Source organism: Mesorhizobium sp. WSM4847, assembly GCF_055811335.1.
In genome coordinates, this window is record NZ_JBVVPY010000007.1 from 114,074 (window position 1) to 226,109 (window position 112,036).

At 62.7% G+C, this 112,036-nt stretch carries 110 protein-coding genes and 1 pseudogene (2 of these 111 cut by a window edge); 68 read left to right on the forward strand and 43 right to left on the reverse strand.

What is annotated here, in order from left to right; genetic code table 11:
• Together AC0L28_RS12340 and AC0L28_RS12345 are read right to left on the reverse strand one after the other, a co-directional pair.
• Window positions 1-17 carry the beginning of a Rieske (2Fe-2S) protein gene (locus AC0L28_RS12340; RefSeq protein WP_128166466.1) on the reverse strand. The gene continues 337 nt to the left of window position 1, outside the view, so 17 of the gene's 354 nt are visible here — the first part of the coding sequence; it begins with the start codon at window positions 15-17; the stop codon falls past the left edge of the window.
• An 11-nt stretch (window positions 18-28) separates the two neighbouring features.
• Entirely contained in the window at window positions 29-1,111 is a 1,083-nt protein-coding gene (locus tag AC0L28_RS12345) for an amidohydrolase family protein (RefSeq protein ID WP_031254382.1), read from the reverse strand.
• Between the two features lie 134 nt (window positions 1,112-1,245).
• On the opposite strand from AC0L28_RS12345, the gene AC0L28_RS12350 reads away from it, so the two are divergent.
• Entirely contained in the window at window positions 1,246-2,103 is an 858-nt protein-coding gene (locus AC0L28_RS12350) for a LysR family transcriptional regulator (protein WP_473477638.1), read from the forward strand.
• Between the two features lie 89 nt (window positions 2,104-2,192).
• Window positions 2,193-3,275: an FAD-binding oxidoreductase gene (locus tag AC0L28_RS12355; protein WP_473477640.1), complete on the forward strand. Its 1,083-nt coding sequence runs from the start codon at window positions 2,193-2,195 to the stop codon at window positions 3,273-3,275.
• A 363-nt stretch (window positions 3,276-3,638) separates the two neighbouring features.
• Here the strand turns inward: AC0L28_RS12355 and AC0L28_RS12360 are convergent, their stop codons facing one another.
• From AC0L28_RS12360 to AC0L28_RS12375, 4 genes are read right to left on the reverse strand one after another with little or no spacing between them, the layout of a single operon-like run.
• A complete protein-coding gene (locus tag AC0L28_RS12360) occupies window positions 3,639-4,229 on the reverse strand; it encodes a DUF447 domain-containing protein (RefSeq protein ID WP_287171212.1) in 591 nt (196 codons plus the stop codon).
• A 3-nt stretch (window positions 4,230-4,232) separates the two neighbouring features.
• Window positions 4,233-5,627 carry a DUF6513 domain-containing protein gene (locus AC0L28_RS12365; RefSeq protein ID WP_287342096.1) on the reverse strand — a complete coding sequence of 465 codons (1,395 nt, stop codon included), beginning with the start codon at window positions 5,625-5,627 and terminating at the stop codon, window positions 4,233-4,235.
• Complete coding sequence (locus AC0L28_RS12370) at window positions 5,620-6,171, reverse strand: flavoprotein (protein ID WP_473477642.1); 552 nt, start codon at window positions 6,169-6,171, stop codon at window positions 5,620-5,622. Before AC0L28_RS12370 ends, AC0L28_RS12365 begins: the two co-directional genes overlap by 8 nt.
• 3 nt (window positions 6,172-6,174) lie before the next feature.
• Window positions 6,175-8,016 carry a (5-formylfuran-3-yl)methyl phosphate synthase gene (locus tag AC0L28_RS12375; RefSeq protein WP_473477644.1) on the reverse strand — a complete coding sequence of 614 codons (1,842 nt, stop codon included), beginning with the start codon at window positions 8,014-8,016 and terminating at the stop codon, window positions 6,175-6,177.
• Window positions 8,017-8,241: 225 nt separating this feature from the next.
• On the opposite strand from AC0L28_RS12375, the gene AC0L28_RS12380 reads away from it, so the two are divergent.
• The 6 genes from AC0L28_RS12380 (at window position 8,242) to AC0L28_RS12405 (ending at window position 13,428) form a co-directional block, all read left to right on the forward strand.
• Window positions 8,242-9,492 carry an ABC transporter substrate-binding protein gene (locus AC0L28_RS12380; RefSeq protein WP_473477646.1) on the forward strand — a complete coding sequence of 417 codons (1,251 nt, stop codon included), beginning with the start codon at window positions 8,242-8,244 and terminating at the stop codon, window positions 9,490-9,492.
• A 21-nt stretch (window positions 9,493-9,513) separates the two neighbouring features.
• Complete coding sequence (locus AC0L28_RS12385; RefSeq protein ID WP_473477649.1) at window positions 9,514-10,485, forward strand: YVTN family beta-propeller repeat protein; 972 nt, start codon at window positions 9,514-9,516, stop codon at window positions 10,483-10,485.
• 73 nt (window positions 10,486-10,558) lie between these two features.
• Entirely contained in the window at window positions 10,559-11,053 is a 495-nt protein-coding gene (locus AC0L28_RS12390) for a cupredoxin domain-containing protein (RefSeq protein WP_473477652.1), read from the forward strand.
• An 85-nt stretch (window positions 11,054-11,138) separates the two neighbouring features.
• On the forward strand, window positions 11,139-11,927 hold the full coding sequence (locus AC0L28_RS12395; protein ID WP_473477654.1) for an ATP-binding cassette domain-containing protein: 789 nt from the start codon (window positions 11,139-11,141) through the stop codon (window positions 11,925-11,927).
• On the forward strand, window positions 11,924-12,799 hold the full coding sequence (locus tag AC0L28_RS12400) for an ABC transporter permease (RefSeq protein WP_473477657.1): 876 nt from the start codon (window positions 11,924-11,926) through the stop codon (window positions 12,797-12,799). The genes AC0L28_RS12395 and AC0L28_RS12400 overlap by 4 nt, the downstream gene beginning before the upstream one ends.
• Window positions 12,799-13,428, forward strand: a complete 630-nt coding sequence (locus AC0L28_RS12405; RefSeq protein WP_473477660.1) for a hypothetical protein — start codon at window positions 12,799-12,801, stop codon at window positions 13,426-13,428. The genes AC0L28_RS12400 and AC0L28_RS12405 overlap by 1 nt, the downstream gene beginning before the upstream one ends.
• A gap of 23 nt (window positions 13,429-13,451) precedes the next feature.
• Here AC0L28_RS12405 and AC0L28_RS12410 read toward each other — a convergent pair whose 3' ends face one another.
• The 4 genes from AC0L28_RS12410 to AC0L28_RS12425 form a co-directional block, all read right to left on the reverse strand.
• Window positions 13,452-13,652, reverse strand: a complete 201-nt coding sequence (locus AC0L28_RS12410; RefSeq protein ID WP_023797709.1) for a hypothetical protein — start codon at window positions 13,650-13,652, stop codon at window positions 13,452-13,454.
• Between the two features lie 269 nt (window positions 13,653-13,921).
• A complete protein-coding gene (locus tag AC0L28_RS12415) occupies window positions 13,922-14,737 on the reverse strand; it encodes an oxidoreductase (protein WP_473477662.1) in 816 nt (271 codons plus the stop codon).
• A 71-nt stretch (window positions 14,738-14,808) separates the two neighbouring features.
• Window positions 14,809-16,113, reverse strand: coding sequence for a beta-ketoacyl-ACP synthase II (fabF, locus tag AC0L28_RS12420; RefSeq protein WP_473477665.1), 1,305 nt, complete (start codon window positions 16,111-16,113; stop codon window positions 14,809-14,811).
• 47 nt (window positions 16,114-16,160) lie between these two features.
• On the reverse strand, window positions 16,161-16,739 hold the full coding sequence (locus AC0L28_RS12425; RefSeq protein WP_473477667.1) for a TetR/AcrR family transcriptional regulator: 579 nt from the start codon (window positions 16,737-16,739) through the stop codon (window positions 16,161-16,163).
• Between the two features lie 122 nt (window positions 16,740-16,861).
• On the opposite strand from AC0L28_RS12425, the gene AC0L28_RS12430 reads away from it, so the two are divergent.
• The 5 genes from AC0L28_RS12430 to AC0L28_RS12450 all read left to right on the forward strand — a co-directional run bounded on the left by AC0L28_RS12430 (window position 16,862) and on the right by AC0L28_RS12450 (window position 23,198).
• Window positions 16,862-17,320, forward strand: a complete 459-nt coding sequence (locus AC0L28_RS12430) for a nuclear transport factor 2 family protein (RefSeq protein ID WP_473477669.1) — start codon at window positions 16,862-16,864, stop codon at window positions 17,318-17,320.
• 437 nt (window positions 17,321-17,757) lie between these two features.
• Complete coding sequence (locus AC0L28_RS12435; RefSeq protein WP_287342087.1) at window positions 17,758-18,171, forward strand: hypothetical protein; 414 nt, start codon at window positions 17,758-17,760, stop codon at window positions 18,169-18,171.
• 35 nt (window positions 18,172-18,206) lie between these two features.
• A complete protein-coding gene (locus tag AC0L28_RS12440; protein ID WP_473477671.1) occupies window positions 18,207-19,316 on the forward strand; it encodes an efflux RND transporter periplasmic adaptor subunit in 1,110 nt (369 codons plus the stop codon).
• A 2-nt stretch (window positions 19,317-19,318) separates the two neighbouring features.
• Window positions 19,319-22,438, forward strand: a complete 3,120-nt coding sequence (locus tag AC0L28_RS12445) for an efflux RND transporter permease subunit (protein ID WP_473477929.1) — start codon at window positions 19,319-19,321, stop codon at window positions 22,436-22,438.
• A gap of 145 nt (window positions 22,439-22,583) precedes the next feature.
• Window positions 22,584-23,198: a TetR/AcrR family transcriptional regulator gene (locus AC0L28_RS12450; RefSeq protein WP_473477673.1), complete on the forward strand. Its 615-nt coding sequence runs from the start codon at window positions 22,584-22,586 to the stop codon at window positions 23,196-23,198.
• A gap of 43 nt (window positions 23,199-23,241) precedes the next feature.
• Here AC0L28_RS12450 and AC0L28_RS12455 read toward each other — a convergent pair whose 3' ends face one another.
• The gene (locus tag AC0L28_RS12455; protein WP_473477675.1) at window positions 23,242-24,198 is read right to left on the reverse strand and encodes a LysR family transcriptional regulator; all 957 of its coding nucleotides are present in this window, start codon (window positions 24,196-24,198) and stop codon (window positions 23,242-23,244) included.
• A 118-nt stretch (window positions 24,199-24,316) separates the two neighbouring features.
• On the opposite strand from AC0L28_RS12455, the gene AC0L28_RS12460 reads away from it, so the two are divergent.
• The 10 genes from AC0L28_RS12460 to gph are packed head-to-tail and all read left to right on the forward strand — an operon-like array spanning window position 24,317 to window position 34,316.
• Window positions 24,317-25,363, forward strand: a complete 1,047-nt coding sequence (locus tag AC0L28_RS12460) for a class 1 fructose-bisphosphatase (protein ID WP_023797695.1) — start codon at window positions 24,317-24,319, stop codon at window positions 25,361-25,363.
• A gap of 5 nt (window positions 25,364-25,368) precedes the next feature.
• On the forward strand, window positions 25,369-26,241 hold the full coding sequence (locus tag AC0L28_RS12465) for a phosphoribulokinase (RefSeq protein ID WP_473477677.1): 873 nt from the start codon (window positions 25,369-25,371) through the stop codon (window positions 26,239-26,241).
• A gap of 10 nt (window positions 26,242-26,251) precedes the next feature.
• On the forward strand, window positions 26,252-28,288 hold the full coding sequence (gene tkt / locus AC0L28_RS12470; protein ID WP_473477680.1) for a transketolase: 2,037 nt from the start codon (window positions 26,252-26,254) through the stop codon (window positions 28,286-28,288).
• Between the two features lie 14 nt (window positions 28,289-28,302).
• Window positions 28,303-29,382 carry a class II fructose-bisphosphate aldolase gene (gene fba / locus AC0L28_RS12475; RefSeq protein WP_287225677.1) on the forward strand — a complete coding sequence of 360 codons (1,080 nt, stop codon included), beginning with the start codon at window positions 28,303-28,305 and terminating at the stop codon, window positions 29,380-29,382.
• Window positions 29,383-29,403: 21 nt separating this feature from the next.
• Window positions 29,404-30,897 carry a ribulose-bisphosphate carboxylase large subunit gene (locus AC0L28_RS12480; protein WP_023797691.1) on the forward strand — a complete coding sequence of 498 codons (1,494 nt, stop codon included), beginning with the start codon at window positions 29,404-29,406 and terminating at the stop codon, window positions 30,895-30,897.
• 18 nt (window positions 30,898-30,915) lie between these two features.
• Window positions 30,916-31,350 carry a ribulose bisphosphate carboxylase small subunit gene (locus AC0L28_RS12485; protein ID WP_023797690.1) on the forward strand — a complete coding sequence of 145 codons (435 nt, stop codon included), beginning with the start codon at window positions 30,916-30,918 and terminating at the stop codon, window positions 31,348-31,350.
• Between the two features lie 8 nt (window positions 31,351-31,358).
• Window positions 31,359-32,297, forward strand: coding sequence for a CbbX protein (cbbX, locus tag AC0L28_RS12490; RefSeq protein ID WP_027151306.1), 939 nt, complete (start codon window positions 31,359-31,361; stop codon window positions 32,295-32,297).
• A 55-nt stretch (window positions 32,298-32,352) separates the two neighbouring features.
• Window positions 32,353-33,039 (forward strand): ribulose-phosphate 3-epimerase, encoded by a 687-nt coding sequence (gene rpe, locus AC0L28_RS12495; RefSeq protein ID WP_128173343.1) that lies wholly within the window; start codon window positions 32,353-32,355, stop codon window positions 33,037-33,039.
• A 21-nt stretch (window positions 33,040-33,060) separates the two neighbouring features.
• Window positions 33,061-33,618: a thioredoxin family protein gene (locus AC0L28_RS12500; protein WP_473477685.1), complete on the forward strand. Its 558-nt coding sequence runs from the start codon at window positions 33,061-33,063 to the stop codon at window positions 33,616-33,618.
• Between the two features lie 8 nt (window positions 33,619-33,626).
• A complete protein-coding gene (gene gph, locus AC0L28_RS12505) occupies window positions 33,627-34,316 on the forward strand; it encodes a phosphoglycolate phosphatase (RefSeq protein ID WP_287174774.1) in 690 nt (229 codons plus the stop codon).
• 136 nt (window positions 34,317-34,452) lie between these two features.
• Here the strand turns inward: gph and AC0L28_RS12510 are convergent, their stop codons facing one another.
• Window positions 34,453-34,833 carry a c-type cytochrome gene (locus AC0L28_RS12510; protein ID WP_027151302.1) on the reverse strand — a complete coding sequence of 127 codons (381 nt, stop codon included), beginning with the start codon at window positions 34,831-34,833 and terminating at the stop codon, window positions 34,453-34,455.
• Window positions 34,834-35,528: 695 nt separating this feature from the next.
• On the opposite strand from AC0L28_RS12510, the gene AC0L28_RS12515 reads away from it, so the two are divergent.
• From AC0L28_RS12515 to AC0L28_RS12540, 6 genes are all read left to right on the forward strand, one after another.
• On the forward strand, window positions 35,529-35,738 hold the full coding sequence (locus AC0L28_RS12515; protein WP_473477687.1) for a hypothetical protein: 210 nt from the start codon (window positions 35,529-35,531) through the stop codon (window positions 35,736-35,738).
• Window positions 35,739-35,777: 39 nt separating this feature from the next.
• The gene (locus AC0L28_RS12520) at window positions 35,778-36,764 is read left to right on the forward strand and encodes an ABC transporter substrate-binding protein (protein WP_473477931.1); all 987 of its coding nucleotides are present in this window, start codon (window positions 35,778-35,780) and stop codon (window positions 36,762-36,764) included.
• A 44-nt stretch (window positions 36,765-36,808) separates the two neighbouring features.
• Window positions 36,809-37,588 carry an ABC transporter permease gene (locus tag AC0L28_RS12525; protein WP_473477933.1) on the forward strand — a complete coding sequence of 260 codons (780 nt, stop codon included), beginning with the start codon at window positions 36,809-36,811 and terminating at the stop codon, window positions 37,586-37,588.
• Window positions 37,557-38,297, forward strand: coding sequence for an ABC transporter ATP-binding protein (locus AC0L28_RS12530; protein WP_128173417.1), 741 nt, complete (start codon window positions 37,557-37,559; stop codon window positions 38,295-38,297). The genes AC0L28_RS12525 and AC0L28_RS12530 overlap by 32 nt, the downstream gene beginning before the upstream one ends.
• 31 nt (window positions 38,298-38,328) lie before the next feature.
• Window positions 38,329-39,300 (forward strand): quinoprotein relay system zinc metallohydrolase 2, encoded by a 972-nt coding sequence (locus AC0L28_RS12535; protein WP_473477691.1) that lies wholly within the window; start codon window positions 38,329-38,331, stop codon window positions 39,298-39,300.
• A 106-nt stretch (window positions 39,301-39,406) separates the two neighbouring features.
• Complete coding sequence (locus AC0L28_RS12540) at window positions 39,407-40,270, forward strand: quinoprotein dehydrogenase-associated SoxYZ-like carrier (RefSeq protein ID WP_473477694.1); 864 nt, start codon at window positions 39,407-39,409, stop codon at window positions 40,268-40,270.
• Between the two features lie 46 nt (window positions 40,271-40,316).
• Here the strand turns inward: AC0L28_RS12540 and AC0L28_RS12545 are convergent, their stop codons facing one another.
• Window positions 40,317-40,670 (reverse strand): hypothetical protein, encoded by a 354-nt coding sequence (locus AC0L28_RS12545; protein ID WP_023797678.1) that lies wholly within the window; start codon window positions 40,668-40,670, stop codon window positions 40,317-40,319.
• Window positions 40,671-41,343: 673 nt separating this feature from the next.
• Between AC0L28_RS12545 and AC0L28_RS12550 the strand changes: the two genes are divergently transcribed.
• From AC0L28_RS12550 to AC0L28_RS12565, 4 genes are all read left to right on the forward strand, one after another.
• Window positions 41,344-43,242, forward strand: coding sequence for a methanol/ethanol family PQQ-dependent dehydrogenase (locus AC0L28_RS12550; RefSeq protein WP_473477697.1), 1,899 nt, complete (start codon window positions 41,344-41,346; stop codon window positions 43,240-43,242).
• A gap of 202 nt (window positions 43,243-43,444) precedes the next feature.
• A complete protein-coding gene (locus AC0L28_RS12555) occupies window positions 43,445-43,966 on the forward strand; it encodes a c-type cytochrome, methanol metabolism-related (RefSeq protein WP_023797676.1) in 522 nt (173 codons plus the stop codon).
• A gap of 1 nt (window position 43,967) precedes the next feature.
• On the forward strand, window positions 43,968-44,831 hold the full coding sequence (locus AC0L28_RS12560) for a quinoprotein dehydrogenase-associated putative ABC transporter substrate-binding protein (protein ID WP_473477700.1): 864 nt from the start codon (window positions 43,968-43,970) through the stop codon (window positions 44,829-44,831).
• A gap of 10 nt (window positions 44,832-44,841) precedes the next feature.
• Window positions 44,842-45,399 (forward strand): PQQ-dependent catabolism-associated CXXCW motif protein, encoded by a 558-nt coding sequence (locus tag AC0L28_RS12565; protein ID WP_128173351.1) that lies wholly within the window; start codon window positions 44,842-44,844, stop codon window positions 45,397-45,399.
• Window positions 45,400-45,449: 50 nt separating this feature from the next.
• On the opposite strand, the gene AC0L28_RS12570 is transcribed toward AC0L28_RS12565, so the two are convergent.
• A complete protein-coding gene (locus AC0L28_RS12570) occupies window positions 45,450-45,587 on the reverse strand; it encodes a hypothetical protein (protein ID WP_287171242.1) in 138 nt (45 codons plus the stop codon).
• A gap of 235 nt (window positions 45,588-45,822) precedes the next feature.
• Between AC0L28_RS12570 and pqqB the strand changes: the two genes are divergently transcribed.
• From pqqB to pqqE, 4 genes are read left to right on the forward strand one after another with little or no spacing between them, the layout of a single operon-like run.
• A complete protein-coding gene (pqqB, locus tag AC0L28_RS12575; protein WP_473477702.1) occupies window positions 45,823-46,761 on the forward strand; it encodes a pyrroloquinoline quinone biosynthesis protein PqqB in 939 nt (312 codons plus the stop codon).
• Window positions 46,758-47,516: a pyrroloquinoline-quinone synthase PqqC gene (gene pqqC / locus AC0L28_RS12580; protein ID WP_473477705.1), complete on the forward strand. Its 759-nt coding sequence runs from the start codon at window positions 46,758-46,760 to the stop codon at window positions 47,514-47,516. The genes pqqB and pqqC overlap by 4 nt, the downstream gene beginning before the upstream one ends.
• Window positions 47,513-47,809, forward strand: coding sequence for a pyrroloquinoline quinone biosynthesis peptide chaperone PqqD (pqqD, locus tag AC0L28_RS12585; protein ID WP_128166389.1), 297 nt, complete (start codon window positions 47,513-47,515; stop codon window positions 47,807-47,809). Before pqqC ends, pqqD begins: the two co-directional genes overlap by 4 nt.
• Window positions 47,806-48,927 carry a pyrroloquinoline quinone biosynthesis protein PqqE gene (gene pqqE / locus AC0L28_RS12590; RefSeq protein ID WP_128173354.1) on the forward strand — a complete coding sequence of 374 codons (1,122 nt, stop codon included), beginning with the start codon at window positions 47,806-47,808 and terminating at the stop codon, window positions 48,925-48,927. Before pqqD ends, pqqE begins: the two co-directional genes overlap by 4 nt.
• On the opposite strand, the gene folP is transcribed toward pqqE, so the two are convergent.
• A complete protein-coding gene (gene folP, locus AC0L28_RS12595) occupies window positions 48,911-49,762 on the reverse strand; it encodes a dihydropteroate synthase (protein ID WP_128173355.1) in 852 nt (283 codons plus the stop codon). The genes pqqE and folP overlap by 17 nt on opposite strands.
• 105 nt (window positions 49,763-49,867) lie before the next feature.
• Here folP and AC0L28_RS12600 point away from each other — a divergent pair, with 105 nt between their 5' ends.
• Entirely contained in the window at window positions 49,868-50,344 is a 477-nt protein-coding gene (locus tag AC0L28_RS12600) for an SRPBCC family protein (RefSeq protein ID WP_128173356.1), read from the forward strand.
• A gap of 22 nt (window positions 50,345-50,366) precedes the next feature.
• The gene (locus AC0L28_RS12605) at window positions 50,367-50,783 is read left to right on the forward strand and encodes a GFA family protein (protein ID WP_473477708.1); all 417 of its coding nucleotides are present in this window, start codon (window positions 50,367-50,369) and stop codon (window positions 50,781-50,783) included.
• Between the two features lie 144 nt (window positions 50,784-50,927).
• On the opposite strand, the gene AC0L28_RS12610 is transcribed toward AC0L28_RS12605, so the two are convergent.
• Window positions 50,928-51,647 (reverse strand): DUF899 domain-containing protein, encoded by a 720-nt coding sequence (locus AC0L28_RS12610; RefSeq protein WP_473477710.1) that lies wholly within the window; start codon window positions 51,645-51,647, stop codon window positions 50,928-50,930.
• A gap of 211 nt (window positions 51,648-51,858) precedes the next feature.
• Between AC0L28_RS12610 and AC0L28_RS12615 the strand changes: the two genes are divergently transcribed.
• Window positions 51,859-52,443, forward strand: a complete 585-nt coding sequence (locus AC0L28_RS12615; protein WP_128246272.1) for a GNAT family N-acetyltransferase — start codon at window positions 51,859-51,861, stop codon at window positions 52,441-52,443.
• Window positions 52,444-52,519: 76 nt separating this feature from the next.
• On the opposite strand, the gene AC0L28_RS12620 is transcribed toward AC0L28_RS12615, so the two are convergent.
• Complete coding sequence (locus AC0L28_RS12620; RefSeq protein WP_473477712.1) at window positions 52,520-53,458, reverse strand: carbon-nitrogen hydrolase family protein; 939 nt, start codon at window positions 53,456-53,458, stop codon at window positions 52,520-52,522.
• A gap of 115 nt (window positions 53,459-53,573) precedes the next feature.
• Window positions 53,574-53,840: a hypothetical protein gene (locus AC0L28_RS12625; RefSeq protein WP_473477715.1), complete on the reverse strand. Its 267-nt coding sequence runs from the start codon at window positions 53,838-53,840 to the stop codon at window positions 53,574-53,576.
• 120 nt (window positions 53,841-53,960) lie between these two features.
• Between AC0L28_RS12625 and AC0L28_RS12630 the strand changes: the two genes are divergently transcribed.
• Both AC0L28_RS12630 and AC0L28_RS12635 read left to right on the forward strand, forming a co-directional pair.
• A complete protein-coding gene (locus AC0L28_RS12630; RefSeq protein ID WP_473477718.1) occupies window positions 53,961-57,044 on the forward strand; it encodes an ATP-binding protein in 3,084 nt (1,027 codons plus the stop codon).
• Between the two features lie 25 nt (window positions 57,045-57,069).
• Window positions 57,070-57,324, forward strand: coding sequence for a nickel-binding protein (locus AC0L28_RS12635; RefSeq protein ID WP_128180888.1), 255 nt, complete (start codon window positions 57,070-57,072; stop codon window positions 57,322-57,324).
• A 253-nt stretch (window positions 57,325-57,577) separates the two neighbouring features.
• Here the strand turns inward: AC0L28_RS12635 and AC0L28_RS12640 are convergent, their stop codons facing one another.
• The 6 genes from AC0L28_RS12640 to AC0L28_RS12665 form a co-directional block, all read right to left on the reverse strand.
• On the reverse strand, window positions 57,578-58,414 hold the full coding sequence (locus AC0L28_RS12640) for a 3-oxoadipate:acetyl-CoA acetyltransferase (protein ID WP_023797662.1): 837 nt from the start codon (window positions 58,412-58,414) through the stop codon (window positions 57,578-57,580).
• A gap of 9 nt (window positions 58,415-58,423) precedes the next feature.
• Complete coding sequence (locus AC0L28_RS12645) at window positions 58,424-58,858, reverse strand: type II 3-dehydroquinate dehydratase (protein ID WP_473477720.1); 435 nt, start codon at window positions 58,856-58,858, stop codon at window positions 58,424-58,426.
• Window positions 58,859-58,862: 4 nt separating this feature from the next.
• Window positions 58,863-60,164, reverse strand: a complete 1,302-nt coding sequence (locus AC0L28_RS12650; protein ID WP_128166371.1) for a TRAP transporter large permease — start codon at window positions 60,162-60,164, stop codon at window positions 58,863-58,865.
• The gene (locus AC0L28_RS12655; protein ID WP_091595709.1) at window positions 60,161-60,679 is read right to left on the reverse strand and encodes a TRAP transporter small permease; all 519 of its coding nucleotides are present in this window, start codon (window positions 60,677-60,679) and stop codon (window positions 60,161-60,163) included. The genes AC0L28_RS12650 and AC0L28_RS12655 overlap by 4 nt, the downstream gene beginning before the upstream one ends.
• 73 nt (window positions 60,680-60,752) lie before the next feature.
• Window positions 60,753-61,739 (reverse strand): TRAP transporter substrate-binding protein DctP, encoded by a 987-nt coding sequence (gene dctP / locus AC0L28_RS12660; protein WP_287259083.1) that lies wholly within the window; start codon window positions 61,737-61,739, stop codon window positions 60,753-60,755.
• Between the two features lie 48 nt (window positions 61,740-61,787).
• Window positions 61,788-62,696, reverse strand: coding sequence for a shikimate dehydrogenase (locus tag AC0L28_RS12665; RefSeq protein ID WP_473477723.1), 909 nt, complete (start codon window positions 62,694-62,696; stop codon window positions 61,788-61,790).
• A 176-nt stretch (window positions 62,697-62,872) separates the two neighbouring features.
• On the opposite strand from AC0L28_RS12665, the gene AC0L28_RS12670 reads away from it, so the two are divergent.
• From AC0L28_RS12670 to AC0L28_RS12700, 7 genes are all read left to right on the forward strand, one after another.
• Window positions 62,873-63,559, forward strand: coding sequence for a TetR/AcrR family transcriptional regulator (locus AC0L28_RS12670; protein WP_128166363.1), 687 nt, complete (start codon window positions 62,873-62,875; stop codon window positions 63,557-63,559).
• Window positions 63,560-63,643: 84 nt separating this feature from the next.
• Window positions 63,644-65,536 carry a bifunctional sugar phosphate isomerase/epimerase/4-hydroxyphenylpyruvate dioxygenase family protein gene (locus tag AC0L28_RS12675; protein WP_473477726.1) on the forward strand — a complete coding sequence of 631 codons (1,893 nt, stop codon included), beginning with the start codon at window positions 63,644-63,646 and terminating at the stop codon, window positions 65,534-65,536.
• A gap of 5 nt (window positions 65,537-65,541) precedes the next feature.
• Window positions 65,542-66,342, forward strand: coding sequence for a 3-oxoadipate enol-lactonase (gene pcaD, locus AC0L28_RS12680; RefSeq protein ID WP_473477935.1), 801 nt, complete (start codon window positions 65,542-65,544; stop codon window positions 66,340-66,342).
• Window positions 66,339-66,737: a 4-carboxymuconolactone decarboxylase gene (gene pcaC, locus AC0L28_RS12685; RefSeq protein WP_473477729.1), complete on the forward strand. Its 399-nt coding sequence runs from the start codon at window positions 66,339-66,341 to the stop codon at window positions 66,735-66,737. The genes pcaD and pcaC overlap by 4 nt, the downstream gene beginning before the upstream one ends.
• Before the next feature lie 2 nt (window positions 66,738-66,739).
• Window positions 66,740-67,498: a protocatechuate 3,4-dioxygenase subunit beta gene (pcaH, locus tag AC0L28_RS12690; protein WP_287171263.1), complete on the forward strand. Its 759-nt coding sequence runs from the start codon at window positions 66,740-66,742 to the stop codon at window positions 67,496-67,498.
• Window positions 67,498-68,112 (forward strand): protocatechuate 3,4-dioxygenase subunit alpha, encoded by a 615-nt coding sequence (pcaG, locus tag AC0L28_RS12695; protein ID WP_287171264.1) that lies wholly within the window; start codon window positions 67,498-67,500, stop codon window positions 68,110-68,112. The genes pcaH and pcaG overlap by 1 nt, the downstream gene beginning before the upstream one ends.
• The gene (locus AC0L28_RS12700) at window positions 68,109-69,164 is read left to right on the forward strand and encodes a 3-carboxy-cis,cis-muconate cycloisomerase (RefSeq protein ID WP_473477731.1); all 1,056 of its coding nucleotides are present in this window, start codon (window positions 68,109-68,111) and stop codon (window positions 69,162-69,164) included. Before pcaG ends, AC0L28_RS12700 begins: the two co-directional genes overlap by 4 nt.
• A gap of 18 nt (window positions 69,165-69,182) precedes the next feature.
• On the opposite strand, the gene AC0L28_RS12705 is transcribed toward AC0L28_RS12700, so the two are convergent.
• Window positions 69,183-70,310 carry a Gfo/Idh/MocA family protein gene (locus AC0L28_RS12705; protein ID WP_473477734.1) on the reverse strand — a complete coding sequence of 376 codons (1,128 nt, stop codon included), beginning with the start codon at window positions 70,308-70,310 and terminating at the stop codon, window positions 69,183-69,185.
• Between the two features lie 9 nt (window positions 70,311-70,319).
• Complete coding sequence (locus AC0L28_RS12710; RefSeq protein ID WP_031254346.1) at window positions 70,320-70,997, reverse strand: GntR family transcriptional regulator; 678 nt, start codon at window positions 70,995-70,997, stop codon at window positions 70,320-70,322.
• Window positions 70,998-71,127: 130 nt separating this feature from the next.
• On the opposite strand from AC0L28_RS12710, the gene AC0L28_RS12715 reads away from it, so the two are divergent.
• Together AC0L28_RS12715 and AC0L28_RS12720 are read left to right on the forward strand one after the other, a co-directional pair.
• Window positions 71,128-72,285: an LLM class flavin-dependent oxidoreductase gene (locus AC0L28_RS12715; protein WP_473477736.1), complete on the forward strand. Its 1,158-nt coding sequence runs from the start codon at window positions 71,128-71,130 to the stop codon at window positions 72,283-72,285.
• 67 nt (window positions 72,286-72,352) lie between these two features.
• Window positions 72,353-72,897 (forward strand): annotated as a pseudogene (locus AC0L28_RS12720) (flavin reductase family protein).
• Between the two features lie 38 nt (window positions 72,898-72,935).
• Here the strand turns inward: AC0L28_RS12720 and AC0L28_RS12725 are convergent.
• Window positions 72,936-73,979, reverse strand: a complete 1,044-nt coding sequence (locus tag AC0L28_RS12725) for a LacI family DNA-binding transcriptional regulator (RefSeq protein WP_023797644.1) — start codon at window positions 73,977-73,979, stop codon at window positions 72,936-72,938.
• 119 nt (window positions 73,980-74,098) lie between these two features.
• Between AC0L28_RS12725 and bglB the strand changes: the two genes are divergently transcribed.
• From bglB to AC0L28_RS12760, 7 genes are all read left to right on the forward strand, one after another.
• Window positions 74,099-75,187: a beta-galactosidase BglB gene (gene bglB, locus AC0L28_RS12730; protein WP_031254343.1), complete on the forward strand. Its 1,089-nt coding sequence runs from the start codon at window positions 74,099-74,101 to the stop codon at window positions 75,185-75,187.
• Complete coding sequence (gene kduI / locus AC0L28_RS12735; RefSeq protein WP_473477739.1) at window positions 75,184-76,020, forward strand: 5-dehydro-4-deoxy-D-glucuronate isomerase; 837 nt, start codon at window positions 75,184-75,186, stop codon at window positions 76,018-76,020. Before bglB ends, kduI begins: the two co-directional genes overlap by 4 nt.
• On the forward strand, window positions 76,017-78,542 hold the full coding sequence (locus AC0L28_RS12740; protein WP_473477742.1) for a hypothetical protein: 2,526 nt from the start codon (window positions 76,017-76,019) through the stop codon (window positions 78,540-78,542). The genes kduI and AC0L28_RS12740 overlap by 4 nt, the downstream gene beginning before the upstream one ends.
• Window positions 78,543-78,624: 82 nt before the next feature.
• Window positions 78,625-79,887 carry an ABC transporter substrate-binding protein gene (locus tag AC0L28_RS12745; RefSeq protein WP_473477744.1) on the forward strand — a complete coding sequence of 421 codons (1,263 nt, stop codon included), beginning with the start codon at window positions 78,625-78,627 and terminating at the stop codon, window positions 79,885-79,887.
• A 15-nt stretch (window positions 79,888-79,902) separates the two neighbouring features.
• Window positions 79,903-80,928: a carbohydrate ABC transporter permease gene (locus AC0L28_RS12750; protein ID WP_473477747.1), complete on the forward strand. Its 1,026-nt coding sequence runs from the start codon at window positions 79,903-79,905 to the stop codon at window positions 80,926-80,928.
• Window positions 80,925-81,977, forward strand: a complete 1,053-nt coding sequence (locus AC0L28_RS12755; RefSeq protein ID WP_023797638.1) for a carbohydrate ABC transporter permease — start codon at window positions 80,925-80,927, stop codon at window positions 81,975-81,977. The genes AC0L28_RS12750 and AC0L28_RS12755 overlap by 4 nt, the downstream gene beginning before the upstream one ends.
• An 8-nt stretch (window positions 81,978-81,985) precedes the next feature.
• Window positions 81,986-83,068, forward strand: coding sequence for an ABC transporter ATP-binding protein (locus tag AC0L28_RS12760; protein ID WP_287249860.1), 1,083 nt, complete (start codon window positions 81,986-81,988; stop codon window positions 83,066-83,068).
• A gap of 49 nt (window positions 83,069-83,117) precedes the next feature.
• On the opposite strand, the gene AC0L28_RS12765 is transcribed toward AC0L28_RS12760, so the two are convergent.
• Window positions 83,118-83,273 (reverse strand): YjiS-like domain-containing protein, encoded by a 156-nt coding sequence (locus AC0L28_RS12765; RefSeq protein ID WP_473477749.1) that lies wholly within the window; start codon window positions 83,271-83,273, stop codon window positions 83,118-83,120.
• A 236-nt stretch (window positions 83,274-83,509) separates the two neighbouring features.
• Between AC0L28_RS12765 and AC0L28_RS12770 the strand changes: the two genes are divergently transcribed.
• Window positions 83,510-84,379 (forward strand): LysR family transcriptional regulator, encoded by an 870-nt coding sequence (locus tag AC0L28_RS12770; protein ID WP_473477752.1) that lies wholly within the window; start codon window positions 83,510-83,512, stop codon window positions 84,377-84,379.
• A 21-nt stretch (window positions 84,380-84,400) separates the two neighbouring features.
• On the opposite strand, the gene AC0L28_RS12775 is transcribed toward AC0L28_RS12770, so the two are convergent.
• Entirely contained in the window at window positions 84,401-84,655 is a 255-nt protein-coding gene (locus AC0L28_RS12775) for a hypothetical protein (protein WP_236390699.1), read from the reverse strand.
• A gap of 31 nt (window positions 84,656-84,686) precedes the next feature.
• Between AC0L28_RS12775 and AC0L28_RS12780 the strand changes: the two genes are divergently transcribed.
• Window positions 84,687-84,890: a DUF6074 family protein gene (locus AC0L28_RS12780; protein WP_473477754.1), complete on the forward strand. Its 204-nt coding sequence runs from the start codon at window positions 84,687-84,689 to the stop codon at window positions 84,888-84,890.
• A 247-nt stretch (window positions 84,891-85,137) separates the two neighbouring features.
• On the opposite strand, the gene AC0L28_RS12785 is transcribed toward AC0L28_RS12780, so the two are convergent.
• From AC0L28_RS12785 to AC0L28_RS12810, 6 genes are all read right to left on the reverse strand, one after another.
• Window positions 85,138-86,643, reverse strand: coding sequence for an Ig-like domain-containing protein (locus AC0L28_RS12785; RefSeq protein WP_473477757.1), 1,506 nt, complete (start codon window positions 86,641-86,643; stop codon window positions 85,138-85,140).
• A gap of 459 nt (window positions 86,644-87,102) precedes the next feature.
• Entirely contained in the window at window positions 87,103-87,927 is an 825-nt protein-coding gene (locus AC0L28_RS12790; RefSeq protein ID WP_128246299.1) for a 5'-3' exonuclease, read from the reverse strand.
• A gap of 71 nt (window positions 87,928-87,998) precedes the next feature.
• Complete coding sequence (locus tag AC0L28_RS12795; protein WP_473477759.1) at window positions 87,999-89,198, reverse strand: mandelate racemase/muconate lactonizing enzyme family protein; 1,200 nt, start codon at window positions 89,196-89,198, stop codon at window positions 87,999-88,001.
• A 17-nt stretch (window positions 89,199-89,215) separates the two neighbouring features.
• Window positions 89,216-90,571, reverse strand: coding sequence for a mandelate racemase/muconate lactonizing enzyme family protein (locus AC0L28_RS12800; RefSeq protein WP_473477761.1), 1,356 nt, complete (start codon window positions 90,569-90,571; stop codon window positions 89,216-89,218).
• Between the two features lie 63 nt (window positions 90,572-90,634).
• A complete protein-coding gene (locus AC0L28_RS12805; protein WP_473477763.1) occupies window positions 90,635-91,801 on the reverse strand; it encodes a mandelate racemase/muconate lactonizing enzyme family protein in 1,167 nt (388 codons plus the stop codon).
• A 58-nt stretch (window positions 91,802-91,859) separates the two neighbouring features.
• Window positions 91,860-92,567 (reverse strand): GntR family transcriptional regulator, encoded by a 708-nt coding sequence (locus AC0L28_RS12810; RefSeq protein WP_473477765.1) that lies wholly within the window; start codon window positions 92,565-92,567, stop codon window positions 91,860-91,862.
• Window positions 92,568-92,779: 212 nt separating this feature from the next.
• Between AC0L28_RS12810 and AC0L28_RS12815 the strand changes: the two genes are divergently transcribed.
• The 6 genes from AC0L28_RS12815 (at window position 92,780) to AC0L28_RS12840 (ending at window position 99,297) form a co-directional block, all read left to right on the forward strand.
• Window positions 92,780-94,255 (forward strand): ABC transporter substrate-binding protein, encoded by a 1,476-nt coding sequence (locus tag AC0L28_RS12815; protein WP_473477767.1) that lies wholly within the window; start codon window positions 92,780-92,782, stop codon window positions 94,253-94,255.
• A gap of 66 nt (window positions 94,256-94,321) precedes the next feature.
• Complete coding sequence (locus AC0L28_RS12820; protein WP_473477769.1) at window positions 94,322-95,281, forward strand: carbohydrate ABC transporter permease; 960 nt, start codon at window positions 94,322-94,324, stop codon at window positions 95,279-95,281.
• Window positions 95,278-96,168 (forward strand): carbohydrate ABC transporter permease, encoded by an 891-nt coding sequence (locus tag AC0L28_RS12825; protein WP_473477772.1) that lies wholly within the window; start codon window positions 95,278-95,280, stop codon window positions 96,166-96,168. Before AC0L28_RS12820 ends, AC0L28_RS12825 begins: the two co-directional genes overlap by 4 nt.
• Window positions 96,169-96,178: 10 nt before the next feature.
• Complete coding sequence (locus AC0L28_RS12830) at window positions 96,179-97,276, forward strand: ABC transporter ATP-binding protein (RefSeq protein ID WP_473477775.1); 1,098 nt, start codon at window positions 96,179-96,181, stop codon at window positions 97,274-97,276.
• Between the two features lie 84 nt (window positions 97,277-97,360).
• A complete protein-coding gene (locus AC0L28_RS12835; RefSeq protein ID WP_473477777.1) occupies window positions 97,361-98,524 on the forward strand; it encodes a mandelate racemase/muconate lactonizing enzyme family protein in 1,164 nt (387 codons plus the stop codon).
• Between the two features lie 23 nt (window positions 98,525-98,547).
• A complete protein-coding gene (locus AC0L28_RS12840) occupies window positions 98,548-99,297 on the forward strand; it encodes a ribonuclease activity regulator RraA (RefSeq protein WP_473477779.1) in 750 nt (249 codons plus the stop codon).
• 64 nt (window positions 99,298-99,361) lie between these two features.
• On the opposite strand, the gene fdhF is transcribed toward AC0L28_RS12840, so the two are convergent.
• The 4 genes from fdhF to AC0L28_RS12860 form a co-directional block, all read right to left on the reverse strand.
• Entirely contained in the window at window positions 99,362-102,151 is a 2,790-nt protein-coding gene (gene fdhF / locus AC0L28_RS12845; protein WP_473477781.1) for a formate dehydrogenase subunit alpha, read from the reverse strand.
• A 1-nt stretch (window position 102,152) separates the two neighbouring features.
• The gene (locus AC0L28_RS12850; RefSeq protein ID WP_473477784.1) at window positions 102,153-103,826 is read right to left on the reverse strand and encodes an NADH-ubiquinone oxidoreductase-F iron-sulfur binding region domain-containing protein; all 1,674 of its coding nucleotides are present in this window, start codon (window positions 103,824-103,826) and stop codon (window positions 102,153-102,155) included.
• 207 nt (window positions 103,827-104,033) lie between these two features.
• A complete protein-coding gene (locus tag AC0L28_RS12855; RefSeq protein WP_031254334.1) occupies window positions 104,034-104,273 on the reverse strand; it encodes a sulfurtransferase TusA family protein in 240 nt (79 codons plus the stop codon).
• Between the two features lie 130 nt (window positions 104,274-104,403).
• Window positions 104,404-105,660 carry a molybdopterin molybdotransferase MoeA gene (locus tag AC0L28_RS12860; protein WP_473477787.1) on the reverse strand — a complete coding sequence of 419 codons (1,257 nt, stop codon included), beginning with the start codon at window positions 105,658-105,660 and terminating at the stop codon, window positions 104,404-104,406.
• 181 nt (window positions 105,661-105,841) lie between these two features.
• Between AC0L28_RS12860 and fdhD the strand changes: the two genes are divergently transcribed.
• Window positions 105,842-106,732, forward strand: coding sequence for a formate dehydrogenase accessory sulfurtransferase FdhD (gene fdhD, locus AC0L28_RS12865; protein WP_128173388.1), 891 nt, complete (start codon window positions 105,842-105,844; stop codon window positions 106,730-106,732).
• Entirely contained in the window at window positions 106,722-107,354 is a 633-nt protein-coding gene (mobA, locus tag AC0L28_RS12870) for a molybdenum cofactor guanylyltransferase MobA (protein WP_023797616.1), read from the forward strand. The genes fdhD and mobA overlap by 11 nt, the downstream gene beginning before the upstream one ends.
• Before the next feature lie 10 nt (window positions 107,355-107,364).
• On the opposite strand, the gene AC0L28_RS12875 is transcribed toward mobA, so the two are convergent.
• The 4 genes in view from AC0L28_RS12875 to AC0L28_RS12890 are tightly spaced (at most 50 nt apart) and all read right to left on the reverse strand, a layout consistent with a single transcriptional unit that may run on beyond the window.
• On the reverse strand, window positions 107,365-109,326 hold the full coding sequence (locus AC0L28_RS12875) for a molybdopterin biosynthesis protein (protein ID WP_473477791.1): 1,962 nt from the start codon (window positions 109,324-109,326) through the stop codon (window positions 107,365-107,367).
• A 7-nt stretch (window positions 109,327-109,333) separates the two neighbouring features.
• Entirely contained in the window at window positions 109,334-110,455 is a 1,122-nt protein-coding gene (locus tag AC0L28_RS12880; RefSeq protein WP_473477793.1) for a molybdopterin-binding protein, read from the reverse strand.
• Between the two features lie 50 nt (window positions 110,456-110,505).
• Complete coding sequence (locus AC0L28_RS12885; RefSeq protein WP_473477938.1) at window positions 110,506-111,330, reverse strand: ABC transporter substrate-binding protein; 825 nt, start codon at window positions 111,328-111,330, stop codon at window positions 110,506-110,508.
• A gap of 35 nt (window positions 111,331-111,365) precedes the next feature.
• On the reverse strand, window positions 111,366-112,036 hold the 3' portion of the coding sequence (locus AC0L28_RS12890) for an ATP-binding cassette domain-containing protein (RefSeq protein ID WP_473477941.1). 52 nt of this gene lie beyond the right edge of the window; 671 of the gene's 723 nt are visible here — the last part of the coding sequence; its start codon lies off the right edge, out of view; its stop codon occupies window positions 111,366-111,368.

Sequence of the window (112,036 nt, forward strand, 5' to 3'; positions counted from 1 at the left end):
TATGTTTTCTCAGCCATTGTCTGCTCCGTCACGCGGCATTAGCCGCTTGCGTGCGGGGAATGCGTTTATAGACCTCGAGCGCATTCAACCCCATGATCTTGCTCCTCCAGGCAGGCGGGATGTGCAGCGTGTTGGCATCGTCATAATCCCAATGCGGGTAGTCGGAGGCAAACATCAGCGTGTTCTCGCCGTCCATCGCTTCGAGAGTGGACCAGAGATGCTGTATGTTCGCGGGCTGCTCCAGCGGCTGCGTGGAAAAGCGGATATTGCGCCGGCAATACTCCGAGGGCAGCATCTTCAGCCACGGCGTTTCCTTGCGCAGCGCTTTGTAATCTGCATCCAGACGCCATAATACCGATGGAACCCAGGCCACACCGCACTCGATGATCACGAAATACAGGTCCGGCCATTTTTCGAAAACGCCATGCGCGATCATGCTTGCCACATGCGACAAGGCCGACATGTGAAGAATAGCGTGCGTCTCCCAGAAGAAGGTCGTGGGAGCCGGTGCCACCGCGTTCCAGTTGATGCCGCCATGGCCGCCCAGGTGGATCGCGAATGGCAGCCCGACTTCGGCGCAAGCCTCGAAAATGGGGTGGTAGAACGGATCACCGTAGGGTTTGACCGAGCCTTGGGAGGCCAGAACCTGCACCATACGCGGATGGTTGCCGAGGCGGCGGATCTCGGCTGCTGCGAGCTTCGGATCCTGCGGCGCGATGATGATGGAGCCCATAAAACGACTGTCTTTGGGAAGCCATTCGGCGATTTGGTAGTCGTTATAGGCGCTGACCAGTGCACTTGCGTAATAGGGATTGGCCAGCGTGGAGGCTTCGATCGGCTCGTCGCCGGTGAGGATAGCGGCTCCGACATTGTATTTGTCGAGGTGCTTTTCTTTCATGACGAGATAGTTGTCGGCCTCCGTCTCGGGCCTGACGTCCTTCCGGGAGAAATCCTGCGGGTGAAACCACGGACGGTGACCGTGGGGGAAGGCGCCTCTCGGACCAGTTTTTTCGCCTTCTGTGAACATGTCTTTCCAGACGCCGGAAAGATATGGCTCGAGCACCGTAGCGCTCGACCAGTAATTGTGACAATCGCAATCGACTATGAACACCCTAACCAACTCCCCTGGCGCGGCAGGCCGGCTAACCCAGCCGGCTTCTTCAACCGCAGCTTCCGCCTTGGGAATTATTTGATCAAGCTTGTGATCTGAGGTAATACGATCGGATTTTTCGATCGCGAGGCCACATGCAGCTGGATCACATTGAGACCTTTCTCGACATTATGGAGTCGCGAAATTTCAACCGTACGGCCGATCGTCTTGGGGTTACGCAGTCGACGGTCAGTACCCGCATCAGGAACCTAGAGCAGGCCATCGGTTCGGAGCTCTTCCTGAGGGGACGCGCCGGCGCCGAACCGACCGCGGCGGGGCGACGTTTCGAAGCCTATGCGCGCGCGATGCTGTCGACATGGTCTCAGGCCCGCCATGACGTTCGGGCATTCAACCGGTTCGAGGGCACCTTGCGCGTCGCTGCGCAGGTCGGGATGACGCGATCGATATTGCCGGGTTGGGTGGAAACTCTGTTCCAGGTGCTGCCGAAATCGTCAATTCACGTAGAGTCCGACTACTCGCCGCAGATGATTTCCGACTTGAGCTTGGGAAACCTCGATATTGCTGTGGTTTACGCGCCCCGATACCTCCCTGAAATCTCCTACGATCCTCTCATGGTTGAAGAATATGTGATGGTGTCTACGACGGCCAGGATCCTGTCGGAGGTCAACGCGGATATGTACATCCGGCCAGGCTACACGGTCGCGCTTGAAAAAGCCCACGCCGAGGCGCTGCCGCAATTGGCAATAGGCCGTCTTTCGATGGGCTCGGAAACCCTCGCCGAAGCGATGCTGCGGCGCATGGGTGGCACTTGCTATATGCGCAGTGACGATGCTCGGCGGTATACCGCCGAGCGGCCGTCTTTTGTGGTCGAGGGCGCGCCCGCGCTTCAGCAGCCGGTTCACACCGCTATTTTGGCGCGCCGCAAGCACGAGCCGATCATCCGTAGAGGGATTCGCGCGCTCCATCTGGCCGTTATGTCCATGGAAAGCTAGATCGAAATATCCGATTGTAAAGCCGACATCTGCCGCTTTTTTGAAAGTATCCCGGCTGCCATTCTGGTCGGGTCAAGCAGAGTCCAATCATGAACGCGCACGCTCCCTTTTCGGCCACCGATTTCGCTCCAGCGCTGCGTCAACGGCAATGGGCGGAGAGCTCAAGACAGTTCGTGCGCTGCCGGCGCGTCATCGATGAGATACACGACGTTAAGACATTCGTCTTTTCAGCTGCTTCTGGCCACATGTTCAGCTTTAGTGCAGGCCAGTATTTAGTCCTGAACCTGACAATCGACGGCACCCGGGTAACGAGACCGTACTCGGTGTCGTCGCCGCCGACTCGACCGCTCGACCTGCAGATCACGGTGAAGCGGGTGAAGGGCGGGCTTGTTTCCAACTGGCTTCACGACAATCTCCGGCCGGGCCACAACATTGAAATCGAAGGGCCGGTCGGACGTTTCAACTTCGACGATCTACCATCCGAGAAGCCGCTTTTCCTTTCGGGCGGCAGCGGCATCACTCCCGTTATGTCGATGCTGCGGGCGCTAACCGACCGGGTATCTGGCCATGACATCCGTTTCATTCACTGCGCTCGGACGGCGGACGACATCGCCTTCCGCTCCGAGTTGGAGGCGCTCGCCGCGCGATTCTCCAATGTCGATGTAAGCTTCATCTGCAGCCAGGAAGGTTCGGCGTGGCAGGGCCTTTTCGGTCGCATCGACGGCCCCATGCTCTTGCGGCTGGCTCCGGACCTTCACCAGCGCACGTCTTACGTTTGCGGCCCCGAGCCGTTTATGCAGACGGTTCGGGCCTGTGTCGCGGAGATCGGCATCGCACCCTCCCAGTATCACGAGGAAAGTTTCGGCGGCGCCGTGGGCAATTCGATGGCTCCTCAATCGGCTGCCGCTGGCCCGACTTGTGTCCGTTTCGCCCGGTCTGGCGTGGAGCACCTGTGTGCGCCTGGAGAGACTCTGCTCGATGCGGCGCGCAATAGCGGCCTCTACATCCCTACCGCATGCCAGCAGGGCATTTGCGGAACCTGTCGGACGGTCAAGCTCTCAGGTGACGTCGTGATCGACGACCTTGGAGGACTCAGCCTTGAAGAGAAGGCGGCTGGTTATGTGCTGGCTTGCTGCAGCCGGCCGCTAGGCACCGTTTGCCTCGATCTCTGACCTCATTTGCGAATTGATGGCCAAGCCCGGCGTTGGGGGCATGCCAGTGGCTCACATGATTGGATAAACGGCGCGCGCACTCATGGGTCGGTTCCGGCAACCTGCGCTTGGCCGCTGGATCCTTTGAATGTCGGCTTTCGGGCGGCATCGTGCGGCGGGAATGGTCGGATTGGGGTCAGATCACGTCGGTACCCGCGGGAGGCTGAAGGGCCGCTTCTTATAATCCGAGCCCCATTCCGGTCATCGTCCATACCGGGCTCAATGACCGCAAAGGGTCGAACACCGCCGTTTGAGATCAGCGCCACCGTGTACCACGCTAAACCACGTCAGCCCGGACGCTTACCCTGGTTCAGCATATCCGGTTCACCCCCGCGCATCCTCGCCGCTGGCATCCTCGGCCGACAGGTGATCGCCGACACGCTGCATCAGCCAGCCCCAGGCTTCCTTTTCGCCCTCGCCCGCAGTCTTTTCGATGGCAATTGAAAGGTAGGCGATTTCCGCCTCGATCTTGTCGCGCGGCAGCATGCCGAGCCGGCTGACCAGGATGGCCAGTTCCAGCACCGCCGCCTTGGCGCGGTTAAAGCCGGTGAACGGCGCATGCGTTTCCTCCTGCACCACGCGGCAGAAATGGCGAGGCCGCATGGCATCGTCATCGACACTTTCGACTTCGAGAACCGAATGCGCGAGCGCCGCTGCGAGCCGCGGCACCGGACACCCGTTTACCGCAACGGTCGGCCAATGCTTGCGGCCAGTGAGGCAGCCGGCAAAGATGCGGACGTCGTCGGTGTAATTGGCAATGGCGAACGGCACTTCGGCGAGATTGTCGAGCGTGATCGACGGCCGGAACGGCGCGATCACCCAGCCGTCCTTCTCGGCGATGATACCGATCGGCGCAATGTGGACGCCGCCGGCTTCGTTGACCGTGGTGATGATCGATTCGCGAATGAACGGCATGGTTTAGCGCTCTTTCTTCGCGCGGAGCGTGTGGCCCGCTTCGGCAAGACGGCTGCGGTCGGTTTCGGGAGCCGGCGCGGCAACGCCCCATGCGAGCGGCTCGTCTTGCACATAGCGCTTGCCGAGGCGCCACGCGATCTCGGCCTTCATCAGTTCGGCGCCGAGATAGAACGCGTGTGCGCCATCCGCCTCAACGCCAAGCCCGGCAAAGAGTTCGAACGCATCCGTGGCAACCGCGTGCCCCTTGCCGTTGAAAACATGGATGCCGTCCTCCGCGGTCATGATGCGGAAGTTGGTGTCGCGCACCTCGGCCGCGAGGGCTGCGATATCCTCGGTCGAGGCGGTGAACGGCTTGCGATCGTGAACCTGCAGCAGCCCTGGATGATAACTCCGCGGCAGCGCACCGTCACTCTTGGCGGCAAACAGGATGCGGCGGGCAATGTCGTGCTCCTCGATCGTTCGCAGCGTATGCGGGCTGACGTGCACGGCAAGCACGTTTCGGATCTGAAGTTCCGAGCAGAGCCCGGCCAGAACCGCGGTGACGCCGGAACTGTCGGCGTCGGTCAATTCGGTGAGATTGCCTGTCCCCATCAGCAGCTCGACCTCAGGCCAGCGGCGGCGCGCCTCGATGAAACGCCCAAGCGAGGCGGCAAAGCCGAAATGGATCGGATCAAGCACCGGATCGGCGAGGAAGCCGACGCCGGCCTTCTTTGCCGCTTCGATCGCCCGGCCAAGCGAATCCAGGTCACCGGGCGTGGCCGGGATCAGCACTGGCACGGCCTTGTGGTCGAAGGCCAGCGGCAGCGTGTTCTCATCGAGGCTGAGAAGGTAGTCCGCACCGGCGCCTGCGCCGATCGACAGTTCGTCGGTGCTGGCGGAATCGACGCTGACCAGAAATCCCTGTGCCTTCAGCTCGCGCACCGCCTCGTCCAGCAACGGAAACGGTGTTTCCGGCAGGCAGCCGAGATCGATGACGTCGGCGCCGGCCGCGGCCAGCGTCCGTGCTCTCGCCACCAGCGCCTCGACCGACAGCATCGGCGCATCGACGATTTCGGCGAAGATGCGCATGTCTTGACGCGAAAGGTCAGGCGGCTCGCCCGCCCGGCCGAGAAAGGCCGGCAGATCGGCGATCTCGTCGGGCCCGCGGACGAAGGGCACGCCGAAATGGTTCGACAGATGCTCGATGTCGCCGCGATAACGGCCGGGCAGGATGACGCGCTCGGTGCCGCCTGCCAGGCTGAGTCGCCGCTTGATGATGTCTTCGCTCATCAGCGCCGCGACCTTGACGCCGATGTCGATGATCTCCCAGGCAAATTCGGTTTCGCCCAGTCCGGCCAGCAGCCTTTCCAGCCGGACCTTGGCCAGATGGCCGGTAAGAAAGACCAGCCGCTCAGCCATGGCTTGCGAGTTCGGCGTGGCGCCGCCTGACCGAGGCTTCGAGATCGGCAAGCGACTCGACCACCTGGGTTCGCTCAAAACTCTTCAGCTGGTTGGTATTCTCCAGGTCGATGCTGCGCGGATAGACCTTGACCAGCCCATGCGGCGCCTTGGTTTCGAGTTCCGGCGCGGTGTCGCAGGCAAAGACGATGGCCGGCACCCGGCATTTTCCGGCCTGGGCAAAGACGTTGGTGGCGAGCGTGTCAGAAATGCCGTGCACGCATTTGGCGACCGTGTTGGAGCTGGCCGGCGCCACCACCACCGTATGATAGACGCCGTGATAGAATTCGCCGACCGGGATCGCGCTCGCCGTCTTGTCGTGCAGCACGCGCGTCGTCTCCGGGAAATCGAGCTTGAGCTTGTACATGCGCAGCACTTCGTTGGCGGCTTTCGACACAAAGACATCGCAATGCTCGATCTGGTGGATGAGTGCAAAACTCTCCGTAAAAAAATGACCGGAACCGGTCAAAACCCATGCCCAGCGCGGCGTATGCAGCGTCGCCATCGCCTACCCTGCTTTTCTTGCCGACCGGATCGAAGCCGCGATCGCAATGCCGGGCAGATTGCCCGCCGCGAGCAGCGCCCCGGCCTCGGCGGCATCTTTCGGGCCGGCGAGGTGGACATCGACACCGTCGGGCAGCATGGCGGCGAAGCCGGCGTCGACGATGCCTCTGACCGCCAGGCTGTCGATCGTGTCGCTGCCGGAGAAGGCGCCGGTCTGCTTGATCAAGAGCAGCGCGTTCGCGCCGAGCTTGCCGGCAAGCCAGGCGGCAAGGGAATCGGAGGTAACATCCCAGGACGCCGGAATGTCCGGCGCCGGCAGCGCCAATGACGACGGCAGCCACACCGGGATCTTCCCCGCGTCCAGCGCCCGCCGCATTTCTTCCAGCGACCGTGCCGGCGCCAGCCTTTCGTCACGGTCGAGGATGACCTGGGCGAACTGCTCCATGGCGAGGATCGCCATGGCGTGGGCGGCGGTGTCGGAAAAATCCATGTAAATCTGCGTCTCGCGCACCTGGTCGGCGAACAGGCCGCCGCCGGGCACGATGACGATCGGCAGCTTGGAACCCGCCAGCGCCGCGATCCAGCTTTCCAGTTCCGCCGCATGGACGGTGCTGCCGCCAAGCTTGACGACGGACGGCTTGACGGCGGCTCGCCTGATGGCCTCGGGCCTTTCCTGTCGCGGCCGGGGAACAGCGCCTTGGTCTTTTCGCCCAACAGGGCCGGAGGCGACGCCGCGACCTGCCGATTGGCGCTTGCGTTCGATCTCCACGCCGACGCCGCCTGGGCCGAGTTCGAGTTTTTCCACCCTTACCGTGACCCGCACGACACGCGGGTTCTCCAGAATGTAGGTCGCCACCTGCTCGGCCAGGGCCTCGCTAAGCTGGATGTGGCCCCGCGCAACAATGGTGCGGATGCCGTCCATGATGATGTCGTAGGAGAACACATGGCGCATGTCTTCGGGATGGTCGGTGACTTGCAGCACGTCGGCGGTCACGTCGAAACGCACTTTTTGGGTATGGCCGTGCTCAAAACTGTAGGCGCCAATCTGGACCGGCAGGACAAAGTCCCGCACGAAGATCTTGTCGGTGCCCAGTGTCGGGTCGGTGCCCGGCGAATAGCCCCTCGCCGCCAGCAGGCGGTAGTCGACGCTCGACGCGCCGCCAGCCCGGGATGCTTCCGGGATCAACTCGCGGATCTGCGCAACCGCCTCGGCGCTGATCGAACCCACGCGGCCGGAATCGCCGCACAGCGCCCCGCGAAAGCCGAGAAAATCGGGAGCGAAGGGCAGCAGGCGTGGAATATCAGGGGCTTCCAGCGATCCGCTCAGCCCAACCATGAGGCCGAGCGATTTCGCTCGATCGATGAATCCCGGGATACGCTCGGGCGGCAGATGGTCGAGCAGCCGCCCGTTGGCCTTGTTGGCAGTGTCGACCATGGCGCCATGGAAGCGATGTTTGGCAAGCATCGGCAGAAGCTCGAAATCCGGCGCCAGGTCGGCGAAAAGCACCGCGATCAGTTTCGTTCGCGCGGCGAGCGGCGCGAGCGCTGCCGCACAAGCCGCGACATTTGCCGACGGAAAAAAACCTACCTTGACGTAATCGACGCCGGTTGCGGCGATCTCTTCGGCCCTGGCGCGGATCGTCTCGGGTTCCATCGGCAGGTCGCCGCAGACCGCGCTGACCGGCGCCCGGCCGGCGGTCAGCGACATCGTCCGGCGGATGGTCTGCGTGGACACCGCGCCCAGCGCTCCCGCCTTCGGATCCTTCAGGTCGACGATGTCGGCACCGCCTGAAAGCGCGATCTCCGCCTCGTCGACGCCGGTGACGCTGGCCAGCATTCTGGTCATTGACGGACTTTCTCCGGCATGAGGAAAAGGACGCTTTTGGGCCCGAATACCGAAATCCGCTCGGTCGCCGTTCGGGCGAGCAGGCATGGCACTAAAGCAGACGTGAGAAGTCCACTTTCAGGGTTTGATAAAATTTGCGGGTCAGCTAAGCTCATCACGGGCACCTTGACTTCGCGCCGCTCCGACAACAATCGGACTTTAGCGCAAGAACGGGTAATTTTATCGATGACGAGCGCGGTGCCGGGCACTCTGGCGGCCTTTTTGTGCTTTTTTTCCCTGACCGTCAACGTTGCGGGCGCGCTCGCCCAGGAAGCGACGGGCAAGCAGCCGACCGCAACGGCCAAGCCGGAAAAAAAGCTGACCGAGATCAAGATAGGCTATTTGCGCGCCTATGCGCCGCAGCTGGCCTTGTCAGTGCTCGACGTCCCGCCGCGCGATGAAGGCGTTGCCGGCGGCAATGTAGCGATTGCCGACAACAACACGACCGGCAGCTTCCTCGGCCAGAAATTCAGCCTCGACGTGACCGAGGTGAAGCCGGATGCCGATGTCGTCCCGGCCTTCCAGGAGATGATCGCCAAAGGCAACCGCTATGTGGTCGCAGACCTGTCGGCCAGGCAGTTGCTGTCGATCGCCGATCTTGCCCGCGACAACGGCGTCTTGATCTTCAACGCCGGCGCCACCGACGACAGTCTTCGCGAGGAGAAATGCCGCGCCAGCATTTTCCACACCATTCCGACGCGCAGCATGCTGGCCGACGGGCTGGCGCAATATCTCATCTGGAAGCAATGGCGGCGCTGGGTGCTGATCTACGGCTCGCACGAGCGCGACCAGCTTTTTGCCGAGGCGCTGCGCCGGGCGGCGACGCGCTTCGGCGGCGAGATCGTCGGCGATAAGCTGTTCGAGGATACCGGCACGGCGCGGCGGACCGATTCCGGCGTCGTCCAGATCCAGCGGCAGATGCCTGTCTTCACCCAGGACCTGCCGGAGCACGATGTGCTGCTGGTCGCCGACGAAAGCGAGGTGTTCGGCACCTACGTTCCGTTCCGCACCTGGATTCCGCGGCCGGTCGCCGGCACCGCCGGCCTCACCCCGTCGGCCTGGCATCCGGCCAGCGAGCAATGGGGCGGCACCCAGATCCAGAACCGCTTCGCCAAGGCAAACGGCCGCCGCATGATGTCGAAGGACATGGCGGCGTGGACCGCGGTGCGCATCCTCGGCGAGGCGGCGACCCGCACGCAGGGCGCCGACCCGCGCAAGATGGCCGATTTCATCCGCTCCGACGATTTTTCGATCGCCGCCTTCAAGGGGCAGAAACTGACCTTCCGCAAATGGAACCAGCAGTTGCGGCAGCCGATCTTCCTCGGCGACACCAGGTCGGTCGTCTCGACGTCGCCGCAGGAGGGATTTTTGCACCAGCTGTCCGAGCTCGATACGCTCGGGGTCGACGAGCCGGAAACAAAATGCGTGCTTAAGTAGAAAAGATTGGGAGGAACCTCAGTGCAGAGACGAGCTTGCGCACTCGCCATCGTTGCGACCGGCTTCATGGCCGGTCCGGCGTCGGCCTACATGGCCTATGTCTCCAACGAGAAAGACAATACAATGACCGTCGTCGACACCGCGACGATGCAGGTGGTGAAGACCGTCAATGTCGGGCAGCGTCCACGCGGCATCACCATCTCCCAGGACGGCAAGCACATCTATCTCTGCGCCAGCGACGATGATTCGATCGAGGTTATAGACACGGCGTCACTGGAGATCGTCGACACCTTGCCTTCCGGGCCCGACCCGGAGCTGTTCGTGCTGTCGCCCGACGGCAAGACGCTTTATGTCGCCAATGAGGACGACAATCTCGTCACCGTCATCGACATCGAGGGCAAGAAAGTGCTGGCGGAAATCCCGGTCGGCGTCGAACCGGAGGGCATGGGTGTCAGCCCGGACGGCAAGACCATGGTCAACACGTCGGAAACGACGAACATGGCGCATTTCATCAATACGTCGACGCACGAGATCACCGACAACGTGCTGGTTGACGCGCGTCCGCGCTTCATCGAGTTCACGCCCGACGGGAAGCAGGCCTGGGTGAGCGCCGAGATCGGTGGCACGGTTTCGGTGATCGACAATCAAACGCGCGAAGTCGTCCAGAAGATCACCTTCGAGGTTGCCGGCCTGAGGCCCGAATCCATCCAGCCGGTCGGTGTGCGCATCACCGCCGACGGCAAGAAAGCCTATGTGGCGCTCGGGCCGGCCAACCGCGTCGCGGTGGTCAACACGCAGACATACGAGGTCGAGAAATATGTGCTGGTCGGCCAGCGCGTCTGGCAGCTTGCCTTCACCCCGGACCAGAAGACCATCATCTCGACCAACGGGGTGTCGAACGACATCACCTTCATCGACGTGGCGACCGACGAGCCGGTGCAGTCGGTGACCGTCGGCGCGCTGCCATGGGGCGTCGTCGTCTCTCCCAAATGACTCGCGCCACATGAACCATTGAAAAAACCACGTGAATCAAGCAGGCAGAAAAACAGCACAAGGGCAGGAAATCATGCGGAAATTTCGGGCAGTCGCTTTCGCCGCGCTGGTGGGCATGGCGCTCACCCAGGGCCAGGTCTGGGCGCAGGACGGCGATGACGATGACGCCGCCGCCGGAGCGGCCAGCACGGAGGCCAGTCCGAAAGCCGAGAAGGCGACCCGGGCCAGCAAGGACGTGCCGGAACTTATCCTCGGCAGCAAGGAAGACCAGTTCACCGCCAACCAGAAGGATTTTGAGCTGATCGCCGGCCAGGGCTATCGCTGGAAGATCACCGCGGCGGGCGGGCTGGAGTACAAATTCCACACCGACCTGTTCCGCAATGTGTGGAACAACCAGATCGTCATCAACGACCTCGAGGTGCATATGAACGGCGCACCCGCATGGCTCGAATTCGACGCCGAGGGCACCATCCAGGTACAGTTCACCACCGTGAGGCCCGGCATCTACACATGGTCGGTGCCCGACCTCGCCGACAAGGGCATGAAGGGCACGATCACGATCAAGTAAGGTTTGAAAAGCAGGACCTGCGCGATCGCGCCCCGTGGGTTAGACTTGGGCCAGACTGTTGTCGACGACAAGGGAGCCAGCCGGCGTGCAGCATGTGAGGACAAGCGGACCGGGAGATCAGGTGGCGGCGCTCGACGTCGCCGCCGTCAGTCACTCCTATGGTTCGAAGCGGGCGCTCAGCGACGTCTCGTTCTCGATCGCGCCGGCGACGTTCACCGTGCTTCTCGGTCTCAACGGCGCAGGAAAGACAACCCTGTTCTCGCTGATCAGCCACCTTTACGACACGCGCCGCGGGTCGATCCGCATCTTCGGCCATGACGTCAGCCGCGCCTCCGGCGAGGCGCTGAGGCGGGTCGGCATCGTGTTCCAGGCGCGCACGCTCGACCTCGATCTCAGCGTTCACCAGAACCTCTCCTACCACGCGGCGCTGCATGGCATCGGCGGACGCGAGGCCCGGCAGCGCATTGCCGCGCTGCTCGATATCGTCGACATGCCGGGCCGGCAGCACGACAAGGCACGCAGCCTTTCCGGCGGCCAGATGCGGCGCATCGAGATCGCCAGGGCGCTGCTCCACCGCCCGTCGCTACTGCTCCTCGACGAGGCGACGGTCGGTCTCGACATCCAGTCGCGCGCCGGCATTCTCGCCACCATCCGCAAGCTCGTCGAAACCGAGGGCATCGGCGTGCTGTGGGCAACGCATCTGATCGACGAGGTTGACGACGGCGACCATGTCGTCGTGCTGCGGCAGGGCGAACTGGTCGCAAAGGGCAAGGTGGCCGATGTCGTCAGGACGAGCGGCGCCACTTCGATCCGCGACGCCTTTTCCAGGCTCAGCCGCATCGAGGCGGCCGGCACCGCGGGGATATCGCCATGAGCGCTCCTTCAATACCCGAAAAAGTGGCCGGCATCATCCCGGTGAAGTTCGAAAAATTCGGCCTGCGCCACTATCTCATCTGCCTCAAGGGCGTCGTCCTACGGGAATGCCTGCGCTTCCTGCATCAGCGCGAGCGCTTCATATCCTCGCTGGTTCGGCCGCTCATCTGGCTGTTCATCTTTGCCGCCGGATTCCGGCAGGTGCTCGGCGTGTCGATCATCCCGCCCTACAAGACCTACGTGCTCTACGAGGTCTACATCACGCCGGGGCTGTGCGGCATGATCCTGTTGTTCTCAGGCATGCAGTCTTCGCTGTCGATGGTTTATGACCGCGAGATGGGCAACATGCGCACCTTGCTGGTCAGCCCCTTCCCGCGCTGGTTCCTGCTGGTGTCGAAGATGCTCGCCGGCGTCTCCGTATCGATCGCGCAGGTCTATGCGTTCCTGATCGTTGCCTGGTTCTGGGGCGTCAAGGCGCCGCCGATCGGCTATCTCATGGTGCTGCCGGCGCTGTTCCTGTCGGGAATGATGCTTTGCGCGCTCGGCATGCTTTTGTCGTCGATGATCAAGCAGCTCGAAAATTTCGCCGGCATCATGAACTTCGTCATCTTTCCCGGCTATTTCGCCTCTCCGGCGCTCTATCCGTTGTGGCGCATCCAGGAGGCGAGCCCGCTGCTGCACAAGATCTGCCTCGCCAACCCGTTCACCTATGCCGTCGAACTGATCCGCTTCGCCTTCTACGGCCAGATCGAGTGGCTGTCGCTGGGCGTCGTTGCTGGCTGCACTGTTCTGTTCCTTGCCGCCGCCATCATCGCCTACGACCCTTCGCGCGGCCTGGTGACCCGCAAACAAGACACCGGAGGAAATGGCTGATGGCACGAATGAGCCTTGTTCGCAGCCTGGCTGTGGCTGCCATGCTCGCGCCGAGCGTGAACGCCAGGGCAGCGAATACCGATCCGGACTGGCCCTGCATACAGCGCAAGGTGCCGCAACTCTCGCTCGGCCAGATCTGGAATGGGCCGGAGCTTCCGCCAGCGGCGAAGGATTTTTCGAAGGACCCTGCCGTCTCCGGCCTGGTCGAGGAGGTGGCGGCCCGGCGGATACCGATTGCCGAAGCCCAGAAGAAAATCAAGGATTTCGCCGCCTCGCTGCCGGCCGAGCAGCTTGCGCCGAAGATGGCGATGCTGGTGCAAGGCATGTTCGATCACATGGACGCCGAGCGTTCGCAGGTGATCTCAGGCATTTCCCGGTACGCCCACAAGCAGCTCGAAATGGCCGCCGCCCTGCGCAAGGAAGCGTCCGACGTCGATGCATTGCGGGCAAAGCCGGATGCGGATCCCGACGACATCGAACGGCGAACCGAGCAGCTGAAATTCGCAACGCGAATTTTCAATGAACGCGTCCAATCACTGACTTACGTCTGTGAAGTGCCGACGATCATCGAGCAGCGGCTTTATCAATTGTCCAAGGCCGTCTCGGAAACCCTCGCAGCGAAGAAGTAGAACCTCTATCTCCGCAGCGGATCTCACGTTCCCCGGCCGGGCAGCACGCGCCAGCGCTGCACGAAGTAACCGGGATGCGTCTCGATCCACTGGGCGACCAGCGGCTGCGCCTGCATGAAGGCGGTCCCTGGGTTCATCGCCAGGCCGTCCACCATCTGCTCGCGTTGTTCACAGGTCTGCGGCACATCCGTCAGGCAGACCATCATAACCAGCGTATAAAGCATTGCCCCATTACCCCCATCGAATTCCCGAACCCCATGCCCGGGAGGTTTCCGAGATACCGACAAGACTGCAGGGGTCGCACATACAGATCGCTTACGGGTGTGAAAGGACGTGGCCCCCACTCTTTCGCACTGCAATATAACATATCGCTTATCTAACACCAACAACCGCCGGGGCGTTCTAGGCAATTGCTTCAGGTTGCGCTGCGCCAATGCGGCGCCGACGTTTCCAGGGCCGATGATTCCGATTTCACGGAGTGTCTTCGATGTCGTCAGACCGGCAGCCCGTTCTGCTTGCGCAGGCTCTTGTCGAATGCGGATGCGGGGACGAAACGGCGCAGGAGACTGACCTGGCGGGCCATTTTTCCCGCAGCATAGCGCCTCTTCGGAACGGGATCGGTCGCAGCCGCCAAAACGGTCTTGGCGACCAATTCGGGCGAATCGCCTTTTTCCATTGCTTTCCGCACGACTGCGTTCATGCCAGCGCGCGCAGCGTCATAGATATCAAGCAACTGGTCCGGCCTGGCGAGATTATCTTCAAAGGACGTGCGGGTATAAGCGGGTTCGACCAATGCAACGCGGATCCCGAACGGGCGCAGTTCATGGTCGAGCGATTCGGAATAGCCTTCGATGGCATGTTTGGTCGACGCATAAAGCGCGAAATAGGGAGCTGGGATGAATCCCTGCACCGAACTCAGATTGACGATTCTACCCTTACCTTGACGGCGCATTATCGGCAGGACCGCGTTGGTCACGCGGAGCACGCCGAAGACGTTCACATCGAACAGTGCCTGAGCCTGGACCATTGAGGACTCTTCCGCGCCACCAAACAGACCCATGCCGGCATTGTTGACGAGCAGGTCGATGCGCCCGGTCTCGGCCAGCACGTCATCGACCAGTTTCGCCACCGACGCGTCATCGGTCACGTCACAGACCAGCATGGTCAGGCCGTCGGAGTTTTTGGCGGCTGCGCGACGGCTGGTGCCGAACACGCGAAAACCGGCGCTTTGCAAAGCTATGGCCGTCGCGCGCCCGATGCCGGAGGACGCCCCCGTCACTAGGGCGACGCCAGGATTGGTCTTGTTCATGGAAATCATTTCTTTCTTTGGGTTGGACTGATTTTGGATTGGCGTGGGAGAAGCACGAAAGGTCGGAGGCGTCAGCTATGAGCGCCTCTGGCGTTCGCACCGGCGAGTTCGTCCGTCCAGCGCCGGAACAGCGCGCTGGCGTTGACGCCGCCAAAGCCGAAGCCGTTTGAGATCGCGTAGTCCATTGCCATCGGGCGGGCTTCGTTTGCGACGAAGTCGATGCCGTCGCCGGCTGGATCCGGCGCGCCCAGATTGAGGGTTGGCGGCGCCACCTGATCCCTGAGCGCCAAAATTGCGAAGATGGCTCCAAGCCCGCCGGCGGCTCCGAGCAGGTGCCCGGTCGCGGATTTCGTTGCGCTGACGGCGATGGTGGAATCTGCGCCGAAGAGTGTTTTGATCGCCGCGATTTCCCCGAGATCACCGATCGGCGTGGAGGTCGCGTGCGCATTGAGGTGGCGAACCTCACGCGTCGAAATGCCGGCTTGGGCAATCGCGACCTGCATGGCTCGGCGCGCCCCGTCGCCATCCTCGGGACCGGAGGTGACGTGATGCGCATCCGCCGTCGTGCCGTAGCCGACGAGCTCGGCGAGCGGTTTCGCGCCGCGCGCCAGCGCGTGGCTCAACGCCTCGATGACCAGCACGCCGGCTCCTTCGCCCATGACGAAGCCGTCCCGCGACACGTCGAAAGGCCGTGACGCCTGAGCCGGCGCCCAGTTGAAGCCGGTTGAAAGAGAGCGTGCGGCAGCAAACCCACCGAGACTGACGATGTTCATGCAGGCTTCGGTTCCGCCGCACACGGCGATATCGGCTTCGTTGGCGCGGATGAGGCGAGCCGCATCGCCGATCGCCTGGATGCCGGCCGCGCACGCCGTCACCGGTGCGCCGAGCGGCCCCCTGAAGCCATGGCGGATCGAGATGTGGCCCGCCGCAAGGTTCACCAGGAAGGACGGCACCGTAAACGGCGACAGGCGGCGGACGCCGCGCTGGTCGACCGTGCGCACCGCCTCGGTTATGGCGGGGAACCCGCCGATGCCGGAGGCGATGATCGTGGCCGTGCGCAGGCGATCCGCTTCCGAGACAGGCGTCCATCCTGCTTGCGCGAGGGCCTCTTGCGCAGCGGCGAGCCCGAAGATGATGAACCGGTCTACCTTGCGCTGGTCCTTCGCAGCCAGGACGGTATTCGGATCGAAACCAGCCTCCGGATCGTCTTCCGGCGAGGGAACCACCCCGCCGATCTTGGCCGGCAGGTCTGCCACCATAGCGTCCGGAAGCCTGCGGATGCCCGAGCGACCGGCCAGCAGCCGCGACCACGACACTTCGACATCGGCAGCAAGGGGCGTGACCGCTCCCATGCCTGTAACAACAATCCGTCGCATCTATTTTCCTATCGATTTGGCTGCGCCGCCAGCGCTGCGCACGCCGTTCAAGCGGCGGCTGATTCGCGAACCTGTTCGGTCGCCGCGTCCAGGAAGGCCTGGGCGAGGCCAGGGTCGTTGACGACGCGCGATAGCGTCAGCGCACCGACCATTGTCGAGAGGATGGCCATAGCCTTCCTATCGGGCTTCTCACCATTGGCCTCGGCGATGAAACGGCTGAGGATTTCGAGATGCTCCTTGATCCCGGCTTCGAACGACGCTTTCACGTCGCTGCCCTGTCTGGCGGCATCCGAACCGAGCGCGACAATCGGGCAGCCGTCCATCTTTTCTCCGCGATGGTCCATACTGAGGTAGAATGCGATCACCGCGCCAAGCGGATCCTCGGATTTTGCCGCAGTCGCGGCCGACCACCGCAGCGTGGCGCTCTCCATCGCCCGCCTCGACGCCTGCACCGCCAGATCGTCCTTGGAGGCGAACTGCTTGTAGAACGCGCCCTGGGTCAGCCCGGCAGCCTGCATCAGGTCCTTAAGGCCGATGCCGTCAAAGCCGCGCTCCCGAAAAAGCCGGCTTGCCACATTGATCACTGTTTTGCGGTTTTCCGCCGCCTGAATGCGACTCACACGCATGTCGACCTCCTTATTTAGCTTGCGTTCGACATCTATAACAGGTATAGCGTACGAACGCAATCCAATTCGGCTGCGCACGCTGCCCTCGATCAGGCGTCGAACAAATTTGGAGGAGAACTCAAATGCTATACAGTTATATCGTCGAGAAATCGATCCGGCAGAGCTTCGACCACGTCAACAACCATCGCTGGGATGAGGCGGTGAAAGCACTCGTGCCGCATGTCCATCACCGCGTTTCCGGCGCCCACGCGCTTGGTGGTGAGCGCCACGACAAGGAAGCCGTGCGCCGCTGGTTTGAGCGCCTCGGCCGCGTCCTGCCCAATCTCCATCTCACGGTCAACCACGTCTGGGTGAAGGGCTGGCCGTGGCATACCACCGTATTTGCCCAGTGGGACGGCACCGCGACGCTGCTCAACGGCGACGCATCCTACATCAACAGTGGTCTCCACGTATTCACCCTGCGGTGGGGCATGGTCTATGCACTTGCGGAATTCTACGATTCACAAGCAGCGGCCCGCGGTCTTGCCGCCCAGGCGGCAACTGGCCTCGAAGAGGCTGTTGCCGAACCAATTGTAGGCTAGCATAAGCGCAGTCAGCGGCCCGCAGCGTAACCGCGGGTACGCTAGCCCATGGCCATGCCGACCCCATCAGCGCGCGCTCGGCGGCCGCTTGCGGGAACCGCTTCGACAGGCGCTCGTCGTTGACGGTCGCGAGAGGAGCACCGCGCCGGCCATTGTCGAGAGAATAGCCTTGCTGCTGGGCTCCTTGCCCTGCCCTCGCCAACCCAGCTATCGAGCATCCCAGAGTATTCCCTGATCCCCGGCCTCGAATGATGCCTCACGTCGGCGCCCTGCCCGGCGGCATCCGAACCGAGCGCGTCAATCGGGCAGCCCTCCATTCTGTCTGCCCGATGCGCCATGCGACTCACATGCATCATAAATTTTCATTTTTTAGATTGCATTCGTAATCTAACTCAGTTATAGAGTTCGAACGAAATCTAAAAAGAAGGAGATACGAGATGATACGCAAAACCCTGAGCGCCTCGGTTCTGGCCGCGCTGTTTCTTGCCGCCCCGGCGTTTGCCGAGGAAGCCACCATAGGACGCCCGATCGAAGCCGGCAGCCTGCACGAGGGACACCTCGACATGGTCGTCTATTACGTCCCGGTCGAGGGCGACCGCCTGGAGGTCACCGCCACCTTCGCGCCAAAGATCGGCGGCGATCCGCAGCGCGTCGTCATGGGCCTCGCCGACGGCGACTCCGTGGCCTTTTCGATACCGGGCCACCGCGGCCCGCTCTACGCGTTCTCGCGGTCCGGCGAGGAGGTGACGGTATCGTCAGAGACCGACATGCGCGCCGATGCCAATGCACCGACCCGCCTTGCAGACGGCAGCCTGCGTGCTGCTGGGCTCGCGTCCGTGGGGCCGATGTAAAGGTCAAACCCAATCTTTCTTGAGAGGCGACGAACGTGAAAAAGAGACCCGCTGTTGTGCTGGGGGGCGTGCTGATCGCGATGTCAGGAGCGGCGGCATTTGCCACACTTGCCATTCCTACGCAGGGAGCCTCCGCCGTAGGCGACCCGAGGCAGGAACCGCCGATCGTCAGACTGGTGACGGCAGCGCCGGCGACCGGATCCGAACGCGGCTTTACCGGTATTGTCGGGGCGAGGGTGCAGAGCGATCTCGGCTTTCGTGTCCCCGGCAAAATCGTGGAGCGGCTCGTGGATGTGGGTCAGGAGGTCAAAGCTGGTCAGCCACTGATGCGCATCGACGACACCGACCTTCGCCTCGCGCTCACGGCGAAGCGCAACGCCGTTGCCGCAGCGCGCGCAACAGTCGTTCAGACGGAACCGGATGAACGGCGATACGCCAGTTTGCTTAGGGATGGATGGGTCCCCCGACAGCGCTACGAGCAGGCGAAGGCCGCGGTGGATACGGCCGAGGCGCAACTCGCCGCCGCCGAAGCCGAAGCACGGGTCGCCGAGAACGAAGCGATCTACGCGGTCCTGCTGGCCGACGCCGATGGAACGGTGGTCGAAACGCTTGGCGAGCCGGGGCAGGTCGTCTCCGCCGGCCAGACAGTGGCCCGGATCGCCAAGGCCGGCTCCCGCGAAGCGGTGGTCGCGCTTCCCGAAACGATCCGGCCGGCGATTGGGTCGGCGGCCGAGGCCAGCGTGTATGGCGGCGATGGGCGTCGTTATACGGCACATCTCCGGCAATTATCGAACTCCGCCGATGCCCAGACCCGTACCTATGAGGCCCGTTATGTGCTCGACGGTGAGGCCGCGGCAGCACCGCTTGGCGCGACGGTAACCATTCGGCTTGCAGGCCAGGCACGCCAGCGGGAAGTCCAGGTGCCGCTGGGAGCCGTGCTCGATGACGGCGAGAAGACAGGCGTTTGGGTCCTGGACAGCGCCACCTCGACCGTAAAGTTTCAGCCCGTCAAGCTTGTTCGTGTGACCAGCGAAACCGCGGTGGTCTCCGGACTGAACTCCAGCAATCCGATTGTTTCGCTCGGCGCCCATCTCCTGCAGGAGGGCACTCGCGTCAGGACTGCGTCCGAAAGCAGGGGCAACTGATGATGAACCTAAATCTTTCCGCGATCGCCGTTCGCGAACGCGCCGTTACCCTGTTCTTCATCCTCCTGCTGGTGGCCGCCGGCGCCTACGCTTTCGTCATGCTCGGGCGGGCGGAGGACCCCAACTTCACCATCAAGACCCTGACGGTCACGACGGCATGGCCGGGCGCAACGGCGCGCGAGATGCAGGACCTCGTCGCCGAACCGTTGGAGAAGCGGCTTCAGGAGATGACCTGGTACGACCGGGTCGAGACGACCACTCGGCCGGGTTACGCGTATATGACGGTCACGCTGAAGGACAGCACACCGCCATCTGTCGTGCAGGAGGAGTTCTACCAGGCTCGCAAGAAGCTCGGGGATGAAGCCCGCAACCTGCCGTCCGGCGTCTTCGGGCCCTTCGTCAACGACGAATATTCGGATGTAAGCTTCGCCCTTTACGCGCTGAAGGCCAAGGGCATGCCGATGCGTGAGTTGGCGAGACAGGCCGAGGCGATCCGCCAAGACCTCCTGCACGTGCCCGGCGTCAAGAAGATCAACATCCTTGGTGAACGTCCCGAACAGATATTCGTCGAATTTTCCTACGCCAAGCTGGCCACCCTCGGCGTGTCGGCACAGGACATCGTCGCCGCCTTGCAGCGGCAGAACAGCCTCACGCCGGCAGGCTCCATCGACACCCAGGGGCCGCGGGTCTTCATCCGGGTGGACGGCGCTTATGACAGCGTTCAGGCGATCGCCGACACGCCGATTGCCGCTGCGGGGCGGACGCTGAAGCTCTCAGATATCGCCGAAGTCCGGCGCGGCTATGAAGATCCCCCCACCTACCTCATTCGACGTCAGGGTGAGCCCACCATCATGCTCGCGGCTGTCATGCAGGAGGGCTGGGATGGTCTCGCGCTCGGCAAGGCGCTGGAGGACAGGACAGCAGCCATCGCACAGACACTGCCACTCGGGATGACGCTCGACAAGGTGACCGACCAGGCCGTCAACATCACCTCTGCGGTCGACGAATTCATGATGAAGTTTGCGATGGCGCTCGGTGTGGTGCTCTTGGTGAGCCTGTTGAGCCTCGGCTGGCGCGTCGGCATCGTGGTGGCGGCTGCCGTCCCTCTGACGCTTGCCGTCGTGTTCCTCATCATGCTGGAGACCGGCCGGTTCTTCGACCGCATCACGCTCGGCGCCCTCATCCTGGCGCTCGGTCTTCTCGTGGACGACGCCATCATTGCCATCGAGGTGATGGTGGTGAAGATGGAAGAAGGCATGGACCGCATCAAGGCGGCGGGCTATGCGTGGAGCCACACTGCGGCGCCGATGCTGTCCGGAACGCTCGTGACGATCGCCGGCTTCCTGCCGGTGGGCTTCGCGCGCTCGACGGCCGGCGAATACGCCGGCAACATCTTTTGGGTCGTAGGGTTCGCCCTCATCGTCTCCTGGATCGTCGCGGTGGTCTTCACACCTTACCTCGGCGTCAAGATGCTGCCCGCGATCAAACCGGTCGAAGGCGGTCACCACGCGATCTATGACACACCCAATTATCGGCGCTTGCGGCGGCTCATCACATTCGCCGTGCGCCACAAGTTCATGATCAGCGGTATCGTTGGCATCGCCTTCGTGCTTTCCGTTGTCGGCATGGGCTCTCTCAAACAGCAGTTCTTCCCGACGTCCGACCGCCCCGAAGTGCTGGTGGAGGTTCGCCTGCCTGAAGGCACCAGCATCGAGACGACGACCGCTACGGTCGAGAAGCTCGAAGGCTGGCTGGACGACCAAGCCGAGGCCAAGATCGTCACGAGCTATGTCGGTCAGGGCGCACCCCGCTTCTTTTTCGCAATGGCGCCGGAACTGCCTGATTCTGCCTTCGCCAAGATCGTCGTGCTGACCCAGGACGCCGAGGCGCGTGAGGTGTTGAAGCACCGCCTCCGCGAGGCGGTGGCAGAGGGGCTTGCACCCGAGGCCAATGTCCGCGTCACGCAACTCGTGTTCGGCCCCTACACGCCGTTCCCGGTCGAGTTCCGGATTATCGGACCTGATCCCGCGCAGCTCTACAGCATATCCGAGAAGGCCCTCGACATCATGCGGGGCGTCCCGGACGTGCGTCAGGCCAACCGCGATTGGGGCAATCGCACACCCGTGCTCCGCTTCGTCCCGGATCAGGATCGACTGAACCTCATCGGCCTGTCGCCGGCGGAGGTGGGCCAGCAACTCCAGTTATTGCTCACCGGCATCCCCGTTACGCAGGTTCGCGAGGACATCCGCAACGTCCCCATCGTCGCACGCAGCGCCGGCGGCGAGCGGCTGGATCCGACACGTTTGGCGGATTTCTCACTGATGAGCCGGGACGGTCGCCCGATTCCGCTCGACCAGATCGGCCATTCGGAAATCCGTCTGGAAGAGCCGATTATGAAGCGCCGTGATCGCACGCCTGTCATCACGATCCGCTCGGATATCAACGAAGCGACTCAGCCTCCAGAGGTTTCCAAGGAGATCGCGAAGGCCCTTCAGCCGCTGATCGCATCCCTTCCGGCCGGCTATCGCATCGAACTGGGGGGATCGATCGAGGAGGCTGAAAAGGCCAACACCGCACTGGGCAAAGTCTTTCCGGCAATGATCGCCGCCATGCTGATTGTTATCATGCTGCAGGTGCGATCCTTCTCGACGATGGCCATGGTGATGCTGACGGCGCCGCTTGGTCTCGTTGGCGTCGTGCCGATGCTGCTCACCTTCAACCAGCCCTTCGGATTCAACGCCATTCTGGGCATGATAGGACTGGCCGGCATCCTGATGCGCAACACGCTGATCCTGACCGAACAGATCAAGGAGAACCGAGCTGCCGGCCTTGACGACTATCACGCCGTCATCGAGGCGACGGTGCAACGCACCAGGCCCGTGATCCTGACGGCACTGGCCGCCGTGCTGGCCTTCATCCCGCTCACGCACTCCGTCTTCTGGGGATCGATGGCCTATACGCTGATCGGCGGCACGGCGGTCGGCACGGTGCTGATCCTGCTCTTCCTTCCCGCGCTCTATGCCGCATGGTTCCGGATCAAGCCAACAGCAGACGACGTCCATGAGGAACCATCCGGCTCGACGAATGAATTGGAAAAGCAAACAGCAATTGCTGCTGAATAGGGCCCTGTTGTCGAGCAGGCGGACCAAGTTTTCGCCGCTGGCTTTGCCTGAACATACGCAGGGCCAGTCGCACGACCTTACCGCTTGCAAATGATCGTTCAGGGCGAGCCCGGCAGATCCATCATCATCAGTTCTGGAGACATCGATGAATCACCCGGTCGGAACGCGAACGGATCCCGACGAGGTGCGCGCTCGCATCCTGGAGGTGGCAGAGGCGCATTTTCGCCGCATCGGCTACCAGAAGACGTCGGTAGCCGACATCGCCTCCGAACTCGGCATGAGCCGGGCGAACGTCTACCGTTTCTTTTCCTCCAGGGATGCAATCAACGAATCCATCTGCAGGCAGGTCGTGAACGAGGTCGCGGACATCGCCGTTGCGATCGCACGCACCAACGCGCCGGCCTTGGAGAAACTCGACCGGCTCCTGACCGCCGTTCACCAGCACAACAAGACGAAATTGATCAAGGAAAGAAGCATGCACGACTTGATCGTCGCCGCCCTGCGCGAGAATCGGGCGGTCATCAAGGCGCATGTCGAGCGAATGTTGGAAATCCTTGAGGCGATCATTCGCGAGGGGACCGAGGCGGGCGAACTCAAGGTCGAGGACCCGGCAGAAGCGGCGCGTGCGGTCAACGCCGCGTTCACGCCGTTCTTCCACCCGATTCTGATCGAGCACTGCGTTCAACACGGCGAAGACACCGAAGCGGGCCTGCGCACGCAGATTCGCTTTGTCCTGAAAGCTCTCGGCAAATCGAACTAGCCGCCCTGGCAGGTGGCTGCCAGCGACGCATTCCGCCCTCAATTCAGGCGCGACCTCCAATGTTCGGTCCTTCGTGCGGATAGAGCTTGCCGAACAGGGGCAGGTACATCGCGCCCTTGCGCATCAGGAAATCGTGGAACGTCGCCATCGCCGGCGAGATCGCGTGATCGCTGCGCATCACCGAGAACCATTGCCGGCGGATCGGTATGCCGACGACGTCGAGGATGACCAGCCGGCCGGCTTCGGTTTCGGCGGCGATGGTGTGGGCAGAGATGAAGGCAATGCCGAGCCCGGCCATCACCGCTTGCTTGATCGTCTCGTTCGAGCCCATCTCGACGCCGAGATCGTCGATGCGGCCGGGCACGTCGCTGAGGAATATTTCCAGCGAGATGCGCGTGCCGGAGCCGGGCTCGCGGATGAGGAAATGCTCTTCGGCGATCCGCTCCTTGGATATCTCGCGCGCCGACGCCAGCGGGTGGTCGGGCGGCGCGATGATGACCAGCGGGTGATCGCCGAAGACCGAGGCACGCACCGGGACTTCCCTCGCCGGGCGTCCCATCAGCGCGATGTCGATGTCGTGGTTCTTCAGGCTGTTGATGGTTTCGGCGCGGTTGCCGATGGCGAGCCGCATGTCGATGTCGGGATGTTCCTTCATGAAGCCGGCCATCAGCCGCGGCGCGAAATATTTGGCGGTGGAAACGACGCCGAGCCGCAAGCTGCCGATACGCACGCCCTTGATCGCATCCATCTTGTCTTCGAGCAGGCGAAGCCGCTCCTCGATCGCCTGCGCCGTCTCGACGAAGGCCAGACCTGCGGCAGTCGGACGCATGCCGTCCGACGTCCGGTCGAACAAGGCCAGTTGGAACTCCTCCTCGACCTGCCGCAACTGGATCGTCACCGCTGGAGGAGACAAGCCTAACACCTTGGCCGCGCTGACGATTTTTCTATGGCTGATGATGGCCTGAACGGTCTTGAATTGCTTGAGCGTGAGGTTTCTCATGCGCCATACTAAATTTTTTTTAGCACGAAAGTAAAGTTATTGAATTTTACTTATCCATGGCAGTTTGTTCTCATTCCCCATCCGGCCGGAGGAGTTGCGGCTGGATCGGGAGGTTACGATGCCAGCGGCAACGCTCGACGCATTTCTGAATTCCTATCTCGGCCCGCCCGACGAGCTGCGTTCGGCCGTCGTCGCGACCGTCCGTCAGCTGACGCAGGCCGCCACCAAGGTCCGCAACACAATCAATCAGGGGGTGCTCGGCACCGCCTTTGCCGGGACCCGCAGCGCCAATGCCGACGGCGACATCCAGAAGGATCTCGACATCTTCGCCGACGACATCTTCCTCGACGCCATGCGCCACGCTCCGGTCGCGCTCTACGCCTCCGAGGAACTGGAGCAGCCGGTCCTGCTCGACAGCCAGGCGCCTCTCGCCATCGCCATCGACCCGCTCGACGGCTCTTCCAACATCGATACCAACGTCTCGATCGGAACGATCTTCTCGCTCCTCCCTGCAACTGGCGCGCCGGACGAAAATCCGGCCGCCTCTTTTTTGCAGCCGGGCGTGAAGCAGCTGGGGGCCGGTTTCTTCATCTACGGGCCGCAGCTGGCGCTGGTCCTGTCGCTCGGCAGCGGCACGCATGTCTTCGTTCTCTCGACCAGGCTCGGCACCTTCGTCCAGGCCTACGAGAGCCGGATCATCCCGCAGCGTACCCAGGAGTTCGCCATCAACGCCGCCAACTACCGGCATTGGGACGAGGCGGTGCGGCTCTACATCGACGACTGCCTCGAAGGCACTGAAGGCCCACGTGGAAAGGACTTCAACATGCGCTGGATCGCCTCCCTCGTCGCCGACTGTTACCGCATACTGATGCGCGGCGGCGTGTTTCTGTATCCAGGCGACAAGCGCAAGGGTTACCGCCAGGGACGGCTGCGCCTGGTCTATGAGGCCAACCCGATCGCCTATCTCATCGAACAGGCAGGCGGCGCCGCCACCGACACCATCACCCGCATCCTCGAAATCGAGCCCGAGGGCCTGCACCAGCGCGTGCCCGTGGTATTCGGATCGGCGCGCGAAGTCGCACGCATCACCCGCTACCACACCGAGCCCAGCGCGATCGGCGAGCGTGCGCCGCTGTTCAGCCGCCGCGGCCTGTTCAGGGCCTGAACATTATGTCGGCAAAGCACCCCATCATCACCATCACCGGGTCGTCAGGCGCCGGCACCACCTCGGTCAAGCGCATCTTCGAGCTGATCTTCCGGCGTGAGAACATCGACGCCGCCTTCATCGAAGGCGATGCCTTTCACCGCTACGACCGCGCCACGATGAAGGTCAAGGTGGCCGAGGAGGAGAAGGTCGGCAATCCGAACTTCACCCACTTCCATGCCGAGGCCAACGAGCTCGCAATCCTCGAAGAGGTGTTTGAGGAATATGGCCGTCGCGGAACCGGAAAGACCCGCACCTACATCCATGACGAGGACGAGGAGAAGCAGTACGGCACGCCGCCGGGGCAATTTACCGATTGGCGCGAATTCCCGCCGAGCGACCTGCTCTTCTACGAGGGCCTGCATGGCTGCGTCGTCACCGACAAGATAGACTTGGCCAGGCATGCCGACCTCAGGATCGGCGTGGTGCCGGTCATCAATCTCGAATGGATCCAGAAGATCCATCGCGACCGGGCGACCCGCGGCTATTCCACCGAGGCGGTGATGGACGTCATCCTGCGCCGCATGCCGGACTATGTCCGCTACATCGTCCCGCAATTCTCGCAGACCGCCATCAACTTCCAGCGTGTGCCGATCGTCGACACGTCCAACCCGTTCATCGCGCGCTGGATCCCGACGCCCGACGAATCGATGCTGGTCATCCGCTTCGCCAATCCCCGCGGCATCGATTTCCCCTACCTGCTTTCGATGATCCACGACTCCTTCATGTCGCGGCCGAATTCCATAGTGGTGCCAGGCAACAAGCTCGATCTTGCCATGCAGCTGATCCTGACGCCGCTCATCCTGCAATTGATCGAACGCAAGAACCGTGTGTCGTGAGGAGGACGCCATGAACAGCCAAGCAGCAGCCCTGAAGCCCGTCGCCGCCGTCTCGGAGCGCGACATGGCGAACGCCATTCGCGCGCTGGCGATGGACAGCGTCCAAAAGGCCAATTCCGGTCATCCGGGCATGCCGATGGGCATGGCCGACGTTGCGACGGTGCTGTTCAGCCGCTTCATCAACATCGATCCGTCGATGCCCGACTGGCCCGATCGCGACCGCTTCGTACTTTCGGCCGGGCACGGCTCGATGCTGCAATATGCGCTGCACTACCTGCTCGGCTACGAAGACATGCCGATCGAGCAATTGCAGCGGTTTCGCCAGCTGGGCAGCCGCACCGCCGGACATCCCGAATATGGCCATGCGCTTGGCATCGAGACGACGACCGGTCCGCTCGGACAAGGCATCTCGACCGCCGTCGGCATGGCGCTGGCCGAGCGCATGCTGGCTGCCCGCCACGGCGCCGATCTCGTCGATCATTTCACCTACGCGATCGCCGGCGACGGCTGCCTGCAGGAAGGCATCAGCCACGAGGCGATCGACCTTGCCGGTCACCTGAAGCTCGCCCGGCTGATCGTCTTCTGGGACGACAATGCGATCTCGATCGACGGACCGACGTCGCTGTCGACATCGATGGACCAGCCGGCACGGTTCGAAGCCGCCGGATGGCATGTGCAGTCGGTGGACGGCCACGACACGGAAGCCGTCGCTGCGGCAATCGAAGCGGCGCAGCAGTCGGACCGGCCGTCACTGATCGCCTGCCGAACGGTGATCGGCAAGGGCGCGCCCAATCTGGGCGGCTCGGAAAAGACGCACGGCGCGCCGCTGGGCGATGCCGAGATCGCCGCGACACGCGAGAACATCGGCTGGGCCTGCGCGCAGTTCGAGGTGCCGGACGACATCCTGTTCGCCTGGCGCGAAATTGCCGAGCGCGGGCAAGCGGCGCGGCACGCCTGGGAGCAGCGGTTTGCCGCCTCGCCGCAGCGTCAGCCCTTCGAGAGTGCGGTCGCCGGCATCCTGCCCGACGCGGTCTTCGAAGCGCTCGCCGCTTTCCGCAGGGAGCATGTCGAGAAGGCGACCAAGGTCGCAACGCGAAAAGCCTCCGAAATGGCGCTCGGCGCCATCAACGCCGCAACCGAGCTGACCGTCGGCGGCTCCGCCGATCTGACGCACTCGAACCTGACGATCACCAAGGGCATGGCTCGCATAGCGCCTGGTGCCTATGCCGGCCGCTACATCCACTACGGCATCCGCGAGCATGGCATGGCCGCGGCCATGAACGGCATCGCGCTGCATGGCGGCTTCGTGCCTTATGGCGGCACCTTCCTGTGCTTCGCCGACTATGCGCGCGGCGCGATGCGGCTGTCGGCGCTGATGGGCCAGCGCGTCATCTATGTGATGACCCATGATTCCATCGGTCTCGGCGAGGACGGCCCGACCCATCAGCCGATCGAGCACCTGGCGATGCTGCGGGCGACGCCCAACCTCAACGTCTTCCGTCCGGCCGACATAATCGAAACGGCGGAGTGCTGGGAACTGGCGCTGAAGAGCAAGAACCGGCCGAGCGTGCTGGTGCTCTCGCGCCAGAACCTGCCGATGCTGCGCCAAGCACACAGCGAGAAGGCACACAGCGACGAGCCACACATCGACGAGAACCGGTCGAGCCAGGGCGCCTACGTCCTGCGCGAGCCAGCCGGGCACCGCGCCGTGACGCTGATCGCCACCGGCTCGGAAGTCGAGATCGCCGTTGCCGCCGCCGAACGGCTGGAGACCGAGCACGGCATCGCCGCCGCCGTCGTCTCGATGCCGTGCTGGGAGCTGTTCGAGGAACAGGATGCCGGCACCCGCAAGGCTGTCCTCGGCTCGGCGCCGCGCGTCGCCGTCGAAGCCGCAGCACGGCTCGGCTGGGACCGCTGGACCGGCGACACCGGCGCTTTCGTCGGCATGGCCGGTTTCGGCGCCAGCGCCCCTGCCCCGGATCTCTACCGGCATTTCGACATCACGCCCGAAGCCATCGCTGCAGCGGCGCTGAAGCTCATCATCTAGGAAGGACCCCAAAAATGGCCCGCATCACCCTTCGCCAGCTTCTCGACCATGCCGCCGAGCACGGCTACGGCGTTCCGGCATTCAACATCAACAACATGGAACAGGGCCTTGCCATCATGGAGGCGGCCAGGGCCTGTGACGCGCCGGTCATCATCCAGGCCTCGCGCGGCGCCCGCTCCTATGCCAACGACATCATGCTGGCCAAGATGATGGAGGCGTTGACCGAAATGCATCCGGCCATTCCGCTCTGCATTCATCAGGACCACGGCAACAACGAAGCCACCTGCCTTTCGGCGATCCGCCACGGCTTCACCTCGGTGATGATGGACGGCTCGTTGATGGCGGACGCCAAGACGCCGGCAAGCTATGACTACAACGTCGCCATCACCGAACGTGTCGCACGCATGGCGCATTGGGTCGGCGCTTCCGTCGAAGGCGAGCTTGGCGTGCTCGGCTCGCTGGAAACCGGCCAGGGCGAGGCCGAGGACGGGCATGGCGCCGAAGGTGCGCTTTCCCACGACCAGCTTTTGACCGATCCCGATCAGGCGGTCGACTTCGTCACCGCCACCCGGGTCGACGCGCTGGCGATCGCCTGCGGCACCTCGCACGGCGCCTACAAATTCAGCCGCAAGCCCGACGGCGGCATCCTCGCCATGCAGGTGATCGAGGCGATCCACGAAAAGCTGCCCAACACGCATCTGGTCATGCATGGCTCTTCCTCGGTGCCGCAGGAACTGCAGGACGTCATCAACCGATATGGCGGCGAGATGCCCCAGACCTTTGGCGTTCCGGTCGAGGAGATCGAGCGCGGCATCCGTTACGGCGTGCGCAAGGTCAACATCGACACCGATTGCCGCATGGCCATGGCCGGGCAGTTCCGCCGCGTCGCGACGGAAGACCCGCGCGAATTCGATCCGCGCAAATTCCTGAAACCCGCCATGGATGCCCTGCGCGACCTTTGCCGCGATCGCTTCGAGCGCTTCGGCACCGCCGGCAACGCCTCGAAGATCAAAGTTATCGCCATGGACGAGATGGCCAAACGTTACGCCGCGGGAAAACTCGACCCGCAAATCGCAACCGCGAAAGCCGCCTGAGCGGCAAACAGGAGACCTGTCATGAACAAGATCGACATGCCGTCAGCTGGCACGCTCAAGGAAGGCAAGGAACGCTACAAGTCGGGCGTCATCCCCTACAAGAAGATGGGCTACTGGGAGCCGGACTACCGGCCCAAGGAGACCGACCTGATCGCCATGTTTCGGATCACGCCGCAGCCAGGCGTCGACCACGAGGAGGCGGCGGCCGCCATCGCCGGTGAATCCTCCACCGCGACATGGACGGTGGTGTGGACCGACAGGCTGACCGCCTGCGAGCTCTACCGCGCCAAGGCGTTCAGATCCGAGCCGGTGCCGAACACCGGTCCCGGCACCAAGACCGAGCAGCAGTACTTCGCCTACATCGCCTACGACCTCGACCTGTTCGAACCGGGGTCAATCGCCAACCTGACTGCATCGATCATCGGCAACGTGTTCGGCTTCAAGGCAGTCAAGGCCTTGCGGCTCGAGGACATGCGCATCCCGGTGGCTTACCTGAAAACCTTCCAGGGCCCGGCGACCGGCATCGTGGTGGAACGCGAGCGGCTCGACAAGTTCGGCCGGCCGCTGCTCGGCGCGACGACGAAGCCGAAGCTTGGCCTGTCAGGCCGCAACTATGGCCGCGTCGTCTACGAGGCGCTGAAGGGTGGCCTCGACTTCGTCAAGGACGACGAGAACATCAACTCGCAGCCCTTCATGCACTGGCGCGACCGCTTCCTCTACTGCATGGAGGCCGTGAACAAGGCGTCGGCCGCCACCGGCGAAGTCAAGGGCCATTATCTCAACGTCACCGCCGGCACGATGGAGGAGATGTACGAGCGCGCCGAATTCGCAAAACAGCTTGGCTCCTGCATCGTCATGATCGACCTGGTCATCGGCTACACGGCGATCCAGTCGATGGCCAAATGGGCACGCCGCAACGACATGATCCTGCACCTGCACCGCGCCGGCAACTCGACCTATTCGCGCCAGAAGAACCACGGCATGAATTTTCGCGTCATCTGCAAATGGATGCGGATGGCCGGCGTCGACCACATCCATGCCGGTACCGTTGTCGGCAAGCTGGAAGGCGACCCGCTGATGATCAAGGGTTTCTATGACACGCTGCGCGAGGAGCGCACGCCGCAGAACCTCGAAACCGGGCTGTTCTTCGACCAGGACTGGGCCTCGCTCAACAAGGTGATGCCCGTCGCCTCGGGCGGCATCCATGCCGGCCAGATGCACCAGCTGATCCATTATCTCGGCGAGGACGTCGTCCTGCAGTTCGGCGGCGGCACGATCGGCCATCCGGACGGCATCCAGGCCGGCGCGACGGCCAATCGCGTCGCGTTGGAGGCGATGATCCTCGCCCGCAACGAGGGCCGCGACTATCTGCGCGAAGGCACCAAAATCCTCGAACAGGCGGCCAGATGGTGCACGCCACTGAAGGCGGCCCTGGAGACCTGGAAGGACGTCACCTTCAACTACGAATCGACCGACACGGCCGACTTCGTGCCAACCGCAACGCCCAGCTTCTAGACGAAAGGAACCGTCGCCATGATGACCAATCCGGGAAACAAGGTCACGCAGGGACAGTTTTCGTTCCTGCCCGACCTGACCGATGAGCAGATTTCGGCGCAGATCAAGTATGCTTTGAAAAACCACTGGGCGGTCAGCGTCGAGTACACTGACGATCCGCATCCGCGAAACACCTATTGGGAAATGTACGGCAACCCGATGTTCGACCTGAAGGACCCGGCGGGCATCCTGCTTGAAGTCAACAATTGCCGGAAAGCCATGCCCAACATGTATGTCCGGGTCACCGCCTTCGATTCGAGCAAGGGCTGGGAAGCGCCGCGTATGTCGTTCATCGTCAACCGGCCGCCCAACGAACCCGGGTTCCGGCTGCTGCGCCAGGAGCGCGACGGCCGCAGCCAGGGCTATTCGATCGTGCCATATGCGACCGACAGGCCCGAAGGCGAGCGGAGCTAGCCGAAACCATGCTGGACGCGATAGCAAAGGGCACTGCCGCGCCGGACGAATCGGTCGATCTGCAGGCCGAGTTCGAGGCGTCCAACATCGATGAGGTGCTGGGCAAGCTCGACCGCGAACTCGTTGGCCTGAAGCCCATCAAGACCCGCATCCGCGAGATCGCGGCGCTGCTCCTGGTCGACCGGCTTCGCCGCAAGTTCGGCCTGACCTCGGGCGCGCCGACGCTGCACATGAACTTCACTGGAAATCCCGGTACCGGGAAAACCACCGTGGCGCTCAGGATGGCCGAAATCCTGCATCGTCTCGGCTATGTCCGCGAAGGCCACATGGTCGCAGTGACGCGAGACGATCTCGTCGGCCAGTATGTCGGCCACACCGCGCCCAAAACCCGCGAAGTGATCAAGCGCGCCATGGGCGGGGTGCTTTTCATCGACGAGGCCTACTATCTCTACAAGCCCGAGAACGAACGTGACTACGGCCAGGAATCGATCGAGATCCTGCTGCAATGCATGGAAAACAACCGTGACGATCTGGTTGTGATTCTTGCCGGTTACAAGGACAAGATGGACCGCTTCTTCAACAGCAATCCCGGCATGCGCTCGCGCATCGCCCACCACCTCGATTTTCCCGACTACGGCGTCGGCGAGCTCAAATCGATCGCCGAGATCATGCTGGCGGAACAGAATTACCGTCTCAGCGAGGCGGCGGCCAAGGCGCTCGAAGAGTATCTGCCGATCCGCATGCGGCTGCCGCATTTCTCCAACGCTCGCTCGGTCCGCAATGGGCTCGACCGGGCGCGGCTTCGCCAGGCCAACCGGCTTTTCACGTCGCGAGACCGGGTGTTGACGAAGACCGACCTTATCACCATTGAGGAATCCGATATTCGCGGCAGCCGCGTTTTCGCAGAAGGCAAGCTCGAAGGCGAACCGGAGACGAAGGCGCGCTGACAAGACGCCGATTTGGCGTGCAGCGATCGAACGCAAGACAGAATGGGAGCCGACCATGGGTACCAAGACAATCATCGCCCCCTCGGTGCTTTCTGCGGATTTCTCGCGGCTTGGCGACGAGGTCGAAGCAGTCGTCCGGGCGGGCGCCGACTGGATCCATCTCGACGTGATGGACGGCCATTTCGTGCCTAACATCACCTTCGGTCCACCGGTGATCAAGGCGATTCGTGACCGAACCGACAAGGTCTTCGACTGCCATCTAATGATCTCGCCGGCCGACGCCTATCTCGCCGCCTTCGCCGATGCCGGCTGCGACATCATCACCGTGCACGCCGAGGCCGGGCCGCATCTCGACCGTTCGCTGCAGGCGATCAGGAATCTCGGCAAGAAGGCCGGCGTGTCGCTGAACCCGTCGACGCCGGAAAGCGTCATCGAATATGTGCTCGACCGGCTCGATCTGGTGCTTCTGATGACGGTCAATCCGGGTTTCGGCGGCCAGGCTTTCATTCCGGCGGTCGTCGACAAGGTCAGGCGGGTCAAGGCGCTGATCGGCAATCGCCCGATCGACATCGAGATCGACGGCGGCGTCACCCCCGAGACCGCCCCGCTGGTCACCGCGGCCGGCGCCAATGTGCTGGTCGCCGGCTCGGCTATCTTCAAGGGCGGCAGCGAGGCGGCCTATCGCGCCAATATCGGCGCCATCAGGCAGGCAGCCGACGGCGCGATCCGGAAAGCCGCGTAAACCATTTCATCGGAGGACGACATGGGGGCAATCCCACCTGTCTGCGATTTCGGCTGGCCAGCCAGCGATGCCGTCTTGCCCGGTGTCGACGGCAAATCGCATTCGATCTTCAGCCACGCCGGCCCGAACGGGCTGGTGGTGGCCTTCATCTGCAACCACTGCCCTTACGTGAAGGCGGTGATTTCCCGCATCGTCCGCGATGCCAACTACCTCAAGCCCGAAGGCATCGGCTTTGTCGCGATCAACGCCAACGATGCCGACGCCTATCCGGATGATTCCTTCGACAACATGAAGCTCTTCGCCAAGGCGAACGGCTTCACTTTCCCCTACCTCCACGACGAGCGCCAGACGGTGGCGCGTGCCTATGGAGCCGTTTGCACTCCGGATTTCTTCGGGCTCAACAGCGAATTGACGTTGCAATATCGCGGCCGGCTGGACGCGGCGCGGCGCGACGCCGGACCGCCCGGACTGAGACGCGACCTGTTCGAGGCGATGAGACAGATCGCCCGAACCGGCGACGGACCGCGGGACCAGATCGCTTCGATCGGCTGCTCGATCAAGTGGAAGGACGCCGCATGAACGTCGGCATGAGTAGGCCGTTTCGATCGCCGAAGGCGATCCTGTTCGATCTCGACGGCACGCTGGTCGATTCGGCGCCCGATATAACCGCCGCGGTCAACGAATTGCTGGCTGGTCGCGATCTGCCGCCGCTGCGCCTGGAACAGGTCAAGGCGATGATCGGCGGCGGCGTCAGGAAACTGGTCGAGCGAGCCTTCGCGGCATCCGGCGCGCCGCTCCTCGGCAGCGCCCTCGACGAGGCCAACCGTGCCATGGCGCCGATCTACCGCAGACATCTGACCGGCCTGACGACGCTGATGCCCGGCGTCAGGGAGGTTCTCACCCACTTCCATTTGAGCGGAATAGCCATGGGCGTGGTGACCAACAAGCCGCAGCTGGCGGCTCGCGAAATCCTGCTGCATTTCGGGCTGACGGACCATCTCGGCGCGATCGTCGGCGGAGACGCCGTGACTTGCCTGAAACCGGCGCCCGACGCTCTGCTGCTGGCGCTCGACCAGCTTCAGGTCGAGCCTCGTGACGCGCTGATGGTCGGAGACAGCGGCGCCGACGTGGCCGCCGCCCGCGCCGCCGGCATGCCGGCTATCCTGCTGCGTGGCGGCTACACCCAAATTGCCGTTGAAGCGCTTGGCGCCGACCTGGTTTGCGACGGCCTGCTCGATCTGCCTTCCGCCATGCGCAGGCTGCAAGACGCCGCTTGACCGGCGCCAACCAGTGCGGGCGCCGGCCGAACGCAGTTTGCGAACGGCCGGCGAAGTCGCGTTACTCCGGGGTCCGGGGGAAGAACCGGGTTACTTCCGGGGGAAGAACCGGGTTATTTCCTGCGGAAAAACCGGGTTATTTGGAGTATTGCTTCAGATAGGCGATGACGTTGGCGAGATCCTCGTCCTTCTTGAGACCGGGGAACGCCATCTTCGTACCTTTGATCATGCCCTTCGGGTCGCGAAGATAATTCGTCAGCGTGGCTTCGTCCCATTTGACGCCGGATTTGCCCGCCTCGGCCATCGGTTTGGAATATTTGAACCCCGGATGCGTGCCGGCCGTCCGGCCGATAACGCCGCTTAACGACGGACCGATCTTGTTCTTGTCCTCGTCGACGACATGGCAGGCCTTGCATTTGGCGAAGACCTTCTCACCCGCGGCGGCATCCTGTGCCTGCGATTGGTTTGTAATAAACGTCGCAACGGACACGACGGCGAAAAATGCGACTGCACGCATGGCATTTCCTCATTGATCGTCAAGGTGCCCTGGACGATTTGCGCATGCCTTTGTCTGATCATCGGCATGCATCGTTTAATGCAGAGCGAAAACGTCTCCCTTGTGGAGTTGCAACGCCTGCATCCTGGAAGCTACCCGGCAGATGAGCGATGTCAACCATGCAGCGGTTCGCACCAGGCAATCGTTTCGGACAAAGGAGCGCGTCCAAGTCGTATTGGCGACTGTCGACGACGGCGCTGCCCCTCATCCGCCTGCCGGCACCTTCTCCCCGTATAGGGACGGGGCGAAGGGGGCTGGCCGCAACGTCGGCGCCCTTTCTGCGACGCTGGAGATTGGCGAAATCCTTTGCAAAGGCGTCTTTCTCCCCGTCACTGTACGGGGAGAAATGCCCGGCAGGGCAATGAGGGGCAGCGCAAACGGACTCGATTGTCTTTGCGCTGATCTGCGCCAATGACCCGCATCGAGGCGGGTTTTTTGTTTCAGGTATCGCCGCCCCCCAAGTTCAGAGCGCGCTCGGCTCCGGTAGACCCAATCCATTCCCGTCGTTGACGGCCATCGGGCGAGCGCGTAGCCTCAAACCATTCCGGTTTTCCATGGGCACCTCGGGACTCCGGCAGTTGGCGATTTTGTCCAGGCTCGCGGATCGGGCCGGAACTCGTCAAAGCGGGCGTCTTCAAGCGCGCAAGAGGTGCTGAATGGATATGGTCGACCTCATATTGACGGTTTGCCTGATTGCCAATCCGGGCAATTGCCGAGACGAACATCTCTATTTCGAGAGCCGCGGCTCTCTGTTCCAATGCATGATGCTGGCGCCCACCGAAATCGCGAAATGGTCGCAGGAACACCCGACCCTCAAGGTCAGGCGCTGGAAATGCGCTTTGCCGAACAAAGACCGTGCGATCTGATCGGCGCCCCGGCCCGTTACGGCCCCGGGAGGAGACATCATCATGATTTCGCGTCGAGGAACGCTCCGGCTGGCGGCTCTTGGAACAGCCGCGGCACTTGTCCCAAAGCCCTCCTTCGCCACGAACAGGATTCGCATCGGTGTGCTGAAATTCGGCACCGTGAGCTGGGCGCTTGACACGCTGAAGCACCACAAGTTCGACACAGCCAACGGCATCGATCTGGAGGTCGTCGATTTCGCCGGCGAGGATGCAACCAACGTCGCCTTGCTGGCCGGCGCGATCGACATGATCGTCTCCGACTGGCTGTGGGTCTCGCGCCAGCGCTCCGAAGGCGTCGACCTCACATTGGTCCCCTATTCGACCGCCGTCGGGGCGATCATGGTGAAGGAGGGAGCGCCGATCCGCACGATCACCGATCTCAGGGGAAAAAAGATCGGCGTCGCCGGCGGACCTCTCGACAAAAGCTGGCTGCTGATCCAGGCGCTGGCCAGCCGCGATCACGACTTCGACCTGGCGGCAACCAGCGACATCGTCTTTGGCGCGCCGCCGCTGATTTCGGAAAAGGCGATGCAGGACGAGCTCGATGCGGTGCTCAATTTCTGGCATTTTTGCGCCCGGCTCGAGGCCAACGGCTTTCGTCGCCTGATCGGCGCCGATGCTGCGGCGAAAGCGCTCGGTGCCTCGGGCGCCGTATCGGCGCTCGGCTATGTCTTTCATGACAAATGGGCGAACGAACATCCGGACGCTATCAGGGGCTTCATCAAGGCTTCGGCGCAGTCCAAGGACTTGCTGGCCAGATCCGACGACGAGTGGCTGCGCCTTGCGCCTGATATCCGCGCGCAAGGCGAGGAACTGGCAAGACTGCGTGACCGCTATCGCGAGGGCATTCCCAGACGCCCCGTCGCCGAGGATGCGGCCGACGCCGGAAAGCTCTATCGTGTGCTGGCCGAGATCGGCGGCGAAAAGCTGGTCGGCCGCGCGCCGGAGATGGCGCCCGGCACGTTCTGGCAGGTACCCCCGCAATGAGCGCACCTGACACCGGCGATCGCCCGCCTGGCGCTGCGGCCGGCATGTCCAGCCAAGCCGGCCTGGCAGCGGCGCTGACACCGGTGCTGACGGTGGCGGCCTCTCTGCTCGGGCTTGGCCTGCTGTGGGGCCTTGCGGCAAATGCCTGGCCGAGCCGTGCCTTTCCAGGGCCGAGGATGGTCTGGCAGGTGCTGCTCGCAGAGGCGGCGAACGGCGACCTTTTCTACCATCTCGGCGCGACGCTCGGCCGGGTTGCCGCGGCATATGTCGTCGCGATGGTTGTTGGCTCGGTCATCGGCGTCCTCCTCGGCAGCCACCGCCGCGCAGATCGGTTCTTCGCTCCCTGGGTGGTTCTGTTCCTCAACATTCCCGCGCTGGTGGTCATAGTGCTTGCCTACATCTGGTTCGGCCTCAACGAAGCGGCGGCGATTGGCGCGGTTGCCGTCAACAAGATCCCGAATGTCGTGGTGACGATGCGCGAGGGCGCCAGGGCGCTTGATCCGAGTTACGCCGAAATGGCCGCCGTCTACCGCTTCGGTCTCCTCGACCGCGCCCGCCATGTCCTGCTGCCGCAACTGCAGCCCTATCTTGCCGCCGCCTCACGATCCGGCATCGCTCTCATCTGGAAGATCGTCCTGGTGGTCGAGCTGATCGGCCGCTCCAACGGCGTCGGCTTCCAGATCTATCTTTATTTCCAGCTCTTCGACGTCGCCGCTATACTTGCCTACACCCTGGCTTTCGTGGCGGTGATGCTTGTCATCGAACTCTTTCTGGTGCAGCCCGTTGAACGACATGCAACCCGTTGGCGCCGTCGTCCCGCTTAGGGTCGACATCGCCGAAAAGACTTTCAGGTCCGCGCAAGGCGTCTCGATCACGGCGCTCCAGGACCTTTCCTTCGAGGTCCGGCAAGGCGAATTCGCCTGCCTGCTGGGGCCGTCCGGCTGCGGCAAGACCACGACGCTGCGCATCCTGCTTGGGTTGGACAAGGACTTTTCCGGCTCGTTCCAACTGCCTGAAGGCGGCTCCGACCGGATCGCCGCCGTGTTCCAGGAGCCGGTCTTGCTGCCGTGGCGGACGGTGGAGCAGAATGTCAGGCTGGCGCTGCCGAAAAGCCTGAGAACGAAGAACCTCGACGGGCTGTTCGACACGCTCGGCCTCGCCGGCATGCGCTCGCTCTATCCGGCCGAGCTTTCGCTCGGCCTTGCACGCAGGGCAGCGCTTGCCAGGGCCTTCGCCACCGAACCGGCGGTGCTGTTCCTGGACGAACCCTTTGCCTCACTCGACGAACGGACCGCCGAGCGGCTTCGGCACCTGCTTTTGACCGTGTGGTCGGCGCGGCCCACGACCGCCCTGATGGTAACCCACAATCTGCGCGAGGCGTTGATGCTGTCGGACCGCATCATCGTGCTCGCGCAACGGCCGGCGCATGTGCTCGGCATGTTCGACGTAAGGCTGCCGCGGCACTACCGCAATCCACAGGTGATGAGCGACCTTTTGCGGTCGTTCCAGCAAAAATTTCCGGGCGTGGCCTGATCGCCTTACAGTTCGGAATTGGGAGGAAGCCATGCCGATCGACAGGATACGACGCAAGCTTGTGAACGGCTTCGCCTGCACCGCGGTCAGCGCCGCGATGCTGCCCTGTTGCCTCGGGCGGGCCGCTCTCGCCGCAGCCTACGGCCTTGAATTCAAGCTCAGGAAAGTCGCCGACGGCGTCTTCGCTTTCCAGGGCGTCGATGAATTGATGAGCGCAACCAACCAGGGCGCGATCTCCAACCTCGGCGTCGTCGTCGGCGCCGACGCCGTCGCCGTCATCGACAGCGGCGGCAGCCTGATCGAGGCGAACGCCCTCATCGCCGCGATCGGCAAGATAAGCGCCAAGCCGGTTCGCTACCTGATCAACACCCATATGCACCCCGACCATGTCTTCGGCAACGCGGCGTTCCGGCAGATCGGCGCCACCATCGTCGGCCACCACAATCTGCCGCGTGCCCTCGAGGCGCGCGGCGCCTTCTACCTGCAGAGCTTTCGCGAACAGATCGGCGACGCGCTTATCAAAGGGATCGAGATCATACCGCCGACGATGCTGGTCGACGATCGCCTGCAGCTCGACCTTGGCGGACGCGTGCTCGAATTGCAGGCATGGAAGGCGGCTCACACCGACAACGACCTGACCGTCTTCGATAGCGCGACCCGCACACTGTTTGCCGGCGATCTGGTTTTCATCGGTTCCTTGCCGACGCTCGACGGATCGCTGCTTGGCTGGCTCCGCCAGATGGATGGGCTCGCCGCGATTGGCGCCACGCGCGTCGTGCCGGGTCATGGCCCGGTGCCGGCCGACTGGCCGGCGGCGCTGACGGGAGAGCGCCGCTATTTCGAAATTCTGGCGCGCGATATTCGCAAGGCGATCGCCGACGGGACCCCGCTCCGCGACGCCGTCAAGACCGCCGGCGCAAGCGAACGGGGCAATTGGCATCTGTTCGACGACTACAACGAGCGCAATGCAACGGCCGCCTTTGCCGAACTCGAATGGGAATAGATCACAGCGACAAGCGCTGTGGATCGATTTGCCAAACCCATCGTCAAGGGTCTATGCTCGACATCGGCCTGGGCACCACCTCTCTGACATTGGTGGAGGCATCGAAATGCAGAACCACGCTTACCGGAGCCGGCAGCTCGGCTTGCCGCTCGCAGCCATCTTCGCTGCGATCACCCTGGCCATCGGCGCGCTCTTTGGCGCCTCCGGCGCCGCCAACGCCCAGCAGACAACCGCCTCTTCGGACAGGATCTGGCAGGATCTGAAAGGCGACGTGTTTGGCGATCGGGCAATTCTGGTCGATACCGGCGTCGTCAGGATCGAGGCGCCGAAGCGGGCGCAGGATGCCGCCATCGTGCCCGTCGACATCTATATCGACCCGGCCAAGGCGCCCGCCGGCATCAAATCCGTCACCTTGATCATCGACGTCAATCCAGCGCCGGTGGCGGCGACGTTCGAGATCGGCAAGGACGCCGGCGTGACACATCTGTCGACGCGCGTGCGCGTCGACGACTATTCCTATCTGCGTGCCATAGCAGAGACGCAGAGCGGCGAGCTTCACATGGCCCAGACCTTCGTCAAGGCGTCAGGCGGATGCTCCGCCCCGGCGCTCAAGAACCAGGACGAAGCGATGGCAACGATGGGGCAGATGAAGCTGCGCCAATTCCCGCCGCAAGAGACGATGACAAAGGCGCAGGAATTGCAGCTGATGATCCGCCACCCGAACAATTCGGGCCTGCAGCGCAACCCCTTGACCCAGTATTTCATCCCCGCGCATTTCGTTCAGAAACTGTCGGTCTCGCAGGCAGACCGGCTGATCCTGTCGATGGAAGGGGGGATATCGATTTCGGAAGATCCCAATTTCCGGTTCGATTTCACCGCGCACGGCACTGGACAGATCCAGGTCGAAGCGATCGATACGGACGGCAAGGTATTTCGCAATCAATGGCCGCTGGAGGCTACGGGGCTTTGAAGCCTCGAAACCGTATGCAGCCGCCGTCGGCGGTCTTACACGGCGTCTAAAAGCAGCGCACGTCGGCTTCCGCCTGCGCGCGCTTCAGTCCCGTGCTTGCGGCTTTTGCCGGCGCGCTTTCGCGGAACAGTCCCGAACGCTCCCCTGTCGTCAGGGACATACTCTTGAAGGTCTCGGCCCTTTCATAGTCCTCGAAGGGAAGGATCGAGGCGATGACGTCGATCGAGCAGGAACAGCTCTCCAGCGCCCGACGTGTCTGGCCATTCGTCTGCATGCAGCCGAGCACATAGTCGACAACCGTCACCGTCGGATAATCTGAGGCGGCGCCGGCCGGATTGGCGAAGGCCAGGGCCGACGTGAGCAACAGCGGCAAGCTCGAAAAGCCGACATATCTGATCATGGGGAACCTCCGATTGGCCCGGAACGTGACAGATCGAGCCCAATGGATCGAGACGGATCACCGCACCAGTTGGCCTCCTGTCGCCACGCCCGTCAAGTTCTCATGCAGGCCATATAGTACCAAAGGACAGGGCCGTCCCGGCCGGCAAAAGGCCTCCCCGACAGCACGAACATCGGCTCCGAATCCTGGCGCTGAGCTTGATTTCAGGTCTCCTCCACTATCGCCAGAGGGAGCGACGCGCGCATACTTAAAATCATACGATCCAGCGAATATTCCCAAATAAAAATCAATACATTTTGCCCAAAAAATACGTAAAATTTAACCACTTATATAAATCTCGCTTCATCCACAGTCGATCAATAGCTTTCAGTCCGGATTTTTTCATATCTATTTCTCTATATTGCAGTGCAACATAGATGGAAGTGATTTTTCTTGCCTTCCTTCTGGGGATGACATAGCTTCATCCTGTTTCCGGCTTCAAGGGCGTCACCGTCAATTAGGGAGCGGCGACAGTCTTTCGTAGGCCAGGTGGGATGGGCAGTAACGGTGCCCTCTGCTCATTCGGCTTAGGTCGTGACACGCTGCCGGAAATACTTCCCCCACATGAATCGCTTGGGCAAGCCCTGGTGGGCTCAACGGACGATTCGTCATTGTGCACCCTGGGAGGACTTTGATGCGTGTATTAGCGAAAACTGCCTACCTACTAACGACCGCGGCGCTCATGTCGTTCGGCGCGGTCCACATGACGTCGGCCAATGAAGAACTGATGAAAATGGCCGAGAATCCCAAGGACTGGGTGATGCAGACGGGTGACTACGCCAACACCCGCTTTTCCAAGCTCAACCAGATCACCAAGGACAATGTGAAGAACCTGCAGGTCAAGTGGACCTTCTCCACTGGCGTGCTGCGCGGCCATGAAGGCGGGCCGCTGGTCATCGGCGATGTGATGTATGTCCACGCGCCGTTCCCCAACACCGTCTATGCTCTCGATCTCAAGAATGACGGAAAGATCCTCTGGAAATACGAGCCCAAGCAAGACCCGAATGTTATTGGCATCATGTGCTGCGACACGGTCAACCGTGGCGTTGCCTATGGTGACGGCAAGATCATCCTCAACCAGGCCGACACCACCGTCGTGGCGCTCGATGCCAAGTCCGGCAAAGTCGTCTGGACGGTCAAGAACGGCGATCAGATCGACGGCGGAAAGGGCGAATCCGGCACGTCGGCGCCTGTGGTCGTCAAGGACAGGGTTATCGTCGGCATCTCCGGCGCCGAATATGGTGTTCGCGGCCACCTCTCGGCCTACAATCTTTCGGATGGCAAGCTTGCCTGGCGGGCCTATTCGACGGGACCCGATGCAGAAACCCTGATCGATCCCGAAAAGACCACCCATCTCGGCAAACCGGTCGGCGCGGACTCGGGCACGAACACCTGGGAAGGCGAGCAGTGGAAGACCGGTGGCGGCACGACTTGGGGATGGTACGCCTATGATCCCAAGCTTAACCTGATCTACTACGGCACCGGCAATCCATCGACCTGGAACCCGGTCCAGAGGCCGGGCGACAATCGCTGGTCGATGACGATCATGGCTCGCGATGCGGATACCGGGATGGCCAAGTGGCTTTACCAGATGACCCCGCATGACGAGTGGGATTATGACGGCGTCAACGAGATGATCCTTGTCGACGGCATGGACATCAAGGGCGCCAAGCGCGATGTGCTGGTGCATTTCGACCGCAATGGCTTTGCCTACACGATGGATCGCGCCAATGGCGAGCTTCTCGTCGCCAAGAAATACGATCCGGCGGTGAACTGGGCGACGGAAGTCAACATGGACCCCAGCAGCGACCAGTACGGCCGCCCGCAGGTGGTGGCCAAATATTCGACCCAGCAGAACGGCGAAGACACCAACTCGACGGGCATCTGCCCGGCCGCGCTTGGAACCAAGGACCAGCAGCCGGCGACCTATTCGCCGAAGACCGGTCTGTTCTACGTGCCGACAAACCATGTCTGCATGGACTATGAGCCCTACAAGGTGAGCTACACCGCCGGTCAGCCTTACGTGGGCGCCACCGTGTCGATGTATCCTCCCCCTGGAGCCGACCACATGGGCAACTTCATTGCCTGGGATGCTGCCAAGGGCGAGATCGTCTGGTCCAAGCCCGAGAAATTCTCGGTCTGGTCGGGCGCGCTGGCGACCGAAGGCGACGTGGTCTTCTACGGCACGCTCGAGGGCTACATCAAGGCAGTCGATCATGACGGCAATGAACTCTACAAGTTCAAGACCCCGTCCGGCATCATCGGCAACATCACGGCCTACGAGCATGGCGGCAAGCAATACATCGCCGTTCTGTCCGGCGTCGGTGGATGGGCCGGTATCGGTCTGGCAGGCGGACTGCTTTCGCCCGACAACGCCGCTGCCTGGCATGGCGCCGTCGATCAGGGCCGTGCGCAAGGCGACGAGGCTGCGGTCGTTGGGACTGCTGGTCTGGGCGCGGTCGGTGGCTACGCAGCACTTGCCGACTACACGACGCTGGGCGGCCAGCTCACCGTCTTCGGTCTCCCGGACTGATAAAAACGGGAACGACTGAAACACGGGAACCATAGGCACGCCTCGGTTTTTTGAGAAGACCAAGGCTTGAAAAGCGAGAGCCCGGATCACCGGGAAGCCAGGACCGGGCTCTCAATTTCGCCGCGCACCCACATCGATCCATGCCGCTTCACGACAGCAAAACCGTGTGCAGGCGAAATCAAGAAATCAAGGAAGTAGCTGAATGTCCGTTCGCATTGTAATTTCCGCTCTCGCCCTGGCGCTGCCTCTGGCAAGTTCAAGCCTCGCGCATGCCCAGGACAGCGCTGAAAAAGCCAAGGCAGTGACGGAAGAAGGCGGCAAGCATTTCGACGCGGAGGGAAATCCGACCTTCAAGATCGAAAACGGAGCCGTCGACTGGTACACGTTCAGCGGTTACCGCCGCTATCACTCCGATTGCCATGTCTGTCACGGACCGGACGGCACCGGTTCGAGCTATGCGCCGGCCCTGCTCAACAGCCTGAAAACAATGGATTACGCCACCTTCATCTCGATCGTCGCCGAGGGCCGCAAGAATGTCGGCGGCGGCAAGGAAAATGTCATGCCTGCCTTTGGCGACAACAAGAACGTCTATTGCTACATGGATGATCTCTACGTCTATCTGCGTGCCCGTGCTGACGGTGCGGCGCCGCGCGGCAGGCCGCCGAAGAAAGCAGACAAGCCACAGGCAGCGAAGGATGCCGAAGCATCCTGTATGGGTGGATGATATGATTGGCCGTGACGCGTTGAAGCTGTGTTTTGTCCTGCCGATGCTCGGCGCACTCGCCTTGCTGCTTGCGAACGCCCAGGCGCAGGACGCCGGCCTTGGTGCCGCGGGCGAACTGGTCGACCCAGAAATTCTGCGCGTCTGCGCCGATCCTTCGAACATGCCGTTCACCGACGAGAGCGGCGAAGGCTTCGAAAACCGGCTGGCCGACCTGGTCGCCGCGAAAACCGGCCGAAAGTCCGTCGCCTATACATGGTTTCCTCTTGTCGCCGGCTTTGTGCGCAACACGCTGGCGGCCAACCGATGCGACATCATCATGGGCTATGCCCAGGGCGATGAACTGGTGCAGAACACCAACGCTTACTATCGCTCGTCCTATGTGTTGGTGCACCCGAAGGGCAACGGCATGGAAGGCGTCGAGACCATCGAGGATCCGAAACTCACTGGCAAGAGGATCGGCGTCGTCGAAAGCACACCGCCGACTGCCAACATGGCCGCCAACAAGCTCATGCGAACGGCAAAGATCTATCCGCTGGCGGTGGATACCCGCCTCACCCCCTCCATGGGGGGAGTCATGATCAAGGACATGCTCGCCGGCAAGATCGATGCGGCGGTCATGTGGGGACCGATGGCAGGCTACTACGCCAAGCAACTCGGCGCCGATCTCACGATCGTTCCGCTGGTGAAGGAAAAGACCGGCTCGCGCATGTCATACCGCATCACCATGGGCGTGCGTCCATCCGACCAGGAATGGAAGCGGACGCTCAACCGGGTGATCAGGGAAAACCAGGCGGAGATCACCAGGATCCTGCTGGACTACGATGTGCCGCTGATCGACGAACACGATAATCCGATCACGCAATGACGAGAAACGCATGAAGGGAAAGGAGACGATTTTGCTGGTCGCTGCGGGCCTTCTCGGTCTGACCGAACCGATGTGGGCTGGCGATATCGCCGAGCCCGGCGGCTACCGGATGGACGACTATCGGGCGCCGGTGCCGCAGACGCTGCAGGGCGCGAAGGTCGTGACGACGGCGGAGGCGGAGGCGCTGTGGCGGGAGAAGAAGGCGGTGTTCTTCGACGTCATGCCGAACACGCCGAAGCCGGCCAATTTGCCGGCGGGAACGATTTGGAGAGCCAAGATCAGAAAGGACATCCCAGGCAGCACCTGGCTGGCCAATGTCGGTTACGGTGCTATCTCCGAGGAGACCGCCAACTATTTTCGCCAAGGCCTCGCGGCCGAAGCCGGTCCCGACAAGTCGCGTGCCATTCTGTTCTACTGCATGACGAATTGCTGGATGTCGTGGAACGCCGCAAAACGGGCTATCGAATGGGGCTACAGTTCGGTGTTCTGGTATCCGCCCGGCGCCGATGGATGGGAACGTGCCAACCTTCCGCTGGAGGAAAGGAAGCCTTATGTGATTAGCAATTGAGCATGCGCATTGTTATTTTCTTGTTTTTCGACTTTTCAGAACCTGCCGTTTCATTTGTCCATTTTGAGAGCTGATGGACGGACCATTGCAATGGTGCCCAGCAATGGTTGACTGAGAAAAGGATCGGCCCCTTCGGGCTGGTAGAAGAGGAGATATGCCATGAAGAAGAGCTGGACAAAACCGACCATGTGCCAAGTTGCTGCGGGCTTCGAGATTTCGCGGTATCTGCCTGCTGAAATTACTCCCAAGAAGTAGGCCGCAGAGGTGCGTGTCCCCGGCAACGGGGATACGCACTGCCATCTCGCGCGAGGTCTTGGTGAAAGGCTTTGATGCGTTCAATGCGGGCGCGAAGCCATTCGCGGTCGAAAATTTGCTGTTGGTTGATTTGCTGTTGGTTGAACAGGCCGCAGAGCGGGCATTGCAATGCGCTTGAAGATCATCGGCTCGGCGGCAGGCGGCGGCTTCCCGCAGTGGAATTGCAACTATCGCCTGAGCCGCGCGGCTCGCACCGGGATGGCTGGCGTGCATTCGCGAACCCAATCAAGCATCGCCGCCTCAGTGGATGGGGCCGGCTGGGTTCTCTTCAACGCCTCGCCCGATATCCGCCAGCAGATTGCGCAAACGCCTGAATTGCAGCCGGCGCAGGATGCGCCGTTGCGTTCGACGCCCATCCGCGCGGTGGTGCTGACCAATGCCGATGTCGATCATGTCGCCGGCCTGCTCAGCCTGCGTGAGCGGCAGCCCTTCGCCATCTACGCAACGACACAGGTGCTGGCGACGCTGGAAGCGAACTCGATCTTCAATGTCCTCGATCCAGCGCTCGTGCCGCGACGCATCTTGCCGCCGGCCGAAGAACTGGCGATATGCGACGCAGACGGCCACGACACCGGCGTGACTGTCGAGAGTTTTCCCGTGCCCGGCAAGGTAGCCCTCTATCTCGAGGAAAGAAGCCGGCCGGAAGCCAATTTCAGTTCCGACGCCGGCGACACGATCGGCGTCCGTATCGGCGGTGCCGGCAGTCACGGCTCCGTCTTCTACATCCCAGGCTGCGCGCGCATCGATGCAGCCCTGCGCACGCGCCTGGCCGATGCCGCCTGCGTCCTGTTCGATGGCACGGTCTACACCGACGACGAGATGATTGCCGCCGGCGTCGGCCAAAAGACCGGTGCGCGCATGGGGCATCTGGCCATGTCGGGAGACGAGGGGTCGATCGCCGGCCTGGCCGATGTGGGGATCGGCCGCCGTGTCTTCGTCCACATCAACAACACGAATCCGGTTCTGGACGAGAATTCGGCCGAGCACGCAGCGGTCAAAGCGGCTGGCTGGGAAGTCGCCCGCGATGGGATGGAGATGGAATTTTGAGTGATTTCCACGACGCGGCCAGGAACGGCCTGTCCTCCAGCGAGCTCGAAGCCGTGCTGCGGCAGGTCGGCGCCGAGCGCTATCACAACCGCCATCCTTTCCACCACAGGATGACCAGCGGTGCGCTGTCGAGGACCGAGATGCAGGCCTGGGCGCTGAACCGCTATTGCTACCAGGCCGTCATCCCGCGCAAGGACGCCATGATCCTCGCACATGCGCAGGACCCGGCGTTTCGCGCCGCCTGGCGCAAACGCATCGAGGACCATGACGGCGAGGACGGCTGGAGCGGCGGCATCGCGCGCTGGCTGCATCTGGCGACCTCGCTCGGCCTCGATGCCGATGACGTGAAGAGCGAAAGGCTGGCGCTGCCGGCGACACGTTTCGCGGTCGGCGCCTACCTCGCCTTTTGCACGAACCGGACGCTGTTCGAGGCGGTCGCCTCGTCGCTGACCGAGATGTTCTCGCCGCTCATCATCGGCGAACGGGTTCCGGCGATGCTGGCCAAATACGATTACATCACCGAGGATACGCTGGCCTATTTCAGCCGACGGCCCGAACAGGCCTCGCGCGACGCCGACTTCGCCCTCGCCTACGTGCTCGGCCATGCCGACACGGCGGAACGCCAGCAGCAGGCGATCGATGCGCTGGTGTTCAAATGCGATATACTGTGGGCCATGCTCGACGCGCTTCAACACGCCTATGGCCAGCCGGGAAACATCCCTCCCGGCGCCTTCCGTCCGGAGCCAGTCCGATGATGGCGCTGCGCGAAAGAGCTTTGGTTTCACCGCGATCGGTGCCGTCGCTGCCGAAGCACGTGCGCATACAGTACGATCCCGTGCGGCAGGCATTCGCCGTGCTTTCGCCGGAAAAGGTGTTTTGGCCGAACGACATCAGCCTCGATATATTGCGCCGCTGCGATGGACGGTCCACGGTCGGCCACATCATCGCCGAGCTTGCCGCGGATTATGACGCCGAACAGGAGGCCGTGGCGGCCGACGTCGTCGCCTTCCTGCAAGAATGGTCGGACAAGCTGCTGGTAAAACTATGAGCGAGCCCCTTCTCCCTCCGATCGGCATGCTGGCGGAACTGACGCATCGCTGCCCGCTGCAATGCCCGTATTGCTCCAATCCGCTCGAATTGCTGAAGGCCAATCGCGAACTCGATACGCAGACCTGGCTCGACTTGTTCTCGCAGGCCGCCGATCTCGGCGTTCTCCAGGTGCATCTGTCGGGCGGTGAACCGACGCTGCGCCGCGACCTCGAGCAATTGATCGCCGGGCTTTCGGCACGCGGCGTCTACACCAACCTGATCACCGCCGGCGTCGGCATTGCCGAAGGCCGCATCGAGGCGTTTGCCGAAGCCGGGCTCGACCATCTGCAGCTGAGCTTTCAAGGCGCACGGCCGGCGACCACCGACCGCATCGGCAATCACAAAGGCGGCCACGAAAAGAAGCTGGAGACGGCACGCCGCGCGCGCGCTGCCGGCCTGCCGCTTACCATCAACGCGCCGATCCATCGCCACAACATCGAGGAAGTGCCGGAATTCATCGACCTGGCGCTTTCTCTGGGCGCGGAGCGGCTCGAGATCGCCAACGTGCAGTATGCCGGCTGGGCGCTGACCAATCGCGATCAACTGATGCCCGAGCGCGCTGCGGTCGACCGTCAGGCGGAGATCGTCGCGGCGGCGCGCGAACGGCTCACCGGCATCATGAACATCGATTTCGTCACGCCGGATTATTTCGCCATCTATCCCAAGCCGTGCATGGGCGGCTGGGCGCGCGACGCCTTCATGGTGGCCCCGGACGGCACCGTGCTGCCATGCCATGCCGCACAGACCATCCCGTCGCTCAGTTTTGAGCGCTTCGGCCCGCGCAGCCTGGCCGAAATCTGGACCGATTCGCCGGCATTCAACGCCTTTCGCGGCACCGACTGGATGCAGCAGCCCTGTCGCAGCTGCGAACGGCGTGAGATCGACTGGGGCGGTTGCCGCTGCCAGGCGATGGCGATTGCCGGCGACGCCGCCGCGACGGACCCGGCTTGCGCGAAATCGCCGATCCATGCGCGCATGGCCATGCTGATCGACGAAGCCCAGCGTGCTGCGGCAATTCCTTCGAACGACGAACAATTCGTCTATCGGCGGATCGGCGTCGTCACCGAGCCCGCCTGATCTCTTCCCCGGTCTCGCGCTCGCGCACCGCGTCGGCGAATGCCAGTGCGTCGCGATTGACCGCAATGTTGTGCACGCGAAAGATCGCAGCGCCCTTCAGCCGCAGGATGACGCTTGTTGCCGCTGTGCCGACGTCTCGCCCCTCGTCACTTCCGCCGACCAGGTGACGGGCAAGGCGCTTGCGTGACGTGCCGACGAGCAATGGAAAACCGAGCGCGCGCAATTCACCGAAGCGAGCCATGAGCTCGAGGTTTTCCTCGCCGTCCTTGGCGAAAGCGAAGCCGGGGTCGAGCACAATCCGCTCGTCCGGGATGCCGGCGTCGCGCGCGATCTCCAGCGATCTGTTCAGGAACAGGAACTGGTCGGCGATCACATCCGCCAGTTTTTCGCGGCCGCGCCCGGTGTGCATGATGACCAGGCCGGCGCCGGTTTCCGCCGCAACCTGCGCGATGTCGGGTTCGCGCTGCAGGCCATGCACGTCGTTGACGATATGCGCGCCCGCGGCGACCGCCAGCCGCGCCGTCTCGGCCCTGTAGGTGTCGACCGAAACCAGGCTGCCGCCGTCGGACGACAGCGCCTCGATGACCGGCAGGATGCGCGCTTGTTCCTCGCGCGCCGAAACGGCGCCGGCGCCGGGCCGGGTGGATTCGCCGCCGACATCGATGATCGCCGCGCCCTCGCCGATCATGCGCCGCGCCTGCTGCAGCGCCCGCTCCGGCCGGTGGAATTCTCCGCCGTCGGAAAAACTGTCCGGCGTGACGTTCAAAATCCCCATCAGCAACGATTGCGCGCCAAGATCGAGATGCCGTCCATGAGCAAGCTGCCAGCGCCTCATGCATCAACCTTTTTTCATATCAGATGCCATTCGCGACAAGATTGTCACTCACACGAACCCGGTTTCCCCATCTACCTATGCTCGCGAAACAAAAGGAGCGTAGCAATGACCAAGGAAACGATCAGCTTTACTTATACGACCTATATTGCCTCGACACCGGGAAAGGTGTTCGAGGCGATAACCAAACCGGACCTCGCACGGCGCTACTGGGGCCACGAGAACGTCTCCGACTGGAAGCCCGGCTCGAGCTGGCAGCACATCCGCGCTAATGACGAACGGACCGTCGAGCTCGTCGGCAAGGTCGTCGAGGTGTCGCCGCCGACCCGTCTCGTCATCACCTGGGCAAACGCTTCGCAGGCGTCCGATCCGGCGAGCTACAGCCGGGTGACCTTCGAGCTCGAGGAATACGAGGCCATGGTCCGGCTGACCGTCAGCCATGACGACCTCGAAGCCGGCAGCGGCATGGCGAACGGCATCAAGAAGGGTTGGCCGATCGTCCTCTCCAGCCTGAAATCCTTCCTCGAAACGGGTCAGGCGATCGATGTCTTCGCCAGGCCGCGCGCGTCCGAACTGGCGGCCTGACCCAGAACAAAGGACCGAGCAGATGAGCACTCTCTACACCGGCGGATGCGCGTGCGGCGCGGTCCGCTACGAGGCAAAGGCAGCCCCGATCTTCGAAAACCACTGCCAATGCCGCGATTGCCAGAAAAGAAGCGGCACCGGTCATGGATCCTATCTGACGTTTGCGTCGCGAGCGGACGTGGCCATCACCGGCACGACGACGGACTGGCGTGTCGCGGCGGACAACGGAAATGTCAAAATCCATTGCTTCTGCCAGGTCTGCGGAACCCCGGTTTACCTGACGTACACCGCCATGCCGGACCCGATCACGGTCCATGCCGCAAGCCTCGACGATCCGAGCCGGTTCAATCCGACCGTTGTCACCTACGGCAGCCGGGCTCTCCCCTGGGACAAGATCGATACCGCGCTGAAGACCTTCGAGAAGATGCCGCCGGGCTAACCGGCCGGCGGCAGGGCGGTCGCGCACAATCTTCAGGAGGCGGATCTGCGCCCACCGCAGGCGCGGATCGGCTGGTGGGCTAGGCAGAAAGGAAAATAGTGCATTGTCACCGTAATTCGCGGTTGGGCCCATGGCACTCGCCGCTCAGCGATTGCCGTACTCGTCGTGGCGGCGCCACCACGCCTGGGGGAACTCGAGGCCGTTCTCGTTCCTTTCCCACGGAGCCAGGTCGAGGAAACGGTAGACCCCCATAAACGCCTCGGTGCCACGGGCGTAGGTCGAGTAGGTGTGGTAGACGGCACCGTCCTGGAGCGCGAAGACGCTCATTCCCTCCTTCTGCGGCTCGGCCCTGTCGACATGCTGATAGTTGTAGTCGGCGCCGTCTCTCTGCTGCTCTTCGGTGAAGGCGGCGCCGAGGTCGTATTTGAAATCGCTCCCGAGCGACGAAACCCACGGGAAGCGCCAGCCCATTTGCTGCTTGTAGTCCTGGATCTCCTGCAACGGGGCGATCGATTCGCAAACGAGAGTGATGTCGCGGCCGTTCAGGTGGGGGATGACGCAGTCGAAGTGATCGGCGATCAACGAGCATCCGGTGCATCCTTGGCGCTCATCGGTGAGCCGGTATCCGTAGCCGAACATGAAATGATAGACGAAGAGTTGCGAGCGCCCCTGGAAGAGGTCGGCGAGCGAGGCGCTGCCCTCCTCGGTCTCCAACAGATACTCCTTGTCGATCCGAACCCACGGCAGTTCCTGTCGCTGTCGCGCCAGCTCGTCGCTCTGCCGCATAAGCCGTTTCTCCGACTTGAGCAGTGCGAGCCGCGCTCCGAGCCATTCCTCGCGTGTTCCGGTCTTGTGTTTCGTCATCGCTGCTGTCTCCTTCCTCGGGGTTTCCTTTCCGTTGCTCGAAACAACTTGTTGCCTCAGGAGATAAACTTAACGCTGGAGGCGAAACATGGTAGCCAGATGTGGGGCGGGTTCCGATGGACTGCCTGATCACGGACTCCTGCCCGCTTGTACGGCACCCGTTGAGAGCGCGGGCGCCTCGTCGAACCACCTGCGTCACTCGGAGGGCAGCATGAAATCGCCGACAGTGAGAGTTATGGCCGCGGCCGATGAAGATCCGGCGATCGGAACAATCGTGCTGGCGTTTGCAGCGGATCCCATGGCGCGATGGACCTGGCCGCATGCACACCAGTACCTTGCGGCCATGCCGCGACTGGTTCGCGCGTTCGGGGCAAGGGCATTCTCAAACGGAAGCGGCTTTTGCACCGATGGCTACGTCGGGACGGCGCTGTGGCTGTCGCCCGGCGTGCATCCCGACGAGGAAGGGCTTGGTGCGCTTGTCGAGAGCACGGTTGCGCCCTCCCTTGCCCCTGAAGTCGCCGCTATATTCGAGCAGATGGCCAAGTACCACCCGACCGAACCGCATTGGTACTTGCCCGCGATCGGCGTCGACCCGGCGCATCAGGGCGAAGGTCACGGCGACGCCTTGATGGCGTACGCGCTTGCGCAGTGCGATCGCGATCACGCGCCCGCCTATCTGGAATCCTCGAACCCGCGCAACATTCCGTTCTACCAGCGCCACGGCTTCGAACCGCTCGGCGCGATCCAGATCGGTTCATCGCCAACGCTCGTCCCGATGCTGCGGCGACCGCGTTAAGCCAGGCAGGGCAGACGAGCGAAGCGTCATGCCGCCGTCGCGTGGAATCGGCGCAACGTCGTCAGCCCCTCTCGGCTCAGTCGGTGAACACAACGGGTGTAAGCGGTTTCCGGCTGATCGACAGCGAGAAAATATCCGGCCGGGAATAGTGCCCGGCGACGTCGAGCGACCGCCGGGCGCGGCCGACCGCCTCCCGATCAATCTCGGCGAACAGGATTCCCTTGTCGCGGTTCAGCGGTCCGGCCGCGATTGCGCCGCCCGGCTTCACGACGACGGCGTCGCCGTCGTTGATCCACTCTTCGGCCTTGAACAGTCGGTCGCGTTCGGGAAAGTCTGCCGGCAGATCGCTGCCCTGCATTGCCGTCGCCGTGCCGATGACCCAGCATCCGCCCTCGCGGGCGATGTGGCGCAATGTGGCGAGGCAGAGTTCACCATTGTCCCACGTCGGATTGACGAGAATGTCGATGTTCTGGGCGTAGAGAGCGTAGCGCGCAAGCGGCATATAGCTTTCCCAGCAGATCAGGCACCCCAGGCGGCCAACCGGCGTGTCGACAACTCTGAGGCCGCTCGCGTCGCCCGTTCCCCAGACCATGCGCTCGGGGTTGGTCGGCATCAACTTGCGATGTCGGTTTTGGAGCGTGCCATCCGGTCCAATCACGACCACGGTGTTGAACAGCGTCGTGCCCGAGAATCGACTATCGATCTCGTTCAGGCCGACGACAATCGTCACCGCACGCTGGCTGGCGGCCTGCTGCAGAGGCTCAAGATCACCTCGCTCGATGTCGACGGCGTTGCTGCGCAGCCTGGCGTGAAGCTCGCTTGACAACGCCATGTCCGTGCCGGGCTTCAGCCGCCAGACCCACGTCGGATATCCGGGTATCCAAGCTTCAGGGAAGATCACCAGGGTGGCGCCGGCATCGGCGGCTTCGTCGATCGCCTCGAGGGCTCTGGCGACGGTCGCCTCGCGATCGAGAAAGACCGGCGGTTTCTGAACGACGGCAATTTTTGCTTGCATGGCGGTTTCTCTACTCCCGATGCATGTTCCCACTACACTTCAGCTGCAATGGTTTTCTTGTGAGCAGTCCTGTCGGTGTCGGTGTGCCGTAACACGAAGACATAGCCGCCGGCTTTCAGCGACGGCAGCAGCTTCTGCAATCGCCAATGCGATGGCGGGTGCGAATGATCTCATGTTCAGTCCCCCCAGCCTTCACACCCCAGTCGGATATCCCGGTATCCATGCTTAGGAAAAGACGACCGTGTGGCGCCACATCAGCGGCTTCGATCGCTTTGTTGATGGTGGCTTCGCGGTTGGCGGCGGCGGCAGCCCGCCGTTGGTCGAGGGTCGTCTCCTTGTGTTGTGCAGGATCGAATGGTTTCGTCGCCGTTGTCGTTGTCATCGGCTGGCTCCTCAAGGCTGTTTCGCAAGACCGGGTTCACGGCTAAACTTGCCGACAATCGTGGGAGCGCCCGTGGAAACCGGCGTCGAATTATCTCGAGGCAGCGCAGGCAGGCCAGGAATGCAACGTCCCATCCCGCTCCGGGTACGTCTGCTCGGCGAGCTCCAGCTTGTCGGCGCCGACGGGAAGGCCCTTGCTTTACCCGCCTCCCGCAAAACGCGCGCGCTTCTTGGCTATCTTATTGCCACCCGTCAGGTGCACCGGCGTGAACGGCTCTGCGATCTGTTCTGGGACGGACCGGACGATCCGCGCGCCGAGTTGCGCTGGAGCCTCAGCAAGATCCGCGCGCTGCTCGGCGACGGCAGCAGAGCTCGGCTCGTGGCGGATCGTGAGCGGGTCGACATCGAGCTTGGCGATGCGCTGGTCGACCATGCGGTCGTGCGCTCGCTTGCCGCAAGCAACGTCGCCACCGCGACCACCGAGGTGCTGACCGAGGCTGTGGCGCTGTTTGGAGGCGAGTTCCTCGACGGGCTCGATCTGCCGCTCTGTTACCGCTACCAGGAATGGTGCATAGCGGAGCGGGAGGCGATGAGCCAGCTCCGGTTCAGGGTTCTCGCCGCGCTTATCGCGCGACTGGAAGACGTCCCGACGGATGCCCTGCCCTATGCCTACGCATTTGTTGCGGCCGACCCGCTATCCGAAGCCGGTCATGCTGCGGTGGTCCGGCTGCTTGGGAAGTTGGGCCGGACCAACGACGCGCTCGTTCATTACGAGCGGGCGCGCCGCATATTCGAAGCCGAGCTTGGCGCGCCGCCAGGCGAAGACCTGAAGGCGGCGAGGCAGGCGCTGCGACCGAGCCCAATCGCAGGTGCCCGAGCCGCACCTTCCGGTGCAGCCAGGGGACCCCTTGATGACGCCCTGCGGCCTGCGGCTTCCGGGCCCATGGTTGGGCGCGACGCCGAGCGCACAACCATCGATCGCCTCGTCGGGATCGCAGCCGACAGCGGCCAGGATGTCATCCTTGTGACTGGAGAGCCCGGCGTCGGCAAGAGCCACATGCTAGGCTATTTCAGCGAACGGGTGGCCGCTGCCGGCGGGCGCGCCTTCAGCGCGCGCGCATTCGAAGCCGAGACGGCACGATCCTATGGCATCTGGATCGATCTCCTGCGCTCGGTCCAGCGGCAGCGACCGCGCCATGGATTGCCTTCGGTTCTCGGCCCGCTGCTCCCCGAGCTTGGAGGCGGCGAAGGCGGGGTCGGGGATCGCACTCAGCTGTTCGACGCCATTGTCGACGTGTTTTACGGGCTCGCCGCCGACGAGCCGGTGGGTATTGCCCTCGACGACGTCCAGTGGCTCGACGATGCGTCCGCGTCGCTGCTTCACTATGTTGCTCGCCGGACGGAGGCAGCCCCCGGTCTGGTCATCGCCTGCGCAGCACGTTCTGGAGAAGTCGAAGACAACATTGCAGTATCGCGGGTGCTGCGCTCACTCGTCCGCGATGGCCGACTGACGGAGATCGAACTCGATACGTTGAGCGCCGAGCACACGGCAGAGCTGGTCCGGCGGCTCGACCCGGCTCTCGACGCCGCTCAAATCGTCGCCGCGAGCGATGGCAATCCGCTGTTTGCGCTTGAACTTGCCCGCGCTCACCTGCGCGGGGATGCCGGCCCCGGCCGTACCGTGAAAGCCCTGATAGAAGGACAACTGGCTGGGCTGACCGACCAGGTGCGCGAAACCCTGGTCTGGGCTGCGGCGCATGGCCGCACCTTCACGCCGCAGGATCTTGCGCGCTTGGGGCCGTTTGATGCTGCCGGGCTGCTGACGGCACTGGGGGAGCTTGAGCGGCGCGGGCTGGTGCGGCCGGCAGGCGGCGACGCCTATGACTTCACCCACGACCTCGTCCGGCAAGTCACCTACCGCAGCTTGTCCCATCCCAGGCGCAAGCTGTTGCATCGACATATCGCGCGCGCGCTTCGACCGGCGGCGGAGCGCGGCGGTGATGCTGCGGCCGATCTCGTTCATCACGCCGTGCTCGCCGAGGATGACGAGATGGCAACACGAGCTTGCATCGTCGCCGGCGAGCGGGCCCTTCGGCTCTTCGCCAATGCCGAGGCCGCCGGCCTGGCCGAGCGAGGGCTGCGGCATGTCGCGCGGCTGCCGGAAGCGCCGGAGAAGCTGGTTTCCCGGATTGCGCTGCTCAAGATCCGCGTTCTTGCCGCGACTGGTCCCGGATTGCGATCACTTCCGCCCATTGAAGACGAGATCGCCGACGCGACCACCGCAGCGGAGGAACAAGGGCTGCAGGCTGCCGCGGCGACAGGGCACTATCTGCTTTCCATTCTCCATCAGCAGGCCGGACAAATAGAGCAGGCCGAGGCCAGCACGCTTCGTGCGGCCGAGATAGGGCGCAACGCTGACCGCAAGATCCAGGCGCATCAGCTCGCCAACACGGCTCGCTGCCTGCTTGAGCTGGAGACAGAAATCGCGCGCGCGCGCGAATTGATCGCGGAGGCCGGCGATATCGCGCAGTCGCTTGGTACAGAGTTGTGCGAACTGCATTGGGCCAGCGGGCTGCTGGAGCGATGGGACGGGCGGCAGGATCAAGCCGCCGTGCATCTTGCGCGCTCTCTTGCCCTGGCGCGCCGAAGCGAAGACCGCTGGCGCGAGTACAAATGCCTGACCTGGCTGGCGACGCTTCATTTCGAAATGGCACGATATGCCGACATGCACGCCCGCTGTGATGAGCTACGGTCGGTTGCCGCACGGATTGGGGAGGAGACGCCTTTCGTCGATGCCCTGCAGGCGCTTGCTGCCGTCATGACGGCGGATGATGCAGCCGACGAGGCGCTGGAGAGCGCCTTGGCGCGGCTTCGTGCCGCCGACGACAAGTCTTACCTGGCTTACGCTCTCAACAGCGCCGCGAGTTTTTACTGTCGTGCCGGCCGAATGGAGCAAGTCCGGCTCCACGCCAGCGAGGCACTGGCAGTCGCCTCCAAGATCCGCCGGCGCTGCGAGATCGCCATTGCCAAGGCCCTGCTCAGCGCGGCCGCCAACCGTTCTTCGGCAGCGGAAATCGACGACGATTGCCGGGCGTCGATCGAGCTTGAGGATTTCAGCGCGAGGGCGCGAGCAGTTTTGCGCCATCCTGCCGAACCGGCGCGCAGCGTTCCAACGGCGGCACCCACGCCGGGCCCTCAAACTTGAACGAGCCATCGAACAGGAGAGCACCATGCCTCGCATAATCGTCGAGCGGACGTTTGAAGCCCCGTTCACCCAGCAAGAACTCGACGCGGTGGAGGCGCGGATGGCGCCGTGCCTCGACCTCTACGATGTCCGCTGGATCCGTAGTTACTGGTCATCCGACCGGCTGCGCATGATCTGCGAATACGAAGCCGCTGACATCGCCAGCGTTCGAAACGTCCAGCACGAGGCTGAAGCCAGGTTTGAGCGGGCCTGGGCTGCCGATGTGCTGGGCGAGCCGTGAGGCCCACTCGTCAGGCTATTGCGGGTGAAAGTTGCAAGCCGTGTGTCGAAACCGACTCCATCGAGAAAGAAGTCGATCCGATCCAGCCCTCCCAGTCCCCTTCCAGCCGGACCAGATTCCGGGGCGGTTTTTTCCATCCATGATGTGGCTCCGCCCTCACCTGCCGCCGAAGCCGCAACGCTTGAAGGATCGACGAGGACATTGCCAAGGCGCAACAGGTCCGACAGCGCGGCGCGAAGTTGCGGCCCAGGAATTACGATCCTGACGCCAGACCAAGCGTTTGGCGCGCCTCGTTGACGGTGGCCACGCGCCGGCCAAACTTCTCGACTGAGGCCGCCGCGCGTTCGACAAGCTCGGCGTTGCTGCGCGCCAGGCGCTCCCTGGTGATCCTGATGTTATCCTCAAGTCCGGTGCGCACTGCGTCTGCTCCGCGCGCCAACGCCCATTGCATTACGATCGTCTGGTTGCGGCCTATTCCGGCCGCTGTCCAGGTGGACTGTGGAAACAGGAGTTTCGCTTCCCCGAGGAGCACATCGAGCAATCTCTCCTCCGCAGGCAGTGCGTTTTGCACGCCCATGACAAACTGGATGTGCGGGCGCTCACCCAAAAGTCCCGCGTCGGCCAGCCGCCTGGCAGTGTGAAGGTGCGAGAGGTCGAAGATCTCGATCTCGGGCAGCACGCCATTTGCCTTCATCGCGGTTGCGAGATCACCGATCAGGGCGGGATGGTTCTCGTAGACGATGGATGGGAAGTTGACCGAACCGGTCGAGAGCGAGGCCATGTCCGGCTTCAGATAAAGTGCCGAGCCACGCGCGGCAGGATCACGACCGCGCCCGCCGGTCGAAAACTGGACGATCATACCGGGGCAGTGCCTACGCACCCCCGCCTGAACGGCAGCGAAGCGCGTTGGTTCAGACGATGAACTCTGATCGTCATTGCGCACGTGGATGTGCACCAGCGACGCACCTGCTTCAAAGGCTTCCTGGGTCGACTCGATCTGTTCGGCCACGCTGATCGGCACCGCAGGATTGTCTTCCTTGCGCGGCAGCGAGCCGGTGATCGCAACAGCGATGATACAGGGTTCAGGCATGGCGACAAACTATCCGTCTATCTGGTCCATGAGCCAGCGGATCGCGAGCGGATAGCCCGCGGCGCCGAGCCCCGCGATCACGCCGGTGGCGACCTTCGATACCAGCGACCGATGATAGATCTCCTCGCGGCGATGGATGTTCGAGATATGCAGTTCGACGATCGGTCCCGGAAACATTTTGAGCGCATCGAGCACCGGGATCGAAACAAAACTCAAACCCGCGGGATTGATCAGAATGCCCGCGCCTTCGTCGATCGCCTCATGCACCCAGTTGATGATTTCGCCCTCGATGTTCGACTGGTGAAAACGGATCGGATGGTCGCCGGCGGCGTCACGGCACATCCGCTCGATTTCTGCGAGTGTCGTCCGCCCATAGATCTCCGGCTCGCGCATGCCGAGCCGGTTGAGATTGGGGCCGTTGAGAACGAAGATTGGCTTGGTCATGGTCCTATCCTTGATAGCCCAGCAGGCGCGGCAGCCACAGCACCAGCGATGGGAAGAAGGTGATCAGCATCAGGGCGGCAATCATGGCGTAGAGAAACGGCATTACATCGTGCACCAGGTCGCGCAGCGGCACCTCTGCGATGCGGGTCATGATGAACAGCAGCAACCCATAGGGCGGGGTGACGAGCCCGAGCATGATGTTGACGACGACCATTACGCCGAAATGCACCATGTCGACACCGAGCGCCTGCGCCGTCGGAATCAGCACCGGCACGATTACCAGCAGGATAGTGGTGCCCTCCAGCACGCAGCCCAGGAGCAGCAGCAGGATGTTGACCAGGATCAGGAAACCCATCGGCGAAAGATCCCAGGACTTCAGGATCACCGACAGGGACTGCGGAATGTTCTCGACCGTGACAACGTAGTTGAACACCAGGGCGCCGGCGATGAGCATGCCGATCGAGGCCGTGGTGCGGGCGCTGTTGAGAAGCGCATGGTAGAGCTGGCCCGGCGTCACGCTGCGATAGATCGCGACCGAGATGAGCAGCGCGTAGCCGGCGGCGACCGCCGCGGCCTCGGTCGGGGTCATCACGCCGCCCCTTATGCCGACCAGCAGAACGACCGGCAGCATCAGCGCCGGAAATGCGCGCAAGGTGATCCCCGGCAATTCCCTGAGCGGCACCGGCTTCTCGACCGGAAAGTTCTTCCGGCGCGCGTCGATGGCGACGATGATCATCTGCGACAGGGCGAGAAGAAGGCCCGGCACGATACCGGCGATGAAGAGGTAGCCGATCGATGCATCCGAGATCAGCGCGTAGATGACCAGCGGAATCGACGGAGGAATGATCGGGCCGATGACGGAGGTGACGGCTGTCAGCGCAGCGGCATAGCTCGCCGGGTACTTGCCATCCCTGGTCATGAGTTGCTGCATCATCTTGCCGGTGCCCGCGGCGTCGGCGATGGCCGAGCCGGACATGCCGGCGAAGATGATCGACTGCAGCACGTTGACTTGCGCCAGGCCGCCGCGGAAACGGCCGACAACGGCGTTGCAGAATTGCAGCAGCCGGTCGGTCATGGTCCCGGCGTTCATCAACTCCGCGGCGAGAATGAACATCGGTACGGCAAGCAGTATATAGCTTGTGTAGAGCCCGTTGAGGAGCTGCTCGGCCGAGGTGCCCATGTCGAGCCCTGCAAGCCAGAGATAGAGGATCGACCCGGCGATCATCGAGTGACCGATCGGCAGGCCAAGCAGGGCCAGCGCTGTGATCGCAACGACTGACAGCGAAAAGGGGCTCGCGAGATTCATACGCCGGAACTCGCTTTCGTGGGGTCAAATTCCGCCGGTGCTTCGCCGCGCAGAGCACGCCACGCCAGCCACAGGTAACGGGCGATCACGGCGACCACGAAGACGAGATAGATCGAGAACAGCCAGTCGAAGCGTATCTTGAGGTAGGCGGTGCTCTCGACCTTCATGAAGGTCACGTAGCTGAAGACGGCCGGAAAGGACCAGCCATAGAGCGCGACGAGAGCGATTGCGAAGGCAAGCGTCATTACCCGCCTGATGTCCGGACCGACTGTGGCGTAGAGGAGATCAAAACGGATTTCCTCTTCTTCACGAACGACGAACGCTGCGCCGAACAGCACAACCCAGATCCAGAGTACGACGGTGAGCTCGTTGCTCCAGCCGGTCGGCCAGTTGAGAAGGTAGCGAAAAGCAACCTGCAGCAGAAACGCGGCGAACATGGCGCCGATTGCGATGGCGATGGCGTTCTCGGCGCGCCGGTAGAGCCAGCCGCCGACCTTTCTCAATCCCGGGTTCATGATGCCTCCCTGACGGGCGTCTGGCCAAACCGGCCAGCCGGTCGCAAGCGGACCGGCCGGCGCGTTCGTCGCGTCAAAGCGCGTTGATCTTGTCGACCATCCCGGCAGGCCATTCCTTGGCCAGGTCGGAGGCAAGATATTGCTCCTGCACATGCTTGCGGAATGCTGCGACATCGGGTTCGTAGATCTTCAGGCCCTTGCCCTTGAATGTTTCAACGAGTTCCTTCTCGCGCGTCAGGTGTTTCTCTGTCGAGAAGTCGATCGCCTTGTCCGCCGCGGCCTGGACCTTTGCCTGCTTCTCGGCCCCCATCTCGTCCCACACCTTTTTCGAGATGCTGAGAAGGTCGAATCCGACAAGGTGCGAGGTAAGCACGATCTGCGACATGACCTCGTAGAACTTCATGTTCTCGACGTTGGGCAACGGATTGTCCTGCCCGTCGATTGCGCCTGTCTGCAGGCCGGTATAGACCTCGGCGTAGGCCATTGGCGTAGGGTTCGCACCGAGCGCCTGGCCGAGGAACTGCCAGGCGTCGCCACCCGGCATACGCAGCTTGATGCCTGCCATGTCGGCGGGAGTCTTGATTTCTTTGTCCGGCTTCAGACCGACCTGGCGCAGACCGAAATAGGTTGGGCCGAGCACCCTCACGCCGAGCTGGTCCTCGGTCATCCTCTTCAGCTCCGCACCGGCATCGCTGGCAAAGAACGCCTTCACGTGCGCGGCGTCACGGAACAGGTAGCCGGCGGTGACGATAGACCACGCCGGAATCTGCTTGGAGATGTCCTGCGGGGCGACGTTGCCCATCTCGAGGTTGCCGCGCTGGATGGCGACAAGTTCGGTGCCCTGCTTGAACAGGTTGCCGCCGTAATAACCCTCGAAGGCAAAGTCGTCCTTGATGGCGTCGGCGAACATTTTCATCATCTCGGCCCGGATGTCCTGTTCCGAGAACACGGCCGAGAAACGCAGCTTCGGCTTGTCCTGCGCGAAGGCGGGAACGGCGGTCGCGGCGGCGAGTGCGCCGGCGGCGACCATGAACAGGCGTCGGTTGATTTCAGCTTTCATGTCGATTTCCTCCCTATGGTCTTCATATGGTTATAGACGTCATTGCCTTCATGCGGCGGCCTCGAAGTGATCTGCCATGGCGCGGCGGTCGGCCTTGCGCCCGGTGAAGAGTTCGAACGCGCGGACGGCCTGATAGATCGCCATGCCGATGCCCGGCAGCGTTCTGCAGCCGATCGTTCGGGCGGCCACCAGCAACTCTGTTTCGGTCGGAAAGTAGATTATGTCGGCGACCCATTTTTCGGCTGTCAGAAGAGCCGTGTCGAACGGTGTTCCGGGGTATTTCGCCATGCCCACCGGCGTCGTGTTGACGATGCCGTTTGCCATGCGCACGGCTGCAGCCGGGTCCGGCCACGTCTCGACGCGACCGCCAAACAAGGCGCCCATGCGCAACGCAAGATCCGAGGCGCGGCTGGGTAGGCTGTCGAAGACGAACAGCCGGCCAACGCCCATTTCCATCAGTGCGTTTGCGACTGCGGCGCCCGCTCCGCCGGCGCCGAACATTGCGACACAGCCCATCGATGCGCCTGTCATCGCCTCGCGAAAACTCTCCGCGAAACCCCAGCTGTCGGTGTTGTGGCCTTCCTTGCGTCCGCCAGCAAAGACGACCGTATTCACCGCGCCTATCGCGCGCGCTTCCGGCGACAGCGCATCGAGGACGGGAATGACAGCCTGTTTAAACGGATGCGTGACGTTGAGGCCGTGAAAGCCTGCAATTTCCGCCGCCGCGATCAAGTCGCCGATCGCCGCGTCCGGAAATCCGAGCCGGTCGAAATCGAGCAAAAGGTACGAATAGCCGATGCCAAGGCGCCGGGCTTCACGCTCGTGCATGCCGGGCGTGCGCGAGGACTGAATACCGCGTCCGACGAGGCCAATCACGACCTTTTCGCTGTCGCCGCTGGCGGCGCCCTTGTGCTCGTCGGCAAGACGGCAAAGCAGGTCGACAAGGCTGTCGCCCATCTCCCGAAATTCCTCCCTGTACGGGCCGCCTCCCAGCCCAAATGCGGCAATTCCTGGATCGCCCTTGTGTTCACGCCAAACGCGCCGGTAAATGAGCCGGTCGCGATTTGCGAATGATGTACTAACTGGTTAGTTTAGTCAAATGCCGGCTGCGCCGGGGCGGGAACTCAAACTGCATGGCCGTTATCAAGAAAGAACGAAAGCCGAAGCCGGACGCGAGCACGACGCGTATCCAGGACCCTGAGGGCACGCGCCGCAACATCCTGGAGATCGCCTCCAAGGAGTTTGCCCTGAACGGTTTGTCGGGCGCGCGCATAGACGAGATTGCGGCGCGCACACGCTTCAGCAAGCGCATGATCTACTACTATTTTGGCGACAAGGAAGGCCTCTACCTGCGCGCGCTCGAGAACGCGTATCGTCAGGTGCGCGAGGGCGAGGCTCAACTTGATATCGAAGGTCTGCCCCCCGTGGCGGCACTGACGCGCCTGGTGGAGTTCACGTTCGACCACCATCACCGACACGAGGAATTCATCCGCATGGTGATGATCGAGAACATCCATCACGGCCAATACCTCCAACAATCGGATGCGATCCGTGAACTGAACGTGACGGCGATCGACCACATCTCTCGCATCTATTCACGCGGTGTCGAAGAGGGGGTCTTCCGGCCGGGACTCGACGCGATCGAACTCCATTGGCAAGTAAGCGCGCTGTGCTTCTTCAACGTTTCCAATCGCACCACCTTTTCGATGATCTTCGGACGCGACTTCGGCGCGCCGGCACAACTCGAGCGGCTCAAACGCAACAGCGTGGAGATGCTGTTGCGTTTTGTCGCGAAGGACGAAGCTCCCGCAGAACGCTGAGCGGCCGAAACTTGCGGTGCTGCCAGCGTTGCCTTAGTTATGTACGAACTGGTTCGTTCACGACAAACCAGGGAGGAGGCGCGTTTGAAGACGTCGATCGCGACGGTGTCGATCGCCGGTGACCTGGCGGAGAAATTCGCGGCAATTTCCGCCGCGGGCTTCGACGGTGTCGAAATCTTCGAGAATGATTTCCTCGCCTTTGACGGCTCGCCGCGCGACGTCGGCCGAATGGCTGGTGACACAGGTCTGACCATAACGCTCTTCCAGCCGTTCAGGGATTTTGAGGGATTGCCGGAGCCGCAGCGCAACCGCGCCTTCGATCGTGCCGAGCGCAAGTTCGACGTCATGCAGGAACTCGGCACGGATCTGATGCTGGTATGCTCGTCGGTGTCGCCCGTCTCGCTTGGCGGGATCGACCGGGCGGCCATGGACTTTCGCGAGCTTGGCGAGCGCGCCGCCAGGCGCGGTCTGCGCGTCGGCTACGAGGCATTGGCCTGGGGCCGTCACGTCAACGATCATCGCGATGCCTGGGAAATCGTGCGCAGGACCGACCATCCGAACGTCGGGCTGGTTCTCGATTCCTTTCACACGCTGGCCCGCAGGATTGAGCTCGGCTCGATCCGTTCGATACCCGCGGACAAGATCTTCATTGTCCAACTCGCCGACGCGCCGCTGATCGACATGGACTTGCTCTATTGGAGCCGGCACTTCCGCAACATGCCAGGCGAAGGCGATCTGCCGGTGCGACAATTCATGCAGGCGGTCGCGGCAACCGGTTATGACGGCTATCTGTCGCTCGAGGTTTTCAACGACCAGTTCCGTGGCGGGTCGGCAAAGGCGATCTCCGTCGACGGACGGCGTTCGCTCGTATGGTTGATGGACCAGGTGCGGCGTGAAGAACCGGCACTTGACATGGCCATCCCGCCAATGCCCGACCGCATCGGGGTCGGAGGGGTCGAGTTCATCGAGTTCGCGGCCGATCGCCAGGACGCCGGACAGCTTGGATCGCTGTTGCGCATGCTCGGCTTTGTCGAGGCCGGTCGGCACGTCTCTAAGGAGGTCACGCTCTACCGCCAGGGCGAGATCAATATCGTCATCAATACCGAGCGGCAGGGCTTTGCCCATTCTTCCTTTGTTGTCCATGGCACGTCGGCATACGCGATGGGCCTGAAGGTCGAGGACGCCGCCGCCACGGTGGCGCGCGCCGAGGCACTGGGCGCGGAGATCTTTCACCAGCGGGTTGGGCCCGGCGAGTTGTCGATCCCGGCGATCCGCGGCGTCGGCGGCGGACTGATCTACTTCCTCGATGCCAAGACCGACTTGGCGAAGGTCTGGGACATGGAGTTCACGCCGGTCACGTCGGCAAGGTCCGGCAATGGCGTCGGCCTCACCCGTATCGATCATGTCGGGCAGACCATGGCACAGGAGGAGATGCCGAGCTGGCTGCTGTTCTATGTCTCGATCTTCAGGACGACCAAGACCCCGATGGTCGACATCGTCGATCCGGCCGGCCTCGTGCGCAGCCAGGTCATCGAAGGTCTGGACAAGCGCTTCCGCCTCACGCTGAACGGTGCCGAGAGTCACCGCACCCTGGCCGGCCATTTCATCGCCGAAACCTTTGGTTCCGGCGTCCAGCATCTGGCACTCGCGACGGATGACATCTTTGCGACGGCGGCGAAGCTGCAGGCCAACGGCTTCGAACCGCTTCAGATATCGATGAACTACTACGACGACGTAGAAGCGCGCTTCGGTCTGGATCCGGAGGTCGCCGATCGGTTACGCTCGGCCAACATCCTTTATGACCGCGACGACAACGGCGAATTTTTTCAGCTCTATGCGCCGACATTCGGAGAGGGATTCATTATCGAGTTCGTTGAACGGCGCGGCGCGTATGCAGGCTATGGTGCGCCGAACGCACCATTCCGCATCGCCGCGCAAAAACGGCTGATGCGGCCCAAAGGAATGCCAAAGCTATGACAAGTATGAACTTTGCTCGCATCAATGGCGCGACGATTCACTACCGGCATCGTCCCAAAACTGGCAGGCCGACGGTCGTCTTCGCCAACTCGCTCGGCACGGATATGCGCATTTGGAACGAGGTCGAGCGAAGGCTGGCCGACGACTGTACATCCGTTGCGTTCGACAAGCGCGGACACGGCCTGAGCGAACTGGGTGGCGCGCCGCAAACAATCGAGACCCATGCGACGGACCTTGCAGGGCTGCTCGACCATCTTGGCGTAAAGCGCGCGGTGATCTGCGGGCTTTCGATCGGCGGCGTCATTGCGCAATGCCTTTACAAGACGCGGCCGGATTTGATCGAGGGATTGATCCTTTGCGATACGGCAGCGAAAATCGGTACGGCCGAGATGTGGAACGAGCGCATCAACGCGACCCTGTCGGAGGGCATCGCCAGCTTTGCCGACGACGTGATGCGAAAATGGTTCACGCCGGATTTCCATAACAATCGCGGCGAGGAACTGGTGGGTTATAAAACGATGCTGACGCGCCAGGATCCGGCCGGCTACGCTGCTGCCTGCGCGGCTATCCGCGACGCCGATTTCACCGCGACGACCGCCGCGATCAAAGTGCCGACACTCTGCATTGTCGGCGATCGGGACGGATCGACGCCGCCTGAACTGGTGGAATCGCTGGCCCGCTCAATCCCCGCCGCACGATTCGAGGTCATCTCCGGTGCGGGCCACATCCCATGCGTCGAGCAGCCGGAAAGGCTGGCCGGGCTGATCCGTGGCTTCCTGAACGACATGCCAAGAGAGCGCAAATGAGCAAGCCACGACACGGCGACCGATACGTCGAAGGGATGGCGACGCGCCGTTCGGTGCTGGGTGACGCCCATGTCGACCGCGCAGAGGCGGCCAAGACCGAATTCGACATTCCTTTCCAGGAACTGATCACGGAGGCTGCATGGAGCCACGTCTGGTCGCGGCCGAACATCACGAGGCGCGAGCGTTCCATGATCACCATCGCGCTGCTCGCCGCGCTGAAGCAGGACGAAGAGGTTGCGATGCATATCCGCGCCAGCGTCAATACCGGGGCGACGCGCGACGACATACGCGAGGCGCTGCTGCATGTGGCAATCTATGCCGGGGTACCGGCGGCAAATCATGCGATGAAGATCGCGAGGGAGACGTTCGACGAAATCGACGCTCAAGCCGGCTAATCATGACCAAGTCGCGCTTTCCCGCCAACCGCACGCCGGAAATCGGCGCCTTCTTTCCGCGCGACCGCAACTGGCATCCGCCGGCCTTCACGCCAGCCTACAAGACGTCCGTGCTGCGCTCGCCGCAGCGGCCGCTTCTTTCCCTCGACAACACGCTGTCGGAGCTTACCGGGCCGGTCTTCGGCCAAAGTATTCTCGGTGAACTGGACAATGACCTCGTACACAATTTTGCCGGGCGGGGCGAAAGCGCGATCGGGCCACGCATCCTCGTCTATGGCCGCCTGCTCGACGAGCGCGGCATCGGCGTCGCCGGTGCGTTGCTGGAGGTATGGCAGGCCAACGCCGGCGGACGCTATCGACACAGGAAGGAGACTTATCTCGCGCCACTCGATCCGAACTTCGGCGGCTGCGGCCGCACCATCACCGGCGAGGATGGCTCCTATTGTTTCCGCACGATCCAGCCGGGGCCATATCCCTGGCCCAACGGACCCAACGACTGGCGTCCAGCGCACATCCATTTCTCGATCTTCGGGTACGGCTTCGTGCAGCGCCTGATCACCCAGATGTATTTCGAGGGCGACCCGATGATCTGGAGGTGCCCGATCGTGCGGACCATCAACGACCGCCGCGCTATTGAAGGCCTCACCGCCGCACTCGACATGGAGGCAACGATACCGATGGATGCGCGGGCATACAAATTCGACATTGTACTGCGCGGCCGCCGCTCGACGCTGTTCGAAAACCGCATCGAGGGCAACTGATGGTCCAGGCTCTTGGCCGGCTGAAGGAAAGCGCCTCGCAGACCGCGGGACCCTATGTCCATATCGGGCTGACGCCCAACTTTGCCGGTATCTCGGGCGTCTTTGAACGCGACCTTGGCACCGCGATGGTCAACGACAAGACCAGGGGCGAACGCATCAGGGTCAATATCCGGGTGATCGACGGCGCCGGCTCGCCGCTGAACGACGCACTTGTGGAGATCTGGCAGGCGGACGCCGCCGGCATCTACAATTCGCCCTCGGATCTGCGCGGCTCCGCCGACCCGAACTTTACCGGCTGGGGCCGGCTGCCCACCGACATGACGACGGGCGAATGCCTGTTCGAAACCATCAAACCCGGTCGCGTGCCGTTTTTTGACGGCCGCAAGATGGCGCCGCATTTGACGGTCTGGATCGTCGCGCGTGGAATCAACATTGGCCTTCACACCCGTATGTATTTCGGCGATGAGGAAACCGCCAACGCCGAGGATCCCGTCCTGATGCGCATTGAGCAGAAAGAGCGCGTGTCAACGCTGGTCGCGCCGCGCGATGGCGACATCTACAAGTTCGACATTCATCTCCAGGGCATCAACGAGACGGTCTTCTTCGACATATGATCGCAGCATTCGACAATCCCCTCCTGTCCGGGCTTCTCGGCGATGAGAAGATGGCGACGCTGCTCGGCGTCGAGGTCGAACTTGCGACGATGCTGCAATTCGAGAAGGCGCTCGCCGACGCAGAAGCTGCGCTCGGCATCGTCCCGGCGGCTGCAGCAAGCGCCATCGGGCGCGTCCTCGACAACTTCCGGCCGGAAATCCAGGCCCTGAGGGACGCAACGGCGCGCGACGGCGTCATGGTGCCGGAACTCGTGCGGCAGATCAGGCATGCTGTCGGAGAGCCGCATTCGGAGCATGTGCATTTCGGTGCGACCAGCCAGGACGTGATCGACACGGCCATGATCCTGAGAATTCGCGCCTGTATCGACCTGTTGGAAGAACGGCTTTCGGCTCTGGTGGTCGCCTTCGCCGATCTCGGCCATCGGTTTGGCGATCGCCCGCTGATGGCCCGAACCCGAATGCAGGCAGCGATTCCGATTTCCGTAGCCGACCGCGTCACAAGCTGGTGCGAACCGCTGGTGCGCCACCACGAGCGGCTTCAATTGGTGCGAGGATCGATTCTCGTCGTCCAGTTCGGCGGCGCCGCCGGGACACTCGAGAAGTTCGCAGACAAGGGGGCCGCCATCCGTGCCGCGCTGGCCCGGCAGCTAAGCCTTGGCGACGCGCCGCAATGGCACAGCCAGCGCGACCGCATCGCTGAGCTGGCCAACTGGCTGTCGCTTGTGACGGGCGGCCTCGGCAAGTTCGGGCAGGACATTGCGCTGATGGCGCAGGCAGGCGACGAGCTGCAAAGGGCGGGCGGCGGTTCGTCGTCCGCCATGGCGCACAAGCGCAATCCCGTCGACGCCGAGATGCTGGTGACGCTTGCCCGCTACAACGCGGTCCAATTGTCGGGAATGCATCATGCGCTGATCCATGAGCAAGAGCGCTCCGGTGCAGCCTGGACGCTGGAATGGTTGATCCTGCCGCAGATGCTCATGGCGGCTGGAGCATCGACCTGTGTCGCGGACAGGCTGGTCAGAACCATAGCGGCAATCGGAGGCAAGGGTTGACTGATCCCACTAGGCGGCTCACGCCGTGGATCTTGCGCTCTCGCAGGCATCGAGTGGGTTGGAAATGGCCGTGCCCTGGTTTGCCGACAATTGTGCGGCCATACCCATGGCGACAGCTTTCCAGCCATCATCCAGCGTCACCTCGACCGGGCCCTCGCCTCGCAGGGCGGCGCAGAACCGCTGATGCTGATAGAAAGTCGAGCCGTTGTGATCGCCGGCCGTCAACAATTGCGGGTCGACCGGGATCTCGACGGTGTACGGTCCCTGCGGAAAGCGTGGGCTGACGATCAACTGCGGCGTCGGCGCCGCGCCGAGATGGGCTGGCCAGAAGCGGCCGGGACCCGGCACCAGGCATTCGACTTTACCTCGCGCACCGACGGCGCTGATCTGCTCCTGATAGCGGCTGCCCTCTGCATACATGCACAGTTCCAGCATGGCGCGCGCGCCGCTGGCGAAATCGACCAGCACGTAGCCGCAATCCCAGATATCGGGTGTTTCGCCATCATAATTTTCGTCGAGATGGTTCACTTCCTGTCCGGCCGACGCCATGATTCTTACCGGTTCCGATTTCAGGATTAGCCGCATGAGATCGAAGAAATGGCAGCATTTTTCGACGAACGTGCCTCCCGATCGACGGTTGAAGCGGTTCCAGTGGGCCACCTTGTCCAGGAACGGGTAGCGATGTTCGCGGATTGTCAGCATCCGGATGCCACCGGTGGCGTCCTGCGCCTGCTCGATGAATCGAGCGACCGGCGGCATATAGCGGTATTCCATCGCGACCCAGACTGGTGCGGTATAGGTCGCGGCGAACGCCTTCACCGCGACTGCGTCGACCGGATCGGTGAAAAGCGGCTTCTCGACCAGGATAGGCAGCGCACGGATAGCGGCGATTTCCTTGAGCTGTGCGAAATGCACATAGTTCGGACTGGCGACGAGCAGGCAGTCGACGCGCGGATCGGCCGCCACCTCCGCGACCGAGCCGGCGATCGACGCTTGCGGGGTGAGGCCTGCCATGCGTGCGCGCATTGTCGCGTCGGGCTCGAAGATCGCCGCGACGCCGACATCGGGCAGCAGCGCGATATTGCGAAGATGCTCCTGCCCCATCATGCCGCAGCCGATGATGCCGTAGGAAATGTGCTTCGCCATATCCGTTCCCTATCGCAGCCGCGCGACATAGCGCGCGACGCCATGATCAAACCAGGTCCTGGAAAACTCCGCGCTGGCGCCGTCCTGCATCCAGCCGGTACGCTCGATGAAGCCGGCGGCAGCGCCCGGCGCGAGGCCGAATTCTGGCAGCGCCCATCCCGGCACCTGGCCGACCCCGACGCGGTCCTCTGCACGCAAGATCCAGAAGCCGAGCGCCTTGCGGTAGTAGAGATAGAGCGAATCCGACAGTTCTTCGATAGCAACCGTCTCCACACGGGCACCGTCGAGCCAGATCTCCTCCAGCGCCGCCGGCTTGCCGCTGAGGCTCCGCAGCCGCCTTATTCTATGGGCCTCGCTGCTCGACCCGAACACCGGCAGGTCCATCGGTTTCGCCAGCCGATCGACTGACAGAACGCGCGCCGTCGGCAGCCCGCCTCCTTCCAGGAGTTCCAGCCGGAACATGGAATAGACACTGGCCACGTCAGGTTGCGAACGTACGTAGTTCCCGGAACCCTGGATGCGACTGAGCAAGCCCTTGCGCTCGAGATCGCCGAGCGCCTTGCGCAAAGTACCGACCGCTATTCCAAGCCCCGCAGCCATGTCGCGCTCCGGCGGAAGCTTTTCGCCCTCAATCATCCGCCCGGCCGCGATCTCGCGAATCAGCATTTCGCTGACCTGCTGATGCATCGGAAGCGCATAGGCGTTTCTGGACGTGGTCACATTGTCTCCAACGCAAAATTGATACACTATTGATCTACACAAACACGAATGATATGCAACAGGGAAATCCAGTCTCTGACAACGAGGAGTGCCGACATTGACGGTCGTTCCGGTGACGTCCGCAGATCTCGATGCTGCTGAAGTGTCGTGGTTTTCCGCTTTGTGCTCCGATGATTTCCGCTATCTCGGCGTACCGGATGGCGCGCTGCGGTCGAGTTGGGAGCACTGCTCCGATATCGTCAAGACAGCCGAAGGACTGGGCTTTCGCAATATCCTGTGCCCCTCGTCCTATCAGGTCGGCCAGGATACTCTGTCCTTCGTGGCGGGCTGCGCTCCGATAACCTCGGCGATCAACCTTCTCGCGGCGGTGCGTTGCGGCGAAATGCAACCGATCATGCTGGCGCGCACGCTCGCAACGCTCGACCACATGCTGAAGGGCAGATTGACTGTAAACGTCATCTCTTCCGACTTTCCCGGCGAACTCGCCGACAGCCGCTTCCGCTATCAGCGTTCGCGCGAGGTCATCGAGATCCTGCGTCAGGCCTGGACGCGCGATGAAATCAACCATCAGGGCGAGGTCTACCAATTCGGGAAAGTAACCGCCGACCCCGCAAAGCCCTACCAACAGAATGGCGGGCCGCTACTCTATTTCGGCGGCTATTCGCCCGACGCGCTCGAACTCTGCGGCGCACAGTGTGACGTGTATCTGATGTGGCCGGAGGCGAAGGACGTGTTGGCGCACCGCATGCGTGATGTTCACGAGCGTGCAGCCGCCCATGGCCGCACATTGGATTATGGCCTGCGCGTCCACGTGATTGTGCGCGACACCGAAGCCGAAGCCCGCGAATATGCCGAGGAACTGATTTCGAAACTCGATGACGAGCAGGGCAGCGTTATCCGCGGCCGCGCACTGGACGCGACATCCCTGGGCGTCGCGCACCAGGCAAAGAACCGCGCCGGCGCCGACGCACAAGGCTATGTCGAGCGGCATCTGTGGACCGGCGTTGGCCGCGCACGCTCCGGTTGCGGCGCCGCGATCGTCGGCTCGACCGATCAAGTCATGTGCGAGATCGAGGAATACCGGAAAATGGGCATCCGCGCCTTCATCTTCTCCGGCTATCCGCATCTCGACGAGGCCCTGTCCTTCGGCAAGCGCGTGCTGCCGAACATCAACACCTGCTCGCTGCCGCATGTCTATGGCCGGGTGCCGGAAATCACCCCGGCGACTCCGCTCGGAACCGGGGAGCGGCGATGATGATGCTGCGAAGGCGGGTCAACGAGATTGAAGCTTCCACCGCAGCCCTTGGCCAGGAGGGCGCCTGATGTACCACTTCCTCAACCCCGAGCAGCAACCGATGAAAAGCTTCGTGCCCGGCCCCGACCGCAAGCGCGAGTTCCGCGACGCGCTCGGCCGGTTTGCGACCGGTATCACCGTCGTCACCACGATGACGCCTGATGGTCCCGTCGGCATCACCGCGAACAGCTTTGCATCGGTGTCCCTCGACCCGCCGATCGTGCTCTGGTCGATCGGCCGGCATTCGAGGCGCTTTGCCGCCTTCGCTGGTTGCGAGCATTTCGCGGTTCATGTCTTGGGCGCGGAGCAGATCGAGCTGAGCCAGCGCTTCGCTCGCGCCGGTCAAGCCTTTGACGGCCTCCCGCACGACCTGAACGATGCCGGCGTGCCGCTGCTGGTGACTGCCTGTCGCGGTTCGAATGCGTGCGGATCTCCGGGCATGAGGGCGGCGACCATTTGATCGTCGTTGCCCGCGTAACCGCCGCGACCTTGCGAGACGGCGAACCTCTGCTTTTCTTCGGCGGAGGTTACGGACGCTTCGAAGACGGTTCGAACGTGGCCACACCGATGTAGCGATGGCCTGGTCCGGACAGCGGTGTGAACCATACGTCTCAGGCGCGAACCGGGCCGGTCGACTGGCGTTGCACGATATGGCAGGCGAATTCGATACGGCGCGGCGGCAGGTCCCCGCCGAGATCGGCGAGCAGGAGGTCGAGCGACGCCGCGCCGATCTCGCGCATCGGGATATGCATCGTCGTGAGGGGCGGGTTTTGGAAAGCTGCCTGCGGAAGGTCATCCATGCCCATGACCGACACGTCGGCAGGCACCTCGTAACCCGACTTCCGGATCGCCATCATCGCGCCGATAGCGAGACTGTCGCCCGCGGCGAGCACGGCTGTGAAATCGAGGCCACGCGCCTCGATGCGCCGCGCAATCGCTTCCGCCGCAAGGTCCGGCAGCCAATCCGCCACCTCCACGGCCAGGTCGCCGGCCGCCAGGCCGCACTCTCGCAGTGCATCCTGCCAGCCCTCGAAGCGACGCTCGATCGTGCGCCGCCCGCGTCGCATCAGGAACAGGATGCGCCGGTGGCCGAGGTCGAGCAGGTGCTGCGTCGCGAGATGCGCCGCCGAGCGGTTGCATGGCGTCAGGCTCGAATGGTGCATCGCCGGGTCGTCGCCGTTTATGAGCACGATCGGCTTGCCGAAACCGCCGGTCAGCGTCAGCACCGCCTCGTCGTCAAGCGTCAGAAACAGGCAACCGACGACGCTCTTGTCTTGCCTGGCCTCATTGAGCAGCGCGATCTGCTCACCGGCGTCGGCGATCGAGCGCGACACCAGCTCGACACCGAGAGTTTTTGCGCGCTCGTTCAGTCCGTCGAGCACATAGAAGGTGAACTGGTTGCGGCCATAGTCGATCCTCGCAGCGTTGCTTGCGGCGAGGATCACCTTGCGGCCGGCGATCGACGTGGGGATCGTGTAGTTCAACTTCCTGGCGGTTTCGATGATCGTCGACCGAAGGTCGCCGCGCACGCCCTTGCCGCCAGCAAGCGCCCGCGACGCCGTGCTGACGGATACGCCACAGCGCGCGGCGACGTCTTCGAGCCGCACGCGCCGGCTGGGCGTGCCGCGCTTCCCGCTTTCGACCTTGACGACCATAGGCTGTTTCCTCACCAGGCCTTCATGCTGCAAAAAAATTTCAGATTGCGCAATAAAAATTCCTGTGGCACCCATTTGCCCGACATCGCGCAAACTTGGGAGGAGTGGTGGCGTCGTCCATGAGAGATATGCGCTCAAAGCTCGACCTGCTCGTGCGCGGCATGACCGGCCTGCGCCATGACGGCCGTTTCGACGAGCCCAACCTCGACGGCACGGCCGGCGACTACATCAGCTTCGATTCCTGGGAATGGCCGCAGGGTGTAGGCCTCTACGGCCTCGTTTGCCTCTGGCGGCACAATCGCGACCCGAAACTCTTGAAGACAATCGAAGATTGGTACGAGCGCCATTTAAGGGCGGGCCTGCCGCCGATGAACATCAACACCACCGCTCCGATGATGGCGCTGGCATTGCTCTGGGGCGAGACACGCGACCAGCGCTGGGAAACGCCTCTCTGCCAATGGGCCGAAAGGCTGCTTCGCGACATGCCTCGCACGCCCGAGGGCGGGTTCCAGCACAATGTCTCAGACAAAATCAACGACGACGAATTGTGGGACGACACGTTGTTCATGGCCGGCCTGTTCCTCGCTTTCCACGGCCGCGCGGCCGGCCGGCAAGCTTGCATCGACGAGGCTGTTCGCCAGTTCCTCGTCCATGCGCGCTATCTCGCCGACCCGAAAACCGGCTTGTGGTTCCATGGCTGGACATTTGCCGGCCGACATAATTTTGCCGGCGCTCTCTGGGCCCGCGGCAACGCCTGGATCACGGTCGGCATCCTCGACCTGATCGAAAATGGTGGTGTCGGCAAGCCAGTCGAAGCCTATCTGCTCGGCGTGCTGGAAGCGCAGATCGAAGCGCTGCTGCGCCTGCAGGCGCCATCGGGAGCATGGCACACTTTGCTCGATGACCCGACCTCCTATGAGGAGATGTCGGCCACCGCCGGCATCGGCTATGGTCTCATGAAAGCTGCGCGCCTGGGCTTCGGGCCCAAGGCGTGCGGTCCAGCGGGCCGGCGCGCACTCGACGCGGTGCTGGCCAGCATCGACGAGAACGGCGTGCTCGGAAACGTTTCCTATGGCACCCGCATGGGCCATGATCTCCAGTTCTACCGCGACATCCCGATCCAGCCTACCGGCTACGGCCAGGCCCTGGCGATCCTCTGCCTCACCGAGGGGATGATCCATGCCGAAGCTGACGAGGCAGCGGCATGACGATGCGCGTTCTCTTCGGCGCCGGTCCGGGCGACATCGATGGCTACGGAACGGAGCGGCTGCGCGCCGAGTTTCTGGTGGAGCGGCTGTTCGAGCCCGGCCGTATCGCCTTCGCTTACACCCATGTCGACCGCATGATCGTTGGCGGCGCGTGCCCAACCGGAGAGCCGCTGAGTTTCGGCGATGGCGCGGACGTCGGCACGCCTCATCTGTTCACCGCGCGCGAGATGGGCATCGCCAATCTCGGCGGCGCAGGAACGGTGAGCGTCGACCAGCAGCGCTTCGCGCTCGCCAACCGCGATGTGCTCTATGTCGGGCGCGGCGCTAAGCAAGTGACGCTCGAAAGCGACAGCGCCGCGCACCCCGCCTGGTTCTATATGAACTCGGTTCCGGCCGGCGCAGACATCAAGCATCGGCTGATCACGAAATCCGAGGCGAAGCCGCTCGAACTCGGCGAGGAGCGACGCGCCAACAAGCGCACATTGCGCATGTACATTCATCCGGAAGTCGCGCCTTCCTGTCTGTTGCTGATGGGCATCACGGATCTCGCTGCGGGCAGCGTCTGGAACACCATGCCCCCTCACCTGCATGAGCGGCGCATGGAAGCCTATCTCTATTTCGATCTCGCGGCGGAAGATCGGGTAATCCATCTGATGGGACGGCCGGACAATACCCGCCATCTGATCGTGGCCAATGGCGAATGTGTCATCTCGCCGGCCTGGTCGATCCATATGGGCAGCGGAACCGGCCCCTACGCCTTCGTCTGGGGTATGACCGGCGAGAACCAGGCCTATAACGACGTGTCGCCCGTGCCCGTTGAGACGCTGCGATGAACACCGTGGAATCGATCACGCACGATCTTACGCTGCGCCGGCCGCTCGCGCTCGGCGGCCCCGTCGTTTACTGGCTCGTCGGCACGACGTCCGAGCAGCGCTACGATGTTGCGGATCAGCCGATGCAAGGGGAGATGGATCCCTTCTTCTTCCTGACCAAGCACAAGAATTTCATCCCGCACGAATATCCCTGCCGAACCGAGTTTGCCGCCGAACGACGCGGGAAACGGCCCGAGCCGCAGGGCGTGTTCGAGCCGGACCGTGTTTGGCTTCCGTTCGGCTCGCCCCGTGTCGACCTGTCGGGCTTCTGGTTCCGCCCGACCGTGGTCGCCACCTGGGCAAGTACCGTGCTCGATGCAGGCTCGGACGGCCAGGCGCGGCTGCGGCTGCGCACCTGCGGCGGCGCCGTTTTGTTCGTCAACGGGATAGAGGCCGGCTGGATGGCGCCCTACGGGCGCAATCTCGAGGCTTCTCAGGATTTCGAGGTCGATCTCGTCGCCGGCGCCAACGAGATCAGCATCTGGTTCGACGATCTCGCCGAGCGTGACGCACGCTACTTCTTCCAACTCGACTATCTCCGGGGCCCAACTGCCGAACAGGTCTTGCCCACGACCGTCAAAGGCGACGTCGCGGCGGCCATGGAAGCCGCTCTCGACGCGATGCATTTCGAGCGTCCATTTTATTCCGGCGGCGAAGTGGCGCTGGTGACGGATGTCGCGCTGCCGGTTGCGGTGGATGTAGCTGTTGTGATCGAGGGCGACTTCATGTCGATCGAGGCGCCCGTGATCTTCCGCCGCCGCATCGAAGCGGGGGCAAGACGCATCACGATTGCCGCCACGGAAGACCTTCCCGCCGACTTCCGGCATTTTGCCGTATCGCTCTCATCTTCAGGCTTTGTTGCCCAGCGGGTCTTCGGCGTCGAGATCTGTCATGCGGCGCGTCAGGGCCGCGCTCCCGCCGTCCTTGCCGACAGGATCGGCGAAGCCCTGGAACAGGTCTCCAACTTCGCAGAGGCCGATACCGTGCGGGCGCTGGCGCGGCTGGCGACCGGCCGTGGCGGCCCCGAAACCGACGCCATCATTGCTGCTGCACTGCCGGCGATCGAGGATTGCCACGACTGCGCCGATTTCATCCTGGTTCCACTGCTCTGGTGCCGTCGTGCCTATGGCGACAGGATCGCGGTCGATCTCCGTCACCGCATTGACGAGGCGATCCTCAATTATCGCTATTGGATGGATGAGCCGGGCAACGACGTGCAGTGGTACTTTTCCGAAAACCACGCGCTTCTGTTTCACACCGCGGCTTATCTCGGCGGCCATCTCCTGCCCGATGCCCGCTTTGTCCGCTCGGGGCGCACCGGCGCGGAGCAGTCGACCGTGGGCCTTGCGCGCGTGCGCGCCTGGCTTGATCATTTCGAGGCATGGGAGATGGCGGAATTCAACTCCGCCCCTTATTTCCCGATCGATCTCAAAGGGTTGACGATCCTGTACGCGCTTGGGCCAGACGCCGATGTGCGCCGGCGCGCCGGGGCTGCGATCAACCGCCTGCTCGAGATCGTCGCCCGCTCGGCTCAGCAGGGCATGCTTACCGGCGCGCAGGGCCGCTCCTACGAACACACGCTGCGCGCCGCCCGTTCGCTGGAACTTTCCGGCATTGCACGCATGCTGTGGGGCAAAGGTTTCTACGGCATGCGCTTCCACGCCCTGCCGCAGCTTGCGCTCTGCCTGCGCGACCATGGGCTCCACGTCCCGCAAGAACTGACCGGTATCGCCTGCATGGCCGGCGACGACGCGCAGGAATGGTGCTTCGCGCAGGGCCAGAACCGGATCGCCATGCTCTACCACTACAAGACCCGCGATTTCGCCATGGGAAGCGCAGCAGCCTATCGCTGGAACGAATGGGGTTATCAGGAAACGGTGCTGCACCTGCGCCTCGGCGGCAATCCCGACGCGCAGATATGGATCAACCATCCGGGCGAGACAATTCATTCGGGCTATGGCCGTCCGTCTTACTGGGGCGGCTCCGGATCTCTGCCGCGCGTGCATCAATACCGCGACCTGGCGGTTGTGATGTTCAGCTGCGCTGCCGAGCAACCCGACTTTACCCATGCCTGGTTCCCACAGAGCGCGTTCGACGAAGCGAGGGTCAAGGAACATATAGCTTCGGCGCGCGGCGGCGATGGGCTCGCGATGCTGAAGGCCGACAGCGCCTTCGAGCTCGTCGGCCGCGGGCCGACGACTGGAAACGAGTTGCGCGTGCCGGGCCATCAAGCCGCGTGGATCATCCGTCTGGGCCGGCGCCGGCAATATGGGTCGTTGGAGGAATTCGAGGCGCAGTTTTCTCAGCTCGCGCTCGGCCACGGAAAAAGCGGCCTTCTGCATGTCAATGACCCGGAATATGGCGACGTGCTGTTCCATCCGGATGGCCGCATTGAGACTGAAGACCGTGTCATCGATCCGGCCGACTGGCAGGTCAGCGGCGAAGCCACGTTCTTCACAGCCGACGCCATCGCAACCAGGTGAGGATCGGATCAAAAGGAGCCCGACAAGCAGCTCGGACAGCGACAATCAAGCGGTGAAGACCGCAAAAGCGGAGGAGTGAACCATGAGAATGAATTCGATAATCCTGGGCCTTTCGGCCGGCCTTCTGTCGTCGACCGCGTTCGCAGGCGACGTTCGCGTGATGTGGTACTCGGACGGCGTCGAGGGCGAGGTTATACAGGACCTGCTCAACCGCTTCATGAAAGACAATCCGGACATCAACGTCATTCTCGACAATGTCGCCTACAAGGTTGTTCAGGAGCAGCTTCCGGTCGAACTCGAGGCAGGACGGGGCCCTGATATCGCCCGCGTCACCAACATCAAGGAACTCGCCGATCATTGGCTCGACCTGACGCCTGTGGTTGCCGATCCAGCATACTGGCAGACGAATTTCAGCGACCAGTTCGACTGGATGCGCCCTGACGGTTCCAAGGTCATTCCAGGCTTCATGACCCAGATCACGCTGACCGGCGGCTTCGTCAACAAGACGCTTTTCGAACAGGCCGGCGTGCCGATCCCGGCCGACACCGCAACCTGGGACGAATGGGTCGATGCCGCCGGCAAGGTGCAGCAGAGCCAGCAACTCAACGCAGCCTTTGCCATCGACCGCAGCGGCCATCGTATCTCGGCGGCGAACATCTCTTATGGCGCCAACTACATCGGCGGTGATCGACTGCCGGCGCCGATTGACGCCGGCACGAAAGCCTTCGCCGAAAAGCTGGTCAATTGGGTTGCCGACGGCCGCATGAACAAGGAAATCTGGGTGTCGGCGTCGGGCACCACCTATCGCGCCGGGGCCGACGACTTCATCAATGGGCAGATTGCCTACTATTATTCGGGCAGTTGGCAGGTTGCCAACCTGGCCAGCAAGATCGGCAAGAACTTCGACTGGGTGGCGACGGGCTCGCCGTGCGGCACCGCCGCCTGCACCGGCATGCCGGGCGGCGCCGCGCTGGTCGCCGTCAAATACACGAAGAACCCCGCTGAAGTCGGCAAGGTGATGGACTTCCTGGGCCGCGAGGACATCATGCGCGAATTCACCGAGCGCACCCTGTTCCTGCCCGCACACAAGGGCGTTCTCGCCGGCAAGATCGATTACAAGACCGATGACGAGAACGTCAAGGCGTCGCTCGAAGCCTTCCTGAAGGCATCGGGCAAGATCGCGCCGAATGCCGCCGCCCTGCCGGCATGGAAATGGGGAACTCCGGTTTATGGCGCGCTGGTGACCCGCATCAGTCAGGTCATGGCCGGCGAGCTGAAGCTCGACGAGGCTTTCGTCCGCATCGACGAGGACATCAAGGCACAGGTGGCCGAGGCATCGAAGTAGCGTCGCGGCAGTGTCATGGCAGACGTCCGAAACGGCATAGCAACGCGCGCCGGCGCCATGATCCTGGCGCCGGTCGGCTGGCTTGCGAATGTTTTCGATGCGCCACTGCGCATGTTGCAACGGCGCACGGGCAGCAATGGCATGGCCGTGTTCTTCCTGGCGCCGAACATGCTGGTGTTCGGCATTTTCGTGCTGTTTCCGCTGGTCATCAACATCCTCTATTCGATGACCGGTGGCGGGGCGCTGTTCCTCGGCGACCGCACCTTCGTCGGCGCCGATCAGTATGGGCGGCTGTTCAGTTGCGGCAGCTATCTCGACCCGAAGAGCTGCACCGAGGACCTGTTCTGGATCGCGGTTTGGAACACCCTGGCCTTCGTCGTGCTGCAAGTGGCGATGATGGTCGCCGTGGCGCTTGTCACCGCACTCGTTCTCAACCGTGAGTTGCGTGCGCGCAGTTTCTGGCGCGCCGTGTTCTTCTTCCCTGTGCTTTTGTCGCCGGTCGTGGTCGGTCTCATCTGGCGCTGGATCCTGCAGCGGCAGGGATTGCTCAACCTGATGGTGTTCGAGGCGGGCGGAACCCCGGTCAACTGGCTGGTGGAGCGCAACTGGGCCTTCGCGGCGACGATCATGGTGTCGGTCTGGGCCCATGTCGGCTTCTATGCGCTGATCCTTCTCGCCGGCCTTCAGGCTATTCCGAAAGACCTCTATGAGGCCGCCGAGATGGACGGAACGCGGCCCTTGCGCGTCTTCTGGCGCATAACGCTGCCCTTGCTGGCACCCAACCTCCTGGTCGTGCTGGTGCTGACACTCATCCGCGCCGTGCAGATATTCGACGAGATCTATGTGCTGACCGGCGGCGGTCCCGGGACCAGCACGCTGTTCCTCACGCAGTACATCTACGAGGTCGGCTTCGCCTCGATGCTGCGCAATCCGGGGCTCGCCTCCGCGGCCTCGATCCTCATGGGAGCGGTGCTGGTCGTGCTGACCTTGATCCAGCTGGGCATCGCAAGGCGCAACGAGCAGCGGGGCAAAATGCGATGAGCAGGGTTGCGGAATTTCTGTTCCGCCGGCGCGGCGGCGCCGGCTGGCACTGGACCGACGTTTTCACCTGGTTCTGGCTGATCGGCGGGCTGCTTGTCATGTTCGGCCCGGCGCTCTGGCTGGTCAACTCGTCGTTCAAGACGCCTGCGGCGCTGGCCGAGTTCCCGCCGACTGTTTTGCCCTATGTCACCGCCGAAGCGATCGTGGAAGGCTATGAGGAGCCGCTGCAGCTCTTTGAAGTGCGCAATGACGACGGCAGCGTGCGCCTGCTCGCCGAAGTGCGCCGCCTCGGCACCGTCGCGCAGATGGTCGATCCCGCCAACCCGGGCGAGATTATACGCGTCAACATCCGGAACCGTACGCCCAAGCGCAGCATCGCCTTCGCGCTGGACAATTATGTCCAGCCTTTCCTCGCCTTTGACTTCTTCCTCTATCTGCGCAACTCGGTCTTCGTCACCGTGGTCGCCACCCTGATTACGCTCCTGACCAATTCGATGGCTGCATTCGCACTGTCGAAGTACAATTTTCGGGGACGTTCGGCTGTGATGATGCTCATCGTCGCGACGCTGATGGTGCCGCTCTCCGTCATCCTGGTGCCGCTCTATTCGGTGATCTCGGCAATGGGACTGTTCAATTCGCTATGGGGCGTGATCCTGCCGACGGTGGCGACGCCCACGGGCGTCTTCATGCTGCGCCAGTACATGCTGACGATCCCCGACGAGCTGATCGATGCAGCGCGCATGGACAAGGCGTCGGAATGGCAGATCTACTGGCGCATCATCCTGCCGCTGACCGCCCCCGCGCTGGCGGTACTGGCGATCTTTTCCGTGGTCTGGCGCTGGAACGACTTCCTCTGGCCACTGATCGTCCTGTCGCGCAAGGAGGTCTATACGCTGCAGGTTGGTCTCAACACCTATGCCGGCCAACTCAATGTGCAATGGCATTACATCCTGGCCATGACTGTCGTCACCATGATCCCGGTCGTGCTGGTGTTCATATTCCTTCAGCGCTTCATCACCACCGGCATTGCCGGCTCCGGTCTGAAATAGAGGCTACCATGAGCCAGATCACACTCACCGGCGTATCGAGGGCTTTCGGCAAGGTCGGCGTGCTGCACGACATAAATCTCGACATCCTTGACGGCGAGCTGATCGTCTTCGTCGGCCCCTCCGGCTGCGGCAAGTCCACGCTGCTGCGGCTCATCGCCGGGCTTGACCGGCCGACAGGCGGCGTCATCGCGATCGACGGCAAGGACGTGACCACCGTTCCGGCCGCCGACAGGGGATTGGCGATGGTGTTCCAATCCTACGCGCTGTACCCGCACATGAGCGTGCGCCAGAATCTGGCCTTCGGACTGGAGAACGCCCGTATGGCGCGCGCCGAAATCGATGCGCGCATCGCCGAAGCCGCGCGGATGCTGGAAATCGCGCCATATCTCGACCGGCGCCCCGGCCAGCTCTCCGGCGGCCAGCGCCAGCGCGTCGCGATCGGCCGCGCCATCGTGCGCAATCCAACCGCTTTCCTGCTTGACGAGCCGCTGTCCAATCTCGACGCCGAACTGCGCATCTCGACACGCGCCGAACTGGCCGCGCTGCACGAGCGGCTGTCGGCGACGATGGTCTATGTCACGCACGACCAGATCGAGGCGATGACGCTTGCCGACCGCATCGTCGTGCTGCGCGCCGGCCGCATCGAGCAGATTGGCACGCCGCTCGAGCTCTACAACCATCCGGCCAATCTGTTCGTCGCCGGGTTCATCGGTGCACCGCGTATGAACTTCCTGCCGGTAAAGGTGGCGCCCGGGGGCACTGGCCGGTCAAGCCTCACGTTGGACGGTTCAGCTGGATTCGAGATCGACGGGAACGTCAGCGCGGCCAATGGCGACGTGACGCTCGGGCTGCGGCCGCATCACATCAGCCTCGCCGATTCCGGCAACGGAGACGTTGCGGCCCGCGTCGCGCTGGTGGAAGCCCTCGGCTCCGAGACAATCGTCCACACCAAGACAAGCGGCGGCCAGACCATGCTTGCGGTCGTCGCCGGACAATATCCGGTGGCCTCTGGCGACACGGTGGATCTGAAGTTCGATACCAGCCATCTGCATCTTTTCGATGACACAGGCCTGCGCATCGCTGTGAGTTAGAAGTTGGTTAGCACCGTCTGGGGCGTCATCATCTGCATGCCCCGCCTCCTCAACGACGCAGGCTGGCGTGGCGGGCATGCTCGCGGATCTCTTCGCGAGCAATGCCAGCATCGGCCAGTGTGCTGTCTGGGGCCTGCCTCAAGCTCGCAAGCGTCTGGCGATAGGCAAGCCAGCGGGCGAAACGGTGTCGAAGTCTATACAACATGATCGTCTCCTTTGGCGCGCAGAAAGCCCGCGCGCCTAGGTTGGTCGAAAGCGCAAAGCATCTGCGCGAAGCGCATCCTCGATCGCAAGGATTGCGCTGGCTTCTTGGCCGGTCGAGGCGCTTGTCACTGTCGCTTCCAGGCAGAATTGTCCAACGCCTCCAATGCCTCCATACTTGCGCGTGATGCCCGCTTCGCGCTACAGCCACGCTCACAAGGAGTTTTTCATTTCTGCAAAATGGATATCGACTGGAACGATCTGAGGCTGTTTCTCGACGTTGCGCGGCTGGGTGGCTTGAGCGCAGCGACGGGAACGACGCGCCTCAGCGCAGCCACCCTTGGACGACGCGTCACCGCGCTCGAAAAGCAGATCGGCGAACCGCTGTTCGTGCGCCAGCAGACAGGCTACCGGCTGACCCCGGTCGGTGAAGAACTGCTGCGGCGCGCCGAAGACGTCGAGGCAGCAATGCAGTCGCTGACCCGCTGGCGCGAGGGGAACCTGCCCGACCGCATTGTCCGCGTCTCGGCCGGGCCATGGACCTCAGCCTTCGTTTCCGCCCATATCGGCGAGATCTGGACGGTCGATGACGGCATAAGGGTGGAGCTCGTCACCACCACCGACCGCGTCGACATCGGCCGCCGTGCCGCCGACATCGGCATCCGCGGCGAGCGCCCGACCGAACAGTGGCTGGCCGGCCGTCAGAGCGGCAAGATCGCCTACGCCATTTATTCCGGACGCCACCTGATCAACGGCATCGCCGCCGGGTTGTTCGTCGGCGTCACCGGCGAAGCGGCAAACATTGCCTCGGCGCGCTGGCTGCAAGCCCATCACGGCGACCGCATCGCCGTGCGCGGCAACAACACCCATTCGGTGCGCGAACTGGTGGCCGCCGGCGCCGGCCTTTCGATCTTTCCGTGCTTCGTCGGTGACAGCGATCCGCGGCTGGTCCGCGTCGCTCAGCCTATCCCCGAACTCGAAACCGACCAATGGATCGTCAGCCATCACGAGGAACGTCACGCGCCGCCGGTGCGAAAAGTCGCCGACCGGATTACCGCCTTGATGCGGGCGCACCAGCCGCTGTTTCGCGGCGAGACGCCGATCCGGTAAGCCTAAGGCGTCGATCGGCCGTCAACTGAGCCGCATGCTGGCACTCATGCCGGACTCCTGCGCCGTCAGGCCTAGGCCGTAATACTTCAACAGGGACTCGAACTCGCCATGCCGCTGCGTCCAGCCGCTATTCGCGGCACCGACCATCGAGCCCAGCGGACGCTTTGTTCCATGGCTGACCACCGTCAAAAGAGCGCTGTTAACCAAATTTTCTAACCCGCCAATGCTTATTCGCGCGACTGAAGGGGTGAGGTGATCGATGTGCGATTCGAACATAAGCGCATTTCCGCTGCATCGGCGGCGGAAATTGGTCGAAGGGATCGCCCTGGTCCTGGAGTCTAAGAACGGGGAGGACGCGAACGCCTTCTGGCGCAACACCGCCAAGGCAATTCTCCTTCAATTATCCGAATCAGGAATTGCACCCGGGCTGGCCGAACAGGAAGTCGGAACGCTTCTTCATGCTGTCTTGGATGATATAGCCACCCGCAGTGCGGCGAAACTAGCACAATAGCATTGGCTGGCTCACGACGATGGATTGCCGCGTGGCACCACTGCATCCGTCAAATGCAAGGTTTTTCAATGCGGATGAAAAGATAGCCGCGTTCGTCGAAATCATGCCTCACCGTTGCAGACACCAGCCAGTCGGGTCATGAAGGGCTCGGATGAGCCCTGAAGCCCCTTACTGCGCAATCGGGGAGGAAATCCTGCGCATGGGCGCGATCACGTTCGGTCTATGTAGCTGCCCCCACCATGCGCGCCTATAACACGAAGAAGTCGTCCACTGTGAGGAATGTGCTCGGGTCCAGGGCGGCAAACTTGACAGTCGCCGCTCCTCCTGCCCCGTCCACATCGAACAACAGATCGCCGGTCTCCTTGTCGTAAATGATGTGGTCGTTGTCATCGATGGCGTGCTTGCCGACGACGAAAACCGCAGCGGAAAGCGAGCCGGCCGACAGCCCGACGAATGCGGAGCTGTCCAGCCAGAACACATCGTCGAGCGCATTGAAGTCTTCTATCCTGTCGTAGTTCGCCGGCCCAAGTGCGTCGAACACGAAGACATCCCTGCCCCCCTCGCCGGCCAGCAGGTCGCGGCCGGCGCCGCCATTGAGGATGTCGTCGCCAGCACCACCTCGCATGTCGTCGGCGCCGGCGCCGCCGTCGAGGACGTCGTCGCCAGTGTCACCGCGGACGCCGTCTGCGCCCTCACCACCGCTGATCTCGTCATTGCCAGCGCCGCCCTTCAGCCAATCGGTGCCCGCGCCTCCAATGATGTCGTCCGCGCCCGCGCCGCCGAACAGCTGGTCGTGGCCGGCGCCGCCGTCGAGCGTATCGTTGAACGGGGTGCCGCTGATGCGGTCGCCACCGCCCAGCGCGGCGACGAGCACGGCATGATCATGGCTTGCGTAGCTCGCGACGTTTTTGGCGTCGGTCAGGGTAATGGATTCGGCCGGCGGAGTGACGGTGATCGTAATCGTCGCCACATTGCTGTTGCCCTGGCCGTCCGTAGCGTAAACCGTAAAGCTGTCGGTGCCGATGAACGCTGCCTCCGGTGTGTAATCGAACAGGTTTCCGCTCAGAAAATCCGCATGATAGTGCAGGGTAGTGCCATAATGACCCTGGTGAAACGGGTAGTGGTTACCGTCGAAACTCGTCTCCTGCTCCAGGGTGCCGCTGTCCGGCCCGTCCAAAACGATAAAGTTCAAGAGATCGTAGTCGGCATCTGTCGCGCTGAACTTGACGTCGTCGAGAGATTGCGCCTGCGAAATCGACAAGTCCAGGTCGGCAACGTTGGGCGCGTGATTAACGAAGGTGTCGGACTGAAGCACGCCCCCTTTCAAGATGATCTGATGCTGACCGTATTGAGTGTTTTCGCCGCCGAAATATTCGTTCGCCCCGATCCATGTCAGCGTGAGGTCGTCGGGGCTGTCGGCGCTGATCGAGATGATCCGGACCGACTGGAAGGCCGCCTGGTCGGACACGGTGCGGAGAAAATTGCCTTCGTTGTCGAAGACCTGCGTTTCCACTGTCGTCCAGGTTTCGGTCCTGCCCTCGTGGGTGAAGCTGGTGATGGTGAAGAAGCCATCGAAGACATCGACCGAAGCTAGTTCGATCCCACGGAAAGGGAAATCCGGCTTTGCGCCTATCGGTCCGATTACGTCGCCGTCTGTTTCCGTAATGCTGAAAAGGACCGAGTCAGGACTCGGATTGGGATTCTCGGGTTCGTTCCATACGATGAGTTCGCTGCCATTGCTTAAGGTCGGCATCCTGTCTCTTCCTTGCCTTTGCCTGGACGTGCTGCGGATGGCCCCATTTCCAACGGTAACATGTTACGCGAGACGGATCGGTGACAAACCCAACCGCCTTTCGCCTTCTACGAATGTGGTTAATTCGGTGATCATGCCGAACTGTCTGATTGGATTCGGCAATGGGCCGACGCTGGTGAAATCCAGTCGGCGATGCGGCGAGCCGACGAGGTGCGGTCGTGCTGGCATCAGGCACTGCGGACCCGAAGCGATCTCTGCTCCAAAGGATCATTCGCAGGATCACCCTCAACTCGTCTCGCCCGTTCGGCCCGACCTTCCGCTTGCGAACCGGACGGCCTATCTCGACTCGCTCGTTGGACGCGGCGACCGGCCCTGGCGGCAGCATCTCATGCGCCATTTCTCGTAGGAGGGCAAAGCGTTGGTTTCGCGCCGAACGACACTTAACGTCGCCTCCCGAAGTCAGCAACGGCGAGCCTTGAGCGCACGGGTGAGGAGCCGGGCGTCATTTAGCTGGGTAGCGCAGATTTCGAACGCTTTGGTCGGCCCGTGCCAGCGCAGCTCCTCGACATTATCGAAGAGGCGAGCGTCGGTGCGCAGCGTCGCGAGATTTTTGAACAAAAGCGCGATCTCTCTCCGCTTGCCGAGGGTTTCGGGCGGAAAGCTTTCAAGCGGGCCGTAGCGGCCAAGCAGCCGGGCGGCCGAGACCAGGCCGATGCCTTCGAGACCCGGGTAGCCATCGGCGGCATCACCCACGAGCGCGAGGAAATCTGGGATCAAGGCCGGCTCAACTCCGAACTTCTCGCGCACGCCGGCGGCATCGCGAATTTTCTGGGTCCTGCGGTCTACCTGGACCACATGGTCACCGCGCACACACTGCGCGAGATCCTTGTCCGGCGTCCAGATGCACACCTTCTGCACGCCCTCATCGGCAGCCGCGCTGTGTGCCGCGGATGCCAGCGCGTCGTCGGCTTCCAGCTCGATCATCGGCCAGACCGCCACGCCCATCGCCGCCAGGGCGTCCTCGAGGGGGTGGAACTGCGCGAGCAATGCCGGCTCGATGCCATCCCCGGTCTTGTAGCCGGGCCAGAGCTGATTTCTGAACGATTCGATTACATGATCGGTGGCCACCCCAATATGTGTGGCGCCGTTCTCGATCATCTCCAGCACTGTATTCAGCACGCCGACGACGGCGCCAAACGGCTTGTCCTGGCCATTGTTGAACCGGCGTTGGCCATAGAAGTGGCGAAACAGTTCGTATGTGCCGTCTACCAAATGAATGATCATCGCAATCCTTAGGGAAACAACATCCGGCCCGGTCTGCAAAGCCAGACCGATGGCTGGCATCCAGGGAAGGTTTAGTCGAAGAAGCCCGCATCCTCTTCCCTGAGATGCTTTCGGGCTGCTTCGGCGTCGAGATCGAGGCCCAGCCCCGGCGCTTCCAGCAGATCCACCATGCTGTCCGTCACGATCTGCGACGGCAGGCCGATTACGAGGTCCTCCCACCAGGGGTCGGAGGCGCTCGGATATTCGAAGGCGATGTAGTTGGCGGGCAAGGTGGCGCAGACGTTGATCAACGCGCCGAGGCCAAGCAGGCCGTTCGCCGTGCCGTGCGGCGCCATCAGGATCGAGTGCATATGGGCGTGCTCGGCGACCCATTTGAGCTCGGCAATGCCGCCGATATCGGCAGGATCGGGGCCGATGACGCGCACCGCCTGCGTCTCGATCAGCTCCTTGAAATTGTGCCGCAGGTAAATCTGCTCGCCGGTATGGATTGGCGTCGAGGTGGAGGTTGTCAGCTCCCGATAGGCCTGCGGATTGACCCACGGCACATAGTCGCCAGTAAGCATGTCCTCCAGCCACATTAAATTGTACTTCTCGACCGCGCGAGCGAATTTGATCGCGTCGGGCAGCATCCAGCCCGGGCCGCAGTCGAGCGCCAGGCTCACCTTGTCGCCCAGCACTTCCTTCATCGCGATCACGCAGTCGAGCATGTGATTGAAACCGCGCTCGCTGATCATGCCTTGATCCATGGCACCGTGATAGCCGGCCTGCTTCTGCGTCACGCCGTAATGGAAGCTCTCAATGGTGTCCTTCATGTTGGAGTGGAACGAGATTCCTTGCTTGATCATGAAGAAGTTCTGCGGCTGCTCCATCATCCATTTGACGTCAGCGGCGTAATCCTCCGGCCGGTCGCCCGTGCGTTTCCTGCGGATCGAGCCGTTGTAGACGCGCACTTGGTCGCGCACCTTGCCGCCGAGCAGTTTGTAGGCCGGCACGCCTGCGGCCTTGCCGGAAATGTCCCACAACGCATGCTCGATAGCGCTTACCGCCGCGCCATAGGGCTTGAAAGAACCGCGTTGGCGGATCTTCAGCATCACCCGTTCGACGTCGGTCGGGTCCTCGCCGATCAGCGCCTCGCGAAAATGCAGGACCCAGGGCTTGAGATAGGGCTTGGTGTACTCGACCTCGCCCAGGCCATGGAGGCCCTCGTCGGTGACGATGCGTACGATGGGGTGCTTGCCGATGACGGCACAGCGGAGGTCGGTGATCTTCATCTCGGGTTCTTTTCGCCTCAGCTCCAGGTGCGATCCCAGGAATATTCGTCGTCCCAGTGATCCGTGGGCTGCCAGATGCCGGTGACGCCTGGTTGCAGGTGCTGCGAGATCACCTCGTCGACGACGTCGTCAATCCCCAGGCCCGGCTTGTCGGGAACGGTGATAAAGCCGTCCTTCACGAGCGGCCTGGCAACGCCGGTGACGATATCGTCCCACCAGTCGACATCGGCAGAGTGGTATTCGAGCGCCACGAAGTTTTCGGTCGCAGTCGCGACATGTGCCGCGGCCATCGCCGCGATCGGACTTTCCGCCATATGGATGGCCATGGCGACGCCGTAGTCCTGCGCCATGTCGCCGATCTTCTTGGTCTCGAGGATGCCCCCGCTGGTGAGCAGGTCCGGGTGGATAATGGAGAGGCCGCCGCTCTTGAGCAGAGGCTCGAAGCCCTCCTTGAGATAAATGTCCTCGCCGGTGCAGATCCGCACCGTGGTGGCGTCCTGCAGTTGTCGGTACTGCTCGGTGTACTGCCATGGGATCACATCCTCGAGCCAGGCCGGCACATATTTTTCAATCCGCCTGGCGAGGCGAATACCGTCCTGCAGTGAGATGTGGCCGACGTGGTCGATGGCGAGCGGAATATCCATGCCGATAACCTCGCGAACCTCGGCAATGTACTGCTCAAGCAAGTCGAGGCCCTTGTCGGAAAAGTGGAGGCCGGTAAACGGGTGGGGGACATTGTGCAAATCGTAGGCGGTGTTGCGGGCGCGCCGCTCTTCAAGGGTCTTGACCTGGCCGCGGCCGGGCTGGACGCGGTACCCATCAAGTGAGCCGGCAGGAGACACCACCGCACCGGGGACATCGGCGATCTGCATCAATCCCAGATCCATCTTGAGGAACGTGAAGCCGAGCGCCATGCGCTGCTTGAGGCGCTTGCCGGTCTCGGTGCCGCTAGGCACGGTGGCGTCGGTATCGCAATAGAGGCGCACCTTCTCGCGAAACCGGCCGCCGAGCATCTGGTAGATGGGCACGCCATAGGCCTTGCCGGCGAGATCCCACAACGCGATTTCGACCGCCGAGACGCCGCCCCCTTGCCGGCCGTGCCCGCCGAACTGCTTGACCCGGCGAAACAGGCGATCGATGTTGCAAGGGTTCTCGCCAAGCAGCCGGCTCTTCAGCATCAGCGCATAGGTGGCGCTGGCGCCGTCGCGCACCTCGCCAAGCCCGACGACGCCCTGGTTGGTGTAAATCTTGAGCAGGGTCGAGGTGAACGGCGCGCCGACGATTTCGGCAACCCGCATGTCGGTGATGCGGAGCTCGGATGGCTTGGAGTTCGCATTCACCCGATTGAGCGCCTCGTCGGCCGTCTTTGCCATGACTTGTCCTCGTTCTGGTGGATGGGGCATGTCGCTCGCACGCCGGGCCGGCATAGGGCGTTTCTAGCCCAGCTCGATCTCGTGGGCCTGCAGATAGTCGCGGTCCATCTCGATACCGAGACCAGGCTTCGACGTCAGCTTGAGGCTGCCGTTCGAGACGTCGAGCGGTCTGTCGATGAGGTGATCGTATTTGCCCAGGTTCCACTCCGACGTTTCGAGTCTGTAGAAGTTAGGAACGGTCATCATCACCTGTGCTCCCGCAACCACGTTGATCGGTCCCGCGGCGTCATGTGGCGAGACCGGGATGTAGTAGGCTTCGCATAGGGCAGAAATCTTCTTGAGCTCGGTAATGCCGCCGGTCCAGGTGACGTCCGGCATGATGTAGTCAGCGAGCCTGTTCTCGAGTACCGGCACGAAATCCCACTTCGTGTGGCCGCGCTCGCCCCACGAGATGGCAGCACTGACTTTTTCACGCACCTGCTTGAGGGCGTTCAGGCTCTCGGGCGGGCAAGGCTCCTCGAACCAGTCGATCTGGCCGGCTTCCTCAAGACTCCGACAGAGGCGAATGGCGGTGGGAACGTCGAAGCGGCCATGCGCGTCGATGAGAACGTCGACGTCAGGCCCCGCCGTTTCGCGGATCAGAGCCGTGAGTTCGGCGGCTTCGCGCTCGTCCTTGCGGGTCATGCTGCCATCGAGGTAGCCGTCCCGCTGTTCGCGGGGCAGGCCATCGGCGCTGTGGCCCTGGTGGGGGAAAGGATCGAACTTGAGCGCAGTGTGTCCGGACTCGACGATGTCCAGAATTTCGCGGACCACCGCCTCCTTGCTGGTGAATTTGGCCTGGTTGGGATGGGTGTAGAGCGCGATTTCATCGCGTAACGGTCCGCCCAGCAGCTCGTAAATCGGCCTGCCGAGGACTTTGCCCCGGATGTCCCAGAGGGCTATATCGATGGCGCTCACGCATTCGACGGCGGCGCCGCGGCTGCCCATATAGGTGAAGCTGCGAAAGATCTTGTGCCAGAGATGCTCGATACGCGCTGGATCCTCGCCTGTCACGGCGACGCCGATCTGCCGCAGGATCGCGCAGAGAGCGCGGTTGACGAGCCTTGTCGTGGTGGTGATCTCGCCCCAGCCACTCACCCCCTCGTCGGTCGTCACTTCGACGAACAGGAACTCTCCCCAATAAGAAGCATCGGACTTGATCAGCCACGGCCGAATGCTCGTGATTTTCATCTCAATTCCTTATCTCAAAGGGTCAGGGCTAACGATGTTCGAGACCGGACCTTCGTTCCTATCCGGCCCGAGCGGCGCTGCGCGCACGCATCTGTTCGAGAATATGCCGGCCGGAACCCTCGACATGGCGGGAAACGAGTTCGGCCGCCTTGTCGGCTTCTCCCGCTTTTACATGCGCGATGAGTTCGCGGTGCTCGCGAATGATCGCGGCACGCCGCGCCAGCGTGAAATTGAAACGCCGGCTCACGGCTCGCAGCACCTCGCGATGCTTCCACCAAAGTTCGGCGGCATGGCGGTTATAGTGCCGCTGGTACATCACGGTGTGGAAAGCGGTATCCAGCTCACTGTGCCTGAATGTGTCGGCAAAGTTGTTCTCTTCAATCAGCCCCTGCAGACGTTCGAGTTCGGCGATATCCTCGCCGGTCGCCATATTCACAAACCATCGCGTCAGGGCCGGCTCGATCAGAACACCGATTTCATAGATATCCCGGACAAAATCCTGATCTATCGGTCGCACGCGCGCCCCGCGGTTGGGGAGAAAGGTGACAAAACCCTCCCCGCGCAACAGCTGCAGGGCCTCGCGCACGGGGTTGGTCGAGGTGCCGTGACGCCGGGCGAGATCGGTGACCACAAGCCGTTCGTTGGCGGCGAGCCGTCCCTCGATGATGTCCTCCCTGATCAGTTCATAAAGCGAGGCGCCCTCGCTGGAGGCCATGGGGTCAGTCTCCACCGGTGGCATGGCTTTAAAATCATCTATTTCGGCCAAAGCCCGGCTCCCCTGATCAATACATGCCCTGCCCGTTATCACACACGGTTTTCACAAACAATGTACGATCCAGCGCGTTGACAGGCAATCCATGATCTGAAAACGTACAAAATGATCGAGGGGATACATAGAACAGAAGGCGTCCCGCGGTCGAACGAGCTAGACCGCTTTGCCTCGGCGCAGGGCGGCATGGAGAACCAGGGAGGATACCTATGACGAGGATTACGCTCGGCAGTGCGGTCCTGCGCGGCACTGTCGCCACTGCTTTGATAGCATCGCTGATGTCCACATCGGCGCTGGGAGCGCCAGTCGACCTCAGCAAGTGGTCGCCGGAATATGTGCGCTCCATTGCCGGCACACAGGATTTTGACACCGCGGCCGATTGCGCCAAGGTCACCCCGCTCGACTACAAGGGGCGACTGACTTTCTGGTATCAGGGCGTGTTCGAGGGCGACCCCGACCTTTTGCGCCAGTACTACAAGGATTTCTTCGAGACCTTCCGCAAGACCTATCCGAACATCCAGCTCGAGGAACAGGCCCTCACCTACAACGATCTTCTTGACAAGTTCCGCACGGCGCTCCTGGGCAATGCCGCGCCGATGGCGGTCCGCCTGCAAATCCTAGGTGGTAACGAGTTCGCCTCAAAGGGCTACCTGGAGCCGCTCAAACCCGAGGATGTCGGGTATTCCACCGAGGATTTTTGGCCCGGCGCCATGAAGGCCGTGACCTGGGAGGGGGTGACCTACGGCATTCCAACCAACAACGAGACGATGGCGTTCATCTGGAACGCCGACATCTTCAAGCGTGCGGGCCTCGATCCGGACAAGGCTCCGGCAACCTGGGACGACGTCGTCAAGTATTCCAAGCAGATCCACGACAAGCTCGGCATTGCCGGTTATGGCCTCGTGGCACGCAAGAATGCCGGCAATACGCCGTACCGCTTCATGCCGCAGCTGTGGGCCTATGGCGGCGGCGTCTTCGACGAAGCCACCGAGAACCCGACCTATGAGGATGTCAGGCTCGATAGCCCGCAGAGCAAGGCCGCGCTGCAAGCCTCGTACGACATGTATGTTCGCGACAAGTCGGTTCCGGTTTCGGCACTCACCAACCAGCAGGCCGACAATCAGCCCCTGTTCCTCGCCGGCCAACTCGGCATGATGATCTCGCATCCGTCCGACTACGACGTCATGCTCGACCTGCAGAAGAAGGCGACGGGCGCCGACAAGGACAAGGCGCAGACCGTCATCGACAACATGCGCTACGGCCTGATTCCCACTGGCCCCGACGGCAAGCGCGCAGTCGTTTTCGGCGGCTCGAACATTCACATCCTGAAGCCTGAATATGTCGAGGGCGGCAAGGTCGACGAGCCGGCCGCAAAGGCTATCATCTGCATGTGGACGAGCCCTGAATGGTCGCTGAAGATGGCCTATGCCGGCTCGAACCCGGGCAATCTTAACGGCTTCAAGACCAAATGGATGAAGGAACGTCTGGACAACATCAAGTTCCTCGACGTGACGACCTCGATGCTGCCATACGGCATCCCGTTCCCGGCGCTGCCGCAGGCTCCCGAGATCATGAACATCATCGTGCCGGACATGCTGCAGAATGCCCTGACCGGAGCGATGACCGTCGACGAGGCAGCGGACGACGCGGCCAGGAAGGTAAGAGACCTGATGGGCGGACTCTAATCCAGGCCTGACCGGCTGCACCGATAGTGCAGCCGGTTCGTTAAGAACAAACAAGGGCGCGCCATAGTGACGATCGTGACCGGCAAGGCCGAGGCTCGCCGAAGAGTGCAATCCGGCAGGTCCGGCGTGCTACGCCTGATATGGGAGCATCGCGCCGACTACGCGTACGTGCTCCCTGCGATCGTCGTGATGCTGATCGTCATCGCCTATCCGATCTACTACACAATCGAGCTGTCGTTCTTCAAGACGCCGCCTGGCCTGCAGCTTCGCGACAAGACCTTCATCGGCTTAGACAACTACACGACTATCCTCACCAGCGAGGTGTTCTGGAGGGTCACCTGGAACACTCTGATCTGGACGCTGGGCTCCACTTTGATTGCCTTTGTCCTGGGGTTTGCCACCGCGCTGGCGCTCCACCGCGAGTTTGTCGGCCGCGGCGTGCTGCGCGCAATCCTGATCATTCCCTGGGTCATCAGCGCGGTCGCCGCCTCCTATATCTGGAAGTGGATCTATCATTCGGACTTCGGAATCATCGGTGCGGTGCTGGTCGGCCTCGGATTGGCCGACCGACCGCCGAATTTCATCGACAGCGTCAGCACGGTGCTGCCATCCCTGATCGTCGTCAATATCTGGCGCGAGTTTCCGTTTGCCATGATCATGATGATGGCCGGCCTGCAGACCGTGCCCGAGCAGTTGCTGCGCGCCGCGCAGGTCGACGGCGCCAGCGCCTGGCAGCGCTTCTGGCACGTCACCTTCCCGCACTTGCGCAACGTCTCGACGGTGACAATCTTGCTGCTGGCGGTGGCCAACTTCAATTCCTTCATCATCCCCTGGATCATGACCGGCGGCGGGCCGTCCAACGCATCGCATATCTGGATCACTCACATTTATGAGCTCGCCTTCGGCCGGCAGCGCTGGGGCGTGGCATCTGCCTATTCGGTGCTGCTGTTCCTCACCCTGATGACGCTCGGCTACTTCTACGTCCGTGCGCTAAGCGGCAACGAGCGGCAAGAGGGGAGCGCATGAGCACGACTGCCGAGACAGCCCCGCGAGCCCTGAGCCGTCGCCGGGTGCGCGTCGACGGATGGCGGTGGACCGGGCGCATCTTCCTCGCGTTCATGCTGCTTTACACCGCGGTGCCGATGATCTGGATGCTGATCACCTCGATCAAATCCGGGTTCGCGGCTATGGAATTCCCGCCGCAATGGTGGCCGGACGAACCGACGCTCGCCAGCTACCAAAAACTGCTCGATCCCCAGAACAGCGTCGGCCAGGATTTTCTCCGCTTCTTCTGGAACAGCCTTTTCGTGTCGACCGTTACGACAATCCTCTCGGTGATCGTCGCCGTCCCTGCGGCCTACGCGTTTTCGCGCTTCAGTTTCCCCGGCCGGAATTTCCTGTTCTTTTCCGTGCTGCTGCGCAACATGTTCCCAGCGGTGATATTTCTCGTACCGCTGTTCATCCTGATGCGCCTGCTCGGCTTGATGAACACGCACGGCTCGCTGATTCTCACCTATCTCACCTTCGGCCTGCCGTTGGCGATCTGGTTGCTCAAGGGCTTTTACGACAACATTCCGGTGCAGCTCGAGCAGGCGGCGCGCATCGATGGGGCAACGCGGTTCCAGGCCTTCATCCTGATTGTGATGCCGCTCTCGGCGCCGGGGATCATCGCCACCGCGATCTATTCGTTCATCGGCGCGTGGAACGAGTACATCTACGCCTACACCTTCCTCACCAAGAACGACCAGTTGACGCTGCCGGTCGGCATCCAGCGCTTCTTCTCGGAAAACACGACAGACTTTCCGGGCCTGATGGCGGCCAGCTTCATGATGAGCGTGCCCGTCGTGGTGCTGTTCCTCGTCCTGCAACGATACTTCGTACGCGCCCTTACAGAAGGCGCGGTCAAGCACTAGGGAGTTGCCGATGGCCCACGTGGCCCTCAAAGATCTCGTAAAATCCTATGGCGGCTTCAAAGCCGTCAATGACGTGTCGCTGACGGTCAATGACGGCGAGTTCGTTGCGCTCGTCGGCCCTTCAGGCTGCGGCAAGACAACCACGCTCAATCTCGTCGCGGGGCTGATCCCGATCACGTCGGGCGACATCGTCATCGGCGATCGGGTGGTCAACGACCTCGACCCCAAGGACCGCGACATCGCCATGGTGTTCCAGAATTACGCGCTCTATCCGCAGAAATCGGTTTACAAGAACCTGGCGTTCCCGCTGCAGATGCGCAAACTGCCCAGGGACGAGATCGACAGGAAGGTCAAGGAAGCGGCGCGCGTGCTCGACATGACGCACCTGCTCGAGCGCAAGCCGCGCGAACTTTCGGGCGGGCAGCAGCAGCGGGTGGCTCTGGGCCGTGCGCTTGTCCGCGACCCCGCCGTGTTCCTTATGGACGAGCCGCTCTCCAACCTCGACGCCAAACTGCGCGTGCAAATGCGGTCTGAGATCAAGCGCTTCCATCAGGACCTCAAGGCGACGATCATCTATGTGACGCATGACCAACTCGAAGCCGTCACCATGGCCGACAAGATGGCGGTGATGAACGGCGGCTACCTGCAGCAATATGATTCACCGGCGCAGGTCTTTGCCCATCCCGTCAACATGTTCGTCGCCAGCTTCATCGGCAGCCCGGCGATGAGCCTTATTCCGCTGCAGGCATCGACGGCAAACGGCAACGCTGTGTTGACCAGCGCAGAGGGCTGGAGCTTCGAGCTCTCGCCGCGCAACGCCCGGAAGGTCGCGAGCGCAACGACCAGCAAAATCGTGCTCGGCGCACGTCACTCGACGATCAAGCTGCGCAACAGCGCGGTCCCCGGCGCCATTCCGGCCAAAGCCTACACGGTGGAGCCGACCGGAGACGTCACCTTCGTGCAGGCGTTCCTGTCCGGCGCCATCGTCAATGTCAGCGTGCCGCCGAACATTGCCGTCGCGCCCGATGAACAGATCTGGCTCGAGTTCGACCAGGAGCGGATGCACCTGTTCGACGGCGAAACCGAAATGGCCCTCAAGGCCAACTGAGACGGGCGCCAAACTGAGACCGGGCGCCAACCGTGACGGGGCGCCAACTAATACAGGGCGGATGCGTTTGAAACGTGGGCGTGGATGACTACGAAGCTTAAGATTACCGCGATCAAGCCCTATCCAGTGTGGGTAGGAACGCGCAACCAGATGCTCGTCAAGGTCGAGACCGACCAGGGCATCTTCGGCTGGGGCGAGAGCGGCTTGAGTGGTCGCGAGAAGGCGGTGGCCGGCGCGGTCGAGCACTATCGCGAGTTTCTCATCGGCCGCGACCCGATGCAGATCGGCCGGACCTGGCAGGAGCTTTATCGCAGCCAGTACTTCGAAGGCGGACGTGTTCTGCAGGCGGCGATTTCCGCCATCGACATCGCCCTTCACGACATCAAGGGCAAGGCGCTGGGAGTGCCGGTCTACGAGCTGCTAGGCGGCAAGCAGCGCCACCGCATCCCCACCTTCGCCTCGACCGGAGACGAGGCCGAAGGTGACGCTGCCATCGAACGAGCCCGCGAGCTGCGCGCACAGGGGTGGCAGGCGATCCGCTTCTTCCCCGCCGGGCAAAACAGCAGGGACATCTTCGAGCCGCGCGAGTCGATCGGCGCTACCGCCAGTATCCTCAACAGGGCGCGCGAGGCGCTGGGCGATGACGTCGTCCTCGGCATCGACTATCATCATCGGCTGTCGGTGGCCGAGGCGGCGAGCTTCTGCAACAAGCTCGGCCGCGGCGTGCTTGATTTCCTCGAGGAGCCGATACGGGACGAGACACCGGGTGCCTACGAATCGCTGCGTACGATGACCGACATCCCCTTTGCCATCGGCGAGGAGTTTTCCAGCAAGTGGCAGTTCCTGCCCTACATCGAGCGCGGCATTCATCAGTTCAACCGGCTCGATGTTTGCAATGTCGGCGGGCTTACCGAGGCGATGAAAGTCGCTGGCTGGAGCGAGGCGCACTATGTGGACCTGATGCCGCACAATCCCCTTGGTCCGGTGTGCACGGCCGCGACCGTGCATCTCGCTGCCGCGGTACCCAACTTCGCGTGGCTCGAGACCAGGGAACCCGAAACAAAGCTGGGCTTCGACAATTCCGACTTCTTCCCCGTGCAACCACGGCTTGACGGGACCGACTATCCGGTCGGCGATTTGCCGGGGCTCGGCGTCGAGGTCAACGAGGAGGCGATCCAGGCGGCGAGCTTTCGTTTTTGGGAAGCGCCTCACCTTAAGCGCCGCGACGGTTCTGTTACGAACTGGTAGTTGCCTTTCAACCGGAGTCCACCATGACACATGGTCCCGACATCACGCGGCCGCCAAAAGACCTAATCGACGCGCTGAGGGGGATCGGCGCCGCGACGGTTGCCGGCACGCTTGGCCACATGGGTTTTCGCAATCCGCACATGGTCGGACCGGTGGCGCAGAACCACGGCAAGTCGATCGTCGGGCCGGCGCTGACGCTGCAGTTCATGCCACAGCGGCCGGACCTGTTCACCGAGGGAGAATATGCCGATCCGGAGACGCAGCTGCATCGGCACGTGCTTTATCACGCACAGGCGGGCGATGTGGTCGTGGTCGACGCGCGCGGCGACATGAGCTCGGGCGTCTTCGGCGATATGATGTCGACGTATTTCAAAGGCAGGGGCGGCGCCGGCATCGTCATCGATGGATGCATGCGTGACCGGCCCAATGTTGAAAAGCTCGATCTGCCTCTATGGCTGCGCGGCTGGACGCCGAACTATCATGTGCAGACCAGCATTTATCCCAATGCCGTCAACGTTCCGATTGCCTGCGGCGGTGTCACGGTGATCCCCGGTGACATCATCGTCGCCGACGACGACGGGGTGGTGGTGCTTCCCGTCGCAATGGCCCCGGCGGTAATCGAAGAATCACAGAAGCATCACGATTGGGAGGAGTTCTCGCGAGTGAAGCTGATGGAGGGCGGGCCGTTGCAACGCTACTATCCGCTGCATGACGATGCCCGCGGGGAGTACGAGGAGTGGCGCAAAACAAACCGCTTGGAGAACCCCGGTTAGCGCATGGATTACCCCGTGGCGGGCGGCAGCTGGCAACCGTTCACAGATGGCGCGCGGTACTGGTTTATTCGGCAGCTTCGGCCCTCGCCGCCGGCGCAATTCGCGCGGCGCAGTATTTGAACTCCGGGATCTTGCCGTAGGGGTCCAGCATCGGATTGGTGAGCATGTTGGCCGGACTTTCGTTGAAGCAGAACGGCATGAACACCATACCGTCGGCGACCTCCCGGTCGGCGCGCAGGATGGCGTCTACCGTCCCGCGCCGGGTCTCGACCGCAATCATCTCTCCTTGGCGCAGGCCGTACCGCTTGATCTCATAAGGGTTCATCGCAGCGATGCCTTGTGGTTCGATCGCGTCCAGCACGCCCGCCCGGCGGGTCATCGAGCCGGTGTGCCAATGCTCGAGTAGGCGGCCGGTGGTGAGCACCAGTGGAAACTCTTCATCGGGCACTTCGTCAGGCGGCAGCAAATCGGCCGGCACGATGCGGCCGCGTCCGTCCGCGGTCGGGAATCCGGACGAGAAGATGATCTCATTGCCGGGCTTTTCGGGACCGTCGGCCGGATAGATCACCGAACCTTCGCGCTCGATGCGGTCCCAGGAGATATGTTTCAAGGACGGCATCACGGCCGCCATTTCCGCATAAACATCCGAGACATGGCCGTAATTCCAGTCCAGACCGATGCGCCTCGCCAGTTCGACAATCAGTTCCCAATCCTGGCGCGCTTCGCCCGGCATGTCGAGCGCCGGCCGGCCGATTTGCACTTGCCGGTTGGTGTTGGTGTATGTGCCGAGCTTTTCGGCATGCGCCGAGGCCGGCAGCACCACATCGGCGTGCCAGGCGGTCTCGGTCAGGAAGATGTCCTGCACTACGAGATGGTCGAGCATGGCCAGTGCTTGCCGGGCATGGGTCTGGTCCGGATCGGACATGGCCGGGTTCTCGCCCAGTATGTACATGCCCTTGATTTCGCCGTCATGGATGGCGTCGATGATTTCGACGACCGTCAGGCCGCGTTTCGGGTCCAGCGTCTGACCCCAAAAGTTCTCGTATGCGCCGCGGATGTCGATGTTCTCGACCGATTTATAGTCGGGGAAATACATCGGGATGAGCCCGGCATCGGATGCGCCCTGCACGTTGTTCTGGCCGCGCAGTGGGTGCAGGCCTGTTCCCGGCCGGCCGACATGTCCGGTGATCAGCGCCAGAGCGATAAGGCAGCGCGCATTATCGGTTCCGTGTGTGTGCTGGGAAATCCCCATGCCCCAAAAGATGATCGACCGCTCGGCGGTCGCGTAGGTGCGGGCGACGTCGCGCAGCACGCTCGCCTCGATGCCGCAGACCTCGGCCATCGCCTCGGGCGAAAAATCCTTCACCTTGGCCTTCAGGGCCTCGAATCCGGAAGCGTTGGCCTGGATATATTGCTCGTCGTAGAGCTTTTCCTCGACGATGACGTGGATCAACGCGTTCAGCATGGCGACGTCGCTGCCAGCCTTGAATCGCAGCGAATGCGACGCATGGCGCATCAGGTCCTGGCCGCGCGGGTCCATGACGATCAGCTTGGCGCCGCGCTTGGCCGCCTGCTTGAAATAGGTCGCGGCGACCGGATGGTTGGTGGTCGGCCGTGCGCCAATAACGATGATGCATTCGGCCTTCAGCGCGTCGTTGAAGGGCGCCGAAACCGCACCCGAACCGACGCCTTCCATCAGCGCCGCCACCGAAGATGCGTGGCAAAGCCGCGTGCAATGGTCGACATTGTTGGTGCCAAAACCCTGGCGCACCAGTTTTTGGAACAGATAGGCCTCTTCGTTGGAGCCTTTCGCCGAACCGAAACCGGCCAGCGCCTGCCCGCCATAATCCCTGAGGATCGTCTTCAGCCCGCCGGCGGCGCGCGCAAGCGCCTCTTCCCAGGTAGCCTCACGAAAAACGGTCAGCGGATCGACGCCGCGCATATCGGCATCGCCCGACTTCGGCGCATCGTCGCGCCGGATCAGCGGCTTGGTCAGGCGTTCAGGCGACATCGCATAGTCGAAGCCGAAACGACCCTTGACGCAGAGCCGGTTCTCGTTGGCATAGCCATTGCGGCCATCGACCTGGACTATTCTGTTGTCCTTGACCGCAACGCTGGTCTGGCAACCGACGCCACAGAACGGGCACAGCGTGTCGACGACCTTGTCGAATTCCTGGATGACCCGGGTCTTGCCTGCCTCATCCATCAGCGACTTTTCGTAGAGCGCGCCGGTCGGGCAGGCCTGCACGCATTCACCGCAGGTGACGCAGGTCGACAGGCCCATCGGATCGTGCATGTCGAAGACGGGAAGCGAGTGATTGCCGCGCTCGGCCATGCCGATCACATCGTTGACCTGGACTTCGCGGCAGGCCCGGACACAGGCGCCGCAAGTGATACAGGAATCGAGATTGACGGCAATGGCGGGATTCGTGATGTCGAATTCTGGCCGAACATCATCCGTGGCGAATTTCGAGCTGTAGCGACCGCCGGAAATGCCCATCGAACCAGCCCACCGCCAGAACATCGACTGCTGATCCGGACCGTCGGCCGCCGGCCGCATGTTGCTGGCGAGCAGCTCGAACACCATCTGGCGCGATTTCGTGGCCCGTTCGGTATTCGTCTTCACCACCATTCCGGCGGAAGGCTTGCGGATGCAGGAGGCGGCAAGCACCCGTTCGCCCTCGACATCAACCATGCAGGCGCGGCAATTGCCGTCTGGCCGATAGCCGGGCATGTCGACATGGCACAGATGCGGGATCCTGGTGCCTTCGCGCTTTGCAACGTCCCAGATCGTCTCGTCGTCAGCGGCTGTGACCGTTTTGCCGTCGAGGGTGAATATGACGCCATCTGCCATTTCAAAGATCATCCCTAAAATGCGTCAAAAGGTGATTGACCGGATTTGGCGCCGCCTGGCCGAGACCGCAGATGGAGGAATCGCGCATCACTGTTTCAAGGTCGCGCATCGCCGTCTCATTCGGCACGCCCTTCTCTTTCAAGAGCGTTACCAGCTTTTCGGTTCCTTCCCGGCACGGCGTGCATTTCCCGCAACTCTCATGTTTGAAGAAATTCATAAGATTGAGGGTCACATCCCTGATGTTGTCGGCTTGCGAAAGCACGACCACCGCATGTGAGCCGACAAAGGCGCCCTGTTTGGCGAGTTCGCCGCCGAAATCGAGTTCAATGTCGCCCATCGACGCCGGAAGGATGCCGCCCGAGGCTCCACCTGGCAGATAGGCCTTGAATTCATGCCCGTCTGCCATGCCGCCGCAATAATCCTCGATCAGTTCGCGCACGGTGACGCCGGCCGGGGCCAGCTTGACGCCCGGCTCCTTCACATGTCCGGAAACCGACCAGGAGCGAATTCCCTGATGGCCGGGCTTGCCCTGCGCGGCGAACCAATCGGGTCCCTTCTCGACGATGTCGCGAATCCACCACAGCGTCTCGACATTGTGGTTGAGTGTCGGGCGTCCGAAAAGTCCGACTTCGGCAATATAGGGAGGCCGGTGACGGGGCATGCCGCGCTTGCCCTCGATGCTTTCCAGCATCGCGCTTTCCTCGCCGCAAATATAGGCGCCGGCGCCGCGCCGCAGGTCGATGAAACCGGGCTTGACGATGCCGGCTGCCTCGAGCGCCGCGATCTCGGCGCGCAAAATGGCGAGCACGGCCGGGTATTCGTCGCGCATGTAGAAATAGATGCGCTCGGCCTCGACCGCGTGGGCGGCGATCAGCGCGCCTTCGAAGGTGCGGTGCGGATCCTTTTCAAGATAGATGCGGTCCTTGAAAGTGCCAGGTTCGCCTTCGTCGCCATTGATCGACATCAGCCGCGGCCCTGGATAGCCACGCACGAAGCTCCATTTCTTGCCGGCCGGAAAGCCGGCGCCGCCGAGACCGCGCAGACCGGCGTGCTCCATGGTGTCGATGATGGCGTCAATGCCGGTCTCGCCCGCCTTCACCTTCCGGAAAAGCTGATAGCCGCCAGCGGCCCGATAGGCATCAAGGCCAACATAATCGGGCACGACAACCTTCGTATCGCCCGAGCGAGCCAGATCGATGAGGATATGGCTGCTGGCTTGGTCGACCTCACGGTCGCCAATGCGCGCCGCGGGCGCTGTGGCGCAGCGGCCCATGCAGGGCGCACGCATGACGCGGACCGTCTTCGGGTCGGCCTTGGCGGCCAGTTCGCCAATCAGGTGCTCGGCGCCCGCCAGCATGCAGCTTATCGATTCGCACACCCGGATTGTCAGCGGCGCGGGCCTCGCCTCGCCTTCCCTGACGATATCGAAATGGTCGTAGAAGGTGGCGACCTCGTAAACCTCCACCTGGGACAGGCGCATGTCTTCGGCAAGCGCGCGCAGATGCGCGGCCGACAGACAACCGTAGCGGTCCTGAATCAGATGCAGGAATTCGATCAACAGATCCCGGCGCCGTTCGCGATGGCCAAGAAGTTCCCGGACCTCGGCCAGGGCAACATCATCCAGCGCCCGCCCTTTGGGTCCGCGATCGGGAGATCGCCGTTGCTGCATTGTCATCCTCTCTCCTCCCGGACCCTTCGTCTGAGGAAGGCGGCTCCCGCCACCAATGTGGTTGTGAGCTCCCTCAGCCCGGCGCACCTTGGATCAAGGACTTGGCACACAAATCGACTTGGCAGACAAGTTGAACCAAATGCCGGTTTGACAATTTTAGCATGGCCGGGGCGCCGCGACAGAACTGATCTGCGCCCTGATTTGTCGCACGGCCTATACCGGGGCAGCTTGCGCCTTCTCGATCAAGAAAACGATGTGGTCTCCCTGCCGTTGCATCGCCTCCAGGCGGTCGCCCATTTCGTTGATCAGATTGGGAATGTCTATGGCTGCCAGCGGATCGGTGCAACGGACCTCAAGGCGCTCGCCTGGGCTTATGCCGCTGAGCGCCTTGCGGGTTTTCAGCGCCGGCAAGGGACATTTCAATCCCGTCAGATCGAGCTGTCTCGTCGTCATGGTGGCGCACCATGGCGGACCGCTTACCGGTCGTCAACGGTCGCCGACCCAGGGTATACTGCAGTTGAGAGCGGCCAGGCGTCGCACCGCATTTTGGCATACTGCATGCCCACCGGCTCGACGGCGTTCGTCAATACAGGTCCGAATAGGCAAGGAACTGAACGGTCTGGCCCGGCTCGACCTCGGCTATTTCCTCGCCGAGTTCGACAAGGCCGTGCGTTTGAACCAAAGAAGACAGCATGCCAGCGCCCTCGCGCGGGAATTTGACGGCTTCATATGTGCCATCCTGCGTCCCACGCAGGCTTACCCGCACATATTCGCGTCGCCCCGGCTTTTTGCGGTAGGAGAAGGCGGCCCGCACCGGCCGCGAAATTGGTGGCTGCTGCCGTGCGCCGGCCAGTGCAAAGATCGCGGCGCGCGCAATATGGGCGAATGTGACGAAGCTCGCCACCGGATTGCCGGGCAGCCCAATGAAGGCTGTTCCCCTGATCACCCCCATGGCGACCGGCCGGCCGGGTTTTATGGCCACCCGCCAGAAGACCAGGGTGCCCACACTCTCGACGGCGGCCTTGACGCAGTCGGCCTCCCCGGTCGAGACCCCGCCGGACGCCAGGATCAGGTCCTGTCCTGGCGCAGCCTTGCTCAGCGCATCCGCGATCAGCCTGCTGTCGTCGATCAGAATGCCCAAATCGGTGGTCTCGCAGCCCAATCTTGCCAGCATGGCCATCAGCATGAAGCGGTTCGAATCGAAAAGCTGGGCCGGTCCCCGGACCTTTCCCGGCGCGACGATCTCGTTGCCGGTCGAGAAGATCGCGACGCGAACTTTGCGCCGCACATCGATCTGCGTCATGCCGAGCGCCGCGGCGAGCGCAACATCCTGCGGGCGCATGCGCTGGCCGGCCTGCAGGACCACCTTGCCTGCTGCGACGTCCTCGCCCGCCGGCCGCACGTTGGCTCCTCTTTTCAGGCCGGGCGGAAGAATGACCCTGCCGGTATCGTCGACACGGACATCTTCCTGCAAGTAGACCGTGTCTGCCCCCTCCGGCAGCGGAGCGCCGGTGAAGATGCGTATGGCTTGTCCGGGCGCGGCGTGCCGATCCGGCGCCATCCCAGCCTGGATCCTGCCGCTCACCGGCAAGGCTTTTTCAACGGTTCCCGGCAGGTCGTCGCCGCGCAGTGCATAGCCGTCGACGGCTGAGTTGGTGAAAGGCGGCAGGGGCAGCGGCGCCACCAGATCACTCGCCAGGACGCGCCCATCGGCAATCGCCAGCTGGACGGTTTCGGTCTCGTCGACAACGGTCAGCCGTGAAGCAATCAGTGCGGCTGTATCATCGAGCGATCGCATCGGGCCGCCGAAAGCGAAGCAGTCATCTGAAAGTTGCGCCATCGAGCCTTCAGCCTCTATGGATCTGGCCGAGCCGGCAGCTCGGCGCCATCCGGCAAACCCAGTCTGCGCCTGTGCGCGCTTTTGTGGACCGGCATCGGTTTGAACAGGCTATATAGTGCAGGTCAAGCCGGAGGTAACGCGTCCACTCCGGCGAGCGGGATTGCAATTTCAAGAGAGCGCCATGCAACAGATGAAAACCCGACCAGACCCCGCCATCATCATGCCGAGCCCGGATGACATCCGATTGACCGAACAGGTCAGCGGCATCGATCATACGGGCGCCGCTATTCAAATCCGCGTCCCCGTTGAACGCCCGCTGACGCTCTATCTGAATGCCCAGGAGATCGTCACGATGATGACGATCGGCGACTATCCCGAATATCTGGCGCTGGGCTACCTGCTCAATCAGAACATGCTTAAATCTGACGACGTCGTAACCGAGGTCGAATATGACGACGACGTGCAGGTCGTGGTCGTCCGTACCGAGCGCAACACAAATTACGAGCAGAAGCTTAGAAAACGGACGCAGACTTCAGGCTGCGCGCAAGGGACCGCTTTCGGCGATCTTCTCGAGGCGCTCGATATCACTCTGCCGCCAGCCGCGCTGCACACCTCCTGGCTTTACCAAATGACCCGCACGATCAACACGACGCCGTCGCTCTATCTTGAAGCGGGCGCGATTCATGGCTGCGTGCTTTGCAAGGAAGGCACGCCGATCTGCTACATGGAGGACGTCGGGCGCCACAACGCCGTCGACAAGATCGCCGGCTGGATGTATCGCCACGGCATCGATGCCGCTGACAAGATCCTTTACACGACGGGCAGGCTGACGTCGGAAATGACGATCAAGACGGTTCGAATGGGCATTCCGATCCTCGTCTCGCGCTCGGGTTTCACCGCCTGGGGAGTAGATCTGGCGCGTCAGGCCGGCCTGACGCTGGTCGGTCGGGCGCGCGGCAAGCGGTTCGCCGTGCTATCGGGCGCGGACCGCATCGTCTTCGACCAGGACCTCGCTTCCGTCGACGAGGAAGCACCGCGTCACAGACGCAAGGGAGCCGACGATGGCGAATGAGAAGGTGCCGACCCTGGGCGTCGTTCTCGCCGGCGGGCTCGCCCGGCGCATGGGCGGTGGCGACAAATCGATGCGTCGGATCGACGGACTCACCATCCTCGAGCGTGTCCTCGAGCGCCTCAGCCCGCAATGCGACGGGCTGTTGCTGAACGCCAATGGCGACCCTGCCCGCTTCGACCGCTTTCGCCTACCAGTCGTCGCCGACCCGGTCGAGAATTATCCGGGCCCGCTTGCCGGCGTGCTTGCGGGCCTCGACTGGACCGCGGCGAACAGGCCCGATGTCGAATGGATCGTCAGCGTCGCAGCGGACTGTCCTTTCTTGCCGCGCGACCTCGTCGAACGGCTGCATCGAGCGCGCATGGCGAAAGCTGCGGATCTGGCGGTGGCGATGTCAGCGGGTCGGACGCATCCTGTCATCGGGCTGTGGCAAGTGGCGATGCGAGATGCGCTACGCCATGCACTGGTCGAAGAGGGCGTTCGCAAGATCGACCTGTGGACAGCTCGCTACAAGGTTGCAACCCAGTCCTGGCCGGACAAGCCGGTGGATCCCTTCTTCAATGTCAACACGGTCGAAGATTTTGCCGAGGCCGAACGGCTGGTTGGGCACCTTGCCGACCCTTAACCCGCATATCTCACACTTGGCCAGGTCGGGTAAAACCCATGCGCTCGACCGCCTCGTTGAATTCAGGCGAAGCGAGCGCGGTTAGGAAGGCCTGCACCGCGGGTCGCTGTTTGCGGGCAGAGACCAGCGCGAAATCATAATGCTCTTCCTTCAGCGCAATGAAGCCGAGCCCGGCTGAGCGCGCCACCGGCGCAATGGTGACGCCCCAGTCGGCTCGGTTCTGCGCCACGGCCGCCGCGACGGCATTGTGCGAGCGGGGCTGGTTCCAATATCCGTCGGGGCGCGCGGCACCAAGTAGTTGGTCGATCAGGATGCGCGTGCCCGAGCCCTGGTTGCGGTTGACCATCATGCAATTGGGAGCGGCGAGTGCGGCTCGCACCGCCTCCTCTGGGTCGGTCCCCTGGAAGCGCAGGTCGCCCGGGCGGTAGACGATGCCCTGCATGCGGCGCCATCCCTGCACGAGTTCGAGGCCTTCGCTCAGGAACGGCGCATTGTAGCTTTGCGTCTTGGCATCGAACAGGTGGATGGGCGCGATATCGCACTCGCCTCGCCTGGCCGCGGCCAGGCCTCCCAGGCTGCCGACCGCGATGGACCGCACCGTCAGGCCGGCGCGAAACAGAATGCCCACGACAAGATCAAGGCCGGTGCAGTTGCTGCCGATCACCACGAGATCGGGAACACGGACGTGCGGGGTGAACAGCGTCACCGACGCCTCGCTTCCGGCAGGCATATTGTCGGCTAGAGCTTCGATGCTGATGAAGCCGTCGGCCTGGGCAAAGGACGTTATCGCCCCCGAGCCCTTGCCGGTGGGATAGGCGACCAGCCCCTGCTCACCCTCGACCAGCGATACCATCACGAACTCCGTGCGGCCGAGTTCGGACTGAATGCGCAGTGGGACCTTTGCCGCGACCTTCGCTTCGGTCCGAGGCGGCAGGCCCGCCATGCGACGCAGCACGGGTACGATCATGTCATGGAAGGTGAACATGGCCGAAGTCGGGAATCCCGGCAGCACGACGACCGGCTTGCCGTCGCAGACGGCGAGGCAAAGCGGCTTTCCCGGCTTCAGCGCCACGCCATGGGCAACGATGCCGGGCGCGCCGAGACGGTTCACGATGCGGTGGCTGACATCACCCGCGCCCTTGGACGTCCCACCCGACAGTATCAGCACGTCATGCGCCGCCAGCGCCTCGCGCATGGCGGCTTCGAGTGTGGCTTCGTCATCCGGATAGGCGCCGAGAAAGCTCGCCTGGCCGCCATTTTCGGTTATCGCGGCGCTGACGATTGCGCCATTGGCGTCGTAAATGCCGGCGGGTCGCAGGGTGTCGCCTGGTTGGACAAGTTCGTCGCCGGTCGACAAAACCGCCACCCGCAGCTTGCGCGCCACCGTCACCAGCGCAATTCCACAGGCGGCAAGCATGCCGATTTCACGCGAGCCGATCACCGTTCCGGCGCGCAGCAGAACCTCACCGCGGGCAATGTCGGATCCGGCATGCGAGATGAACTGGCCGGGCGAGGCTCCGCGCCTGACCTCGATGGCATCGCCTTCGGCTGGGTGTGTGTGCTCCACCATGACGATGGCATCGGCGCCGCGCGGCACCGGCCCGCCCGTCGCGATCGAGGTGGCGGTGCCTGCGAGCACAGGGATTTGCGGGGCGACACCGCAGGCGATGGTTTCGCGGTTGAGCAGGAGCCTGGCAGGAAGCGCCTCCGACGCGGTGGCGATGTCGGCGGCGCGCACGGCAAAACCATCGACGTTCGAACGGTCGAAGGGCGGCACGTCGATCGGAGCCGTGACATCATCGGCAAGCGGCAGCCCAAGCGCATCCGCCAGCATCAGTTCTTCGGTCGGGGTCGTCCTGGGAAATAGCACCGCCTCGAAACGGGCGAGCGCCTCGTCGCGCGACAGGACCGTCAGGAACTGCTCCTGGCCGGTATGCTCCTGGCCGGTATCTGGGCGGGTGGATCTGGTCATCACCGACTCATCTGGGATCGTCGAACACAAAGGCGCCGACAGGTGTTCCCGCGGCCCAACCCTCACTGCCCCCTGGAATGGCAAGCCATGCATCCGCCAGGCGGATCGCCTCCAGCGAAAAATCTCCTATCGCAAGCGGCCGCCATCTGTCTTGTTGCTGGTTCAGCAGGACGATCTCGGCCAGTCCGACCGTGGACGAGATTTTCCGCTCCAGCGCCAGGACCGTCTGTCGCCGGGCGCTCCTGTCCGTCAGGCGATCGATAGCCGGCTGAACCAGCGCCAGAAAGGCGGCAAGAGCCTGATCGGGCGCGCCGGGCAAAGCAATGATCGGGACCGCATCGAGCCGTCCGATCGCCGCGGTTCGGCCGGGCTGTAGCGCTATGTTGTGGGCGATGAGCGCCCCACGCGCGGCAAGCGCGTCGGCTGTAGCGTCGGCGCGCCCCGCACCAGTGCCTCCAATCAGGATGATCAGATCGCCGGCTGCATTGCCAAGCGCCTGGGCGACGGATCTGGCGTCGCGCGCAACCGTTTCGATATCGAATACCGTCGCGCCAGAGGCTCTTGCAAGGTCGGCGATAAAATGCGCCGTGAAAGTATCGCTCGTCGGGGCGGCGACATCGATCAGGCGCACCTGCGGCATCCGCACCGCAATTTCACCAATCCCTGCGCTTCGCACTGTCAGGAGGTCAGCGGCCGACAGCCTGTTCCCTGCAATGATGAGCGGTCGGCCCGCCGCCATGTCCTCGCCGGCGCGTCGCACGCCCTGGCCCGGTGCCGCTTCATCGAGCGCCTGGGGCATCGGGCCGCTGCAATCGATGAGATCGGCATCGAGAACGCAATCGCATCCCTCCGGCATGGCGCCGCCTGCCTCTATCCAGACCGGCATTGCCGTCAGCGGCAGCGGCGAATAGGCCGACGCACCGGCAAGATCGAGCGCGCGGCACGCCCAGCCGTCTGTCCTTGCGGTGTCGCGGATGGGCTGCGCGCGTGCCCGGGGCGGCATGGCGGCGCCTATCTTCCCAGGCGTCTGGTCAAGCGGCAAAAGAGTGGGCGCAACCGGCTCCACTCCGTCGAGGAGTGCGGCGAGAGCCGCTTCGAGACCGGTCAGCGCGCCGACGGAAGGCTGCATTCTCATCATGTCCGATGATGGGGCAGATGCAACCCGCTTTGCAACCGACTTCAGGAGCGCTTCTGCTCAGCGTTCGGGAAGAACAGTTGCTGGCCGTCAATATTGTATTCGCCGATCGCCTGCTGTCCTTCAGGCGAGATCAGCCAATCTATGAAGCGTTGGCCGGGTTCAGCCTTGACGCTCGGGTGCCTCGCGGGATTCACCAGCATGACACCGTACTGGTTGAACAGCCTTTTATCGCCTTCGACCACGATCTCCAGTTCGCCGCGGTTCTTGAACGCCAACCATGTGGCGCGATCGGAAAGCACATAGGCATCCATGGCGCTGGCTGTGTTGAGCGCAGCGCCCATGCCCTGCCCTATCTCCTTGTACCAGTGGTCCCCCACCGCCGCGATATCGACACCTGCCGCCTTCCAGAGTCCGAGTTCAGCAAAGTGGGTTCCGGATTTGTCGCCGCGGGAAACAAAAACAGCTTTTTTGCTCTGGATCGATGTCAAGGCGACTGCGATATCCGGCGAACCCTTGATGCCGGCCGGGTCGCCTCTGGGCCCGATCAGGACGAAATCATTGTACATCACATCGAAGCGTTTCACGCCAAAACCTTGCTCGACGAATTTCTCCTCCTGCTCCCTGGCATGGACGAAGACCACGTCTGCGTCTCCCCGGCGGCCGGCGTCGAGGGCCTGGCCGGTTCCCTGCGCGACCACCTTCACCTCGATTCCGGTCCTTGTGGTGAACAAAGGCAGTATGTGGTCGAAAAGGCCGGAATCCCGTGTCGACGTCGTCGAGGCCACCACGATCGACTGTTCCTGTGCGCTGGCCGATGCGCCGCTGGAAGCGAGGAAAGTCAAAATGATCGCAATTGCGGTAAACAGTCGACGGTTCAGCACTGGAAGCTCCATTTCCGCGGTCAAAGCACGAGTTCCCCATGGATAAAGGCGGCAGCTTCTGCGGATGCGGGGCGATCGAAAAAATCACCGGCGCTGGCGTGCTCGCACAGTCGGCCGCAAACGAGGAAGACGACATCTCCCGCGAGCCGTCGCACCTGGCCGAGATCGTGCGAAGCCATGACGATCTTGGTACCCGATTGGGAGGCCATCAGGATGATCGCCTCGACATGGCGGGTTGCAGCGGGATCAAGGCTGGCGGTGGGCTCATCGAGCAGCAGGATCTCGGGTTCGCGCGCCAGTGCGCGGGCAAGCGCCACGCGCTGTTGCTCGCCGCCGGACAAGCGCCGCGCAGGTCGCGCCGCCAGGCCCAGAAGGCCCACACGATCGAGAAGTTCCTCGGTGCGTGCCGCGCGACGATGGCGCGGACAGCCAGCTTGCGCCAGTGCGTAAACCACGTTGGCGGCGACGCAGCGGCGCAGCATCACCGGTTTCTGGAGCAGCATTGCCCGGCGCCCGAGGCCGCGATCGGTGCGCCCACCCCAGCTCACAGTTCCTGCGGAAGGCGCGGCAAGTCCCATGCAAACCCGAAGCAGTGACGTCTTGCCCGCGCCATTGGGACCGAGCACCAGTGTCGGCGCACCGGGAGTAATCGCCAGGTTCAGGCGGTCGAGCATGGTCGTGGCGCCGGCGC

Excerpts from the sequence above, each read along its gene's own strand:
- AC0L28_RS12850 (WP_473477784.1), bottom strand. The coding sequence starts at position 103,826 with ATGACAATGCAGCAACGGCGATCTCCCGATCGCGGACCCAAAGGGCGG.
- AC0L28_RS12835 (WP_473477777.1), top strand. The coding sequence starts at position 97,361 with ATGACTACGAAGCTTAAGATTACCGCGATCAAGCCCTATCCAGTGTGG.
- AC0L28_RS12350 (WP_473477638.1), top strand. The coding sequence starts at position 1,246 with ATGCAGCTGGATCACATTGAGACCTTTCTCGACATTATGGAGTCGCGA.
- AC0L28_RS12750 (WP_473477747.1), top strand. The coding sequence starts at position 79,903 with ATGGCAGACGTCCGAAACGGCATAGCAACGCGCGCCGGCGCCATGATC.
- AC0L28_RS12800 (WP_473477761.1), bottom strand. The coding sequence starts at position 90,571 with ATGGCAAAGACGGCCGACGAGGCGCTCAATCGGGTGAATGCGAACTCC.
- AC0L28_RS12450 (WP_473477673.1), top strand. The coding sequence starts at position 22,584 with ATGAATCACCCGGTCGGAACGCGAACGGATCCCGACGAGGTGCGCGCT.
- AC0L28_RS12430 (WP_473477669.1), top strand. The coding sequence starts at position 16,862 with ATGCTATACAGTTATATCGTCGAGAAATCGATCCGGCAGAGCTTCGAC.
- AC0L28_RS12880 (WP_473477793.1), bottom strand. The coding sequence starts at position 110,455 with ATGCAGCCTTCCGTCGGCGCGCTGACCGGTCTCGAAGCGGCTCTCGCC.
- AC0L28_RS12710 (WP_031254346.1), bottom strand. The coding sequence starts at position 70,997 with ATGCATCAGCAGGTCAGCGAAATGCTGATTCGCGAGATCGCGGCCGGG.
- pcaD (WP_473477935.1), top strand. The coding sequence starts at position 65,542 with ATGAACTTTGCTCGCATCAATGGCGCGACGATTCACTACCGGCATCGT.
- mobA (WP_023797616.1), top strand. The coding sequence starts at position 106,722 with ATGGCGAATGAGAAGGTGCCGACCCTGGGCGTCGTTCTCGCCGGCGGG.
- AC0L28_RS12610 (WP_473477710.1), bottom strand. The coding sequence starts at position 51,647 with ATGACGAAACACAAGACCGGAACACGCGAGGAATGGCTCGGAGCGCGG.
- AC0L28_RS12805 (WP_473477763.1), bottom strand. The coding sequence starts at position 91,801 with ATGAAAATCACGAGCATTCGGCCGTGGCTGATCAAGTCCGATGCTTCT.
- pqqD (WP_128166389.1), top strand. The coding sequence starts at position 47,513 with ATGATGGCGCTGCGCGAAAGAGCTTTGGTTTCACCGCGATCGGTGCCG.
- AC0L28_RS12500 (WP_473477685.1), top strand. The coding sequence starts at position 33,061 with ATGGGGGCAATCCCACCTGTCTGCGATTTCGGCTGGCCAGCCAGCGAT.
- AC0L28_RS12770 (WP_473477752.1), top strand. The coding sequence starts at position 83,510 with ATGGATATCGACTGGAACGATCTGAGGCTGTTTCTCGACGTTGCGCGG.
- AC0L28_RS12425 (WP_473477667.1), bottom strand. The coding sequence starts at position 16,739 with ATGCGTGTGAGTCGCATTCAGGCGGCGGAAAACCGCAAAACAGTGATC.
- AC0L28_RS12655 (WP_091595709.1), bottom strand. The coding sequence starts at position 60,679 with ATGAACCCGGGATTGAGAAAGGTCGGCGGCTGGCTCTACCGGCGCGCC.
- AC0L28_RS12855 (WP_031254334.1), bottom strand. The coding sequence starts at position 104,273 with ATGACGACGAGACAGCTCGATCTGACGGGATTGAAATGTCCCTTGCCG.
- AC0L28_RS12555 (WP_023797676.1), top strand. The coding sequence starts at position 43,445 with ATGTCCGTTCGCATTGTAATTTCCGCTCTCGCCCTGGCGCTGCCTCTG.
- AC0L28_RS12560 (WP_473477700.1), top strand. The coding sequence starts at position 43,968 with ATGATTGGCCGTGACGCGTTGAAGCTGTGTTTTGTCCTGCCGATGCTC.
- AC0L28_RS12455 (WP_473477675.1), bottom strand. The coding sequence starts at position 24,198 with ATGAGAAACCTCACGCTCAAGCAATTCAAGACCGTTCAGGCCATCATC.
- kduI (WP_473477739.1), top strand. The coding sequence starts at position 75,184 with ATGACGATGCGCGTTCTCTTCGGCGCCGGTCCGGGCGACATCGATGGC.
- folP (WP_128173355.1), bottom strand. The coding sequence starts at position 49,762 with ATGAGGCGCTGGCAGCTTGCTCATGGACGGCATCTCGATCTTGGCGCG.
- pqqB (WP_473477702.1), top strand. The coding sequence starts at position 45,823 with ATGCGCTTGAAGATCATCGGCTCGGCGGCAGGCGGCGGCTTCCCGCAG.
- pcaH (WP_287171263.1), top strand. The coding sequence starts at position 66,740 with ATGACCAAGTCGCGCTTTCCCGCCAACCGCACGCCGGAAATCGGCGCC.
- AC0L28_RS12815 (WP_473477767.1), top strand. The coding sequence starts at position 92,780 with ATGACGAGGATTACGCTCGGCAGTGCGGTCCTGCGCGGCACTGTCGCC.
- AC0L28_RS12630 (WP_473477718.1), top strand. The coding sequence starts at position 53,961 with ATGCAACGTCCCATCCCGCTCCGGGTACGTCTGCTCGGCGAGCTCCAG.
- gph (WP_287174774.1), top strand. The coding sequence starts at position 33,627 with ATGAGTAGGCCGTTTCGATCGCCGAAGGCGATCCTGTTCGATCTCGAC.
- AC0L28_RS12755 (WP_023797638.1), top strand. The coding sequence starts at position 80,925 with ATGAGCAGGGTTGCGGAATTTCTGTTCCGCCGGCGCGGCGGCGCCGGC.
- AC0L28_RS12625 (WP_473477715.1), bottom strand. The coding sequence starts at position 53,840 with ATGACAACGACAACGGCGACGAAACCATTCGATCCTGCACAACACAAG.
- AC0L28_RS12545 (WP_023797678.1), bottom strand. The coding sequence starts at position 40,670 with ATGATCAGATATGTCGGCTTTTCGAGCTTGCCGCTGTTGCTCACGTCG.
- AC0L28_RS12565 (WP_128173351.1), top strand. The coding sequence starts at position 44,842 with ATGAAGGGAAAGGAGACGATTTTGCTGGTCGCTGCGGGCCTTCTCGGT.
- AC0L28_RS12530 (WP_128173417.1), top strand. The coding sequence starts at position 37,557 with ATGCAACCCGTTGGCGCCGTCGTCCCGCTTAGGGTCGACATCGCCGAA.
- AC0L28_RS12830 (WP_473477775.1), top strand. The coding sequence starts at position 96,179 with ATGGCCCACGTGGCCCTCAAAGATCTCGTAAAATCCTATGGCGGCTTC.
- AC0L28_RS12485 (WP_023797690.1), top strand. The coding sequence starts at position 30,916 with ATGATGACCAATCCGGGAAACAAGGTCACGCAGGGACAGTTTTCGTTC.
- AC0L28_RS12670 (WP_128166363.1), top strand. The coding sequence starts at position 62,873 with ATGGCCGTTATCAAGAAAGAACGAAAGCCGAAGCCGGACGCGAGCACG.
- AC0L28_RS12415 (WP_473477662.1), bottom strand. The coding sequence starts at position 14,737 with ATGAACAAGACCAATCCTGGCGTCGCCCTAGTGACGGGGGCGTCCTCC.
- AC0L28_RS12540 (WP_473477694.1), top strand. The coding sequence starts at position 39,407 with ATGCAGAACCACGCTTACCGGAGCCGGCAGCTCGGCTTGCCGCTCGCA.
- AC0L28_RS12375 (WP_473477644.1), bottom strand. The coding sequence starts at position 8,016 with ATGACCAGAATGCTGGCCAGCGTCACCGGCGTCGACGAGGCGGAGATC.
- fabF (WP_473477665.1), bottom strand. The coding sequence starts at position 16,113 with ATGCGACGGATTGTTGTTACAGGCATGGGAGCGGTCACGCCCCTTGCT.
- AC0L28_RS12705 (WP_473477734.1), bottom strand. The coding sequence starts at position 70,310 with ATGGCGAAGCACATTTCCTACGGCATCATCGGCTGCGGCATGATGGGG.
- bglB (WP_031254343.1), top strand. The coding sequence starts at position 74,099 with ATGAGAGATATGCGCTCAAAGCTCGACCTGCTCGTGCGCGGCATGACC.
- AC0L28_RS12840 (WP_473477779.1), top strand. The coding sequence starts at position 98,548 with ATGACACATGGTCCCGACATCACGCGGCCGCCAAAAGACCTAATCGAC.
- fdhD (WP_128173388.1), top strand. The coding sequence starts at position 105,842 with ATGCAACAGATGAAAACCCGACCAGACCCCGCCATCATCATGCCGAGC.
- AC0L28_RS12760 (WP_287249860.1), top strand. The coding sequence starts at position 81,986 with ATGAGCCAGATCACACTCACCGGCGTATCGAGGGCTTTCGGCAAGGTC.
- pcaG (WP_287171264.1), top strand. The coding sequence starts at position 67,498 with ATGGTCCAGGCTCTTGGCCGGCTGAAGGAAAGCGCCTCGCAGACCGCG.
- AC0L28_RS12510 (WP_027151302.1), bottom strand. The coding sequence starts at position 34,833 with ATGCGTGCAGTCGCATTTTTCGCCGTCGTGTCCGTTGCGACGTTTATT.
- AC0L28_RS12525 (WP_473477933.1), top strand. The coding sequence starts at position 36,809 with ATGTCCAGCCAAGCCGGCCTGGCAGCGGCGCTGACACCGGTGCTGACG.
- AC0L28_RS12700 (WP_473477731.1), top strand. The coding sequence starts at position 68,109 with ATGATCGCAGCATTCGACAATCCCCTCCTGTCCGGGCTTCTCGGCGAT.
- AC0L28_RS12615 (WP_128246272.1), top strand. The coding sequence starts at position 51,859 with ATGAAATCGCCGACAGTGAGAGTTATGGCCGCGGCCGATGAAGATCCG.
- AC0L28_RS12535 (WP_473477691.1), top strand. The coding sequence starts at position 38,329 with ATGCCGATCGACAGGATACGACGCAAGCTTGTGAACGGCTTCGCCTGC.
- AC0L28_RS12365 (WP_287342096.1), bottom strand. The coding sequence starts at position 5,627 with ATGGCTGAGCGGCTGGTCTTTCTTACCGGCCATCTGGCCAAGGTCCGG.
- fba (WP_287225677.1), top strand. The coding sequence starts at position 28,303 with ATGGCCCGCATCACCCTTCGCCAGCTTCTCGACCATGCCGCCGAGCAC.
- AC0L28_RS12775 (WP_236390699.1), bottom strand. The coding sequence starts at position 84,655 with ATGTTCGAATCGCACATCGATCACCTCACCCCTTCAGTCGCGCGAATA.
- AC0L28_RS12400 (WP_473477657.1), top strand. The coding sequence starts at position 11,924 with ATGAGCGCTCCTTCAATACCCGAAAAAGTGGCCGGCATCATCCCGGTG.
- AC0L28_RS12405 (WP_473477660.1), top strand. The coding sequence starts at position 12,799 with ATGGCACGAATGAGCCTTGTTCGCAGCCTGGCTGTGGCTGCCATGCTC.
- AC0L28_RS12605 (WP_473477708.1), top strand. The coding sequence starts at position 50,367 with ATGAGCACTCTCTACACCGGCGGATGCGCGTGCGGCGCGGTCCGCTAC.
- AC0L28_RS12875 (WP_473477791.1), bottom strand. The coding sequence starts at position 109,326 with ATGACCAGATCCACCCGCCCAGATACCGGCCAGGAGCATACCGGCCAG.
- AC0L28_RS12765 (WP_473477749.1), bottom strand. The coding sequence starts at position 83,273 with ATGTTGTATAGACTTCGACACCGTTTCGCCCGCTGGCTTGCCTATCGC.
- rpe (WP_128173343.1), top strand. The coding sequence starts at position 32,353 with ATGGGTACCAAGACAATCATCGCCCCCTCGGTGCTTTCTGCGGATTTC.
- AC0L28_RS12355 (WP_473477640.1), top strand. The coding sequence starts at position 2,193 with ATGAACGCGCACGCTCCCTTTTCGGCCACCGATTTCGCTCCAGCGCTG.
- AC0L28_RS12370 (WP_473477642.1), bottom strand. The coding sequence starts at position 6,171 with ATGGCGACGCTGCATACGCCGCGCTGGGCATGGGTTTTGACCGGTTCC.
- AC0L28_RS12665 (WP_473477723.1), bottom strand. The coding sequence starts at position 62,696 with ATGGGCGACAGCCTTGTCGACCTGCTTTGCCGTCTTGCCGACGAGCAC.
- AC0L28_RS12795 (WP_473477759.1), bottom strand. The coding sequence starts at position 89,198 with ATGAAGATCACCGACCTCCGCTGTGCCGTCATCGGCAAGCACCCCATC.
- AC0L28_RS12635 (WP_128180888.1), top strand. The coding sequence starts at position 57,070 with ATGCCTCGCATAATCGTCGAGCGGACGTTTGAAGCCCCGTTCACCCAG.
- AC0L28_RS12790 (WP_128246299.1), bottom strand. The coding sequence starts at position 87,927 with ATGATCATTCATTTGGTAGACGGCACATACGAACTGTTTCGCCACTTC.
- AC0L28_RS12645 (WP_473477720.1), bottom strand. The coding sequence starts at position 58,858 with ATGACCAAGCCAATCTTCGTTCTCAACGGCCCCAATCTCAACCGGCTC.
- AC0L28_RS12465 (WP_473477677.1), top strand. The coding sequence starts at position 25,369 with ATGTCGGCAAAGCACCCCATCATCACCATCACCGGGTCGTCAGGCGCC.
- AC0L28_RS12570 (WP_287171242.1), bottom strand. The coding sequence starts at position 45,587 with ATGGTCGGTTTTGTCCAGCTCTTCTTCATGGCATATCTCCTCTTCTAC.
- AC0L28_RS12740 (WP_473477742.1), top strand. The coding sequence starts at position 76,017 with ATGAACACCGTGGAATCGATCACGCACGATCTTACGCTGCGCCGGCCG.
- pqqE (WP_128173354.1), top strand. The coding sequence starts at position 47,806 with ATGAGCGAGCCCCTTCTCCCTCCGATCGGCATGCTGGCGGAACTGACG.
- AC0L28_RS12390 (WP_473477652.1), top strand. The coding sequence starts at position 10,559 with ATGCGGAAATTTCGGGCAGTCGCTTTCGCCGCGCTGGTGGGCATGGCG.
- AC0L28_RS12480 (WP_023797691.1), top strand. The coding sequence starts at position 29,404 with ATGAACAAGATCGACATGCCGTCAGCTGGCACGCTCAAGGAAGGCAAG.
- AC0L28_RS12435 (WP_287342087.1), top strand. The coding sequence starts at position 17,758 with ATGATACGCAAAACCCTGAGCGCCTCGGTTCTGGCCGCGCTGTTTCTT.
- AC0L28_RS12650 (WP_128166371.1), bottom strand. The coding sequence starts at position 60,164 with ATGAATCTCGCGAGCCCCTTTTCGCTGTCAGTCGTTGCGATCACAGCG.
- AC0L28_RS12550 (WP_473477697.1), top strand. The coding sequence starts at position 41,344 with ATGCGTGTATTAGCGAAAACTGCCTACCTACTAACGACCGCGGCGCTC.
- AC0L28_RS12860 (WP_473477787.1), bottom strand. The coding sequence starts at position 105,660 with ATGGCGCAACTTTCAGATGACTGCTTCGCTTTCGGCGGCCCGATGCGA.
- fdhF (WP_473477781.1), bottom strand. The coding sequence starts at position 102,151 with ATGGCAGATGGCGTCATATTCACCCTCGACGGCAAAACGGTCACAGCC.
- AC0L28_RS12785 (WP_473477757.1), bottom strand. The coding sequence starts at position 86,643 with ATGCCGACCTTAAGCAATGGCAGCGAACTCATCGTATGGAACGAACCC.
- AC0L28_RS12515 (WP_473477687.1), top strand. The coding sequence starts at position 35,529 with ATGGATATGGTCGACCTCATATTGACGGTTTGCCTGATTGCCAATCCG.
- dctP (WP_287259083.1), bottom strand. The coding sequence starts at position 61,739 with ATGAAAGCTGAAATCAACCGACGCCTGTTCATGGTCGCCGCCGGCGCA.
- AC0L28_RS12360 (WP_287171212.1), bottom strand. The coding sequence starts at position 4,229 with ATGCCGTTCATTCGCGAATCGATCATCACCACGGTCAACGAAGCCGGC.
- AC0L28_RS12725 (WP_023797644.1), bottom strand. The coding sequence starts at position 73,979 with ATGGTCGTCAAGGTCGAAAGCGGGAAGCGCGGCACGCCCAGCCGGCGC.
- AC0L28_RS12380 (WP_473477646.1), top strand. The coding sequence starts at position 8,242 with ATGACGAGCGCGGTGCCGGGCACTCTGGCGGCCTTTTTGTGCTTTTTT.
- pcaC (WP_473477729.1), top strand. The coding sequence starts at position 66,339 with ATGAGCAAGCCACGACACGGCGACCGATACGTCGAAGGGATGGCGACG.
- AC0L28_RS12460 (WP_023797695.1), top strand. The coding sequence starts at position 24,317 with ATGCCAGCGGCAACGCTCGACGCATTTCTGAATTCCTATCTCGGCCCG.
- AC0L28_RS12640 (WP_023797662.1), bottom strand. The coding sequence starts at position 58,414 with ATGCCTGAACCCTGTATCATCGCTGTTGCGATCACCGGCTCGCTGCCG.
- AC0L28_RS12445 (WP_473477929.1), top strand. The coding sequence starts at position 19,319 with ATGAACCTAAATCTTTCCGCGATCGCCGTTCGCGAACGCGCCGTTACC.
- AC0L28_RS12410 (WP_023797709.1), bottom strand. The coding sequence starts at position 13,652 with ATGCTTTATACGCTGGTTATGATGGTCTGCCTGACGGATGTGCCGCAG.
- tkt (WP_473477680.1), top strand. The coding sequence starts at position 26,252 with ATGAACAGCCAAGCAGCAGCCCTGAAGCCCGTCGCCGCCGTCTCGGAG.
- cbbX (WP_027151306.1), top strand. The coding sequence starts at position 31,359 with ATGCTGGACGCGATAGCAAAGGGCACTGCCGCGCCGGACGAATCGGTC.
- AC0L28_RS12620 (WP_473477712.1), bottom strand. The coding sequence starts at position 53,458 with ATGCAAGCAAAAATTGCCGTCGTTCAGAAACCGCCGGTCTTTCTCGAT.
- AC0L28_RS12600 (WP_128173356.1), top strand. The coding sequence starts at position 49,868 with ATGACCAAGGAAACGATCAGCTTTACTTATACGACCTATATTGCCTCG.
- AC0L28_RS12825 (WP_473477772.1), top strand. The coding sequence starts at position 95,278 with ATGAGCACGACTGCCGAGACAGCCCCGCGAGCCCTGAGCCGTCGCCGG.
- AC0L28_RS12745 (WP_473477744.1), top strand. The coding sequence starts at position 78,625 with ATGAGAATGAATTCGATAATCCTGGGCCTTTCGGCCGGCCTTCTGTCG.